Origin of the sequence: Zoogloea ramigera (genome assembly GCF_006539865.1) — a bacterium.
In the GTDB taxonomy this organism is placed as follows: Bacteria; Pseudomonadota; Gammaproteobacteria; order Burkholderiales; family Rhodocyclaceae; genus Zoogloea; species Zoogloea ramigera.
Map to the genome: position 1 here is coordinate 1 of NZ_BJNV01000009.1, position 112,139 is coordinate 112,139.

The 112,139-nt window shown below is 66.8% G+C and carries 101 protein-coding genes, 2 tRNA genes and 1 other RNA gene (1 of these 104 running past the window's edge); 62 read left to right on the forward strand and 42 right to left on the reverse strand.

Translation table 11 applies throughout. The annotated features are described in order from the left end of the window. Positions 1–82: 82 nt before the first annotated feature. On the forward strand, positions 83–541 hold the full coding sequence (locus ZRA01_RS03570; RefSeq protein ID WP_218028642.1) for a substrate binding domain-containing protein: 459 nt from the start codon (positions 83–85) through the stop codon (positions 539–541). 16 nt (positions 542–557) lie between these two features. Here the strand turns inward: ZRA01_RS03570 and ZRA01_RS03575 are convergent, their stop codons facing one another. The 6 genes from ZRA01_RS03575 to ZRA01_RS03600 form a co-directional block, all read right to left on the reverse strand. Further along, the gene (locus tag ZRA01_RS03575; RefSeq protein WP_141349390.1) at positions 558–2,618 is read right to left on the reverse strand and encodes a M1 family metallopeptidase; all 2,061 of its coding nucleotides are present in this window, start codon (positions 2,616–2,618) and stop codon (positions 558–560) included. 10 nt (positions 2,619–2,628) lie between these two features. Then, on the reverse strand, positions 2,629–3,879 hold the full coding sequence (locus tag ZRA01_RS03580; protein ID WP_141349391.1) for a ChaN family lipoprotein: 1,251 nt from the start codon (positions 3,877–3,879) through the stop codon (positions 2,629–2,631). A 38-nt stretch (positions 3,880–3,917) separates the two neighbouring features. Beyond that, complete coding sequence (locus tag ZRA01_RS03585) at positions 3,918–4,418, reverse strand: CIA30 family protein (protein ID WP_141349392.1); 501 nt, start codon at positions 4,416–4,418, stop codon at positions 3,918–3,920. Positions 4,419–4,723: 305 nt separating this feature from the next. Then, positions 4,724–6,058 carry an ABC1 kinase family protein gene (locus ZRA01_RS03590; protein ID WP_141349393.1) on the reverse strand — a complete coding sequence of 445 codons (1,335 nt, stop codon included), beginning with the start codon at positions 6,056–6,058 and terminating at the stop codon, positions 4,724–4,726. A 335-nt stretch (positions 6,059–6,393) separates the two neighbouring features. After that, positions 6,394–6,768: a hypothetical protein gene (locus ZRA01_RS03595; RefSeq protein WP_141349394.1), complete on the reverse strand. Its 375-nt coding sequence runs from the start codon at positions 6,766–6,768 to the stop codon at positions 6,394–6,396. Between the two features lie 7 nt (positions 6,769–6,775). Next, on the reverse strand, positions 6,776–8,254 hold the full coding sequence (locus tag ZRA01_RS03600; protein WP_141349395.1) for an aminoacyl-histidine dipeptidase: 1,479 nt from the start codon (positions 8,252–8,254) through the stop codon (positions 6,776–6,778). Between the two features lie 123 nt (positions 8,255–8,377). Here ZRA01_RS03600 and ZRA01_RS03605 point away from each other — a divergent pair, with 123 nt between their 5' ends. The 4 genes from ZRA01_RS03605 (at position 8,378) to ZRA01_RS03620 (ending at position 12,645) form a co-directional block, all read left to right on the forward strand. Then, positions 8,378–8,968 (forward strand): IMPACT family protein, encoded by a 591-nt coding sequence (locus ZRA01_RS03605; RefSeq protein ID WP_141349396.1) that lies wholly within the window; start codon positions 8,378–8,380, stop codon positions 8,966–8,968. Between the two features lie 697 nt (positions 8,969–9,665). Continuing rightward, positions 9,666–10,034 carry a hypothetical protein gene (locus ZRA01_RS03610; RefSeq protein WP_141349398.1) on the forward strand — a complete coding sequence of 123 codons (369 nt, stop codon included), beginning with the start codon at positions 9,666–9,668 and terminating at the stop codon, positions 10,032–10,034. Positions 10,035–10,780: 746 nt separating this feature from the next. Next, positions 10,781–11,896, forward strand: a complete 1,116-nt coding sequence (locus ZRA01_RS03615; protein ID WP_141349400.1) for a ComEC/Rec2 family competence protein — start codon at positions 10,781–10,783, stop codon at positions 11,894–11,896. Continuing rightward, positions 11,887–12,645 carry a hypothetical protein gene (locus ZRA01_RS03620; RefSeq protein WP_141349402.1) on the forward strand — a complete coding sequence of 253 codons (759 nt, stop codon included), beginning with the start codon at positions 11,887–11,889 and terminating at the stop codon, positions 12,643–12,645. Before ZRA01_RS03615 ends, ZRA01_RS03620 begins: the two co-directional genes overlap by 10 nt. 227 nt (positions 12,646–12,872) lie before the next feature. Here ZRA01_RS03620 and bla read toward each other — a convergent pair whose 3' ends face one another. Further along, on the reverse strand, positions 12,873–13,769 hold the full coding sequence (bla, locus tag ZRA01_RS03625; protein WP_246093273.1) for a class A beta-lactamase: 897 nt from the start codon (positions 13,767–13,769) through the stop codon (positions 12,873–12,875). A gap of 444 nt (positions 13,770–14,213) precedes the next feature. Between bla and ZRA01_RS03630 the strand changes: the two genes are divergently transcribed. The 8 genes from ZRA01_RS03630 (at position 14,214) to ZRA01_RS03665 (ending at position 26,906) form a co-directional block, all read left to right on the forward strand. Next, on the forward strand, positions 14,214–14,879 hold the full coding sequence (locus tag ZRA01_RS03630) for a TetR/AcrR family transcriptional regulator (protein ID WP_141349404.1): 666 nt from the start codon (positions 14,214–14,216) through the stop codon (positions 14,877–14,879). Positions 14,880–14,949: 70 nt separating this feature from the next. Continuing rightward, a complete protein-coding gene (locus ZRA01_RS03635; protein ID WP_141349406.1) occupies positions 14,950–17,424 on the forward strand; it encodes an acyl-CoA dehydrogenase in 2,475 nt (824 codons plus the stop codon). Beyond that, a complete protein-coding gene (locus ZRA01_RS03640; protein ID WP_141349408.1) occupies positions 17,425–18,705 on the forward strand; it encodes an acetyl-CoA C-acetyltransferase in 1,281 nt (426 codons plus the stop codon). Further along, a complete protein-coding gene (locus ZRA01_RS03645; protein ID WP_141349410.1) occupies positions 18,705–20,642 on the forward strand; it encodes a 3-hydroxyacyl-CoA dehydrogenase NAD-binding domain-containing protein in 1,938 nt (645 codons plus the stop codon). Before ZRA01_RS03640 ends, ZRA01_RS03645 begins: the two co-directional genes overlap by 1 nt. Positions 20,643–20,750: 108 nt before the next feature. Then, positions 20,751–22,031 carry an OmpP1/FadL family transporter gene (locus tag ZRA01_RS03650; protein ID WP_141349412.1) on the forward strand — a complete coding sequence of 427 codons (1,281 nt, stop codon included), beginning with the start codon at positions 20,751–20,753 and terminating at the stop codon, positions 22,029–22,031. A gap of 104 nt (positions 22,032–22,135) precedes the next feature. Next, complete coding sequence (locus ZRA01_RS03655; RefSeq protein WP_141349414.1) at positions 22,136–24,520, forward strand: 3-hydroxyacyl-CoA dehydrogenase/enoyl-CoA hydratase family protein; 2,385 nt, start codon at positions 22,136–22,138, stop codon at positions 24,518–24,520. A 12-nt stretch (positions 24,521–24,532) separates the two neighbouring features. Next, positions 24,533–25,729 (forward strand): acetyl-CoA C-acyltransferase, encoded by a 1,197-nt coding sequence (locus ZRA01_RS03660; protein WP_141349416.1) that lies wholly within the window; start codon positions 24,533–24,535, stop codon positions 25,727–25,729. Between the two features lie 379 nt (positions 25,730–26,108). Further along, positions 26,109–26,906: an enoyl-CoA hydratase/isomerase family protein gene (locus ZRA01_RS03665; protein WP_141349418.1), complete on the forward strand. Its 798-nt coding sequence runs from the start codon at positions 26,109–26,111 to the stop codon at positions 26,904–26,906. Here the strand turns inward: ZRA01_RS03665 and ZRA01_RS03670 are convergent. Continuing rightward, on the reverse strand, positions 26,896–27,660 hold the full coding sequence (locus tag ZRA01_RS03670) for a YdcF family protein (protein ID WP_141349420.1): 765 nt from the start codon (positions 27,658–27,660) through the stop codon (positions 26,896–26,898). The two genes, ZRA01_RS03665 and ZRA01_RS03670, sit on opposite strands and share 11 nt — an antisense overlap. Before the next feature lie 354 nt (positions 27,661–28,014). Here ZRA01_RS03670 and ZRA01_RS03675 point away from each other — a divergent pair, with 354 nt between their 5' ends. Both ZRA01_RS03675 and ZRA01_RS03680 read left to right on the forward strand, forming a co-directional pair. Then, positions 28,015–28,539, forward strand: coding sequence for a DUF2802 domain-containing protein (locus ZRA01_RS03675; protein WP_141349421.1), 525 nt, complete (start codon positions 28,015–28,017; stop codon positions 28,537–28,539). Further along, positions 28,536–29,399 carry an SPOR domain-containing protein gene (locus ZRA01_RS03680; protein ID WP_141349423.1) on the forward strand — a complete coding sequence of 288 codons (864 nt, stop codon included), beginning with the start codon at positions 28,536–28,538 and terminating at the stop codon, positions 29,397–29,399. The genes ZRA01_RS03675 and ZRA01_RS03680 overlap by 4 nt, the downstream gene beginning before the upstream one ends. 251 nt (positions 29,400–29,650) lie before the next feature. On the opposite strand, the gene ZRA01_RS03685 is transcribed toward ZRA01_RS03680, so the two are convergent. Further along, a complete protein-coding gene (locus tag ZRA01_RS03685; protein ID WP_141349425.1) occupies positions 29,651–30,799 on the reverse strand; it encodes a YbdK family carboxylate-amine ligase in 1,149 nt (382 codons plus the stop codon). Then, the gene (locus ZRA01_RS03690; RefSeq protein ID WP_141349426.1) at positions 30,796–32,049 is read right to left on the reverse strand and encodes a cation:proton antiporter; all 1,254 of its coding nucleotides are present in this window, start codon (positions 32,047–32,049) and stop codon (positions 30,796–30,798) included. Before ZRA01_RS03690 ends, ZRA01_RS03685 begins: the two co-directional genes overlap by 4 nt. A gap of 283 nt (positions 32,050–32,332) precedes the next feature. Here ZRA01_RS03690 and ZRA01_RS03695 point away from each other — a divergent pair, with 283 nt between their 5' ends. The 8 genes from ZRA01_RS03695 (at position 32,333) to ZRA01_RS03730 (ending at position 37,314) form a co-directional block, all read left to right on the forward strand. Then, positions 32,333–32,788: a MarR family winged helix-turn-helix transcriptional regulator gene (locus ZRA01_RS03695; protein ID WP_218028643.1), complete on the forward strand. Its 456-nt coding sequence runs from the start codon at positions 32,333–32,335 to the stop codon at positions 32,786–32,788. Between the two features lie 33 nt (positions 32,789–32,821). Further along, positions 32,822–33,604, forward strand: a complete 783-nt coding sequence (locus ZRA01_RS03700) for a gamma-glutamyl-gamma-aminobutyrate hydrolase family protein (RefSeq protein ID WP_141349430.1) — start codon at positions 32,822–32,824, stop codon at positions 33,602–33,604. Between the two features lie 171 nt (positions 33,605–33,775). Beyond that, complete coding sequence (locus tag ZRA01_RS03705) at positions 33,776–34,090, forward strand: BufA1 family periplasmic bufferin-type metallophore (protein WP_141349431.1); 315 nt, start codon at positions 33,776–33,778, stop codon at positions 34,088–34,090. A gap of 29 nt (positions 34,091–34,119) precedes the next feature. Then, positions 34,120–35,112 carry an MNIO family bufferin maturase gene (gene bufB, locus ZRA01_RS03710; RefSeq protein ID WP_218028644.1) on the forward strand — a complete coding sequence of 331 codons (993 nt, stop codon included), beginning with the start codon at positions 34,120–34,122 and terminating at the stop codon, positions 35,110–35,112. Then, the gene (locus ZRA01_RS03715; RefSeq protein ID WP_141349433.1) at positions 35,109–35,882 is read left to right on the forward strand and encodes an HvfC/BufC N-terminal domain-containing protein; all 774 of its coding nucleotides are present in this window, start codon (positions 35,109–35,111) and stop codon (positions 35,880–35,882) included. The genes bufB and ZRA01_RS03715 overlap by 4 nt, the downstream gene beginning before the upstream one ends. Next, the gene (locus tag ZRA01_RS03720) at positions 35,879–36,403 is read left to right on the forward strand and encodes a DoxX family protein (protein WP_141349435.1); all 525 of its coding nucleotides are present in this window, start codon (positions 35,879–35,881) and stop codon (positions 36,401–36,403) included. The genes ZRA01_RS03715 and ZRA01_RS03720 overlap by 4 nt, the downstream gene beginning before the upstream one ends. Positions 36,404–36,553: 150 nt before the next feature. Further along, positions 36,554–37,129, forward strand: coding sequence for a sigma-70 family RNA polymerase sigma factor (locus ZRA01_RS03725; RefSeq protein WP_246093274.1), 576 nt, complete (start codon positions 36,554–36,556; stop codon positions 37,127–37,129). Beyond that, positions 37,123–37,314, forward strand: a complete 192-nt coding sequence (locus ZRA01_RS03730; protein ID WP_141349438.1) for a zf-HC2 domain-containing protein — start codon at positions 37,123–37,125, stop codon at positions 37,312–37,314. The genes ZRA01_RS03725 and ZRA01_RS03730 overlap by 7 nt, the downstream gene beginning before the upstream one ends. A gap of 31 nt (positions 37,315–37,345) precedes the next feature. Here ZRA01_RS03730 and ZRA01_RS03735 read toward each other — a convergent pair whose 3' ends face one another. The 5 genes from ZRA01_RS03735 to ZRA01_RS03755 form a co-directional block, all read right to left on the reverse strand. Further along, complete coding sequence (locus ZRA01_RS03735) at positions 37,346–37,582, reverse strand: hypothetical protein (protein WP_141349440.1); 237 nt, start codon at positions 37,580–37,582, stop codon at positions 37,346–37,348. 95 nt (positions 37,583–37,677) lie between these two features. Then, entirely contained in the window at positions 37,678–39,876 is a 2,199-nt protein-coding gene (locus ZRA01_RS03740; protein WP_141349441.1) for a putative bifunctional diguanylate cyclase/phosphodiesterase, read from the reverse strand. Positions 39,877–39,926: 50 nt separating this feature from the next. Beyond that, positions 39,927–42,005, reverse strand: coding sequence for an ATP-binding protein (locus ZRA01_RS03745; RefSeq protein WP_170182898.1), 2,079 nt, complete (start codon positions 42,003–42,005; stop codon positions 39,927–39,929). A 185-nt stretch (positions 42,006–42,190) separates the two neighbouring features. Next, positions 42,191–43,330: an EAL and HDOD domain-containing protein gene (locus tag ZRA01_RS03750; protein WP_141349445.1), complete on the reverse strand. Its 1,140-nt coding sequence runs from the start codon at positions 43,328–43,330 to the stop codon at positions 42,191–42,193. A gap of 24 nt (positions 43,331–43,354) precedes the next feature. Next, positions 43,355–44,380 carry a CDP-6-deoxy-delta-3,4-glucoseen reductase gene (locus ZRA01_RS03755; protein ID WP_141349447.1) on the reverse strand — a complete coding sequence of 342 codons (1,026 nt, stop codon included), beginning with the start codon at positions 44,378–44,380 and terminating at the stop codon, positions 43,355–43,357. Positions 44,381–44,422: 42 nt separating this feature from the next. On the opposite strand from ZRA01_RS03755, the gene ZRA01_RS03760 reads away from it, so the two are divergent. From ZRA01_RS03760 to ZRA01_RS03770, 3 genes are read left to right on the forward strand one after another with little or no spacing between them, the layout of a single operon-like run. Continuing rightward, positions 44,423–45,304 (forward strand): NAD-dependent epimerase/dehydratase family protein, encoded by an 882-nt coding sequence (locus tag ZRA01_RS03760; protein WP_141349559.1) that lies wholly within the window; start codon positions 44,423–44,425, stop codon positions 45,302–45,304. Positions 45,305–45,327: 23 nt separating this feature from the next. Then, entirely contained in the window at positions 45,328–45,744 is a 417-nt protein-coding gene (locus tag ZRA01_RS03765; protein WP_141349449.1) for a CopD family protein, read from the forward strand. A gap of 22 nt (positions 45,745–45,766) precedes the next feature. Continuing rightward, complete coding sequence (locus ZRA01_RS03770) at positions 45,767–46,933, forward strand: THUMP domain-containing class I SAM-dependent RNA methyltransferase (protein WP_141349451.1); 1,167 nt, start codon at positions 45,767–45,769, stop codon at positions 46,931–46,933. 179 nt (positions 46,934–47,112) lie between these two features. Here ZRA01_RS03770 and ZRA01_RS03775 read toward each other — a convergent pair whose 3' ends face one another. Both ZRA01_RS03775 and ZRA01_RS03780 read right to left on the reverse strand, forming a co-directional pair. Then, the gene (locus tag ZRA01_RS03775; protein WP_141349452.1) at positions 47,113–48,249 is read right to left on the reverse strand and encodes a PilT/PilU family type 4a pilus ATPase; all 1,137 of its coding nucleotides are present in this window, start codon (positions 48,247–48,249) and stop codon (positions 47,113–47,115) included. Between the two features lie 62 nt (positions 48,250–48,311). After that, positions 48,312–49,355 carry a type IV pilus twitching motility protein PilT gene (locus ZRA01_RS03780; RefSeq protein ID WP_141349454.1) on the reverse strand — a complete coding sequence of 348 codons (1,044 nt, stop codon included), beginning with the start codon at positions 49,353–49,355 and terminating at the stop codon, positions 48,312–48,314. 158 nt (positions 49,356–49,513) lie between these two features. On the opposite strand from ZRA01_RS03780, the gene ZRA01_RS03785 reads away from it, so the two are divergent. The 4 genes from ZRA01_RS03785 (at position 49,514) to ZRA01_RS03800 (ending at position 51,975) form a co-directional block, all read left to right on the forward strand. Beyond that, a complete protein-coding gene (locus tag ZRA01_RS03785) occupies positions 49,514–50,161 on the forward strand; it encodes a YggS family pyridoxal phosphate-dependent enzyme (protein WP_141349456.1) in 648 nt (215 codons plus the stop codon). A 121-nt stretch (positions 50,162–50,282) separates the two neighbouring features. After that, a complete protein-coding gene (proC, locus tag ZRA01_RS03790) occupies positions 50,283–51,095 on the forward strand; it encodes a pyrroline-5-carboxylate reductase (RefSeq protein WP_141349458.1) in 813 nt (270 codons plus the stop codon). Positions 51,096–51,109: 14 nt separating this feature from the next. Beyond that, the gene (locus tag ZRA01_RS03795) at positions 51,110–51,682 is read left to right on the forward strand and encodes a YggT family protein (RefSeq protein ID WP_141349460.1); all 573 of its coding nucleotides are present in this window, start codon (positions 51,110–51,112) and stop codon (positions 51,680–51,682) included. Further along, entirely contained in the window at positions 51,679–51,975 is a 297-nt protein-coding gene (locus tag ZRA01_RS03800; protein WP_141349561.1) for a DUF167 domain-containing protein, read from the forward strand. Before ZRA01_RS03795 ends, ZRA01_RS03800 begins: the two co-directional genes overlap by 4 nt. Before the next feature lie 103 nt (positions 51,976–52,078). On the opposite strand, the gene ZRA01_RS03805 is transcribed toward ZRA01_RS03800, so the two are convergent. From ZRA01_RS03805 to ZRA01_RS03835, 7 genes are all read right to left on the reverse strand, one after another. Beyond that, positions 52,079–52,154: transfer RNA gene (locus ZRA01_RS03805), tRNA-Thr, on the reverse strand. Between the two features lie 54 nt (positions 52,155–52,208). Further along, positions 52,209–56,027, reverse strand: a complete 3,819-nt coding sequence (locus tag ZRA01_RS03810) for a pilus assembly protein (RefSeq protein ID WP_170182900.1) — start codon at positions 56,025–56,027, stop codon at positions 52,209–52,211. Positions 56,028–56,056: 29 nt separating this feature from the next. After that, a complete protein-coding gene (locus ZRA01_RS03815; protein WP_141349464.1) occupies positions 56,057–56,695 on the reverse strand; it encodes a hypothetical protein in 639 nt (212 codons plus the stop codon). A gap of 15 nt (positions 56,696–56,710) precedes the next feature. After that, positions 56,711–57,934: a PilW family protein gene (locus tag ZRA01_RS03820; protein WP_141349466.1), complete on the reverse strand. Its 1,224-nt coding sequence runs from the start codon at positions 57,932–57,934 to the stop codon at positions 56,711–56,713. A 9-nt stretch (positions 57,935–57,943) separates the two neighbouring features. Beyond that, positions 57,944–58,402, reverse strand: coding sequence for a type IV pilus modification PilV family protein (locus tag ZRA01_RS03825; RefSeq protein WP_141349468.1), 459 nt, complete (start codon positions 58,400–58,402; stop codon positions 57,944–57,946). Between the two features lie 16 nt (positions 58,403–58,418). Then, complete coding sequence (locus ZRA01_RS03830) at positions 58,419–59,114, reverse strand: GspH/FimT family pseudopilin (RefSeq protein WP_141349470.1); 696 nt, start codon at positions 59,112–59,114, stop codon at positions 58,419–58,421. Continuing rightward, positions 59,108–59,524 carry a type IV pilin protein gene (locus tag ZRA01_RS03835; RefSeq protein ID WP_141349472.1) on the reverse strand — a complete coding sequence of 139 codons (417 nt, stop codon included), beginning with the start codon at positions 59,522–59,524 and terminating at the stop codon, positions 59,108–59,110. The genes ZRA01_RS03830 and ZRA01_RS03835 overlap by 7 nt, the downstream gene beginning before the upstream one ends. Before the next feature lie 228 nt (positions 59,525–59,752). Between ZRA01_RS03835 and ZRA01_RS03840 the strand changes: the two genes are divergently transcribed. Further along, positions 59,753–60,355 carry a hypothetical protein gene (locus tag ZRA01_RS03840; protein WP_141349474.1) on the forward strand — a complete coding sequence of 201 codons (603 nt, stop codon included), beginning with the start codon at positions 59,753–59,755 and terminating at the stop codon, positions 60,353–60,355. Here the strand turns inward: ZRA01_RS03840 and ZRA01_RS03845 are convergent. Beyond that, entirely contained in the window at positions 60,337–61,242 is a 906-nt protein-coding gene (locus ZRA01_RS03845) for a LysR family transcriptional regulator (RefSeq protein ID WP_141349476.1), read from the reverse strand. The genes ZRA01_RS03840 and ZRA01_RS03845 overlap by 19 nt on opposite strands. A gap of 174 nt (positions 61,243–61,416) precedes the next feature. Between ZRA01_RS03845 and ZRA01_RS03850 the strand changes: the two genes are divergently transcribed. From ZRA01_RS03850 to aceB, 3 genes are read left to right on the forward strand one after another with little or no spacing between them, the layout of a single operon-like run. After that, the gene (locus ZRA01_RS03850) at positions 61,417–62,109 is read left to right on the forward strand and encodes a haloacid dehalogenase type II (RefSeq protein WP_141349478.1); all 693 of its coding nucleotides are present in this window, start codon (positions 61,417–61,419) and stop codon (positions 62,107–62,109) included. Between the two features lies 1 nt (position 62,110). Next, the gene (locus ZRA01_RS03855; RefSeq protein ID WP_141349480.1) at positions 62,111–62,896 is read left to right on the forward strand and encodes a sulfite exporter TauE/SafE family protein; all 786 of its coding nucleotides are present in this window, start codon (positions 62,111–62,113) and stop codon (positions 62,894–62,896) included. A gap of 27 nt (positions 62,897–62,923) precedes the next feature. After that, positions 62,924–64,522: a malate synthase A gene (aceB, locus tag ZRA01_RS03860; RefSeq protein ID WP_141349482.1), complete on the forward strand. Its 1,599-nt coding sequence runs from the start codon at positions 62,924–62,926 to the stop codon at positions 64,520–64,522. 269 nt (positions 64,523–64,791) lie between these two features. On the opposite strand, the gene ZRA01_RS03865 is transcribed toward aceB, so the two are convergent. The 12 genes from ZRA01_RS03865 to ZRA01_RS03920 form a co-directional block, all read right to left on the reverse strand. Beyond that, complete coding sequence (locus ZRA01_RS03865; protein ID WP_170182901.1) at positions 64,792–65,577, reverse strand: PEP-CTERM sorting domain-containing protein; 786 nt, start codon at positions 65,575–65,577, stop codon at positions 64,792–64,794. A 70-nt stretch (positions 65,578–65,647) separates the two neighbouring features. Then, positions 65,648–65,869 (reverse strand): hypothetical protein, encoded by a 222-nt coding sequence (locus ZRA01_RS03870; RefSeq protein WP_141349485.1) that lies wholly within the window; start codon positions 65,867–65,869, stop codon positions 65,648–65,650. Between the two features lie 225 nt (positions 65,870–66,094). Continuing rightward, positions 66,095–66,466 carry a hypothetical protein gene (locus ZRA01_RS03875; RefSeq protein WP_141349487.1) on the reverse strand — a complete coding sequence of 124 codons (372 nt, stop codon included), beginning with the start codon at positions 66,464–66,466 and terminating at the stop codon, positions 66,095–66,097. Between the two features lie 846 nt (positions 66,467–67,312). After that, positions 67,313–70,621: a type I restriction endonuclease subunit R gene (locus ZRA01_RS03880; RefSeq protein WP_141349489.1), complete on the reverse strand. Its 3,309-nt coding sequence runs from the start codon at positions 70,619–70,621 to the stop codon at positions 67,313–67,315. A gap of 108 nt (positions 70,622–70,729) precedes the next feature. Continuing rightward, positions 70,730–71,968, reverse strand: coding sequence for a restriction endonuclease subunit S (locus tag ZRA01_RS03885; protein ID WP_141349491.1), 1,239 nt, complete (start codon positions 71,966–71,968; stop codon positions 70,730–70,732). After that, positions 71,965–74,163, reverse strand: a complete 2,199-nt coding sequence (locus ZRA01_RS03890) for a type I restriction-modification system subunit M (RefSeq protein ID WP_141349493.1) — start codon at positions 74,161–74,163, stop codon at positions 71,965–71,967. Before ZRA01_RS03890 ends, ZRA01_RS03885 begins: the two co-directional genes overlap by 4 nt. A 177-nt stretch (positions 74,164–74,340) precedes the next feature. Beyond that, positions 74,341–74,704: a transfer-messenger RNA gene (gene ssrA / locus ZRA01_RS03895) on the reverse strand. A gap of 60 nt (positions 74,705–74,764) precedes the next feature. After that, a complete protein-coding gene (locus ZRA01_RS03900) occupies positions 74,765–75,421 on the reverse strand; it encodes an HAD-IA family hydrolase (protein WP_141349495.1) in 657 nt (218 codons plus the stop codon). Beyond that, entirely contained in the window at positions 75,414–76,109 is a 696-nt protein-coding gene (gene ubiG / locus ZRA01_RS03905) for a bifunctional 2-polyprenyl-6-hydroxyphenol methylase/3-demethylubiquinol 3-O-methyltransferase UbiG (RefSeq protein ID WP_141349497.1), read from the reverse strand. The genes ZRA01_RS03900 and ubiG overlap by 8 nt, the downstream gene beginning before the upstream one ends. 137 nt (positions 76,110–76,246) lie before the next feature. Then, entirely contained in the window at positions 76,247–76,972 is a 726-nt protein-coding gene (locus ZRA01_RS03910) for an OmpA family protein (RefSeq protein ID WP_141349499.1), read from the reverse strand. A gap of 89 nt (positions 76,973–77,061) precedes the next feature. Continuing rightward, positions 77,062–78,378, reverse strand: a complete 1,317-nt coding sequence (locus tag ZRA01_RS03915; protein ID WP_141349563.1) for a TRZ/ATZ family hydrolase — start codon at positions 78,376–78,378, stop codon at positions 77,062–77,064. Between the two features lie 75 nt (positions 78,379–78,453). Continuing rightward, positions 78,454–79,071, reverse strand: coding sequence for an OmpA family protein (locus ZRA01_RS03920; protein WP_307724336.1), 618 nt, complete (start codon positions 79,069–79,071; stop codon positions 78,454–78,456). 319 nt (positions 79,072–79,390) lie between these two features. On the opposite strand from ZRA01_RS03920, the gene gyrA reads away from it, so the two are divergent. The 23 genes from gyrA to ZRA01_RS04035 all read left to right on the forward strand — a co-directional run bounded on the left by gyrA (position 79,391) and on the right by ZRA01_RS04035 (position 103,652). Then, entirely contained in the window at positions 79,391–81,976 is a 2,586-nt protein-coding gene (gyrA, locus tag ZRA01_RS03925; protein ID WP_141349501.1) for a DNA gyrase subunit A, read from the forward strand. A gap of 28 nt (positions 81,977–82,004) precedes the next feature. Beyond that, positions 82,005–83,087 carry a 3-phosphoserine/phosphohydroxythreonine transaminase gene (serC, locus tag ZRA01_RS03930; protein ID WP_141349503.1) on the forward strand — a complete coding sequence of 361 codons (1,083 nt, stop codon included), beginning with the start codon at positions 82,005–82,007 and terminating at the stop codon, positions 83,085–83,087. Positions 83,088–83,124: 37 nt separating this feature from the next. Continuing rightward, entirely contained in the window at positions 83,125–84,204 is a 1,080-nt protein-coding gene (gene pheA / locus ZRA01_RS03935; protein ID WP_141349565.1) for a prephenate dehydratase, read from the forward strand. An 18-nt stretch (positions 84,205–84,222) separates the two neighbouring features. Beyond that, positions 84,223–85,320 (forward strand): histidinol-phosphate transaminase, encoded by a 1,098-nt coding sequence (gene hisC, locus ZRA01_RS03940; RefSeq protein WP_141349505.1) that lies wholly within the window; start codon positions 84,223–84,225, stop codon positions 85,318–85,320. Between the two features lie 11 nt (positions 85,321–85,331). Further along, complete coding sequence (locus ZRA01_RS03945) at positions 85,332–86,225, forward strand: prephenate dehydrogenase (RefSeq protein ID WP_141349567.1); 894 nt, start codon at positions 85,332–85,334, stop codon at positions 86,223–86,225. A 14-nt stretch (positions 86,226–86,239) separates the two neighbouring features. After that, entirely contained in the window at positions 86,240–88,198 is a 1,959-nt protein-coding gene (locus tag ZRA01_RS03950) for a bifunctional 3-phosphoshikimate 1-carboxyvinyltransferase/cytidylate kinase (protein WP_141349507.1), read from the forward strand. Between the two features lie 96 nt (positions 88,199–88,294). Continuing rightward, positions 88,295–90,001 carry a 30S ribosomal protein S1 gene (rpsA, locus tag ZRA01_RS03955; protein ID WP_141349509.1) on the forward strand — a complete coding sequence of 569 codons (1,707 nt, stop codon included), beginning with the start codon at positions 88,295–88,297 and terminating at the stop codon, positions 89,999–90,001. A gap of 11 nt (positions 90,002–90,012) precedes the next feature. Further along, a complete protein-coding gene (locus ZRA01_RS03960; protein WP_079434022.1) occupies positions 90,013–90,297 on the forward strand; it encodes an integration host factor subunit beta in 285 nt (94 codons plus the stop codon). A gap of 99 nt (positions 90,298–90,396) precedes the next feature. Further along, entirely contained in the window at positions 90,397–90,705 is a 309-nt protein-coding gene (locus tag ZRA01_RS03965; protein ID WP_141349511.1) for a lipopolysaccharide assembly protein LapA domain-containing protein, read from the forward strand. Between the two features lie 4 nt (positions 90,706–90,709). After that, complete coding sequence (gene lapB / locus ZRA01_RS03970; RefSeq protein ID WP_141349513.1) at positions 90,710–91,885, forward strand: lipopolysaccharide assembly protein LapB; 1,176 nt, start codon at positions 90,710–90,712, stop codon at positions 91,883–91,885. Positions 91,886–91,972: 87 nt separating this feature from the next. Continuing rightward, positions 91,973–93,295: a UDP-glucose dehydrogenase family protein gene (locus ZRA01_RS03975; protein ID WP_141349515.1), complete on the forward strand. Its 1,323-nt coding sequence runs from the start codon at positions 91,973–91,975 to the stop codon at positions 93,293–93,295. 142 nt (positions 93,296–93,437) lie between these two features. Beyond that, positions 93,438–94,328: a cysteine synthase CysM gene (gene cysM / locus ZRA01_RS03980; RefSeq protein ID WP_141349517.1), complete on the forward strand. Its 891-nt coding sequence runs from the start codon at positions 93,438–93,440 to the stop codon at positions 94,326–94,328. An 8-nt stretch (positions 94,329–94,336) separates the two neighbouring features. After that, positions 94,337–95,143, forward strand: a complete 807-nt coding sequence (locus ZRA01_RS03985) for a 3'-5' exonuclease (protein ID WP_141349519.1) — start codon at positions 94,337–94,339, stop codon at positions 95,141–95,143. A gap of 52 nt (positions 95,144–95,195) precedes the next feature. Beyond that, positions 95,196–95,272: transfer RNA gene (locus ZRA01_RS03990), tRNA-Val, on the forward strand. A 148-nt stretch (positions 95,273–95,420) separates the two neighbouring features. After that, the gene (thrS, locus tag ZRA01_RS03995; RefSeq protein WP_141349521.1) at positions 95,421–97,337 is read left to right on the forward strand and encodes a threonine--tRNA ligase; all 1,917 of its coding nucleotides are present in this window, start codon (positions 95,421–95,423) and stop codon (positions 97,335–97,337) included. A 45-nt stretch (positions 97,338–97,382) separates the two neighbouring features. After that, positions 97,383–97,886, forward strand: coding sequence for a translation initiation factor IF-3 (gene infC, locus ZRA01_RS04000; protein ID WP_246093276.1), 504 nt, complete (start codon positions 97,383–97,385; stop codon positions 97,884–97,886). Between the two features lie 175 nt (positions 97,887–98,061). Further along, positions 98,062–98,259: a 50S ribosomal protein L35 gene (rpmI, locus tag ZRA01_RS04005; protein WP_141349525.1), complete on the forward strand. Its 198-nt coding sequence runs from the start codon at positions 98,062–98,064 to the stop codon at positions 98,257–98,259. 14 nt (positions 98,260–98,273) lie between these two features. Continuing rightward, on the forward strand, positions 98,274–98,633 hold the full coding sequence (gene rplT / locus ZRA01_RS04010) for a 50S ribosomal protein L20 (protein WP_141349527.1): 360 nt from the start codon (positions 98,274–98,276) through the stop codon (positions 98,631–98,633). Between the two features lie 72 nt (positions 98,634–98,705). Then, the gene (pheS, locus tag ZRA01_RS04015) at positions 98,706–99,737 is read left to right on the forward strand and encodes a phenylalanine--tRNA ligase subunit alpha (RefSeq protein WP_141349529.1); all 1,032 of its coding nucleotides are present in this window, start codon (positions 98,706–98,708) and stop codon (positions 99,735–99,737) included. A gap of 3 nt (positions 99,738–99,740) precedes the next feature. Continuing rightward, complete coding sequence (pheT, locus tag ZRA01_RS04020; protein WP_141349531.1) at positions 99,741–102,119, forward strand: phenylalanine--tRNA ligase subunit beta; 2,379 nt, start codon at positions 99,741–99,743, stop codon at positions 102,117–102,119. 5 nt (positions 102,120–102,124) lie between these two features. Then, the gene (locus tag ZRA01_RS04025; RefSeq protein ID WP_170182902.1) at positions 102,125–102,430 is read left to right on the forward strand and encodes an integration host factor subunit alpha; all 306 of its coding nucleotides are present in this window, start codon (positions 102,125–102,127) and stop codon (positions 102,428–102,430) included. Continuing rightward, a complete protein-coding gene (locus ZRA01_RS04030) occupies positions 102,417–102,794 on the forward strand; it encodes a MerR family transcriptional regulator (protein WP_141349533.1) in 378 nt (125 codons plus the stop codon). Before ZRA01_RS04025 ends, ZRA01_RS04030 begins: the two co-directional genes overlap by 14 nt. Positions 102,795–102,893: 99 nt before the next feature. Next, a complete protein-coding gene (locus ZRA01_RS04035; RefSeq protein WP_141349535.1) occupies positions 102,894–103,652 on the forward strand; it encodes a proteasome-type protease in 759 nt (252 codons plus the stop codon). A 151-nt stretch (positions 103,653–103,803) separates the two neighbouring features. Here the strand turns inward: ZRA01_RS04035 and rsgA are convergent, their stop codons facing one another. Next, the gene (rsgA, locus tag ZRA01_RS04040; protein ID WP_141349537.1) at positions 103,804–104,697 is read right to left on the reverse strand and encodes a ribosome small subunit-dependent GTPase A; all 894 of its coding nucleotides are present in this window, start codon (positions 104,695–104,697) and stop codon (positions 103,804–103,806) included. After that, positions 104,694–105,944 carry a M48 family metallopeptidase gene (locus ZRA01_RS04045; protein WP_141349539.1) on the reverse strand — a complete coding sequence of 417 codons (1,251 nt, stop codon included), beginning with the start codon at positions 105,942–105,944 and terminating at the stop codon, positions 104,694–104,696. Before ZRA01_RS04045 ends, rsgA begins: the two co-directional genes overlap by 4 nt. A gap of 128 nt (positions 105,945–106,072) precedes the next feature. On the opposite strand from ZRA01_RS04045, the gene orn reads away from it, so the two are divergent. The 3 genes from orn to ZRA01_RS04055 all read left to right on the forward strand — a co-directional run bounded on the left by orn (position 106,073) and on the right by ZRA01_RS04055 (position 107,477). Beyond that, complete coding sequence (gene orn / locus ZRA01_RS04050) at positions 106,073–106,618, forward strand: oligoribonuclease (protein WP_141349541.1); 546 nt, start codon at positions 106,073–106,075, stop codon at positions 106,616–106,618. Positions 106,619–106,633: 15 nt separating this feature from the next. After that, on the forward strand, positions 106,634–106,777 hold the full coding sequence (locus ZRA01_RS20480) for a hypothetical protein (RefSeq protein WP_170182903.1): 144 nt from the start codon (positions 106,634–106,636) through the stop codon (positions 106,775–106,777). Between the two features lie 235 nt (positions 106,778–107,012). Next, positions 107,013–107,477 (forward strand): hypothetical protein, encoded by a 465-nt coding sequence (locus tag ZRA01_RS04055; protein ID WP_141349543.1) that lies wholly within the window; start codon positions 107,013–107,015, stop codon positions 107,475–107,477. Between the two features lie 456 nt (positions 107,478–107,933). Here the strand turns inward: ZRA01_RS04055 and ZRA01_RS04060 are convergent, their stop codons facing one another. Together ZRA01_RS04060 and ZRA01_RS04065 are read right to left on the reverse strand one after the other, a co-directional pair. Continuing rightward, positions 107,934–108,569, reverse strand: a complete 636-nt coding sequence (locus ZRA01_RS04060; protein WP_141349545.1) for a 3'-5' exonuclease — start codon at positions 108,567–108,569, stop codon at positions 107,934–107,936. 3 nt (positions 108,570–108,572) lie between these two features. Then, entirely contained in the window at positions 108,573–110,483 is a 1,911-nt protein-coding gene (locus tag ZRA01_RS04065) for a DUF294 nucleotidyltransferase-like domain-containing protein (RefSeq protein ID WP_141349547.1), read from the reverse strand. A gap of 206 nt (positions 110,484–110,689) precedes the next feature. On the opposite strand from ZRA01_RS04065, the gene ZRA01_RS04070 reads away from it, so the two are divergent. Further along, on the forward strand, positions 110,690–111,367 hold the full coding sequence (locus ZRA01_RS04070) for an alpha/beta hydrolase (RefSeq protein WP_141349549.1): 678 nt from the start codon (positions 110,690–110,692) through the stop codon (positions 111,365–111,367). Between the two features lie 7 nt (positions 111,368–111,374). On the opposite strand, the gene ZRA01_RS04075 is transcribed toward ZRA01_RS04070, so the two are convergent. Continuing rightward, the gene (locus tag ZRA01_RS04075) at positions 111,375–111,833 is read right to left on the reverse strand and encodes a MaoC family dehydratase (protein ID WP_141349551.1); all 459 of its coding nucleotides are present in this window, start codon (positions 111,831–111,833) and stop codon (positions 111,375–111,377) included. Between the two features lie 254 nt (positions 111,834–112,087). Here ZRA01_RS04075 and ZRA01_RS04080 point away from each other — a divergent pair. Then, positions 112,088–112,139: part of a PKD domain-containing protein coding region (locus ZRA01_RS04080; protein WP_141349553.1), annotated on the forward strand (this coding region is incomplete at its 3' end). 15,936 nt of the annotated region lie beyond the right edge of the window; the window shows 52 of its 15,988 annotated nt.

The window sequence follows — 112,139 nt, forward strand, 5'->3', positions numbered from 1 at the left end:
GCCCCAAGTTTCCTTGCCCCCCTTGGGGGGTGGGCTGGGCGAAGCCTGGCCCAGGGGGCGGTCATTTGTGCCCGAGACCCACGTGGCATGGACTCTGTGCGAGACCCGCTCGGTGCTGGTGGCGAGCCCCGACTACCTGCAGCGGCGGGGCGCACCGGCCGACCCCCAGGCTCTCGCGGGCCACGACTGCCTGGGCTATCGGCGGGCCGGCGGCGTGCTGTCGTGGCGTTTCGAGCCGGCCGGCGGCGGCGCCCAGGTGAGCGTGCCGACCCGCGGCTGCTTTGCCGCCAACAACAGCGAGGCCCTGCGCGAGGCTGCCATCGGTGGCCTGGGGCTGGCGGTGCTGTCCGATTTCACCGCCCAGCGGGCGCTCCTCGATGGCCTGCTGGTGCCGGTGCTGCCCGACTGGCGGCCGGTCGGGCTGTTCGGCGACAGCCTGTGCGCGATCCGCCCCTACAGCCCGACGGTGCCGAAGGCGGTGCAGGTGTTCGTGGCCTGGCTGCGGGAGGCGCTGAAGGAGGGCTTCCCGCTGCCGCGCTGAGCTTGGACCGGCGGCTTCAGCGCCCCGTGACCGGCGTCACCGGCAGGCTGGCCGGCCAGGTGCCTTTGGCGCTGGCGCGGCCGCCGTCGAAGACCAGCCAGCTCTGGGCGCCGTAGTGGGGCAGGCCGCGCTGGAGGGCGTCCAGTGCCGCGGTGCCTTCGGCGGAGATCACCGCCAGCGGCGCGGTACGGGTGGCGGTGGGGCCCAGCGTCCACACCTGGGCGCTGCCGCGGCTGGCAACCTCGGCGGGGCGAGGCGGCAGGCCGGCGGTGGCGAGGGCGCGGTCGACCTCGGCGTGGGTGCCGGCCAGGATCACCGGCTCGCGGCCGTTGAGCGCGCTGGCGAGCGGGGTGCCGGTGGGAGCGTTCTCGAGCAGGCGGCGGGCGAGGGCGTCGACCGAAGCGCGGGTGTCGGTGTCGGCTGCGGCATTCACCAGCCGCGGCGCGGCCGCGCCTATCCACTGGCGCAGGATGGGCGGCAGGCTCCCTGGCGGGAGGCGGCGCCAGACGCGGGTGTCGGGGTCGAGGCGGACGCCCTGGGGGGCGAAGCCCAGCCGCAACGTGGCGCTGGCCCGTGGGCCGGCCAGGCTCACCCAGTGGATCTCCCGGCGCCCGGGGGCGAGCACCTCGACCGGCAGGCGCAGCGGGTGGGCCGGGGCGTCCTGCGCGAGGTTCAGGGTGAGCTGGTGCTGCGAGCCGTCGGCGCGGGTGATGGCGCTCTCGATGCGCACCGCTGGCAGGGCGCGCTGGTTCAGCCAGGCCTCGAAGAACGGCCCGAGCGCTTGACCCGAGGCGCCCTCGAAGGCCGCCTGCAGCTCGCCCCAGCCGGCGGTGCGGAAGCGCTGGCGGGCCCAGAAGCTGCGGATGCCCTCGCGGAAGGCCGCCTCGCCGATGCGGTCCTGCAGCATCACAAAGAGCATCGCCGCCTTGCCGTAGCCCACCGCCGCCTCGGCGCCGTGGCTGCGGGAGCGGAAGTCGCGCAGCGCGGGCTGGCCGTCGGCGGGCAGGGCGAGGGCGTCGCGCAGCCAGCCCAGGCGCATCTCGGCCGCGGCGGCGGGCGATTCGTCCAGCTTGTAGGCGTAGTCGGCCATGAAGGTGGTGAGGCCTTCGGACCAGTTGCCGCGGCGGTAGTCCACATACACCCCGTTGCCCCACCAGTTGTGCAGCACCTCGTGGCCGAGGGAGGTCTTGCGGATGAAGGGCAGGCGCACCACCGCCTCGCCCAGGTAGGTGAGGGTGGGCATGCCGAAGCCGGTGGGCAGCGGGCCGGCCACCACCGAGAAGTTGTCGTAGGGGTAGTCGCCGATGGCCTGGCTGTAGCGGCGGATGTAGGCCGCGCTGTCGTTCAGCCAGGCCTCGGCGAGGCCCGGCGTGGCGTCGAGCGCCGCCGCAAAGTAGGTGCGCAACACCAGCGGCGGGGCGCCCTCGCGGGCGACGTTCTTTTCGCGCACGCGCCAGGGGCCGGCCATCAGGTCGATGCCGTCGGTGGGCTGGCGCATCTCGAAGCTGGCCTGGTAGGGCTCGCCGGGCCGGGCCGGTGGGGTTTCGGCGAGCAGCTTGCCGGCCACCAGGCCGCGCTGCTCACCGGGCAGCGACAGGCGCAGCCGGTAGCCGAACATCTCGCGGGCCTGGGGGTACCAGCCGCTGCCGGCGGGCAGATAGCTGCCCTCGGGCGAGCTCATCGGCGGCATGCGCTGCAGCACGCTGCGGTGGTCGCGCTGCAGATCCAGCGGCGGCAGCTGGCCGGCGTAGTCGATCTGCAGCGGCGCGCCGCCCGCGGCCTGGCGGATGCGCCACTGGCGAAAGCCCACCGGCCCCCGCAGCGCCTCGGCCGTCAGCGCCCGCCCACCCGCCGAGGCGCCGGTGACGCGCAGCGATTCATGCAGCATGAAGCGGAAGTCGCCCTCCGGCGGGCTGAGCCGGGCGCTGGCCTTGAAGGCGCGGCTGGCCGGGTCGAGGCTGACGTCGAGCTCGATGAGGCCGTCGGCCCGGGCCAGGCTGGCCGCCATGAGTGACAACAGCGGCAGCAACAGCAGCACGGCGAGGCGGCGCGACCAGCGGCGGAATGCGGCGGGCATCGGCGCGCCCTCAGGGCTGGGGCTGGGGCTGGGGTTGAGCCGAGGTCGGCGCTGGCGCCTGGGGCGGGAAGCGCACGATGATCTCCACCTCGCCGTCCTTGCGCGCCACCTTGAAGGGCAGCCAGGTGCCGGGCGGCTGGCGGCGGATCGCCGCGCTCACCTCGGCGCTGCTGCCCGGCGCCCGCCCAGCCAGCTCGACGATGCGGTCGCCCGCCTTGAGGCCGTAGGTTTCGGCCAGGCTGCCGGGGTTGAGCTGGGCGATGCGCACGCCCTTGCCCTGGTCTTCGAGGGTCACGCCCAGGCGCGGTGGCTCGAGGTTGGCGGCCGGCCGGTCGGGCAGCACGAACACCGCGTGGGCGATGCCTGGCTGCAGGGTCTGGCACTCCTCGCGGCCGGAGGCGGGCAGTAGGCTGGTCACCCGCTTGACGCCCAGGGCGCGCAGCTGGTGGGGCACGCCGTGCTCGAAGCGGATGTGCCCGCTGCCCATCACGCCCACCACCAGCGGCCGGCGCTGGCCGGCGGCGGGGGCGCCGAGGCGGGCCGCCAGCGCCTCGGCCATTGCCCGGTCCCAGGTGAGCTGGGCGTCCAGGAAGTTCTCGAAACTGTTGTCGCCCTTGCCCGCCTGGCGCCGGCCAGCCAGGTGGCTGCGGTGCAGCTCGCGCAGCAGGTCGCGGTAGGCCGGCAGGGCCGCGGCGGGGCGGCCGACGCCTTCGCGCTCGGCGGCCGGCACACCCTGCCAGCCCTTGTCGGCAATGGCCCGGGTGAGCTTCTGGTCCACGTTGAGGGCGACCATCGGGATGCGGTTGATGCGGGCAAACTCGAACAGCGGCAGGTAGAGCTGGGGCGGGAAGTTCCACACCTGCTCCCACTCGGCCTGGGTGATGAACTCGCGCACGCCGAGCTGCCCGTCCACCCAGCGGTCGAGCACCGGCTGCAGGCGGCGCGGGAACATCTCGAAGCCGATCGCCATGTCGGGCCGCTGGGCGTGCAGCGCGGCGAGCACCTGCAGCTGCCAGCGGTGGTGGTCGTCCTGGTCGTGCTGCTCGCCCAGCAGCACGACATCGCTGGAGGCTGCTTCGCTGAGGGGCCCGGCCGGCAGCGTGGGCTGCAGGCGCTTGCCGCTGGTGAGCAGCCAGCGCCCGGTCTCCTTGCAGAGGGCGGCATCGGCGGCCTTCGGTGCCGGCGGGGCGGCGCTGGCGAGACTGGCGCTGGCGGCGAGCAGGGCTGCGCCGATCAGGTGGAGGGGTTTGAGCCGGGGCATGGTCGGGTTTCCTGGCATGGAAGGGGCAGGGTTGGGGCTCAGTCGCCCAGCGCGATCACGCGCACGTCGAGCCGGAAGGGGCCCGCCTGGCGGTCGGCGATGAGGAGGCCGATCTGCTTGATCTGCACTGCCGTGGGCGGCTCGGCGCTGGCGGGGCGGCCGCGCCAGGTGGCAACGAAGCCCTCAAGCGGCAGGCGTACCACCGCCCACTCGCCGGCCGGGGGCTGGAAGCTGGCCTGGTGGGCGATGCCGTCGAAGCCGCCGTCGGTGCGCAGGTTGAACTTGTAACGCCGCCCGTCGCCGCGTACCTCGAGCAGGCAGGCGAGCGCGCCGACGGCAGTCTCCGGGACCTCGGCCAGGGCGCGCACCGAGGCGAAGCCGCCGTTGTTCTCCAGCGACACTTCACCCGCAAACACCCCGTGGCCGGCCGGGTCGTGGCGCATGTGGCTCGCCGACACACCGCCCATCACGCGGTCGTCGATGGCCTGCCAGGGGACGACGGCGGCTGGGGTGTCGAAGCGGTAGAGGGGGTATTTCATGGCGGTGTGGGCCTTGGCGGTGGCGTTGGGTGTCTGTGATCGGTTGCTGTGTTGCAGAGGCGCTTGCGGGAGGTTCCTGCAGGGGGTTTTTGTAGAGGTTGTTGCAGGGGCGGCTTCAGTCGCCCGCGGACTCCGATCAAAGGCATGCCTGTGGTCAACGAGGGGAGGGCAACTGAAGTCGCCCCTACACGAAGGCGGCGGTCTGGTGCTTGCTCGCACGTACTGCGGCTGAAGGATGTGCCGTCGCCTTGACGCATCTCTTTCCCCCGCAACGATGACGGTGCCCGTCTCATCGGCCGGCTGCCTCAGCCCGGGCTGCCCGCCGCGTGGCGCAGGAACAGCCCGCGGATGTCCACCCGCGCCCCGAGCCTTGCCGCCAGCAGATACAGCCCACCGATCTTGCGGTGGAGGAAGAGCGCGTCCACCGGCGGGGTGTGCCAGAAATCCCGGTCGGTGCCCAGCTGCATGCCGGCGTCGCGCATGCGCTGGGCGAGGCTGGAGCGGCCGAAGTCGTAGAGGCCCTCATGGCGCAGGGGTTCGCAGGCCTGCACAAAGATGTCCAGCACCAGGCGGCGGTGCCTGTCCTCGATCTCGGCGCCGAAGTAGCCGATCTCGCTGGCCGCAGCGTCGAGGCCGGCGCGGTCGCCCGCCATGCCGGCGCCAAGCAGCCGCCGGTAGGCCTCGACGAGGGCTGCGTCGAAGCGCCGGGTGGCGCCGAAGTCGAGCAGCACCAGCCGGCGGCTGGCCGGGTCGTACAGATAATTGGCGAGGTTGGGGTCGGTCTGGACATGCCGGAACGCAAAGATCTCATTGAACAGCAGCTCGAACAGCAGATGCGCCACCCGGTCGCGCTCGGCCTGGGGCGCGGCCTCCAGGGTGTCGAGGCTTTGCCCTTCGACCCGCGACATGACCAGAACGTTCGTCGTGCCGAGCCCCTCCACCACCTCGGGCAGCGTGAAATCCGGGTTCCCGGCCAGCAGGCTGCGGTAATGCCTGAGGTGGGCGGCCTCCTTGAGGTAGTCGGCCTCGTCGTGGAGCTGGCGCTTGGCCTCGTCGAGCAGCGGCGCGATGTCGAGGCTGGCCGGCAGCAGGCCCGACAGGCGCAGCAGGGTGGCCACGTTGTCCACGTCGCTGGAGATGCTGCGGGCGATGCCCGGGTATTGCACCTTGATCGCCAGGCGGCGCCCGTCGAGGGCCTCGGCGGCGTGCACCTGGCCGATCGAGGCGGCCGCCATCGGCGTGAACGAGAAGCGCGAGAAGTGCTGCGTCCAGTCCTTGCCCCAGTTGGCCTCCAGCACCGTGACCAGCTGGCTCATCGGCATCGGCTGGGCGTCGGCGCGCAGGCGGGCGAGGATCTGGCTGAGCTCCGGCGGCAGCAGATCGCCGGCGTCCATCGACAAGAGCTGGCCCACCTTCATCGCCGCGCCGCGCAGCTGGGCCAGCTGGTCGGCCACCCGGCGGGCGTTGGCGGGGGTAAGCAGCAGCTCGCCCACCGACGGGCGCCGGCCCTGGGCCAGCTGGCGCAAGCCCTCGGCGAGCATGCCGCCGGCCACGCCGGAAGCCAGGCTGCCCAGCCGGGCGAGGCGGGAGATGCGGCTGCTCGGCACCGCGGTGCCGGCCTTGGTGGTGGGCGTTGTCATCGGTGGGCTCCCGCTGGTGTGCTGAGGGTGAAGGGCCGGGCAGCCTGCAAAAACTGCACAGGGCTGGCGGCGGCTGGGTTGGTCAGTGCATCTTCCTGGCGCTGTCGGCGTTGGACGTGGCGAGGCATCGATCCGTCGATGCGCCCTGTAGGTGCCCCTGCAACACATCCCCGCGGCGCGTGCCGGAAGATACTGGGCTGTCGAACTGATGTAGCCGACGCAGGGGCGACTGAAGTCGCCCCCAAAGTTGATGTGATCAGTCATCTGCCAACGCTGACATTACCTTCATCTTAGGCGCCGCAGCCTTGTTTTGTCTAGGACAACAAGGCTTCGCTTCAGCGCAAACTGCGGATCTCCTCGAAGTTGCCGTCGGCGAGCTGCCCGTCGGGGGTGAACACCAGCTGCAGGATCACGTCGGTGCGGCCGCCGAGCCAGTCGGTGCCGACCGGGATCTTGCCAAAGATGCACGGCCCGCCGCGGGCCGGCAGCTGGGCGGCCATCGCGCTCTTGCGGCCGAGCTCGTCGCACTCGGCGGCGGTCTTGATGGAATAGGTGGTGGGGTGGCGCTTGAGCTCGGCCTCGGCGGCGGTGATGCTGAGGCCCGGCTTCAGCGCCTCGCGCAGCTGGGGCACCAGCGGCGAGGGCGCGGCGGTGCAGGCGGCGAGGGCGGCGCAGGCAACAAGCAGGGCGAGGGTGCGGTGGCTGTTCATGGGGCGCTCAGGTTTGGCTGGAGGCTTCGGCGAGGATCGCGGCGAGCAGCCGCCAGGCCTTGCCGACCGATTCGATCTCGACCCGCTCGCCCGGCGCGTGGGCGCCGCGGATGGTGGGGCCGAAAGAGACGATGTCGATGCCCGGGTAGCGGGCCGCGATGAGGCCGCACTCGAGGCCGGCGTGGATCACCTGCACCGTCGATTCGGCGCCGAACTCGCGGCGGAACACCTGCTGCGCCAGCGCCAGCAGCGGCGAGCCGGGGTCGGGCCGCCAGCCCGGGTAGTGGCCGCTGATGTCCACCTGGCTGCCGCTCAGCGCAAACAAGCTGGCGATCTCGTCGGCGAGGGCCTGGCTGCCGCTGTCCACCAGCGAGCGCACCATGAAGTTGCAGTGCCCGCCGCCCGGGCCGAGATCGACCATGCCCAGGTTGTTGGACGTCTCGACCACCCCCGGCACCGCCAGGCTGCGCCGGCGCACGCCGTGGGGCGCGGCGTGCAGCGAGGCCAGCCACACCGCCTGCTCGCCGGCCGCCAGCACGGCCTCGGTGGTGCCTGGCGCGACGCTGAGCGTGATGCCCGCGTCGACGCCGGCCAGCTCGCTCCGCAGCAAGGCCTGCCAGCGGTCGAGCGCAGCCGCCAGCGCCGGGCCGTGGCCTGCGGGCAGGCACAGGGTGGCGCGAGCCTCGCGGGGCAGGGCGTTGCGCGCGGTGCCGCCGGTGAGGCTGGCGAGACGCAGGGGCAGGTTGGCCTCGAGCCCGCGCAGCACGCGCACCAGCAGCTTGATGGCGTTGCCGCGCTCCTCGTGGATGTCGACGCCCGAGTGCCCGCCGCGCAACCCGGCGAGCCCGATCTGCCACGCCTCGAAGCCGCCAGGCACGGGTTCGCCTGCACCGCTGCGGGAGACGTTCACGTCCAGCCCGCCGGCGCAGCCCAGGTAGAACTCGCCCCAGTCCTCGGTATCGAGGTTGAGCATCAGGCGGCCCTGCAGCACGTCGGCGGCAAGGCCGTGGGCGCCACCCATGCCGGCTTCTTCGTCGACGGTGAGCAGCGCTTCGAGGGGGCCGTGCACCAGCGTGGCGTCTTCGAGCGCAGCGAGGATCAGCGCCACGCCGATGCCGTTGTCGGCGCCCAGGGTGGTGTCGTCGGCAATCAGCCAGCCGTCGGCGAGGCGGGGGGTGATGGCGTCGCGGCTGAAGTCGTGGGCGGTGCCGGCGTTCTTCTGGCAGACCATATCCAGGTGGGCCTGCAGCACCACGCCGGGGGCGTGCTCGCGGCCCGGGCTGGCGGGCTTCTTGATGATCAGGTTGCCGGCGCCATCCACTGTGGTCGCCAGCCCGCGCGCTTCCGCCCATGCGCGCAGATGCTCGCGCAGCGGCCCCTCGGCCTTCGACGGGCGCGGGAAGGCGCACAGGGTGGCAAAGTGCCGCCAGATGGGGGCGGGGGCGAGGCCGGCAAAGGCCGGGGGCAGGGGTGGGGTGGCAGGCATGACGTGGGTCGGGCTGGGGGAAGAGCCGGCAGCATCCACGGGGCGGGGGCGCAGCGTCAAGCCCGCAGGAGCTGCCGCCAGGTTTGCCTGCGCCGCCCGTCTGCCCTTACCCTGCCGCCTGCCATGGCCCACAGCATCTCCTCCCCCGTCCACAGCGAGCTCATCATCAAGAAGAGCCGCTTCATCGGCTGCGTGCAGCCCGTAGCCGGCCGCCCTGCGGCCCAGGCCATCGTGGCCGGGTTGCGCCTGCAACACTCCGGCGCGGCCCACGTGTGCTGGGCGCTGCTTGCCGGAGGCCAGTCGGCCGCGGTGGACGACGGCGAGCCCTCCGGCACCGCCGGCCGCCCCATGCTCGACGTGCTGCGCCACCAGGGCCTCGAAGGCGTGCTCGCCACCGTGGTGCGTTACTACGGCGGCGTGAAGCTCGGCGCCGGCGGGCTGGTGCGCGCCTACACCGACTGCGTCGCGCAAGCCGTCAAGCAGGCCGACAAGGTGCCCATCCTGCGGCTGCGCGCGCTGCACTGCGCCGTGCCCTACGCCCTCGAAGGCCTCGTCCGCCGCGAGATCGCCGCCGCCGGCGGGCGGCTCGACGACATCCGCCACGGCGAGGCGGTGGCCTTCGACATCACGCTGGCCGAGGCGGCGGCGGATGAACTGATCGCCCGGCTGGGCGAGGCATGCCAGGGGCGGATTGGGTGGGAGGCGCCTGAGTAGGGTGCTCACCGCGCCGTTGGCTTCCGGTGCGGGTGCTGGCGTCCTTATCGGCGCCTTGTGATCGATCGACGCGGCAGCATGCATCGATATCGCAGCCTTGTGATAAATCAACGCCGCAGCTGTTGTCGATATCGATAGCCATTTACCTTATGTCAGCGCCTGGTTAAAAGGTAATTAGCTATCGTTGACGTCATAAGCCGCCGCGATAAAGGCCAACAAGCCGGCAACATCGAATCACAAGGCGCCGATATCGATGCACGCAGCGCAGATATCGACCAAAGCCGGCGCGTTACACGCCAAGGCCGCTGCAACAACGACGCCCGCGGTCACAACAAGAAAGCTTGTGGCCGCAACAAAGCTTCGAGCTTCGCCAACAATTGCCCAAGCCTTTGCCGCATCGATGCCGGCGCTTCCAACAGCAAGGCACCGGGGCGCGACAACAGCCCGCGCGCACCCGACATCAAGCCACGCGCTTCCGGTTTGCCGCTCCGCTGCCATGGGCTAGAGCCCAGCGCAATGTAATATCCTGATATCTTGCAATGAATACGCGTTGGGGGTAATGTCGGGTCTCGAGGAAACGCAGGGCCGCCCCAAGTTTCCTTGAACTCCCTCGGGGGGCGGGCTGGGCAAAGCCCGGCCCTGGGGGCGCTAAGTAGCACCTCAATTCGACACGATCATCCCGCACCAGGAGACACGCATGTCCAAGACCCCCAGCGGCCGCGTCCCGGCCAAGATCATCAACGAAGACATCCAGGCCTTCCACGGCCTCGGCACCATCCAGGGCTACGCCCCCCACGACCCCGACCTCACCCTCGAGGCCATCACCGCCACCTACGACGAACTCATGGCCGACCGCGCCGCCCTGGTCCGCGCCCAGATCGCCCTCGACATCATCCGCGACAAGATCGGCAACACCGAGCAACGCTTCCACAGCCAGATGCGCGGCTCCAAAGACTCCGTCCGCGGCCAGTACGGCGACGACTCCAACGAACTCGCCGCGATGGGGCTGAAGAAAGCCTCGGAGAAAAAGCGAGGCAGCAGCCGCGGCAAACCGGCGGAGGAGTAAATCAAGGAGAAGAGGGCGGGCGGAGGCCCGCCTTTTTGGGGGGTGAAAGGAGGAAGGTTTGCAGGGAGTGAGCTAGGACTGCTGTCGGCCAGGAGCGGACGGTCGCCACCCGATTCGGATAGCTGCCATTCTTGCGGAACGGTATGCTCCACTCCTCCTTGCGAGTGGTTTCTGCTTCTAAACAGTCACTTGCAGAAAATGTTATCCGGCATCCCGATTTTATGCGGCAGGACTGTCGCCCTAAAACAAAGTTATGCCTTCAAGATCGCATCACTCACCATAGGAGAAAGAAATGAGCATTCCTGCAACTGGTTGGAAAAATAAGGCTGGCACTGCCGATCGAGGATGCAAGTGCGGCACATGGAAAGACCACTGGATCAAGTTCGCGAAAAAATCGTGGCCTGCTACCTGCTCGGTACAAAACTGCTCAAGCGCTCCGACGCTTGGTGCTCATGTCATTAATTCCGCAGTAACCGGCGAGCGGATTGTTCCTATGTGTGATTCATGTAACAAGCTCAGTGGCACATTCACGCTCAAGGGTTCTATTACTGTCCCAAGCGCAAACAAGTCGGAAACTTGTGAGAAGGCATAACCCGGCAGTCGAGAGGGACAGCCCAAAGGCTGCGCTTTTGGGTACCCTCCGCGCTTCGCGCTCCGGTTGCCCCTCACTTCCGCGTTGGGCCACAAGGCTACCGACCCTGAAATGCAGCGCATCCTCAAACAGCAACGAGCAGTAGGGAGGCTCTATGTCTGATGCAATCGGATTCGAGATTGATTTTCTTCCCGTCGGAAATGGCGAACGCAGCGGGGACGCAATTGCCATTCGCTATGGATCACCCGGAGACTACAAGGTATTGGTGTACGACGGTGGCACAAAAGAGTCGGGGCAAGCCCTGGTCGACCACATTAAGAAGTATTACGGCACAACCCGTGTCGACTATGTTGTCAACTCCCATCCCGATTCAGACCATGCATCTGGATTGTCGGTGGTTCTCGAGCAGTTGGAGATAGGCGAATTGTGGATGCACCAACCGTGGAAGTACTCCAGTGTGATTCTGGACTATTTCAAGGATGGTCGAATAACAGACAACAGCCTTGCTGAACGGCTTAAGGACAAGATGGCTGCCGCTTATACGTTGGAACAATTGGCCGAGGAGAAAGGCATTCCCGTATATGAACCATATCGAGGAGCGACAATCGGAGAGTTTGTCGTCTTGTCGCCCGAAGAAGATTGGTACGTGCATGATCTGATAGCCGAGTTTCAAAAGTCGCCGGAATCCAAGAAGTCCGAGTCAACCGCGACAGACGGACTTGCTGGAATCTTCGAGGCGGCAAAGAAGGCAGCCGCTAGCGCCGTTGCTTGGATTACCGAACACTGGGGCATCGAGTTTCTACGAAATGACGTTCAGACCAGTGCTGAAAATGAAAGCAGCGTTATTCTCTTTGGCCTACTCGATGAGAAAGGAATACTTCTCACCGGCGATGCCGGAATTAGAGCTCTCGATGCAACTGCGGCTTTTGCAGAGTCGAAGAAGGTATCGCTTCCGGGCGTTCTGCATTTTGTGCAGGTACCACACCACGGAAGTCGGAATAACGTTTCCACAACCGTGCTGGACAGAATTGTCGGGCCAAGAAAATCTGCCGATGATGGCGTGACGAGCAAGACTGCATATGTTTCTGCGAGCAAGAAGTCCAGCACTCACCCGAGAAAGGTTGTCGTCAACGCATTCATACGACGAGGTGCCAAAGTTGTAGAGACAAAAGGACAATCAAAGCGGTATCACCACAACATGCCCGCCCGCGAGGGCTGGGTTCCCGTAACTCCGCTGACATTTTCACAACAGGTAGAGTCATGGGACTAGACTTCCTTGAGAAACTCACCAACACATATGAACGCAAAGCACGCCTATATCCCGTTTTTCTGTTGCTGGCTCCAGTTGTGATGCTGGTTGTTGGGGTGTACGGTGTGGCGCTTGAGTTGAAGGCAACCGTCGCCGGAACGCTTGCGACCTTTGGCGTCTTCTACTTGGCCGCGTCTATCGTCCGAGAAAATGGCAAGCGGCTGGAAGACTCTCTCTTCACGAAATGGGGTGGAAAACCAACGACTCAGATATTGCGGCACGGCAATACTGAGATTGACCCTGTTACAAAGGCTCGATATCACGCTTTCCTTTCCAAGCACCTCGGAGTTGAATTTCCCTCTAAGGCTTCTGAAGAGAACGATCCAGAGGGCGCAGACCACATATATCAGTCTGCCACCAAGTGGCTTCTCGATCGAACGCGCGACAAGAAGACATTTGCGTTGCTCTTCGATGAGAACGTTGCGTTTGGGTTTCGACGGAATTGCCTCGGCATAAGGCCATTTGGAATTGCAGTTTCTGCAATCACATTAGCTTGGTCATTGACCAAGAGCGATGTGATAACCGCTCAAGGAATAGATACTGCTTCCCTTGCTAGCCTGTCGATCGGTACGAGCGTTTCGCTGGCAGTGTCCCTCTGCATGCTTTTCGTATGGACATTCTTTGTCACGAAAGAAACCGTCAAGACGGCCGCTTTCGGTTATGCGCATATGCTTTTTCGGTCCTGCGATGTGTTGCCCAAGAAGAGATGACCAATGCATTATGGTCCAACCCATCATTCCACCGGACCTGCGCGAAAAGCCGCGCAGGCCGGTGAATTCAGACGTTGAACGACAGCATTCCTCAAAACTCAACGGCCGCTTTGGTCGATAGCGGTCATTAATCGAGGTAGTCTTGTCTGCCCACGCCGGCCCTCTCCCACGACGTCGGGTCACGCTGCGCTGACCCGACCTACAAAAGCTACAAAAGCCCCGCAGCCTCACCCCACAATCCCCCGCACAACCCTTCCCACCTCCGCCAGCGTCGCGTCCCGCGCGGCGCTGTCCACCGCGCTGTCGGCGAGGTAAGCCGAGACGATCAGCGGCGCGCGCTCGGGTGGCCACACGACGCCGCTGTCGTTGGCGTCGCTCTGGAAGGTGCCGGTCTTTTCGCCGACGCGCCAGGTGTCGGGCAGGCCGGCCCGGAGGCGTTTGCCGCCGGTGGTGTTGCCTTCCAGCCACTTGGTCAGCAGCGCGCGGGAGGCGGCGCTCAGGGCGTCGCCGAGCACCAGCTTGTGCAGATTCATCACCATCGCGCGCGGGGTGGTGGTGTCCATGGGTTCGTCGGGGTGTTTTACGTTCAGCTCGGGCTCGCGGCGGTCGATGCGCGTGACGCTGTCGCCCAGGGTGCGCAGGTAGGCGGTGAGGGCGGCGGGGCCGCCGTAGCTGTCAAGGATGAGGTTGGCGGCGGCGTTGTCGCTGGTGGTGATGGTGGCTTCGCACAGCGCCGCGAGGCTCATGCCCGGGTCGCCCACGTGCCTTTCGGTCACCGGCGACCAGGGGATGATGTCGGCCGGGGTGATGGGGATGCGTCGGTCGAGGGATTCGAGGCCGCGATCCACCCGGTGCAGCACCAGCGCGCTGGCCAGAAACTTGAAGGAGCTGAGGGTCTGGAAGCGTTCGTCGGCGCGATAGCCGTAGGTGGCGCCATCGGCGGTGTCGAGGACGTGCACGCCGAGCCGCCCCCGCGCTTCGGCTTCCAGTGTCTGCATCTGGGCGAGGATGCGGGCCTGCAGGGCAGGGCGGGTGCCCTCCGCGCGTGCGTGCCGGGGTGCGATCCCGGTGCCGAGGGCGGCCGACGACAGTGCCGCGAGGAAGCGTCTTCTTGTAAACATCATGGGTTCTCCTCATGCGTCATGCCACCGCTGCCTGCGGAGTTCTTGAACGCCGCTACCCAGGCATGTCGGGGCGTGCAGGTGCGGCCTCAGCCGCACTCCGGGGGCCAGACGGCCGCGGATTATTGTTCGACCTCCGCCTGCGGTTGAAGCCGCACCCGCAGGGGCGTGTGCCGGGTTTGAATGCGGGGATTATGCCCCGGGCAGCTGCTTTGGCTGTCCGTGCGCGGGCTTTGTCTTGTGCTTGGGTCCGCCTGCAAGGGGGGCGAATGTGGGTCGGCCTGGCGTAGTTCAGGCTGCGGCATGGGCGCGGGCGTGAAATGTTGAGTGGCCCGCCGCAAGAGGCGCAGCGCGGGGGTGTTGACATAGATCAAAATGAACGTATGATTAAAACAACTGTTTGATTTGTGTCTTCCCTCCCTCCCATCACCTGTTCAAGAGCCGGCCATGCGCGAAGACACGTCAAAGAATTCAATCGACACCCGCAGCCGCATCCTCGACGCGGCCGAGAGCCTGTTCATGGAGTACGGCTTCGACGGCACCTCGATGCGCCTGATCACCGGCCAGGCCGGGGTCAATCTGGCGGCGATCAATTACCACTTCGGCTCCAAGGAGCTGCTGTTCCAGGAGGTCTTTCGCCGCCGGCTGACCGATCTCAACCGGCGGCGCATCGCGGTGCTGGACGCCCTCGAGGCCGAGGCCGGCGGTGCGCCGCTCAAGCCGAGCCGCATCGTCGAGGCCTTCTTTGGCGAGGCGCTGCGCATGGCGGCCGACGTGGAGGGCGGCGGCCACACCTTCATGCGCCTGTTGGGGCGCACCTACACCGAGCCGAATGATTTTGTGCGCCAGTTTCTGGCCGAGGAGTACGCCGAGTGCGTCGACCGTTTTCTGGCGGCGCTGTACCGGGCGCTGCCCGAGGTGGAGCGCACCGAGATTTTGTGGCGCTTCCATTTCATGATGGGGGCGATGTCCTACGCCATCGCCGGCACCGATGCGCTGCAACTTCTGGCCGGTAAGTTCGACGACGAAGACCCGGCCCGCCTGGCGTCGCGGCTGATGAGTTTTCTGCTCGGCGGCCTGCGGGCGCCGCTGGCCGACCCGGGCCCGGCCTGAGCCACGAAGTGATAAAGAATCCATAAAACAAGCGGGCTGCAAAGACGGCACCGTGTAAAGGAGACAGCAAATGGCTTACTGGTTTCTGGTTACCTTCCCTCCCTTGGTGGTCGCGCTCGCCTACGGGCGAGCGCCATTTTTTGCCTGGTACGGGGTGGGGTTGGCGTGGCTTGCGGCCTTGGCGTGGCTGGCCGGCTGGCCGCCGGCGCTGGCGGCGGGGGCGCTGGCGGTGCTGGGCGGGGTGGGCGCGGTGTTCCTGCTGCCGGCGCTGCGCCGCGGCGTGGTGACGGCGGGCATCTTCAAGGCTTTCCGCAGGGCGCTGCCCTCGATGTCGCAAACCGAAAAAGACGCGCTGGAGGCCGGCACCGTGTGGTGGGAGGGCGAGCTGTTTGGCGGGCGGCCCGACTGGCAGCGCCTGCTGGCTTTCCCCAAGCCGGTGCTGAGCGCCGAGGAGCAGCGCTTTCTGGATGTGGAGACCACCGAGCTGTGCCGCCTTACCCGCGACTGGGAATGCACCCAAAAGCAGGACATGCCCGACGAGGTGTGGCGCTACATCAAGGACAAGGGCTTTTTGGGGATGATCATCCCCCGCGAATACGGCGGCAAGGGCTTCTCGGCGCTGGCCCACTCGGCGGTGGTCACCAAGCTTTCCACCCGCTCGTCGGCGCCGGCGGTGACGGTGATGGTGCCCAACTCGCTGGGCCCCGCCGAGCTGCTGCTGCACTATGGCACGCCCGAACAAAAGAACCACTACCTGCCGCGCCTCGCCCGCGGCGACGAGATCCCGGCCTTTGCGCTCACCAGCCCGTGGGCGGGCTCGGATGCGGCGTCGATCCCCGATGCCGGCGTGGTGTGCAAGGGCATCTACCAGGGCCGCGAGGTGCTGGGGATGCGGGTCAGCTTCGACAAGCGCTACATCACGCTGGCGCCGGTGTGCACGGTGTTCGGGCTGGCCTTCAGGTTGTTCGACCCGCAGCACCTGCTCGGCGAGGTGGAGGATATCGGCATCACCTGTGCGCTGGTGCCCCACGATCACCCGGGCGTGGCTATCGGCCGGCGGCATTTCCCGCTCAACGCGGTGTGGATGAACGGGCCGATCCGTGGCACCGATGTGTTCATGCCCCTCGAGTTCATCATCGGTGGCCCGGCGATGGCGGGGCAGGGCTGGCGGATGTTGATGGAGTGCCTGGCGGCGGGGCGGTCGATCTCGCTGCCGGGCTCCAACACCGGTATGCAGAAGATGACGGCCCGCGCGGTGGGCGCCTATGCCCGCGTGCGTTACCAGTTCAAGACGGCGGTGGGGCGCTTCGAGGGCGTCGAGGAGGCGCTGGCCCGCATCGGCGGCAACACCTGGCTGTCGGACGCGGCGCGGGTGATGACCGCCGGCGCCATCGACCTGGGCGAGAAGCCGTCGGTGGTGTCGGCCATCGTCAAGTACCACGTCACCGAGCGTGCGCGGCAAACGGTTAACGACGGCATGGACGTGATCGGCGGCAAGGGCATCTGCCTGGGGCCGCAGAACTTCCTGGGGCGCGCCTACCAGCAGATCCCGGTGGCGATCACCGTGGAGGGCGCCAACATCCTCACCCGCAGCCTGATTTTGTTTGGCCAGGGGGCGATCCGCTGCCACCCGTATGTGCTTGAAGAGATGCACGCGGCCCGCGAGGGCGACCTCGCCGGCTTCGACGCGGCGCTGTGGGGGCACGTGGGCTTCAGCGTCAGCAACGCCGCCCGGGCGCTGGTGATGGGGCTCAGCGGGGCGCGCTTTGTAGGTGTGCCCGAGGGCGTGGCCCCCGAGGCGCGCCATTATTACCAGCAGCTCACCCGCATGTCGGCGGCCTTCGCCTTTACCGCCGACCTGGCGATGGGCACCCTGGGCGGCTCGCTTAAGCGCAAGGAGAAGCTGTCGGCCCGCCTCGGCGACGTGCTGGCCCAGATGTACCTGGCCTCCTGCGCCCTCAAGCGCTTCGAGGACGAAGGCCGCCCGGTGGCCGACCTGCCGCTGCTGCATTGGGCGCTGCAGGACTGCCTGTTCAAGGCCGGCGAAGCCTTCGAGGGCGTGATTGCCAACTTCCCCAACCGGCTGTTTGCCGCCTTCCTGCGGCGGGTGGTGGTGTTTCCGCTGGGCAAGCCGTGGGTACCGCCGTCGGACCAGTTGGGCCAGGACGTGGCGCGCCTGTTGATCGAACCCTCGGCCACCCGCGACCGGCTTACCGCTGATGTATATCTGCCCACCGACCTCGAAGAGCCCGTCGCCGCCCTCGAGGCCGCCTTTGCGGCCACCGTCGAGGCCGAGCCGGTCGAGGCCAAGCTGCGCCGGGCGATCAAGGCCGGGCAGTTCAAGCCGGGCCTGATGATCGGCGGCGGTGTGGATGCCATCTACACGGCCGCCCTCGAAGCTGGAGTGATCACCCGCGACGAGCACGCCACGGCCATGCGCCGCGGCATGCTGCGCGACAAGGTCATCCGGGTGGATGACTTCCCCTACGACTTCGACCTGCGCGCCGCGCTGGTCGATGTGGCCGAACCCCGCAAGGCAGCCTGAATGAACCCGCCCATCTACATCATCGACGGGGCGCGCACGCCCTTCCTGAAGGCGCGCAACGCCCCCGGCCCGTTTGCTGCGGGCGACCTGGCCACCGCCGCCGGCAGCGCGCTCTTGGCCCGCCAGCGCTTTGCCCCGGAGCAGCTCGACGAGGTGATCCTCGGCTGCGCCAGCCCTTCGCCGGACGAGGTGAACATCGGCCGCGTCGCCGCGCTGCGCATGGGCTGCGGCACCCAGGTGCAGGGCTGGACGGTGATGCGCAACTGCGCGTCGGGCATGCAGGCCATCGATTCGGCGATGGCCAACATCCACAGCGGCCGCTCGCAGCTGGTGCTGGCCGGCGGCGTCGATGCCCTGTCGCGGGCGCCGTTGCTGTTGTCCGACCCGATGGTGCGCTGGTTCGCCGGCTGGATGGGCGCGCGCAGCCTGGGGCAGCGCCTCGCCATGCTCAGGAAGTTCCGCTTCGGCTACCTGGCGCCGGTGATCGGCATCATGAAGGGCCTCACCGACCCCATCGTCGGCCAGCTGATGGGCCAGACCGCCGAGAACCTGGCCTGGCGCTTCGGCATCAGCCGCGACGAGATGGACGCCTACGCCGTCGAAAGCCACCGCCGCGTGGCGGCCGCCCAGGACGCCGGGCATTTTGCCGAGATCGTGCCGCTGATCGACCGCGACGGCAGCATCTACGCCAGCGACGACGGCCTGCGCCGGGACGCGTCGCTGGCCGGCCTCGCCAAGCTCAAACCTTTCTTCGACAAGAAGTACGGCCGTGTCACCCCCGGCAACAGCTCGCAGATCACCGACGGCGCGGCGTGGCTGGTGCTGGCCTCGGAGGCCGCGGTGGTGCAGCACGGCCTCACGCCGATCGGCCGCATCGTGGATAGCCAGTGGGCGGCCCTCGAGCCCGAGCTGATGGGCCTCGGCCCTGTGCATGCGGCCACGCCCATCCTGCAGCGCCACGGACTCGGGCTGAATGACCTCGACCTGTGGGAGCTCAACGAAGCCTTCGCGGCCCAGGTGATCGGCTGCCTGCGCGCCTGGCAGGATGACGTTTATTGCCGCGAGCGCCTCGGCCTGCCCGGCGCGCTGGGTGCAATCGAGCCGGCCCGGCTGAACATTGATGGCGGCGCGGTGGCGCTGGGCCACCCGGTGGGGGCGAGCGGGGTGCGCATCGTGCTGCACCTGTTGCAGGCGCTGCGCCGCACGGGCGGCAAGCGGGGCATCGCCACGATCTGCATCGGTGGCGGTCTGGGTGGCGCGATGCTGGTGGAGGCCCTGTGATGGCACTGCAACACTGGAAACTTGAGCGCGACGCCGAGGGCATCGCCTGGGCCACGCTGGACGTGGCGGGCAGCAGCACCAACACCCTGGGCAGCGCGGTGATGGCTGAGCTTGCCAGCCTCCTCGACGAACTCGACCGCCAGCCGCCCAAGGGCTTGGTGATCCGCTCGGGCAAGGCGGCCGGTTTCATCGCCGGCGCCGACATCGAGGAGTTCACCCGCATCGACTCCCCGGCCGCCGCCCGCGCGCTGGTGGAGCGCGGCTGGAGCCTGTTCAACCGGCTGGCGGCGGTGGCCTACCCGACCCTCGCGCTGGTGCGCGGCCACTGCATGGGCGGCGGCTTCGAGCTGGCGCTGGCCTGCCGCTACCGCATCACCGTGGACGAGCCCGCCACCCGCATGGCGCTGCCCGAGGTGATGCTGGGCATCTACCCGGCCTGGGGCGGAATGCTGCGCCTGCCGCGCCTGGTCGGCCCGGCGGTGGCCTTCGACCTGATGCTCACCGGCAAGGGCGTCGATGCCCGCAAGGCGAAGCGCCTTGGCCTCGCCGACGACTGCGTGCCGCCGCGGGTGATGGACAGCGCCGCCCGCATCACGCTGCTGTCGGGCCGCGCGCCGCGCGGGCTGCCCTTCATGCAGCGCCTTCTTAGCGGCCCGCTGAAGGGCGTCGTGGCCCGCCAGGCCCGCCAGCAAACGGCCGCCAAGGTGCGCCCCGAGCACTACCCGGCGCCCTTCGCGATCATCGACATCTGGGCCCGCCACGGCGGCAACGCGCTGGCGGTGCCGGCCGAGTCGCCGGCGTCGCTGGAGGCGATCTTCCGCTCGCCCACCGCCAAGAACCTGGTGCGGGTGTTCTACCTGCAGGAGCGCCTGAAGGCCTTCGGCAAGGATGCCGACTTTGCGCCGAAGCGGGTCCATGTGGTGGGCGCCGGGGTGATGGGCGGCGACATCGCCGCCGAATGTGCGCTGCGCGGCATGATCGTGACCCTGCAGGACCAGAGCATCGAGCGCATCGCGCCGGCCGTCGCCCGGGCCGCCAAGCGCTTCGAGCGCAAGCTGCGCGGCCAGCCGCGGGAGGTGCGCTTCGCCCTCGACCGCCTGATCCCCGACCCGGCCGGCCACGGCGTGGCCCAGGCCGACGTGGTGATCGAGGCGATCTTCGAGAACCTGGAGGCCAAGCGCGCGCTGCTCGCCGACATCGAGCGGCGCGCCCGGCCCGACGCGCTGATCGCCTCCAACACCTCCAGCCTGCGCATCGCCGACATCGCCGCGGCGCTTGTCGACCCGGCCCGGCTGGTGGGCGTGCATTTCTTCAACCCGGTGGCGATGATGCCGCTGGTCGAGGTGGTGCGCACCGCGGCCACCGGTGACGAGGCCTTCCGGCAAGCCGCGGCCTTCGTGCGCAAGCTCGACAAGCTGCCGTTGCCGGTGAGCGATGCGCCGGGCTTTCTGGTCAACGCGGTGCTCGGGCCCTACATGTACGAGGCCCTGCGCTGCGTGGACGAGGGCATCGCGCCCGAGGCCATCGACGCGGCGCTCACCGCCTTCGGCATGCCGATGGGGCCGATCGAGCTTATCGACACGGTGGGCCTCGACATCGCAGTGGCGGCGGGCAAGGCGCTGGCCGGGGCCGACGCGGTGCTGCCGCGGGCGCTGGCTGACAAGGTGGCCGCCGGCCAGCTCGGCAAGAAGAGCGGGCAGGGTTTTTACCGCTGGGAAGGCGGCAAGGCACAGAAGGCCGCCGCCCCGCGGGTGCAGGAGGGCCTCGCCGGGCGCATATTGGCGCCGCTGCTGGCGGCCGCCGAAAATTGTGTGGCGAAAGGGGTGGTCGAGGATGCCGATCTGGCCGACGCCGGGGTTATATTCGGAACCGGCTTTGCGCCGTTTACCGGCGGGCCGCTCAACCATTCCCGCGCAGCAGGGGCGCCGGGCCACTGAGACTCAATGCCTGGAGGGGTTTTGGCCTCCAGGCCCAGGATTCGCCCGGGGTTCGGCGCACCCCGTGGCACCCAATATTACAACCGCGCCAAACACGAGGAGACACCCATGAAGATGAAAACCATCGCCCGCCTGATGCCCTTGCTGGCCCTCGGCCTCGCCAGCGGCCATGCCTCCGCGGCCGGCTTCCAGCTGCTCGAGCAGAACGCCAGCGGCATCGGCAACGCCTACGCCGGCTCGGCCGCGGTGGCCGAGAACGCCAGCACGATCTTCTTCAACCCGGCGGGGATGACCCAGCTGAAGGATCGGGAGATCTCGGTGGGCTTCTCGGCGGTGCGGCCGACCTTCAAGTTCGACAACCGCGGTTCGAGCGTGGGGGCGCTGGGGGCGGCGGGCGAGGGCGGTGACGCGGGGAGCTGGGCTTTCATCCCCAATGGCTACATGTCGTGGGCGCTCAACAAGGACGTCTATGCCGGCATCGGCTTCGGTGCGCCCTTTGGCCTGGTCACCGAATACGACAACCCCTGGCTCGGCGGCGCCCAGGCGCTCAAATTCGACATCAAGACCTACAACATCAACCCGAGCATCGCCCTGCGCGCCACCGAGCGGGTGTCGATCGGCGCGGGCATCAGCATCCAGCGCATGGAGGTGGAGTACAGCCGGCTGGCGGCCGTGGTTTCGCCGGCGCTGGCCACCACCAAGGCGACCCTGTCTGCCGGTGACACCAGCTGGGGCTGGAACGTGGGCGCGCTGTTCACCCTCAGCCCGAGCACCAAGGTCGGTGTCTCGTACCGCTCGAAGATCCGCCACACGCTGGAGGGCGACCTGAGCGTGCGCGGCCCCGCCCAGGGTGCCAGCGCCGCCCTTACGTCGGGCAGCGCGAAGGCGTTTGTCGAGCTGCCCGACACCTTCATCCTGTCGGTGGCGCAGCAGCTCAACGACAAGTGGGAGATGCTCGGCGACGTCTCGTGGACGGGCTGGAGCAGCATCGACAAGGTGGACATCGTGCGCACCTCGGGCAGCCTGAGCGGCCGCACGGTGCAGACACTCGACACAGCCTTCCGCGATTCCTGGCGCTACGCCCTCGGTGCCAACTATCGCTTCAGCGATACCCTCAAGCTCAAGTTCGGTGTCGCCTACGACCAGACGCCGGTGCCTGACACCGCCCACCGCCTGGTGTCCCTGCCCGACGCCAACCGCACCTGGCTGACCACCGGCGCCCAGATCAAGCTGGACAAGGCCTCCACGGTGGACCTGGGGGCGGCTTACATCCAGGTCTCCGAGAGCCACATCGACAACAGGCAGGCGTCCCTCGGGCGTGGCGACGTGAAGGGCGTTTACGACGCCCGCGTGTGGATTCTCGGCGCCCAGTATTCGATGGCCTTCTGAGCCCTACCGCCGTGCCGGTTTCGTAGCGCTCCGGCACGGCGCAGCACAGTGCGACACCCATAAGAAATCAGGCCCTCCGCGGGCCGAGCCAAAAGGAGAAACGCGTGAGCCGATTGATCATTCGGAAGGTGGCGGTGCTGGGCGCTGGCGTGATGGGGGCGCAGATCGCCGCCCACTGCGCCAACGCCGGCGTGCCGGTGGTCCTCTTCGACCTGCCGGCGAAGGAGGGTGACCCTAGCGGCATCGCCCGCAAGGCCATCGACAGCCTCAAGAAGCTCGACCCGGCGCCCTTCGCCACCAAAGACAGGGCCCAGTTCATCGACGTGGCCAACTACGGTAGCGACCTCGAACAGCTGCGCGGCTGCGACCTCATCATCGAGGCCATCGCCGAGAAGCTCGAGTGGAAGCTCGACCTCTACGCCAAGGTCGCGCCCTTCATCCGCCCGGATGCGATCTTCGCCTCCAACACCTCGGGGCTGTCGATCGCCGCCCTCGACGCCGGCCTGCCCGAAGCCCTGCGCGACCGCTTCTGCGGCATCCACTTCTTCAACCCGCCGCGCTACATGGCGCTGGTCGAACTCATTGCCACCGCCCGCACCCAGCCGGCCATGCTCGACGACCTGGAAGCCTGGCTCACCACCCGGCTCGGCAAGAGCATCATCCGCGCCAAGGACACCCCCAATTTCGTCGCCAACCGCATCGGCGTGATGTCGATTCTGGCGGTGATGCACCACACCGCGCGCTTGGGCCTCGGCTTCGACGAGGTCGACGCCCTCACTGGCCCGCTGATCGGCCGCCCCAAGAGCGCCACCTACCGCACTGCCGACGTGGTCGGCCTCGACACCCTGGCCCACGTCGTCGGCACCATGCAGGCCACGCTGCCGGACGACCCCTGGCACGCCTACTTCAAGAACCCCGACTGGCTCACCGGCCTCATCGCCCAGGGCGCACTTGGCCAGAAGACCCGTGGCGGGATCTACCGGAAAGACGGCAAGACCATCACCGTCCTCGACGTCGCCACCCAGGCCTACCGCCCCAGCGCCGGCGAGGTCGCACCCGAGGTGCTGGCGGTCCTCAAACAGCGCAACCCGGCCGACAGGTTCGCCCAGCTCCGCGCCAGCAGCCACCCGCAGGCGCAGTTTTTGTGGGCGATCTTCCGCGACGTCTTTCACTACTGCGCGGTGCAGCTCGGCGCCATTGCCGACAACGCCCGCGACATCGACCTGGCGATGCGCTGGGGCTTCGGCTGGAGCACCGGCCCCTTCGAGACCTGGCAGGCCGCCGGCTGGCAGGCGATTGCCGCGGCCATCCAGGCCGACATCGACGCCGGCCTTGCGATGAGCAATGCGCCGCTGCCCGCCTGGGTCGTCGACGGTCGCCAGGGCGTGCATGCCGCTGCCGGTTCGTGGAGCGCGTTTGAATCCACCCTCAAGCCCCGCTCGGCCCTGCCGGTGTATGGCCGCCAGCTCTACCCCGAACAGGTGCTGGGCGAAGCCGCGCCCGACGCCGGCCTCACCCTGTGGGAGAACGAGGGCGTGCGCCTGTGGAGCCTGCCGGCGCGCGACGCGCGCATCGGCATCGTGTCGTTCAAGTCCAAGATGCACGCCATCGGCAACGAGGTGATGGACGGCCTGCTCGAGGCCATCGCCCGCGCCGAGCGCGACCTGGACGGCTTGGTGATCTGGCACGACGCGCCCTTCGCGGTGGGCGCCAACCTGCAGCAGGTGGCTGAAGCCTGCCAGGCCGGCCAGTTCGACCTCCTCGAAAAGACCGTCGCCAAGTTCCAGCAGGTCTCGATGGCCCTCAAGCACGCCGCGGTGCCCACCGTCGCCGCGGTGCAGGGTATGGCGCTGGGGGGCGGCTGCGAATTTGTGATGCACGCCAGCCATCGGGTGCTGGCGCTGGAGAGCTACGTGGGCCTCGTCGAGGCGGGTGTCGGGCTGATCCCGGCCGGTGGCGGCTGCAAGGAGTTCGCCCTGCGCGCCGCCGAGATGGCCGCCCGGGCCGCCGGTGGTGACGTGTTCCCCTTCATCCAGAACATGTTCCAGACCATCGCGATGGCCAACGTCTCGAAGAGCGCGCTGCAGGCCGTCGAGCTGGGCTTTGCCAAGCCCTCCGACGACATCGTCTTCAACGCCCGCGAGCTGCTGCACGTGGCCCTCCACCGCGCCCGTGCGCTGGCCGAGGCCGGCTGGCAGGCGCCGCCGGTGCAGCGCGCCGTGCCGGTGGCCGGCCGCAACGGCATCGCCACCTGCGAGATGATGCTGATCAACATGCGGGAAGGCGGCTTCATCTCGGCCTGGGATTACCGCGTCGCCAAGGCCGCCGCCACCGCCCTGTGCGGCGGCGAAGTGGACACTAACGCCAGGGTGCCCGAGCAGTGGCTCCTGGACGTGGAGCGCGCGCTCTTCGTCGAGCTGCTCAAAACCGAGAAGACCCAGCAACGCATCGTGCACATGCTGGAAACCGGCAAGCCGCTGCGCAACTGAGGGATGAACACCATGAGCAAACAGATCCAGGACGCCTACATCGTCGCCGCCACCCGCACGCCGGTAGCCAAGCGCAACGGCATGTTCCGCAGCGTGCGCCCCGACGACATGCTGGCCCACGTGCTGAAGGCCGTCGTCGCCAAGGTGCCGGGCCTCGACGCAACCGAGATCGGCGACGTGGTCGTCGGCTGCGCGATGCCCGAGGCCGAGCAGGGCATGAACGTGGCGCGCATCGGCCTGTTGCTGGCCGGGCTGCCCAACACCGTGCCGGGCATCACCATCAACCGCTTCTGCTCGTCGGGCCTGCAGGCGGTGGCCGACGCCGCGGCGCGCATCCGCCTGGGCGAGGCCGACGTGATGATCGCCGCCGGCACCGAGAGCATGAGCGTGATGCCGCAGATCATGGGCAACAAGATCTCGCTGAACCCGGCGATCTTCGCCCATGACGAGAACCTCGCCATCGCCTACGGCATGGGCCTCACCGCCGAGAAGGTGGCCCAGCAGTGGCAGATCAGCCGCGACGACCAGGACGCCTTCGCGGTCGAGTCCAACCGCCGCGCGGTGGCCGCAATCGCTGCCGGCGCCTTCCGGGACGAGATCACGCCCTACCTGGTGAGCAGCTACAAGCCGGGCGAGGGCGGCGCGGTGCGCGTGTCCGAGCGCCTGTGCGACACCGACGAGGGCCCGCGGGCCGATGCTTCGCTGGTGACCCTCGGCAAGCTCAAGCCGGTGTTCGCCGCCCGCGGCTCGGTGACGGCCGGCAACAGCTCGCAGATGTCGGACGGCGCCGGTGCGGTGCTGCTGATGTCGGAGGCGGCGGTGAAGCGTTACGGCGTCACGCCGATCGCCCGCTTTAGCAGCTACGCGGTGGCCGGCGTGCCGCCGGAGGTGATGGGCATCGGCCCGGTCGAGGCGATCCCCCGCGCCCTCAAGGCGGCCGGCATCGCTCAGGGCGAGCTCGACTGGATCGAGCTCAACGAGGCCTTCGCCGCCCAGGCGCTGGCGGTGGTGCGCCAGCTGGATCTCGACCCGGCGAAGGTGAACCCCCAGGGCGGCGCCATCGCGCTGGGCCACCCGTTGGGGGCCACTGGCGTGATCCGCGCGGCTACGCTGATGAGCGCGATGCAGCGCGGCCAGGCGCGCTACGGGATGATCTCGATGTGCATTGGCACCGGGATGGGCGCGGCGGGGGTGTTCGAGAGGGTGTGACGGCCCAGGGCCGCCGGGAAAGCGGGCGTGTCGATAGTACGGCGCGCCTGCTCGCGACCACCTGCCGGCCCGTCCCGAGCACCCTGGCGCTCCTCTCGACGCGCTTTTAGCGGCCCCCTCGCACCTCCACGCTCCTCCCGAGCACCTCCGTGCTGCTCGGGAGGAGCGTGGAGCCCCTCGTGAGTACCGCCGGGCTGCTCCCGAGGAGCGCCGATCTGCTCGCGAGCACATCCGGGGTGCTCGCCCTGACGGGCGAGGTCACCGTGTCTTGAGTTGGGGCCGGAGTTCCGGGCCGCCCGCCGCTTTGACGGGGCTGGGGTGCTTCCCGCCGGCTGCGTTTCAGGGTCAAATCGCCTCCTTACCCCAACAAGGACGCACCATGAGCTCCACGATTCTCCTCGACGTCACGGATGGCGTCGCCACCCTGACCCTCAACCGCCCGGCCGCGCTCAATGCCCTCTCCTTCGAGATGATGGGCGCCCTGGCCGAGGCCACCTCAAAGCTCGCCCATCGGGACGACCTGCGGGTGGTCGTCATCAAGGGCGCCGGCGAGCATTTCATGGCCGGCGGCGACCTGAAGGATTTCGCCGGCCAGCTGCACCTGTCGCCCGAGAGCCGCATCGCCAGCTTCCGCGCCACCATCGAGCAGGACATCAACCGCAGCGTCGAGGCACTGGCCGGCCTGCGGGTGCCGGTGATCGGCCGCGTGCACGGTGCCTGCGCCGGCTTCGGCCTGTCGCTGGCGCTGGGCTGCGACATGGTGCTGGCGGCCGACACGGCCTACTTCACCACCGCCTACGGCAGTATCGCGCTGTCGGGTGACGGCGGCGTGTCGTGGTTTTTGCCGCGCATCGTTGGGCGCCACAAGGCCTTCGAGCTGCTCCTGATGGCCGAGCGCTTCGACGCCGCCGAGGCGCTGCGCCTGGGCGTGGCCAACAAGGTGGTGCCGCTCGCCGAGCTCGACGCGGCGGTGGACGCGCTGGTCGGCCGCATTCTGCGCGGCCCGAAGGAGGCCTACGCCGAGATGAAGCGCCTGCTCAACCAGTCGCCCGACCAGAGCCTCGATGCCCAGCTCCAGCTGGAGGCCGAGGCCTTTGCCCGCTGCGCCGCACGGCCTGATTTCGACGAGGGCATCGGCGCCTTCCTCGAAAAGCGCAAGCCGCGTTTCAACGGCTGAGCCGGTAGGCCAGGATGCCGACCCATTCGTGGGCCGCGTAGCCGCCGGCATAGGCGGTGTTGATGCCGGGCAGCTTTGGCAGGAGGTTGTCGTCCTTGCCAGGGCCGCCGAAGAACGCGGTGGGGGCCGGGATCACCGCCAGCCCGGCGTGCTCGAAGGCCTCTACCGAGCGGTGCATGTGGGCCGCGTGGGTCACCAGCACGACCCGCTTCACCCCCTGCGGCAGGAGTAGCTGCGCGCTGAAGTCGGCGTTCTGGCGGGTGTCGAGGGAGCGGCCCTCGACCCACTTCACGGGCACCCGGAAATCCTCCTCCAGCACCTGTTTCATCAGCTGCGCCTCGCCCGGGCCCCGGGCGTTGGCTTGCCGGCTCGGGGTGCCGCCCGACACCAGTACCGGCAGCCCGCTCTGCCGCGCCAGCCGAGCGCCGTAGCGGACCCGTTCGAGGGTGATGCGGTTCACCGTCGAGCCGCCATATTCCGGCGCGTAGTCGCGCAGGCCGCCGCTCAGGATGACGATGGCGTCGGCCCCGGCGAGGCTCGCCGGCTCCACCGCCGGGATGTCCTCGAGCGGTTCGAGGAGCGTGCCCACCGATGCCGGCGTGATCATGGCGAGGCCCACGGCGATGCCGCTCCAGGCCACGACGCGGCCGATGCGCGGCAGCCATCCGAGCAGCAGCAGGCCGAGGGCGACCAGCATCAGGGGGCCGAGGGGCGGCAGGATGAGCGCCGCGACGATGTTTTTGAGGTAGAGCATGGTGAAAAAGGGAGCACCGGCGAGGCGCCGCATTGTCGGTGAAGAGGCGCAAGGCTATCATCCGGTTGGGCGCGACCGGCTACCTTATGTAGCCTCGACAGCCCCACGCACACTGGCTTCCATCTCTTCGCCCGCGCCTTCCTGGCGGGCGTGCTCAAAGCATTCCAAGGGTTGCTGCAGCGTCACGGACGTACTCGTCATCAGGGGAAAGATCATCGCGAGAATTGGGTTCCAGTCGAAAAAGGGGGCGTTCGGGCCTGAGTGTGGTCCGGCTCGCCCCGCCGATCCGGGCAGTCCGGCGCCGCGTGGCGCCAGCGGGGCAATCGCCCGCCGACGGGTCGGAGGGCTGGCACGATGATGGAACTCGGCGTGCGGGAGGCGATCTGGGCGCTGGTCGGCGTGCTCTCCCTCTATCTGGTGGTCATCCTCTTCCGGCTGGCGCTGCCGCGCACGGCTCGCGCCGCGGCGGAGGCCGCCCCGCAGACCGAGGTCGTCGCTGCGCCGCCCGCCGCGGCCACCGTCGAGACGATGCCTGCGCCGCCCGAAATCCCCCTCGCCGAAATGAACGAGCTCGAGATCCAGCAGCTGCGCCGCGACATCGGCCAGCTACGCACGGAGCAGGATTTCCTGCGCAGCGAGCTGGTCGCGATGCGGCTCGACATGAACGAGATTCAGGGCACCCTGGCCCGCGCCGAGGTGCAGGCCCAGCAACCGCAGGCCGCGCAGCAGTATGTGCGTCCGGTGTCGCCGCAGCATTCCGAGGCGATGCTGCTGGCCGGCCGGGGGGTCACCGCGGCGCAGATCGCGGATCACTGCGGGATCTCGGTGGCTGAGGCCGAACTGGTGTGTGCGCTGGCACGGGCGGAGGATGGAGCATGAACGAAGAGCGGAAAACCGCCGAGGTGGAGGCCGTGGGCGACGAAGACGGCCGCCGGCAGTTGTGGGTGCGGGCGGGCATGGCCGTGGGCCTGATCGGCTTGCTGCTGGGCGGGCTGGCGGTGTTCGATCACCAGTCGCGCCCGCCGGTGCCCGAAGAGGAGGTGGTATTGCCCACCAAGCCGATCGCGCCGGCCCAGGTTGCGTCCGAGGCCGGGCGTGATGCGCCGCCCGACGTGCTGAGGGCCGGCGCTGAAGCCGCCCTGCGCCCCGTGGCGCCACCCGAGGAGGCGCCGGCGCCGAGTCTGCCGCCCGACACCAAGGCCAGCCGGGCCGAGCGGCTCGAACGCCAGGCCAATGTCGTCGAGGGCACCCGCCCACCGGCGCGGCCGGCCCAGGGTACGATGGCGCCGGCGGCTCCAGGCCGCGTCGAAACCGTGCGGAAACCCGACGAGCCCGCTGTGCCGACGGCCCCGCAGTCTGCGGTGGCGCCAGCCGCCAGAAGCGCGACGGCTGCCGTGGCGCCTGTGCCTGCCACCGCCCAGGCACCGGCTGCGGTGCCCGCTGTACGGCCAGCGCCGGCCGCGTCGGCCCCGGCGCCCACGGTGGCTGCCGAAGCAGGGGCGGCCCCGGCCCCGCGCGCGGCTGCCGATGGTGCCTATTACCTGCCCCTGGGGGCCTTTCCCACCGCCGAACAGGCCGAGGTGCTGAGGGCCCGGCTATCGGCCGCAGGCGTGCCCTCCCACCTGGAGACCCGGGTTCTCGTCGGGCCGTTTGCCGATCGACGCGATGCGCTGGCCGCCCAGGCCCGCCTGCGCGAAAAGGGTTTCACGCCCGGCGAGCTGCTGCCCTTCCGGCGCTGATCCGGCGTGCTTCGCGTGTCGGCGGGCTGCCGGTGATGGCTGCTTGAGCCGCCTGCTTTATGCCTGTCGCGCCATGCCTGCTGCGGTGCGTGCCTTGCCCCGCTGGCCGGGCCAAACCTCGGAGCGTTGCTGGCGCCTGTGCGTATTCCCGGCGCTGCCCCGGCCCGGATCACTCGCACGCCTCGGGCGTCGCTGAAATCCCGCCTCGAACCACCAGATTTTCGTGTCGTTTCTGTATGCCCGACAGGCGGCTAGGCCTGGGCGCAATAAGAGGAAGGCCGGGCGAACTCGTCTGCCGCGGCCCGGGTCAGGTCGTGGAGGTTGCCGGTGGCTTGGTAGGTCTGCCGCAGCCAGGCGGCGTCGCCCTGGTGGCTTGCGGCCAGCGCGCGCAGGCGGTCGAGCTGCGGCCGGCAGCCCAGGTCGTCGGCGTCGCCGGCGAGTTGCTCGAGGAGCGCCGGAAGCGCGGTGGCGAGGGGCGTCTTGCAGCGCCGCAGCGGGTCGGCGAGTTCGGCCGCGAAGCCGAAGCGGCAGGCCTGGAACTTGTTGTAACGGGCCACCAGGGCCTGCATCGCCGGCACTACCGGCGGCCGTTCGCGTAGCAGGTAGCGGGCCAGGCATTGGGCGAAGGCGGCCAGCTCGGTGGCTCGGTCGACGGTCAGTGGGGTGTCGCAGACGCGGACTTCCACGGTGCCGTATTCGGGCTTGGGGCGCACGTCCCAGTACAGGTCCTTGATGCTCTCGGCGACCCCGCAGGACTGGAGCAGCGCCATGTGATCGAGAAAGGCCGCCCAGTCGGCCACGTCGGGGGCCTGCCCGGACAGGGGGAAGGCCGAGACGGCGTTGAGGCGGGCCGATTCGAAGCCGGTGTCGGTGGCGTCGAGATAAGGCGACGCGGCCGACAGGGCCACGAAGTGGGGCACATGGAGGTTGAGGGCGTGGGTCAGCCAGATGGCGTCGTCGCCGGAGGGCACACCGATGTGGATGTGCTGCCCGAACACCGTGAATTGCTTGCTCAGGTAGCCGTAGCGCTCGTTGAGGAAGGCGAAGCGCTCGCCGGGGCTGATGCGTCGCTCCGGCCAGTGGTGGAAGGCGTGGGTGCCGCCGCCGCAGACGGCGATGTTGTTGCGCTGGCAGTGCTCCACCAGCACCTGGCGCAGCCCGTCGAGGTCGGCGGCGATGGCGGTGACGTCCTGCCGGGGGCGGGAGTTCACCTCGATCATGCTCTCGGTGATCTCGAGCTTGATCTCGCCGAAGCGGTCGTCGTAGTGCAGCCCACCCAGCAGGTCGGTGGCGGCGCGGGTGAGGTCGTAGTCGCGCAGGGAGACGAGCTGGAGCTCGAGTTCGACGCCAAGGGTGAGGGGGCGGCTGGGGGTGAAGCGGAGTTGGGAAAGGTCGCTCATCGGCGGGGCTCGGGTGGCGGTTCGGTCTCGCCGGCCTGCTTGAAGGCGTACCGGCACAGCTGGGGGCCGGCCAGCTCCATCAGGGCGGCGGCCAGCAGTGGCAGCAGCAGGGCCTGGCCGCTGACCTCGGGGTAGATCGCGGCCAGTTCGGCGCCCATGAAGATGGCGGTGGCGGACAAGGGCTGGATGCCGACGCCCACCAGCCGACGCTTGGCGGCCGGCAGGTCGTTGCGGCCGGTGAGCACCACGCCGGCAAACTTGGCCAGGCCGCGCACCACGATGAGGCCGATCGCCTGCAGCCCGGTGAGCCAGCTCAGCTTGTCGAGGGGCAGCATGGCGCCGGTCACCACGAACAGCACGATGGCCAGGGTCCAGTGCCCCTCGGGGAGCCTGGTGTAGGCCAGCACCTTGGTCTGGTCGGCCAGGTTGAGCGCGGCGCCCATCATGAACAGGCTGAGGAACACCGGTACCGCCAGCATCCGCGCCACGCCGATGGCCAGCAGCGCGACGGCGACCAGGATGAACACCTGGGCCGCCGAGCCCTTGGCCTGCCGCGCGGCGATCGCCAGGGCCAGGCGGGCGCAGGCCAGCCCGATGCCGGCGCTGCCGCAGACCACCCACAGCGGGTGCACGATGGCGTTGAGCCAGTCGCCGGCCTGCTCTGCGTGCACGACGCCGAGCACCAGCGCGAAGACCACGAAGGAGAGCGCGCAGCTGATCGCCGTGAGCAGCAGCGTGCGCTGGGTGACCTGGCCCTGGGCGCGGTTCTCCTGGGCGGTGAGCAGCACCACCGCCGGTGCCGAGGCCATCGTGATCGCCGCGGTGGCGGCGCTCCAGCCGGGGCTCAGGCCGACCGCCAGCAGGGCGAAGGTGAAGATCGACACGAAGGCCAGCCCCGATTCGGCCAGCGCGCTGGCCAGCAGGCTCCGGTTGGCGTTGAGCCAGCGCAGGTCGAGGTGGCGGCCGGTCTCGAGGAGCAGGAGGCCCAGCGCGGCGTCGGCCACCGGCTTGGCCAGGGCGACGGTTTCCCGATCCAGCCAGCCCAGCACACCCGGCCCGGCGACGGCACCCGCCAGCACGTAGCCGACGATGCGCGACAGGCCGAAGCGGCGGAACAGCGTCTCCCCGACCAGCAGCCCGGCCACCAGCAGCAGGGCGAAGAGGGCCAGCGGGTCGAGCTGCTCGGGAAGCGGCGGCAGGAAGAGGAGCCGCTCCTGCAGCGCCTCCCAGCCTTGGCGGGGCGGCATCATCGGGGCAGGGCTCCGCGGGCCGGGGGCGCCGGCTTGCGCTCACCGGGGCCGCAGCCGCCCGCATTCCGGCTGCTTCGGCGGCTGGTTTCAGTGCCGCTCCGGCTGCCCGGCTGTGCTTCACCGAGACGGTGCCGGAGGGATGTTTTCAGGTCGTGGCGGTGAAGGAGCATGAGCTTGGCGAAGACGTACTTTTAAAAAAACATTGGAACAAATATAATTTACGAAAACATATTTCGCAAACGCCAAGCCGATGACGCTCACCCCGCAAGCCCCCGCAGACCCCATGGCCCTCACCGTCCTGAAGCAGTTCCGGCTGATCTTCGGGTCGGTCCGCCACCACTTCCGGGAGGTCGAACAGAGTTGCGGGGTGTCCGGCTCGCAGCTGTGGCTGCTCCACGAAATCGCCCACACGCCCGGCGTGGGGGTGTCGGAGCTTGCCGCCCGCCTGTCCATCCACCAGTCCACCTGCAGCCAGCTGGTCGACAAGCTCGAGGCGCGGGGCCTGATCTCCAAGGCGCGCAAGGCCGATGACCAGCGGCGGGTCGGCGTGCAGCTGACAGACCAGGCCGCCGAGGTGCTGGCGGTGGCGCCGGGGCCGGTTGCGGGCATCCTGCCGCAGGCCCTGCAGGGCTTGCCCGACGACACGCTGGAGCGGCTGCACCTGGGGCTGGCCGAGGTGATCGCTCAACTGACCGTCAGGGATTCGCCCAGCGCGGGCAAGCCCCTGGCCGATATCTGAGGCCCGCGCGCGGACGCCCGGCTGGGAGGTGAGATGGCACGCAGCAAGACGATCCGGATCGGGCTGTCGGCCCGGCTGTTCCACCCGCGGGACGGCGCGATGGGCATCGAGTCGAAGACGCTCCAGGTGCTCGAGCAGTCGATCGCCCAGTGGGTGATGTCGCGGGATGTGCTGGTGCTGATGGTGCCGTCCATCCTCAAGGATGGCCCCATCCACCGCAGCAACATCCGCCTCCGTGACTACGCCGACTATCTCGACGGGCTGGTGCTGCAGGGCGGCACCGACGTCAGCCCGGAGGCCTATGGTGAGACGCCGTTGAAGGACGAATGGGCCGGCGACCGGGTGCGCGACGCCTACGAGATGGAGCTGCTCCATGAGTTCGTGGAGGCCGGCAAGCCGGTGCTGGGCATCTGCCGGGGCCTGCAGCTCATCAACGTGGCCTTCGGCGGCTCGCTATACCAGGACATTCCCACCCAGTTCGCCGAGCCGGCCCGCCACCAGGCCGACGCCTACGACCAGCACAGTCACGCCGTCCACTTTGCCGAAGGTGGCCAGTTTGCGCGCTGGTTCGGCCCGGTGGTGGGCGGGCAGGTGGTGTCCATCCACCACCAGTGCGTGCGCAGCCTGGGGCGGGATCTGGTGGTCGAGGCGACTTCCACCGACGACGGCATGATCGAGGCCATCCGCCACACCGGGCGGGGTTTCGTGGTCGGTGTGCAGTGGCATCCGGAGTTCCACACCCCGGGGCGCAGCAATCTGCTTGATTGCGCGCCGCTGCTGGACGCCTTCCACCAGGCGGCGCGCAACAGCCGCTAGTGGCGTTCTGCCGCGGGATGGCGGCAGCGCCGTGGCCACTGCGGGGGGCGCAAGAAATTTTTTCTGGATGGGTGTAAGAGTGCGGGCCCGGCTCCGACTAATGGGCAGGCGTCGGATTCCCGGCGGTCCTGCCGGAGCCTCCGGCATCCTCACCCTGACAGGAGAAACATCATGAGTGCCATCACCACCAAGTCGATCTCGGCCGCTTCCCTCGCGCTGGCCATGGGCGCTGCCCTCAGCCTCGCCGCGGCCCCGGCCACTGCCCAGGACCGCATGGCCGACAAGGAGAAGTGCTTCGGCGTCGCCCTGAAGGGCAAGAACGATTGCAAGGCGGGTGCCGGAACCACCTGCGCCGGCACCTCGAAGGTGGATTACCAGGGCAACGCCTGGTCGCTGGTGCCGAAGGGCAGCTGCGAGAAGACGGCCTCGCCGAGCTCGCCCACCGGCCACGGCCAGCTGGCCGAGTTCAAGGAAAAGAAGGCCTGAGCCCCTAGCACCGACGCGGAGCGCCCGCCATGATGCCGAAACTCGTCCAGCCCGCGTCGCCGGCAGGGGGCGTTGCTGCGCCGGGGGCCGCCAGCCTGCCGCCCCGCTGCGGGCTGGGCCTCAAGCCCGAGCATTTTCGCGGCATCCTCGAAACGCAGCCGAATGTCGGCTTCTTCGAGATCCACGCCGAGAACTACATGGTGGCGGGCGGCCCCCTTCACCACTACCTCACCCAGATCCGCAGCCATTACCCCCTGTCCATCCACGGCGTCGGCTTGTCGATCGGCGGCGAGGGCGGGCTCGACGCAGCGCACCTGGATCGCCTGGCGGCCTTGATCGACCGCTACGCGCCTGAGTCGTTTTCCGAGCACCTGGCCTGGTCCAGCCACGGCGGCGTGTTTCTCGACGACCTGCTGCCGTTGCCCTACGACCGGGACAGCCTGAGCCGGGTGTGCGCCCATGTCGACCAGGTCCAGACGCGCCTGGGGCGGCGCATGCTCCTCGAGAACCCGGCCACCTATGTGGAGTTCGCCGCGTCCACCTTCACCGAGGCGGAGTTCATTGGCGAGGTGGTGGCGCGCACCGGCTGTGGACTGCTGCTTGACGTGAACAACGCCTATGTTTCGGGCGTCAATCATGGGCGTGACCCGTGGGCCTGCATCGAGGCGCTGCCCCTCGCCGCGACAGGGCAGATCCACCTGGCCGGCTTCGCCCGGGACGTCGATGCGGCGGGCGACCCGCTTCTCATCGACACCCACGGCGCGCCCGTTTCCCAGGCCGTGTGGGCGCTTTACCGCAAGGTGCTGGAGAGGGTCGGGCCCATGCCGACGCTGATCGAGCGGGACAGCGACATCCCGCCGCTGCCGGTGCTGCTGGCCGAGGCCCGGCGCGCCGAGGGCCTGTTGCAGGCGGTGGCCGGCAGCTTTAAAGGAAACGCAGGGCCGCCCCAAGTTTCCTTGCCCCCCACGGGGGGCGGGCTGGGCGGAGCCTGGCCCTGGGGGCGCTCAGGGGTGGCGCCATGAGTACCCGACACGATTTCGCCCGGGCTCTCCTCGACCCGGAGCTGCCTTGCCCGGCGGGCCTGGTGGCCTGGAACGGCTCCAACCCGGCACGGCGCTTCCAAGTGTATCGAAACAACGTGCTCGTCGCCCTCGTGGACGCCCTGGCGAGCAACTTCGTGGTGACCCACGAACTGGTGGGCGAGGCTTTCTTTCGGGCGATGGCGGCCGTCCATGTCCGCGCCCATCCGCCCCGTTCGCCGGTGCTGGCCTGCTACGGCGCCGACTTTCCGGCTTTCATCGCCAGCTTTATCCCGGCCGCGGGCTTGCCCTATCTGGCGGACGTGGCGCGGCTCGAATACCTGCGGGCCGTGGCCTGCCACGCCGCGGACGTGAGCCCGGTGGGTGAGGGCGCGCTCGCCGCCCAGCTTGCCGACGAGGGCGGCCTGCCAGGGCTCCGCTTCGCCCTGCACCCGTCGCTGGCGGTGCTGCCGTCGCGCTTTGCGGTGGTCTCCCTGTGGGCCGCGCACCAGGGTGTGGGGGATCTCGCGGCGGTGGTTCCGGATGTCGCCGAGACGGCGCTGGTGCTGCGCACGGGGCTGGAGGTGGAGGTCATCGAGATCCCGCCCGCCAGCGGTGTCTTCATCGCGGCCCTCCAGTCCGGGCGGCCGCTCGGCCGGGCAGCCGAGGAGGCGACGGCCCTCGGGGCGGGCTTCGACCTCGCCGCGACCCTTGGCCTGCTGCTGCAGAAGTCGGCCATCACCACACTCCATCCTTCGCGGAGCACACCATGAACACGCCTTTCAGTACCCGGCAAGGTCCACTGCCATCTCCGGCGCTCCACCCGCTCGAGCGCCTCACCCGGTGGCTGTCGGGCATCCCCGACGGTCTGGTCCTGCTGCTCGGGCGCTTCTCGATTGCGGCGGTATTCTGGAAGTCGGGGCAGACCAAGATCGAAGGGCTGGCGATCGACCTGATCTCGGGCGAGTTCCAGCTGGGCTGGCCGCGCCTCGCCGAGTCGGCGCTGTTCCTCTTCGAGAACGAATACCGGCTGCCCCTGCTGCCGCCCGCGCTGGCGGCCTTGCTGGCGGCGCTGGCCGAGCATGTCTTTCCCGTCCTGTTGCTGCTCGGGCTGGCCACGCGCCTGTCGGCCCTCGCGCTGCTCGGCATGACCCTGACCATCCAGCTCTTCGTCTATCCCGATGCCTACCCGACCCACGGCGTTTGGGCCACGGTGCTGCTGGTGCTGATCGCTCGGGGCGCCGGGCCGTACTCGTTGGACCACTTTCTGGCTGGCCGCCTTGGCGCCCGCTGACGGGCGAGGCGCCGCGGCGCGCAGTCGCGCAGGGCCGCCGGGGTGGGCGAGAGATGGGTGGTGCTGGCCCGCATCTCGCGCTATAACGCAGGGGCCCTCAACCACGCCGGTAGCCACGAAGCGCCCATGAGTCAGGATTCAAGCCCTCTGATGGAAGATGACTTTTTGGTGGCGTTGCGCCGCGATCTCCTCAAGTTCGCCCGGTTGCAGCTGCGCAACGACGCCCTCGCGGAGGACATGGTGCAGGAGGCGCTCGCCGCTGCGCTCGTCGGCGAGCGCAGCTTTGCCGGCCGGGCCGCGCTAAAGACCTGGATCTTCGCGATCCTGCGCAACAAGATCGTCGATCACTTTCGTGCGAGCGGCCGGGTCACCAACGTCTCGGCCCTGTCGCCCGAGGAGGCCGGGCTCGATCAGGCCTTCGAGGCGCTGTTCAAGGCCAACGAGCACTGGGCCCGGGACGCCCGCCCGGCCCCCTGGGGCGACCCGGAGGAGGCCCTGATCCAGCAGCGTTTCTGGGTGGTGTTCGATGCCTGCCTCAATCATCTGCCGGCCAGCACCGCGCGCGTCTTCATGATGCGGGAGTTTCTGGAGCTGGAGACGGCGGAGATCTGCCAGGCCCTCGAGATCACCGCCGGCAACTGCAACGTCATCCTGCACCGGGCGCGCAACGGGCTGCGCCGGTGCCTCGACAAGAACTGGTTTTCCCCGGAGCCGTCCCGATGCTGAGCTGCAGACAAGCCACCCGCCTTCTCTCCGAGGCCCAGGACCGGAAGCTCGGTCTGTCCGAGAAGCTGAGCCTCGAGCTGCACCTGGCCATGTGCAAGGGGTGCACGAACTACCGGGCCCAGGTGTCCTTCCTGCGTGATGCCTGCCGGCGCTACGTGGCGGACGTCCGGGAGGGCCGCGAGTAGCGCCTATGGTCTGCCGTGGAGCCGGCCCGGCTCATTCGCCGGCCTGGTGGGGGACGATGGACAGGGCGTGGCCGCTGCGGCAATGGAGGGCGAAGCCGTGGCCACGGCCGCTGCCCGCCGGTGCGGCCCACAGGGCGGATTCGTCGCCCAGGCTGCGGGCGATCTCGTAGCCCCGCTGCTTGAGGAGGCCCGGGTCGAGGTGTTCGGCGACGATGCGCGCTGCATCCGGGCGCGCGGGGTGGGCGAGGACGAGGCGAAAGACTCCCATGGCGGTCTCCTGCTGGATTGAGCGATGGGGGAAATCTAAGCGCCCTGTGTGACGCCTTCGCGACGCGGCGAAGGCAATCGTGCTGCGCCCGGCGGTCAGGCGTTAATGGCGAGGCGGGAGGGGCGAAAGCCTTCGAGCAGCTGGCCGGCGGCGGCGGCGTCGAGGGGGCGGGAGAACAGGAAACCCTGCATTTCGTCGCAGCCCAGGCCTTCGAGGGCCGTGCGTTGCTCGCCGCGCTCGACGCCCTCGGCGGCCAGCCGGATGCCCAGACCCCGGGCAACCCCGGCAATCGCGCCGATGACCGGCTGGCTGGCCTGGGCCTGGATGTCCTTGACGAAGCTGCGGTCGATCTTGAGCCGGCTGACGCCGTAGCGCTGCAGGCTGGCGAGGGACGAATAGCCGGTGCCGAAGTCGTCGAGGCTGATGCCGACGCCGAGATCGCGCAGGTCCTTGAGGCAGGGAGCGACGTGCTGGACATCGCTGCACAGCAGGCTCTCGCTCACCTCGAGTTCGAGGCTGGCCGGCGGCAGGCCATGGCGGGCGAGCACCCGCGACACCGTGTCGGCCAGGTCGGGGTGTTCGAAATCCCGCGGGGAGAGATTGGCGGTGAGGCTGAGTTCGGGAAACTGGCGGCGCCATGCGGCCATCTGCGCACAGCCGGTCTCGAGCACCCAGCGGCTGATCTCGTGGATGATGCCGGCCTCTTCGGCTGAATGGATGAAGCGCGACGGCGCCACCAGCCCGTGGGTGGGGTGGCGCCAGCGCACCAGCGCCTCCATGCCGCTGATGCGGTCCCGCGACAGGCTGACCAGGGGCTGGTAATGCAGCTCGAGTTCGTGGCGCGCGACGGCCTGGCGCAGCTCTTTTTCGAGGGAGGCCCGGGTGCGGTAGCTGGCGTGCATCTCGGGCGAGAAGAAGCTGAAGCCGCCGCCGTTGCCCTTGACCTGGTGCATGGCCACGCTGGCGTGCTGGATGAGGTCTTCGGCGCTGTTGCCGTCCTGCGGGTGGATCGCGATCCCCAAGCTGAGGGATGCGGTGAATGGATGTTCGCCGATTGCGAAGGGGGTCTGGAAGGCCTGCTGGATTTTCTCGGCGATGGCCCGGGCGTCCGGCTCGCTGCCGATGTCGGGCAGGAGGGCGATGAACGCGTCGCCGCGGTGGCGGGTCAGGGTGTCGCCGCGGCGCAGGCATTGCTTGAGCCGGAGCGCGATGGCGCGGAGCAGGGTGTCGCCGTCGCCGCGGCCGTGGGTTTCGTTGATCTGCCGGAAGCGGTCGATGTTGATGAGCATGACCGCGATGAGGCCCTTGCGACGCTTGGCCTGGGTGATGGCCAGGTTGAGGCGGTCGTCGAAGAGTTCGCGGTTGGGAAGCTGGGTGAGCGGGTCGTGGAAGCCGATGTGGGGCGCGGGGGCGTCGTCGTCGCGCCGGCGCAGGGCGGGCAGGTTGCGGGCGGCGCCGTAGGTGCCGACGAAGTGGGCCGGGGCGCGGGAGTCGGCGCGCCGGTAGATGCCCATGGCGTTGAGCACGATGCTCACCGGCCCGTCGCCATCGCTGCCTTCGGGGCCGTAGGGGTTGCGGCTGAGGCGCAGCTCGACGTTGCTGGCAGCCCGCGGGCCGGTGCGCCGCTCGGCAAAGAAGAAACGCGCCCGGTCCACGTCCTCGGGGTGCACGATCTCGGAGAAGTGCTTGCCGATCAGGTCGTTGCGGGGGTGGCCGAGGAGCGATTCGACGCGCTGGTTGAGGTAGTTGAAGCGGCCCTCGGCGTCGAGGGTGTAGATGAGATCGAGGGAGTTCTCGACCATGTAGCGGTGCATCTGCTCGGACGATTGCAGGCGCTGGTGGATGATTCGGTTGTTGCGCTCGACCTGGCGCTTGAGGAGGGCGTTGGTGACGGCCCGGCGGAGCTGCTCGGGGCTGTAGGGCTTGAGCAGGAAGTCGTCGGCGCTGCGGCGCAGGGCGCCCACGGCAGCGTCCATAGATTCTTCGCCGCTGATCATGATGGTGGATTCGCGGCGCTCGTGGCTGAGCAGCCAGTCCATCACCGCCAGGCCGGAGGCGTCGGGCAGGCGGTAGTCGATGATCAGCAGGTCGTAGGAGCGGGTGTTGAGGCGTGCGAGGGTTTCAGCGACGGAGCCGCAGTCTTCGATCAGGCGGTCCTTGCTCTGGAGCAGGGCCGCGACTGAGCGTGTCAGGGACGGTTCATCGTCGACGACAAGAATGCGGGTGAGGGACTCGGCGGCTGCGCACCGGCTCTCGTCGGTTGGGAAGAACGGACCTTCCCAGGGGATGACCATCGTGACTCCCTGACATGCTTTTTTACTTTGCGCCGCAATGATGCATCAGATCAGGGCATTGCCGCCAGCGGCATGAATATCTGGAAGAGCGTACCAGAGCCCGGCTGGCTGCGGCACAGGATGGTTCCGCCGTAGGCGGTGACGAGGTCGCGCACCACCGGCAGGCCGATGCCGCTGCCGCCGGGCTTGTCGTTGCTGCGCGCGTTGGGGGTGAACAGGGTGTCGATGCGCTCGGCGGGCAGGCCCGGGCCGTTGTCCACGACGCGGATCTCCATGCAGCGGCTGCCGTTGGCGTTGATGCCGGCGACCGCCGCGACGGTCAGCTTGCCGCCCTCGGGGATGGCCTCGGCGGCGTTCTTGAAGAGGTTGAGCAGCACCTGCTTGAGGGCGTCCGGCGGGATCGCGGCGGGCGGCAGGTTGGCCGGCGCGCGCAGCTCGAAATGGATGCCGCGGCGTGAGAACAGGGCCTCGCCGTAAAGCGCGCGCAGGTCGTGGAGGATCTCGGCGACGCCGCTGTGGGACGGGCCCGAGGGGGTGATCGAGCTGAAGTCGCTGGTGCGGCGGACGAGGGTGCCGACCCGGTCAAGCTCGTCGCTGAGCAGGGCGAACTGTTCCTTGAGGGCGGGGTCGTCGAGCTTCTCGTCGATCATGCCCAGGTAGGTCTTGATGACGGTGAGCGGGTTGCTGGCCTCGTGGGCGATGCGCCGGGCGTGGTCGATGTAGCGGCGGGCGATGCTCTCCTCGAGGTCCTGGCGCATCTTCTCGTCGGCGCGGCGCTCGGACAGGCGGGCGGTGGCGGCCTGGGTGACCGTGCGGCGCAGGCCGGGCTCGACGTCGCCGCCGGGGATCTCGTTGCTGGCGCAGGGGAAGACGGCGACGCCGGCCTCGTGGGGGTTGTTCCAGGGCACGCAGAGCAGCCCGTCGGATTCGAGCCAGCGGGCGAGCTGCCAGTCGGCGGTGCACCGGCCTGGTGGGCGGGCGCCGTTCTGGAAGCGCATCTCGGTGTCGTCGCGGAAGGCTTGCGCCAGCGCGCTGTACTCGTCGGCGATGGGGATCTGGAGCTGCTCCAGCCCGGGGTAGGTGGGGTTGGCGGCGCCGACGAGGAAGTCTTCGCTGAAGTTCCTGACGAACAGCACCGGTGCGTCGAGGCCGAGCAGCAGACGGCTGGCCACGTCGAAGCCCTGGCGGGCCATGCCGGCATCGCTGAAGGCGCCGCGGGAGAAGGCGCCGAGGGCGGTGCGGGCGATGCTGGTGTCGGTGGCCGGCTCGCTCTTGTCGGACGAGACGGCCCAGGGCTGGGTGAGCATGGCCGGCTCGATGCTCATCTCGAGGCCCTTCAGCCGCTCCTGCAGGCCGCGGGCGGTGTCGGCGATCAGGCTGACGAGGAGGCTGCCCTCGACGCCGGTGAGGTGGCTGGCGCTCTCGAGGCTGGCGGCGGACTGGCTGCCGCGGTAGCCGGCGAGCTCTTCTGCGGCGGCCAGGATGCGCACCAGCGGGTGGGCGTTGATGATGCTTTCGGGCTCGGCCTGGTGCAGCGCGATGGCGTCGGCAACGCTCGGCGGAAACCCGCAGCGGGCGGCGAGGTCGGCCGACAGCTCGGCGTGGTCGAAGCCGTAGCGCTCCCATTCGGCGGCGGCCAGGGCGCGCTCGTCGATGGCGTCGAGCTGGAGCTGGCGGTAGTCGTCGCTGTATTCACCGAGCCACAGCAGCCCGAGGTCGTGCATCAGGCCGGCGCAGTAGGCTTCGTCCGGCCGCGGGTAGGCGGTTTCGAGGGCTAGGTGCAGGGACAGTTCGGCCACGAACTGGCTGTGCAGCGCGTGGTGGCGATGGGAGCGGGTGCCGATGCGGCGTTGGGGCTGCTGGATGACGTGGCGCAGGGACCAGCCCTGCAGGAGGCCGGCATCGATGCCGGCGATGCGGTTGGCGATGGCGTCGAGCAGTTTCTCAGGATCGTTGCCGCCCAGCGGCGCGGTCAGGAGCAGCTCAAACACCAGAACGGGGTCGAGGGCGATGCTGCGGGCGATGTCCTGCGTGGTCGGCTTGCCGTTGGAAAGAGCCCGAAGCAGCGCCGTTGCGCTTTCGCGCAAAGCGGGCAGACGCGATGTCGGAACTGCTGAAGGACGTCGCATTTTGAATATTCGGGTCGTGGGCATAAAGACGAAGCACGGTTTTCACAAATTTAGTGCTTTGAATTCTAACCGCAGCCTCCCGCCTGCTGCCTGTGACTTATGCGTGCCCATGGTCGGGCTTGGGCCAGAGAGTGTGACCCATTTCGCGCCGGCCGTCAGAGTCTGGGCAGGGAGGGGAGGGCGCTTCAGCCGAACTGCAGGCTGTCGGCAAAGGCCAGGGCTTCGAGGTGGGCCCGGTTCACCTCATCGGGCGTGATGTGCAGCTCGTCGGCGAGGGTGGCGAGCTGCTTTTCGTCAAAGCTTTCCAGGGCCCGCGCGAGTTTCAGGAAGGGTGCATAGACCCCGTCGCCGCTCACCAGCGCGTCATAGATGGGGGGAGGAAGGTGCATCTCCTCGAGGGCCGAACGCAGGCTTGCGCCGAGGAGCAGGTGGAGCATCGAGAAGGCACCGGTGATGAAGAGGTTGTCGAGCTCGCCCTTCTCGAAGAAGGCGCTGCCGATCTTCTCCATGAAGCGGCCGCGGGCGATGGCGGTCTGCATGAGGGCCGGTGCGGAGGGGTCGCGACTGGCCGAAATGAGCAGTACAGAAAGCCATTTATGAAGTTTTTCGTAGCCCAGAATGGTGACCGCGTGGCGGAAGGACTGGATCTCGCACATCAGTCCGAACCCGGCAGAGTTGATGTAGCGCAGCAGCTTGTAGGAGAGGGCCACGTCCTGCTTGAGGACGTTTTCGATCTCCTTCACCTCGGCGTTGCGGCGCACCAGGCTGAGCAGGCGGACGATCTGGGCATGGGACGGGGCGAGCTTGCCGTCGGTCTTCACGCCCCGCAGGAAGAACCAGCCGGATGCCCCGTCGTAGCCCTGGGCGATGGCGTCGCGGAATTCGGGCACGTCGGCCAGCCCCCAGGCGATGGCCAGGCCCGGCGGGTCGGCGGGCAGGGGCTGGCGTTTGGCGTCGATGATCACGAAGCGCCACGGCACATTGGGCGGCACCACCGTGTCGGGCTGGTACCAGGTGAGGTTGACGCTGATGCCCGCCTCCTGCAGGCGGGGGATCAGCGAGAGCGTCAGCGGGTGGGCGATGGCCTGGGACGGGATCTCGACCATCGCGTTGGCGGGAGCTTTCCACTCGAGGAGGTCGGGGGTGGGCACCAGCCGGTAAAGGCTGATGAACACCGGATGGGTGGCCGGCCACACGTCGGCCAGCCCCTGCAGGCCCTCGACTGCCCGGGCGACCGTGGCCGCATGAACGATCAGCCGGTTGGCGGTGATCTTGTACTGTTTGTTGATGACCGGCTCGCGGGTGATCAGGACGGCGTTGCTCATGGGCTCGGGTTCCGGGGCCGGGACTCAGGCGGGGGTGGGGTCGGTCGAGAAGCTGAAGGCGTCGGCGAAAAAGGCGTCGGCCGGCAGCTGGCAGCGTCCGGTGAGGTCGGCGCGGGCGGCGTCGATCATGGCCGGGGAGCCGCAGGCGTAGACTTCGTGCCCGGAGAGATCGGGCAGGTCGGCCATGAGGGCGGCGTGGGCGAGGCCCTGGCGGCCGCTCCAGTTGTCGGCAGGCGATGCGTCGGAGAGCACCGGCACGCAGCGGAAGCCGGACAGGCGCGCCTCCCAGCTGCGGGCCACGTCGAGCTGGTAGAGGCCGGCGAGGTCACGGCTGCCCCAGTAGAGCGTCATCGGGCGGGTCTGCCCGGTGGCGATGGCGTTTTCGACGATGCTCTTGATCGGCGCAAAGCCGGTGCCGCCCGCCAGCAGGATCGCCGGCTTGGGGGAGTCGTGCAGCCGGAAGCCGCCCAGCGGGCCTTCGAAGCGCAGGATGTCTTTTTCCTTGAGCTTTTCGAAGACGTGGGTGGTGAACTGGCCGCCGGGCACGCGGCGGATGTGCAGCTCGAGGTGGTCGGCGCTGGTCGGGGCGTTGGCGATCGAGAAGCTGCGCCGCTTGCCGTCGGCCAGCAGGATGTCGATGTATTGCCCGGCGATGAACTGGAACTTCTCGCTGGCCGGCAGCTTGAGCTCGAGGATTATCACGTCGTCGGCGGCGAGGCTGCGCTTCTGGACCCGGCAGGGCAGCTTCTTGACCGGGATGTCGCCGGCACGGCTCACCTGGCGCACCTCGACGATGAGGTCGGAGCGCGGGTGGGCGCAGCACAGCAGCGCCATGCCGGCTTCACGTTCGGCTACGGTGAGGGTGGATTCGGAGTAGCGCCCGTGATCGACCTCGCCCGCCAGCACCTTGCTCTTGCACACGCCGCAGGCGCCGTCACGGCAGCTGTAGGGGATCAGCAAGCCGCCGGCCAGGGCGGCTTCGAGGATGGTTTCGTCGGAGGTGGCAGGAAAGCCGAGCCCGCTCGGCTGAAGGGTGACCTGGAACGACATGATGGGTGGCCGTGAGATAATCGGTGGATGAAACGTCGAAAAATGAAGCAGGTGCTTGTTGTCGGTAGCGGCGATGTGGCCCGCCGGATCATCCCGTGGCTGGCCCGCCGCTTCCGGGTTTGCGCCGTGGTCCGCCGACCGGAGGAGCGTGCCGCGCTGCGCGCCCTGGGCGCGACGCCCCTCGTGGCGGACCTCGATGAGCCCGGTTCGCTGCAACGGCTTTCCGGCATTGCCGACTACGTTCTGCACTGCGCGCCACCGCCCGCAACGGGGCGGGGCGACCCCCGCACCGGCCGACTTCTGGCGGCTTTGGTGCATCGCGGGAGTCTACCACGACGGCTAATCTATATAAGTACCACCGGCGTCTATGGCGACTGTGGCGGCGACTGGCTGGACGAAACCCGCAGCCTGCGCCCGACCTCGGCCCGGGGCGCCCGGCGCGTGGCGGCAGAGCGCCTGCTCCGGCGCTTCGGCCGGCGGACGGGTTGCCGGGTGAGCCTGTTGCGGGCGCCGGGCATCTACGATTCGGCCGAGCGCCTGCCGCTGGCCCGGCTGCACAAGGGCGAGCCGGTGCTGCGGGCGGCGGATGACGTGTTCACCAACCACATCCACGCCGACGACCTGGCCCGGCTGCTGGCCCTGGCCCTCTTTCGCGGGCGGCCCGGGCGGGCCTACAACGCCTGTGACGACAGCCAGCTCGCGATGGGCGATTATTTCGACCTGGTCGCCGACGCCTGCGGGCTGCCGCGCCCGCCCCGCCTGTCGCGGGCCGAGCTGGCGCAGCAGGTCTCGCCGATGACGCTCTCGTTCATGTCGGAGTCGCGGCGCATCGGCAACGCCCGCATCAAGAACGAATTGCGTGCCCGCCTGCTCTACCCCACGGTCGCCGATGCGCTCCGGGCGCGAGGCGAGCCGGTTTCCTGAACCTTTCCCTGAGAGCTTTCCCCATGGATTATCTGAGCATCAAGTCCCTGCACATCATCCTCGTCACCAGCTGGTTCGCCGGCCTGTTCTACCTGCCGCGGCTGTTCGTCAACCACGCGATGGTGAGCGACAAGGCCACGCTGGAGCGCCTCGCGCTGATGGAGCTCAAGCTCTACCGCTTCATGACCCCGCTGGGCATCCTGGCGGTGGGGCTGGGCATGTGGCTGTGGTTCGGCTTTGGTTTCTCGGGCGGCTGGCTGCACCTCAAGACCGCGCTGGTCACCTTCCTGATCGTCTATCACCTTTACTGTGGCCGCCTGATGCGTGCCTTCGCCGAGGGGCGCAACACCCGCAGCCACGTGTGGTTTCGCTACTTCAATGAAATCCCGGTGCTGGTGCTTTTTGCCTGCGTCTTCCTGGTCGTGCTGAAGCCCTTCTGATTCTTCTACTGGATTCCTCGTCTTGAACTTCTTTGCCCCTTGCCCCCGCGGCCTCGAGCCGCTCCTTGCCGACGAGCTCATCGCCCTCGGTGCCACCGACCCGAAAGCCGTGCCCGGCGGCGTGCAGTTTGCCGGCGACTGGGCGCTGTGTTATCGCGCCAACCTCGAGAGCCGGATCGCCACCCGCGTGCTGTGGCAGATCACGATGGGCCGCTACCGCAGCGAGGAGGACGTGTATCGGATCGCCTACGCGCCCACCTGGGCTCGCTGGTTCACGCCCGAGCAGACGATCCGTGTCTTCGTCACCGCCCACAAGTCGCCCCTGCGCAGCCTGGAGTTCGTCACGCTGAAGATCAAGGATGCCGTCTGCGACCATTTCCGCACCGTGGCGGGCAAGCGGCCCAGCGTCGACACCCAGGCGCCGGACATGCGCGTGCATGCGTTTTTGTCGGCGGATACCGTCACGCTCTACCTCGACACCTCGGGTGAGCCGCTCTACAAGCGTGGCTTCAAGGAGGCTGCGGTCGAGGCGCCGCTCAAGGAGAACCTGGCCGCCGGCATCCTCAAGCTCACCGGCTGGAAGCCGGGCGAGGAGGCCCTGTGTGACCCGATGTGCGGCAGCGGCACCTTCCTGATCGAGGCGGCCCAGATGGCCCTCGACGTGGCCCCGGGCCTGGGCCGGCATTTTGCGTTCGAGCGCTTCAAGCATTACGAGCGCGACACCTGGCTGCCCATCCGCCAGGCCGCCGAGGCCCGCCGCCAGCCGCCGCGCAAGCTGGCGATCTACGGTTCGGACATCCTCGAATCCCAGCAGCGCAAGGCCTTCGTGAACCTGCGCAGCGCCGGCCTGGAGGGCTGTGTGGAGGTGACCCGGGCCGATCTGCTCGACCTGCCGGCCCCGGCGCCGGCCGGCGTGCTGGTCGCCAACCCGCCCTACGGCGTGCGCCTGTCGGACACCTCCGAGCTGGAGGCCTTCTACCCGCAGCTGGGCGACGCCCTCAAGGCCCACTGGGCCGGCTGGCGCTGCTATTTCTTCACCGGCGACCCGGCCCTGCCGAAGGGCGTCCGCCTGAAGGCCAGCAAGCGCACGCCGCTCTTCAACGGCGCCATCGAATGCCGGCTGTTCGAATACCAGATGATCGCCGGCTCGGCCAGGAAGCCCAAACCGGTCGACAAGGCCCCGGACTAAAAAGCGTCACGACGACCTCGGCGGCGGAGTCGCCGCCATCTTCTTGGCTCCCCACGGACTGAATGGGCGCAGAAAGCGTAGCGAGCGCTCCGAGGCTGTGACGAGAAGCGCAGCCGTACAGGCGTACGGCGAGCATCGCAGTCGCAGGATCGGAGTGCGCAGTAGCTTTATGCGCCCATTTACACGATGTCGAGGTTCTGGATGCCCGACAGCATGTCACCCCGGTCGCCGCGGCGGCTCTTGAGCTTGATCTGCAGGCGCAGGTCGTTCATGGAGTCGGCGTTGCGGAGGGCGTCTTCGTAGGTGATCAGGTTGCGCTCGTAGAGGTCGAAGAGGCTCTGGTCGAAGGTCTGCATGCCCAGCTCGCTGGAGCGCTTCATGACGTCCTTGATGCCCGGGACTTCGCCCTTGAAGATGAGGTCGGAGATCAGGGGCGAGTTGAGCATGACCTCAACCGCCGGCACGCGGCCCTTGCGGTCGCACATGGGCAGGAGGCGCTGGGAGATCAGGGCGCGCAGGTTGAGGGAGAGGTCCATCAGGAGCTGCTGGCGGCGCTCTTCGGGGAAGAAGTTGATGATCCGGTCGATGGCCTGGTTGGCGCTGTTGGCGTGGAGCGTGGCCAGGCACAGGTGGCCGGTTTCGGCGAAGGCGATGGCGTAGTCCATCGTTTCGCGGTCACGGATCTCGCCCATCAGGATCACGTCGGGGGCCTGGCGCAGGGTGTTCTTGAGCGCCGGCTCCCAGGATTCGGTGTCGATGCCGACCTCACGCTGGGTGACGATGCAGTTCTTGTGGGCGTGCACGAACTCGATCGGGTCTTCGATGGTGATGATGTGGCCGAAGCTCTTTTCGTTGCGGTAATCCACCATCGCCGCCAGCGAGGTGGTCTTGCCGGTGCCGGTGCCCCCCACGAAGATCACCAGGCCGCGCTTCGACATGGCGATCTCCTTGAGCACCGGCGGCAGGCCGAGCTCATCGAAGTTGGGGATGCGCTGGGGGATGGTGCGCAGCACCAGACCGACCTGGCCCTGCTGGATGAAGGCGTTGGCCCGGAAGCGCCCGATGCCCGCCGGCGAGATCGCGAAGTTGCACTCTTTGGTGGCTTCGAATTCCTGGGCCTGGCGGTCGCTCATGATCACCCGCGCCAGCTCGGCGGTGTGGGTGTGGGTGAGCTGCTGGTTCGACTGGGGCACGATCTTGCCGTCGATCTTGATGGCCGGCGGAAAGTTGGCGGTGATGAAGAGGTCGGACCCGTTCTTCTGAAGCATCAGCTTCAGCAGGTCGTTCATGAACTTGAGTGCCTGGTCGCGTTCCATGGTGTGTTCCTGTTGCCGGGCGGACCGGCGGATATCGGTGATTGTCCGGGGTTGACCGGCGATCAGGCCGTGAAGTTGTCCTTGTTGGCGGCACGAACGCGGGCTTCGGCACCCGAAACGATGTTGCGCCGCACCAGGTCGGCCAGGCACTGGTCGAGGGTCTGCATGCCCACGCCCTGGCCGGTCTGGATGGCGGAATACATCTGGGCGACCTTGTTCTCGCGGATGAGGTTGCGGATGGCCGGGGTGCCGATCATGATCTCGTGGGCGGCCACGCGCCCGGCGCCGTCCTTGGTTTTGAGCAGGGTCTGCGAGATGACCGCCCGCAGGGATTCGGACATCATCGCGCGGACCATGTCCTTTTCGGCAGCCGGGAAGACGTCGACGATACGGTCGACTGTTTTGGCGGCGGACGAGGTGTGCAGGGTGCCGAACACCAGGTGGCCGGTCTCGGCGGCGGTGAGGGCGAGGCGGATGGTTTCGAGGTCGCGCAGCTCGCCGACGAGGATCACGTCCGGGTCTTCCCGCAGGGCCGAGCGCAGGGCGGCGTTGAAGGACTGGGTGTCGCGGGCGACTTCCCGCTGGTTGATCAGGCAGCGCTTGGATTCGTGGACGAATTCGATCGGGTCTTCGATGGTGAGGATGTGGCCGTATTCGTTTTCGTTGACGTAGTCGACCATCGCCGCCAGCGTGGTGGACTTGCCCGAGCCGGTGGGGCCGGTGACCAGCACGATGCCGCGGGGCTGGCTGGAGATGTCCTTGAAGATCTTCGGGCAGTTGAGCTCTTCGAGGGTCAGCACCTTGGACGGAATGACCCGGAACACACCCGCTGCGCCGCGGTTCTGGTTGAAGGCGTTGACCCGGAAGCGGGCGAGGTTGGGGATCTCGAACGAGAAGTCGGTCTCGAGGAATTCCTCGTACTGCTTGCGTTGGGCGTCGTTCATGATGTCATAGACCATGCCGTGCACATCCTTGTGGGTGAGCGCCGGCAGGTTGATCCGGCGCACGTCGCCATGGACGCGGATCATGGGCGGCAGACCGGCCGAGATGTGCAGGTCGGAAGCCTTGTTCTTGACGGTGAAGGCAAGCAGTTCGGTGATATCCATCGTGGTGGCTCGTCGCTTTGGAGGGGGGGGGAGGGGCCGGGTTCGGGCACAATTTTGGGGCCACGGGCCGGTGCTATACTCAACGGCCCCAGGCTTCCGAAAATTGAGCTTTGCAAGATTATAAGTCAGGGCTTTCCGCCCGCCTCCAAAACCTTGTCATGCGCATCGCGCGTGCCGCCGAGGCGGCCGGGCGTGATGCCGCCGAAGTAAGGCTGCTGGCCGTCAGCAAGACCTGGCCGGCCGACAGCGTGCGTGAGGCCGCGGCCGCCGGGCAGTGTGCCTTCGGCGAGAACTACGTGCAGGAGGGCGCCGAGAAGGTCGACGCGCTGGCCGGGCTGGGCCTCGAATGGCATTTCATCGGCCCGCTCCAGAGCAACAAGACACGCCTCGTGGCGAACCGCTTTGTGTGGGTGCATTCCATCGACCGCCTGAAGATCGCCGAGCGCCTGTCGGCCCAGCGGGACGCGCATCTGCCGCCCCTCGAGGTGTGCATCCAGGTCAATGTGAGCGGCGAGGCGAGCAAGAGCGGCGTGGCGCCGGGCGAGCTGCCTGAGCTGGCCCATGCGGTGGCGGGCCTGCCACGGCTGCGGCTGCGTGGCCTGATGGCGATCCCCGAGCCGACCTCCGACGTCGCTTTGCAGCGGGCGCGCTTTGCCACGCTGCGCCAGTTGCGCGACCAGCTCAACGCCGACGGCCTGGCCCTCGACACCCTGTCGATGGGCATGTCCGACGATCTCGAGGCGGCGATCGCGGAGGGCTCCACCATGGTCCGGGTCGGTACGGCGATCTTCGGTTCCCGGTCCTGAAATCCGGCTGGCGGAATGCTGCGGCCACCCGCTGCGCCCCGCCCCGGTTGTTTTCCGAACAGGCGCCGCATCATCCCGGGTGGCCTGTATCCTTTCGATTCCTACAGACGGAAAGACGGCAATGAAAATTACCTTCCTCGGCGGCGGTAACATGGCGGTAGCCCTGATCGGCGGCCTCCTCAAGCGCGGTTTCAAGGCGACGGACGTGCAGGTGGTCGAACTCTCCGGTGAGGGCCGGGCCCGCCTCGCCGCCGACTTCGGCGTGCGTGCCATCGAGGCCATTGATGATGCGGCGCTGGCCTGCGATGTGCTGGTGCTGGCGGTCAAGCCCCAGCAGCTCCGCGCGGCGGTGGCGCCCATCGCCGGCCGGCTCGACCGGCAGCTGGTGGTGAGCATCGCCGCCGGCCTGCGCCTCGCCGACATCGGGCGCTGGCTGGGGGGCCATGGCAAGCTCGTGCGCTGCATGCCGAACACCCCGGCACTGATCGGGGCGGGCATCACCGGCCTTTTCGCCGATGCTTCGGTGGATGCGGCCGGGCGGGCGGCTGCCGAAGAAGTGCTGGCGGCGGTCGGCTCCACCGTGTGGGTGCAGGACGAGGCACAGATCGACGGCGTCACCGCCATCTCGGGCAGCGGCCCGGCTTACGTCTTCCATTTCATCGAGTGTCTGCAAGCCTCGGGCGAGGCCCTCGGTTTCGAGGCCGACACTGCCCGTAAGCTGGCCATCGACACCGTGCTCGGCGCGGCCCGGCTGGCCGCCGGCAGTGCCGAGTCGCCCGCGGTGCTGCGCGAGCGCGTCACCTCGAAGGGTGGCACGACGGCGGCGGCGCTGGCCTCGATGGCGGCAGATGGTTTCCCGGACGTGATCCGGCGGGCCGTGGTGGCAGCTGAAGCCCGCGGGCGCGAGCTCGGCGACGAGCTGGGCCGCGATTGATCCAGGGAGGCATCATGCTCGGAAGCCTTCTCCTCACCGTCATCGAAACCCTCGGCGGCCTATTGTCCGGCGTGCTGCTCGCACGCTTCATCATGCAGTGGCAGCGGGTTTCGTTCCGCAACCCCATCGGCCAGTTCGTCGTGGCCACCACCGACTGGCTGGTGCTGCCCCTGCGGCGTTTCATTCCCGGCCTCGGGGGGCTGGATCTGGCCAGCCTGCTGCCCGCGTGGGTGGTCCAGGTTCTGGTGGTGTTTGCCATGCTCGGCCTGTTGGGCCGGATCGGTGCGGCAAACCCGTTCAGCCTGCTGGCCGTGATGTGGGGCGTGGGCCTGCTTGAGACGGTCAAGGTGGCGCTCTACCTGCTGATGGGGGTGGTGCTGATGTCGGCGATCCTGTCGTGGGTCAATCCCCATGCGCCGATGGCCGGTGTCATCAATGCCCTCGCGGAGCCGTGTCTGCGTCCGTTCCGGCGCGTCATCCCGCTCATCGGCGGCGTCGACCTGAGCCCCATCGCGTTGTTTCTGCTGCTGCAGGTGGCGCTCAGCGCCCTGGCCATGGCCAAGCTCATGCTGATCGGCGTGGCCTGAGCGTGAGCTGGTATGCCCAGGCTGCCGACGGCAGCCTGATTCTCACGCTGCACATTCAGCCCGGCGCCCGCAAAACCGAGATCGCCGGGCTGCATGGCGGCGCGCTCAAGATCCGTCTGGCTGCGCCGCCGGTGGACGGCAAGGCCAACGCCGCGCTCCTGGGTTTTCTTGCCAAGACCTGCGGGGTCTCCAAGTCGGCGGTCGAGCTGATCAGCGGCGATAGTTCCCGCGCCAAGCGGGTCCGTCTGCGTGGTGCGGACCTGGACAGGGTTGCCGGGCTCGCCGGCGACTGAACCTGCCGTACTCCCGGCGAAAGCCGGTTCGGGTCGGCCGCGCCGCACGCGAAATCACAAAGCAAAAGGCCAGTCCGTGTGGACTGGCCTTTTGCTTTGGTACTGGTGCTGCTGACCGGAATCGAACTGGTGACCTACTGATTACGAATCAGTTGCTCTACCGACTGAGCTACAGCAGCGAAGCCCTGAATTATATTTAATAAGCCAGGTCGGATCAAGCCCGCTCGGTGGGGTTATTCGTGGATCACGCGCCAGTTTGTAACCCGCGGCTCGCCGGACTCGGCGACGGTGCTGCCGTAGATCTTGCTGCCGCCGCTCACGTCGGTGCCGAGAACCCGGATGCTGGAGCCGATACGGACCAGGGAGGTGTCGGCCAGGCCAGGGCTCAGCTCCATCCATTCGATGCGCGAGCGCTGGCCGCCGACCACGGTGCTCAGCACGCTTTGGCCGCTCCCGTAGTAGGCGGAGTAGAGGCGGGTGGTGCCGCTGGCGTTGCAGGGGTCGTCGTTCAGGATCGAGCCGCCCCATGTCACCACCCCATCGTTGGCCTGGAGGTTGAGCACGATGCGTTCGGTCACCGCTGGCTTGCCGACACTGGCGAAGCGCCCGGTCAGATCGTAGTACCAGCCCATGGGGGTGGCGCTGTCTGCCGTCGCGCCGGCCAGCAGGTTGGTCACGGCGGCCATCTTGGCGCGGGTGATCGGGAAGGAGACCCCACCGGGAAGGGCTGTTTCGTGGCTCTCCGATCCATAGGCGCGGCTCTTGGTGCCGTCACGGAAGGCGTAGAGGGTCTGCTGCTGCGTGTTGCCCTGATCTTCCAGTGACAGCAGCCGCCCGGTCCCGACGAAGACGTAGCGCTTCAGGTCTTTTGCCGAGTATTCGATCTTGGGCGCCGTCGTGACCGGCTGGGGGGTTCCGTCCGGTGCCTTGAGTTCGCCGATCTTGATGGCCGCGGGGTCTTTGGTGAGGTCGCTGAAGTCGAAACGCCACAGATTGCCGAGGAGATCGCCGCCATAGACGTACTTCAAGGTGTAGTCGGAGTAGCCCTCGGTGTAGCCCTCGATCTGGGCGAGGCCGGCGGGGTTCGTGGCCGTGCCGGCGCTGGTCTGGATGGGGCCCTTGAGGAGCTCGCCGGTCTTTGCGTTCAGGACGAAGAGGGCGCCCTTGCCGGTGGTGTTGTTGTAGCCGGAGGTCAGGATCACCACCCAGCCCCAGCGGCGGGTCTTTGCGATGAGCGGACGACCGTAGCTGTAGCCCATGTCCGCATGGCTGAACTCCCACAGAATCTTGCTGGCCATGCCGGTTTCGTTGAGGGAGCCCGGCGTTATGTCGGTCACATCCACGGCAATGAAGCTCCGTCCGCCCTTGCCCTGGCCGGTGACCAGCAGCGTGCGCCAGTCGGCGGGCGTGCTGGCGCCGATGGCAGCGAGGCTGTTGCCGGTGCGGGCAAAGTCCACGTCACGGATTTCCGGCGTGGCGTTCATGTAGTAGTGGTGGGTGTATGTCGGCCGGGCAAGCGCCTGCAGGCCGCTGCTCTGCGGAGTCCCGTCGGGGCCTTCGAAGGTGGAGTAGGGCACCACGGCGAAGACTTCGTTACCCGCGTTGGTGCTTTCGCTGGCATCGAAGGCGTGCAGCATGCCGTCGTTGGCGCCCACGAAGACGAGGGGCGTGCGGCTGGCCTTGCTGCTCTTGAAGGTGGTGTAGCCCGGGTTGTGGGTGTCGGAGTAGCTGGCGTTCGGCTTGCCGAGGTAGGTCACCTTGGAGTCGACGATGTCGCCCAGAAGGTTCGTCCGGAGGCGGTAGGCCTTGGTGGTCGCGATGGTCGACTCGTTGCTGCGGTCACCACGCAGGTAGTTGAGGATGTTCTTGCCGTCGGTCGAGTTGCCCGTCGGCGCCGCGCTCGAGATGCTCAGGTTGAGCTGTTGGGTCGCGCTGAGGTAATCCCAGCGGAAGGGCGTACCCCTCAGGTCGGACGGGACGGGGTTCGTCTTGGTCTTGTCGACCGGGCTCATGGTCACGATGATCCGGTTGTCGCTCCCGATGTTCCCCAATTTGGCGGCGGCACTCCAGAGCTGGGTGAGGTCGGGCTGGTCATTGACGATCTTGTTGATCCTGGAGGCGATCACGTCGCCTGACCAGGTCCCCGCGTCATAGGTGCCCTGATAGGTGTTGGAGCCGCCGCTCGTCTCGCTGAGCTGCAGGCTCGACAGGCCGCTACCTGCTGCTGCGCCAGCACCTTCGGCGATGCTCATGAAAGCATTCTGCAGGCCAACGAACATGTCGTCCGGCTTGCTTGCGGGAAAGTAGTTGTTGGGTAATTCGTAGCCGTTGTACCTGCGGATGTTGGTCTTCTTGACGTCCAGGCCGCCCCAGATGTCGGTGCTTGGATTGAACGCCGAGGGCGGGGCCTTGGGGTCGGGCTTCTTGTAGCCGCCGTACTTGGCGGCCAGCCAGTACTGGTTCTTGTTTGCATAGCCGCCTTCGAGAACGTCCATCCAGTAGGTTTCGATGGTCTGGGTTCCGGGAAGCTCGGTGCGGATGTCGTTGGAGTGGGCGTAATAGGCGATCCCCGCCATCAGGTAGCCGTTGTCGGTGCCGCTGGACCCTGCAACCAGGTCGGTGCCGAGGGTCGAGCCCAAGCCCTCGAGGGCGCCCACGGTGTCGGTCCAGGCCTTTGCCGTCTTGCCGGCCATGTTCCCGTCCACGTCGCTGGGAGCCGGGGCGTTGCTGCCCGACAGGTTGCGGTCGTAGTTGCTGTTGGTGTCACCGATGCCGATGATGTAGTTCTTCTTGCAGGAGAGCGCGCCCTGGGTGGGATACTTGGGGTCCCTGGCGGGGTCGTTCCATTCGGTGAACACGGGGAAGCCGTCCCGCAGGGTGGCGTCCACGCCGGAAACATAAGAGGCCGTGGGCGTCATGGCCTTGAAATACTTTACGGCCTCGGCGTACATCTCGCTCACCGGGTCGAACCGTTTGTACTTTCCGCTGCTCTGCCCGAACTTGTTGAGGTAGTTGATCGTACCGCTGTTGACCTGCTGCTTGGCCTGCATGCCGTAGGGGTCGTCAAGGAAGGCGCCGGTTTCGGTGATCTCGTTGTCGAGGCTCTGGATCTGGGCGCGCAGGACGCCGCCGTCCCGCGCGATGTTGCTGGCGGTATTCTCGGTCAGATAAAGATAGCCAAAGGCGCCGAAATACATCTTGTCCTTGTATTGCTGCATCAGGCCGGCGGGTTTCCAGACGGTCTTGGTGCCGGCCGAGTCCACGTACTTGCGGCAGTTGGATTCCAGGAAACTGCCCGCGCCGGTGCCTTGATCCCGGCAGACCTCGACGTTGACGTTGTAAACGGCGACCTGTGTCTGTTCAATCGACGTTTCGGCGTTCTTAGACCATGGGGCCTTGCCTTCGGCTTCGTAGCCAAAGCGGACCTGCACGCCCATGCCGCCGTTGCGAATCCATAACGGACGGTCATGGAAATCGACGGGCAGCCCGGTGTAGCTCTTCACCAGGCTCTTGTCCAGAAAACGGTCCGGGAAGTTGCTGGTCAGGTAGCTTCCCTGCGCCGATGCGTAAGCCCGCTGCAACACGGTCTTGCCCAGCGGCGACCCGCTGGCGCTGGCGAATGTCTTGGGCTCGTCGGTGAGCCGCAGGCCCCCGGTGAGCACCCAGCGGAAGGTGTCCACGCCCTGCATCGTGGCCCAGTTCATGAAGTTGCCGCTCCACCGGTTCGCGCAGGTGTAGTTTGAACCGGCGAAGTCGGCCGGCTCAAAATACGAACCGTTGTAGGTGTAGCACTTGTTGGGGTCGAAATAGCCGAGGTATTTTTTGGTGGTGACGAAGGTGTCGCCATCGTCCTGGTGAGCTCGGGTGATCGCGGTGGGGAACTCGACCGACAGCGCGAGCATCACGTTGGCCGGCACGTCGGCGATCGAGATCGGCTGGTCTGCCAGCGGCGTGAGCGCGGCGGTGGCGCCGGTGGTCATTGACATGGTCGCGACGCCGGCCAGCACGAGCGTAGCCGTGCGCAAGCCGGGCATGAAGGTCGTGGATTTCATTTGATGTTTCCTTTGTGCGGCGGCGACGATCATTTGACTCGGGTGGTAACGGTTGCCTGAACGTAGGTCTGCGTATTGCGCATCCCGTCACTGCGGATGGTGACGCGGTAGAGCGGCAGCGAGATCGACCCGGGTTTGTCCTGCCGGTAGGAGCCGCCAAGCTCGTAGCGGTCCGAGACGGAGCATTTGGACTCGCTGGACGGGCCAAAGTCCGAGCACATCCGCTCGATCAGGAAGCGCACCTCCTGGCCGTCTTCGCTGACGGGCTTGATCTTCGAGAACTTTGCGTCGAACTCGGCCTTGTTCTTCAGGATCCGCGGAACGCCGTTGGCATCGGCTTCGAGGAGGCGGGGCGAGTAGTTGAGCGAGATCCAGGTGGCGGCCGCCGTGCACGGCCCGGGGTCGCAGCCATCGTCGCTGGCTTCGTTGGCCAGGAAGTCGCTGCGCTGCATGACCTCGAAGGCCCTGTTCAGGCCGACGCTGGTCCGGTTGACCGAGTCGCGCTTGAAGGCCAGGTTGCCCGACAGAAGCGCCGAGGTGTCGACCGAGCGGAGCAGGGAAACCCCGCCCAGCATCATCACGACGAGGACCACCAGCACCACGGCCAGTACCGACCCCCGGCTGCGGGACGGATGTGGGAGCGAGAAGGGATGCGTGCGCAATCGCATGGGGACACCTGGAGATTATTTGGGAGTGGATTTCATGTTGCGCAGCGGAATCACCCAGTCGAACACCTGGTAGCCGTAGCGCTGCTCGCTGGACGAGAGTTTCACGGTCACCTGCCGGCTGGTCTGGAGATCCTGGAACAGCACCAGCTGGGTCGGCTTGGCGTCAACTACCTGGGCTTGAGGGGTGCGCAGGATCACACCGATACGGATCGCCTTGATCTGGTCGACCTTCTGCTGGGTGGCCGCGTTGCCGTCCATCAGCTCGGTGATGCTCCAGCCGGATTCGGACGGGGCGATCCATTCATCCACCGCATCGTCGTTGGGGATGCCCCCGACGCCGTTGTCGACACCGTAGCGGGCCTTGAAGAGCAGGATGTTCTCGCCGAAGGACTGCAGCGGGCGCCTTTGCAGGAGATCGTATTCGACCAGCTCGTTGCTGCTATTTACCGAGAGCAGCGAGAAGGTCGGCTGGTCCTCGCGCCCGAGGTGAAAGGCCGAGGGGCTGTTGGTGGTCGACAGGAGGGTGCCGTAGGAGCTCGAACCCTGATTGAGCGGAACCACCGTGTAGGAGGCTGGTGAGATCACTTTTGCGGCGGCAGGCATCACCGCCAGCCCCAGCGAGATGTCCTGGGTCGGGGTGCCGCCGGAGTAGTTGGAGGCCACCTGGACGATCTGGCAATCTGCCGGCCCGCCGGCCACGTCCTGGGCGACTGCCAGCAGCAGGTCGGTGGTGCTCTGGCCCGCGTCCTTGAGGCCGATCCCGTTGGGGTTCGAGACGGTCAGGGAGGTCCCCGTCGAGTCGAAGGGGATGTCCCGGTTCGAGGACGGGGAGTTGGCAGCGATCACCATGACCGTATCCGAGCCGGTGCCGCCGTCCCGGATGCCGACGGGCAGCACCCGGACAGACTTGGGAAAGCTCTCGAAGGGCGCCGGGAAACTCGACACCGGCAGCAGCGGGCTGCCCGCGCGGTTCACCTTCAACAGACAGCTCCAGATGTTGCGGCCCTGCACCAGCCCGGCGCCGCCTTCTTCCAGCATCAGGTTGAGCCGTGCGCCGACGACGGCAGCCGTCTGGACGGTGTCGGCGGCGCCGCCCACGTTGCGGCGGAACGTTTCGCTGGAGGTGAAGGCCTTGAAGATGACCAGGGAGGCCAGCAGGCCGATGGCCATCCCGACCATGACTTCGACAAGACTGATGCCGCGCTGGGCTTTCGGCTTCGGCATGGGGCGCTTGAACATGTGGGCTTCCTAGAAAAGCAGTGCGCGGGTGACGTAGCGCCCTTTGACTTCCTTGATCTGAGTCGGGTTTTTGGCCACGCCAGGCATCTCCCAGGTCACCTCCAGATAAACGATGAGGGTGCTCGTGGTGGCGGACTTGGTGAAGGTGGGGGTTACCACCGCGTTCGGCAGGCGTGCCGCGGCGATCACCCGGTCGTTGAGCCAGGCCTTGAACTTTGGCCCGTTGGGGGCGGCAAACTCGGTTTCCACCTTGCTCACGTCGGAAGCCGTCATCTTGGCCAGCAGCTCGTCGGCGAGCATCGCCGCCTCGGTGCGGAAACGGCTGTCCGTGGCGATCTTGGTGGAGGCGGCCTGGAAGCCGACCATGCCCAGCAGCCCCAGCGAAAAGATCAGGAGGGCCACCAGCGCCTCGAGAAGGACGTAACCCGACTGGGTGGGCCGGGTGGATCGGGACTGTTTGGTGTTCATGGTCAGACCTTCGGGCTCAGGCTTTGGGGCACTTGACGAGGCTTATCTGCGGCTGGCAGGCAAACGGTTCGCCGGAGGCCAGCGCGGGGTTGCACAGCTTCACGCCGCCCCCGGGTGTCACGAACACGCACAGGGCCTTTTCGGCGCTGCTGCGCGAGATGCGGTAGACCTGATGGCTGGAAATTGCCGCGCCCTTGTTGTCCAGCACCCGCCCGGAGCCGCTGAAGAGCACGCTGGCCGGGCCTTCGACGGTGATGTCGGATGACACCTCCTTGAGCTGGAAGCCGTTCACGTAGGCCGCGTTCTCGTCGGCCAGCGGGGTCAGGCCGTCCAGCGCGCGGATGGCCCAGTTCTTGCCGTTCGTCGTGGCGGTCAGGGTCTTGATGCCGGAGGCCGCGGGGGTGCCGTTGGTCAGCATGAACTCCACCCGCAGGTTGCGCCGGATGGCCTCGGCCTCGGCCTGCCGCAGCCCGTTCTGCAAGATTTCGGCGGCCGAGTTGACCGAGCTGTTGCGAATCCACTGCCCCATCTGGGGGATGCCGATGGCGGCGACGATGCCGACGATGGCAACGGTGATCATCAGCTCGAGCAGTGTTACGCCCCGCTGCGTGCGCCTCTCAAGGAAACGCAGGGCCGCCCCAAGTTTTCTTGACCCCCGCGGGGGGCGGGCTGGGCGGAGCCCGGCCCTGGGGGCGCTCAGCAGACTCAGCATGAGGTGGCTCCCTTGGACAGCAGCCAGCAGCTCTGGGACGCCGTGACGGAGGGGGTTTTGGAGGTCTTCTCGCCGGACTGGTTGATCGTGTAGGTGTAGCCGCTCATGCCGTTGGCCGATTTGCCGGTGGCGGTCATCGTGAAGGTGGTGGTGGTGCAGTTGGAGATTGCCACGCTGAAGGGTGTCTCGTTGAAGACCGGGCTGAAATCCAGGGCGCAGTTGTAGGTTCGCTCCGAGTTGAAGACCTGCTCCATGCGCACCTTGGCCTCGGACAGCGCGCCGACGCCCTGGGCGATCTTCCCCCTCACGATATGATCGGTGTAGGCCGGCACGGCAATGCCGGTGAGGATGCCCACCACCACCACCACGATCATCAGCTCGATCAGGGTGAAGCCCGTTTGCTTGCTCATCTGCATAATCTCCTTTGAGCCTAAGATGACATCGAGAAGGCGCGAAGGCGAGTCCCTTGCGACCGGCGGAAATCTCCTGCCGACAGGCGGCAGCGGTGCCGTTGTACGGCAGGGCTATCGTGCACCGCATGCCTCTCGGTCATCCTGCAAGTCACTGATCCGGTGTTTCAATTTCGCCCTCTTGAAGCTTCTCCGGGCTTCCGTCTCGCTTTCGCCGTGGTGCTTTCCGTGCTCGCCCATGGCGCCCTCGTCGTGGTGTCGCCGCACTTCGGCCAGACGCCAACGGTGCCAGGGCGGCAGAACCTGCTCGCGGGCCGGCTGGTCAAGCCGCCCCCGGGCGCGCTGCGAGCCACGCCGCAGGTGCTGCCGTCGGCGCCCGCGGTGGCAGTCGAGCCGAAGCCTGCCCCCGCTGCCGTCGTTCCTGATGCCGTCGCTCCCCACGCCCTTGTCCCGGAGCCGGGCGAGTTCGCGGCGTCGTCGCCAGCCGAGACCTTGCCTGAACGCTACCGCCCGGCTTCGCTGCTCAGCCGTGGCCCCGAGCTGCTCACCCCGCCCGACGAGAACGCCTGGCCGAGCCTGCCCGACACGCCGCCCGGCCGCTTTCAGCTGGAGCTGGCGATCAGCGCCGACGGCACCGTCGACCGCATCGTGCCCCTGTGCGAGGCGCAGCTGTGCCCGGCAGCCGGCGTGTATGCCGAGCTGGTCAGCCACTGGCGTTTCCAGCCCGGCGATCTGGCCGGGGAGGCCAGCCCGAGCCGGCTGCGTCTGGAGTTCGAGGTGGGCCTGCCCGCGGAAGCCGACGCCGCCGACGATCAGGCGCCGCGCCAGTAATCCGGGCGCCCGAAGAGGCCGCGCAGATAGTCGATGAGCAGCCGCACCCGCAGCGGCAGCCGGCGGTTCTGGGGAAACACCGCGTAGATGCCGGTGGGCGGGGCCGCGTAGCGGTCGAGCACCGACACCAGCGCACCGCTGGCGAGATCCTGTTCCACCTCCCACATCGAGCGCCAGGCCAGCCCGATGCCGCCCACCGCCCAGTCGTGGAGCACCGTGCCGTCATTGCACTCGAAGCGCCCCGAGACCTTGATGGTGCGCGTCTGGCCCGGCGTGTCGGGGTCGGAGAAGACCCAGCCGCGCTGGGGGTCGAGGGACAGGCAGTCGTGGCGCGCCAGGTCGTCCGGGTGGGCCGGGGTGCCGCTGCGGGCCAGGTAGGCCGGGCTGGCGACCACCACCCGGCGGTTGTCGCCCAGGCGCACCGACACCAGGCTCGAATCGCTCAGCTCGCCGATGCGGATGGCGCAATCGACGCTTTCATTCACCAGGTCCACCAGCCGGTCGGACAGATCAAGGCTGCAGCTCACCTCGGGGTTGGCGGCCAGAAAGTCGCGCAGCAGCGGGGCCACGTGGCGCCGCCCGAAGCCGGCCGGCGCCGAGACCTTGATGTGCCCGCTCGCCTTGACGCCGCCCAGGCTCACCGAGGCCTCGGCGTTGGCGAGGTCGTTGAGGATGCGCTGGCAGTCTTCCAGAAAGGCGCTGCCCTCGAAGGTCAGGCTCAGCTTGCGGGTGGTGCGCAGCAGCAATTTGACCCCCAGGCGCTCCTCCAGCGCGTCGATGCGCCGCCCCATCATCGCCGGCGTCACGCCCTCGGCGCGGGCCGCGGCGGACAGGCTGCCGCGGCTGGCCACGCTGACAAAGGCGGTGATCTCCTTGAAGTTGCTCATTTTGTACTAAAAGTAAAAAATCATTTGATTTTATTATGGCTTCTTTTTTCTTTATGCATTGAATAAACTTCGCTGCATTGCAGTAAAAGAGATGTCGTTCCGCAAGCAGATAGCGGGCCGGCGCTCCGGCACCAACACCCACCCGTCACCCCACGCAGCGAGGAGCAAACCAGCATGGCGCAGCAAGCCCGCATCCAGGCCGTCGCGTTTGATGCCTTCGGCACGCTCTTCGACGTCTACTCGGTGGGCCTCCTGGCCGAGCAGCTGTTTCCGGGCAAGGGGGCGACGCTTGCCGAGCTGTGGCGCCAGAAGCAGATCGAATACAGCTTCATCCGCAGTCTGTCGGGCCGCTACAAGCCCTTCTGGGACATCACCCGGGACGGACTCGACTTTGCCGCCGCGCGCCTGGGGCTGGCTCTCGATGGCGCGCAGCGCACCCAGCTGATGAACCAGTACGCCTGCCTGTCGCCCTTCCCCGAGAACCTCGCCGCGCTGCGCCGCCTCAAAGACGCCGGCCTGCCCACCGCGATCCTCTCCAACGGCACGCCCGAGATGCTCCAGGTGGCGATCAAGAGCGCCGGCATGCAGGGGCTTTTCGACCACGTGCTGTCGGTCGACGCCGTGCGCAAGTACAAGACCCATCCCGACGCCTACGCCCTGGCCCCGGCCGCCTTCGGCCTGGCGCCGGAGCGCATCCTGTTCGTCACCTCCAACGGCTGGGACGCGGCCGGCGCCAGCTGGTACGGCTTCACCACCTTCTGGATCAACCGCAGCGGCCAGCCCCTCGAGGCGCTCGACGTGGCGCCCACCGCCACCGGCCGCACGATGGACGACGTGGTGGCTTATCTCATTGGCGGGCGGGGCTGACATGGACGCCGCGCAGATCCTCCTCGTCGGCGGCGGCGCCTTTCTGGCCGGTGGCATGAACGCCATCGCCGGCGGCGGCACCTTCTTTTCGTTTCCCGCGCTGCTGGCGGCCGGCGTGCCGCCGGTGATGGCCAACGCCAGCAACACCGTGGCCATGTGGCCGGCCAGCCTGTCGAGCGCCTGGGCCTACCGCCGCGAGGTGAGCCGCCATCCGCGGTGGACGCTGCTGCTGGTGCTGGTGTCGCTGGTCGGTGGCATCAGCGGCAGCCTGCTGTTGCTGGCGACGTCCAATGCGGCCTTCTCGCGCCTGGTGCCGTGGCTGCTGCTGGTGGCCACCAGCCTGTTCGCATTCTCCGGGCAGATCAGCCGCGCCGTTGCGGCGGCCAAGGCAAAGGTCGGGCTCGGCACGCGGGCGGCCGGTACGCCGGGCGGGCTTGGCGGTTTGATCTTCCAGACCATCGTGGCGATCTATGGCGGCTTCTTTGGCGCCGGCATGGGCATCCTCACGCTGGCTGCGCTGGCCATCCAGGGCGTCGATGACATGCAGGAGCTCAACGGCCTCAAGAACCTCACCTCGGCGGTCAATTACACCGTGGCCGCGGCCACCTTCATCATCGCCGGCGCCATCAGCTGGCCCCACACCCTGCTGATGATCGCCACCGCCATGGCCGGTGCCTTTGCCGGCGCGGCCTTCGCGCGCCGCCTGCCGGCCGTATGGCTGCGGCGGCTGGTGGTGGCAGTGGGCGCCGTGCTCAGCCTCATCTATTTCATCAAGACTTACGCTTGACCTTAACCTTCACCTAAAGGAGCTTCCATGAGCCTCAACCTGCCCCAAGGCATGCAGATCAACGCCCCCCTCCAGCCCGGCTACGAAAACATCCTCACCCTCGAGGCCCTCGAGTTCGTCGCCAAGCTGCACCGCGCCTTCGAGCCCCGTCGCCAGGAGCTCCTGAAGGCCCGCGTCGCGCGCCAGGCCCGCATCGACGCCGGCGAGATGCCCGACTTCCTGCCCGAGACCAAGGCCATCCGCGAAGGCGACTGGAAGGTCGCCCCGCTGCCCAAGGCCCTCGAGCGCCGCCGCACCGAGATCACCGGCCCGGTCGAGGTCAAGATGATCATCAACGCCTTCAACTCGGGCGCTGATTCCTACATGACCGACTTCGAGGACTCCAACAGCCCGAAGTGGGACAACCAGATCCAGGGCCAGATCAACATCTACAAGGCGATCCGCCGCGAACTGTCGTTCAAGAACGAAGCTGGCAAGGAATACAAGCTCAACGACAAGATCGCCACCCTGCAGATCCGCCCCCGCGGCTGGCACCTGGATGAAAAGCACGTCACCGTTGATGGCCAGCGCGTCTCCGGCGGCATCTTCGACTTTGGCCTGGTGTTCTTCCACAACGCAAAAGAGCAGATCGCCCGCGGCGCCGGCCCCTTCTTTTACCTGCCGAAGATGGAGAGCCACCTCGAAGCCCGCCTGTGGAACGACATCTTCGTGATGGCCCAGGACCACATCGGCCTGCCGCAAGGCACCATCAAGGCCACCGTGCTGATCGAGACCATCCTCGCCACCTTCGAGATGGAAGAGATCCTGTACGAGCTGCGCAACCACTCCGCCGGCCTCAACGCCGGGCGCTGGGACTACATCTTCTCGTGCATCAAGAAGTTCAAGAAGAACCAGGATTTCTGCCTGGCCCAGCGCAGCGCCATCACCATGGAAGTGCCCTTCATGCGCGGCTACGCGCTGGCCCTGGTGCAGGCCTGCCACAAGCGCGGCGCCCCGGCGATGGGCGGCATGTCGGCCCTGATCCCGATCAAGAACGACCCGGAAGCCAACGAGAAGGCCCTGGCCGGCATCCGCCACGACAAGACCCGCGACGCCAACGACGGCTTCGACGGCGGCTGGGTGGCTCACCCGGGCCTCGTCGCCATCGCCGCCGAAGAGTTCCAGAAGGTGCTCGGCGACAAGCCCAACCAGTGGGAGAAGCAGGTTGACGGCAAGTTCGGCCCCGAGCAGTGGTTGGACTTCCGCCCGACCACCCCGATCACCGAGGCCGGCCTGCGCAACAACATCAACGTGGGCATCCACTACCTCGGCTCCTGGCTGGCCGGCAACGGCTGCGTGCCCATCCACAACCTGATGGAAGACGCGGCCACCGCCGAGATCTCCCGCTCCCAGGTGTGGCAGTGGGTGGTCAGCCCGAAGGGTGTGCTGGACGACGGCCGCAAGGTGACCGTCGAGATGGTCCGCCCGATGATCGCCGAGGAACTTGCCAAGGTGAAGGCCACCGTCAGCGCCCAGGGCGAAGACACCGCCAGCTACGACCAGGCCGCGGTGATCTTCGACAAGATGTCGCTGACCCCGGAATACCCGGAGTTCCTGACCCTGCCGCTGTACGAAGCGATGGAGTAATCCCCCGGTTGGCCGCACCCTCGTAGCGGGGGAGGCAGGAGGTCAGCCTTTTCGGCCCCTCCTGCAGGCCGATGGGTCGATTTCGACGTGGCTTCATGGAGGAGCCGCACATAAAAAAACCTCGTCAAGGCGAGGTTTTTTTATGTGCGGCCCCAGGGCCTGGCTCCGCCCAGCCCGCCCCCCGTGGGGGGCAAAGGAAACGTGGGGCGGCCCTGCGTTTCCTTTGGAGGCCGGAGCCAGGCCCCGGCTCTTGCCGGGCAGCCGGGCGCTTACTTGCCGGCAGTCTTGCGGCGGACGGCGCCGAGGGCCGCCAGGCCAAGACCCATCAGCGCGAAGCTGGCGGGCTCAGGAACGGCGGTGGTCGGCGGGGTCACGACGGGGCCCTGGCCGACGTTGATGATGCTGCTGTCGATGCCCTGGGTGAAGTCGTAGAAGTTGTCGTACGGGTCGGAATCCTGAACCTGGAAGGTCAGGGACGGGGTGACCGACAGGGATGCGTACAGCGAGGACAGGGTGACCGAGTCGGTGGTGCTGAACCAGCCAGTGTCCAGGATGCTGTTGCGGAAGCCGGTGCTCGCGGCGCCGATCTGGGTGCCCAGGGAGTTGGTCTGCTGGGTGACCACGTCGGACCAGTTGCCGAAGTTGATGCCATTCACCAGCAGGTTGTTGTCATCATCGTCGAAGTCACCCGCACCGGTGTCGCCGTCGGAGAGGGTGAAGCGGATGGAGAGAGACTGGAAGCCACCGCCGAGGGCCGACAGCACGCTGGAGTTGTAGCCGGTCTGGATGCCGATGGTGCCCGGGTTGCCGCGGTAGGCGACCGGGGTGCCGTCATCGTAGTAGCCGGAGAACAGGGAGGACGCGGCCAGCTGGCTGACCACGCGGGCGCCGTTGGTGCCCACGGCCTCCACGACGATGCCGCCCACGGTGCTTGCGCCGACCGTGGTGACGTCGAAGCCCGTCGGGGAGGTGGACGTGAAGGCGCTGGCGGAAGCTGCGCCGCTGACGAGGGCGATCGCGCACGCGGCGGCGATTTTGTCGAGATGGCAGATCATTATGGCTCCTTGAACAGGGTTGCGGTGAGTGGAACGGATAGCCGGCGAGGCCTTAAACATCCCGAATCACTCAAGCAGAATTTAGGCCAGTTTGGGCAGCTGATAAAAAACTGTTAAAAATCTGGTGCTTAAATTCTGTTGCAGCCGCGTCCAGGCATCGCGAAAGATAATCTCCTTTAAATTTGTAAAATATTTCGACAGTTTCAGGCTTTTGATGTTTACCCAATCCTGGCAGGGTCACGAAGCCCTTGCGGGGCGGGCGGGATTTATTGGTTTTAGCGTCCGCAGCCACGCACCGACATCCACCCTGAAGCTCAGCCTGCCGCCAGAAGCGCCGTATGCCAGATGCCGCGCTGATGACTTTTCAGGCCGTTCGAAGCGCCCGAGGTATTTGTAAGGGTTTAGAGGCGGGCGCGGCGGGGGTGGGAGGCACAACGGCACCTGCGGGTGCCGTAGTACGTTGATGCCTTATGGGTGAGCTGTGAGAGCAGCGGGCCCGGCCGGGCTCAGGCTGGCTTTATGCGGCGGGTGCCGCAGGCTTGGCCTTGCGCACCGGCTTGCGATCGGACCGCTTCTTGAGGCCCACCGCGACGACCTGGTCGGAATCGTCACCATAGATCGCCAGCACCTGCTTCTTGGAGCCGCCCACGCCATCGTGGAAGGCGTGCTCCGCCGCGATGGACTCGTCGCGGGCGGCGGCGAGGGCCTTTTCGAGGCGAGCCTCGGCCTCCTGGGTGTCCTTGTAGCGCTTGTAGGCCGCGTTGACGACGGGAAGGGTGAAGTTCTCGTTGGGCGGCTGGTAGCCCTCGATGGTGCGCAGGCCGAAGAGCGCGTCTTCGTCAGCGCGGAGGACATCGAGGGGAATACGTTTGCGGGCAGTCTTGGACATGTGCGGCTCCATGCTTGGTTGATGATGGATCGGTGGTGTACAACGCCAAAGATCTTACAGGCATGTCATCGCGAGATGAATATGCCATAAGATATAGACGAGCCCGGCAAGCGGAGGCAGACACTGCCAGGGAGGCGGCGGCAAGCTCGCCATGGCGGTGTTCGATCAGGGACAGGGAAGGCGCGTCCAGGAGGCCTCGGAGGCGCAGGGGGTGAGGCCTGGATCAGATCGGCATCCGGCACGGCGCCGGGCCGATCTGACGCGCTGATCTTGGCAATCTGCAGGCTCACTTTGGCAAAGTGCGGCGTGCACTTGGCAAAGTGCAGGGTCAACTTGGCAAAGTGCACCGTGCATTTGCCAAAGTGACGCGTGCATTTGGCAAAGTGACGCGTGCATTTGCCAATGTGCAGGGTCAACTTGGCAAAGTGCACCGTGCACTTGCCAAAGTGAGGCGTGCACTTGGCAAAGTGACGCGTTCACTTGCCAATGTGCGGCGTGCACTTGGCAAAGTGCGAGGTCAACTTGGCAATGTGAAGCGTCAACATGGGATTGTGACGGCGCACTTTGCCGATCGAGCGGCGCACAGGGGTGGTTTGTCGGGTTACGCTGCGCTAACCCGACCTACCTGAACTGGGGATCACTCGAAACTCGCCTCGAACACAAAATTACTGACACTCCCCGACCTACCTGAACTGGGCGGTGTGTCGGGTTACGCTGCGCTAACCCGACCTACCTGAACGGGATCACAGCGAAACCGTAGGTCGGGTTAGCCCGCAGGGCGTAACCCGACTAACCCGCTGACACTTCCGGGCACATTGCCAATCGCGCGCCCGAGCCTGCACCCCGTCAGTGATACACCCTCGCGCCCTCGCCGAAACCGGCCGTGTAGAGGTGCGCAAACACGGCGTTGGCCTTGGTGTTGATCTCATCCGTGTCGTAGACCCCCGGCGGCAGGTGGGCGTACAGGTGCTTGATGATCTCGGCCTTCACCTGCGCCTGCGCCGTGGCCTTCTCGCGCCAGTGGTCGATCTGCAGCTTGCCGCTGGCGAGCCTCTCCAGCAACGCCTTGGCTACCTTCTTGATAGCGTCGCGGTCGCCCTTGGTCAGGGTGTCTTTTTGCAGCAGGTCGAACACCGCCAGTTGCTCTTCGCTGTCGAGGCCCTCGCGCAGGTAGCGCCTCTCTTCCTCGTTCAGGTTGTCGTTGAAGGCGAACAGATCATCCATCACCTTCTGGATCTCGGTGGCGTCCTTGTCCTTGTTGTATTCCCGGATGATCTCCTGGTAGCGCTCGTACAGATCGACCCGGGTCGGGTTGCACGCCAGCATCAAGGCCAGCCGCGCTTCGATCTTTTCCTTCAGGTTCAAGGTCACCACGTTCTTGAACGGCGATTTCTCGAACTCGGCCCGCAGCCGCGAGAAGTCGATGGTGGAGAGGTCGTAGCGCACCGGGTTCTGCCTGATGGCGCCGGCTGCCGGTTGGCCATCGGTCGTCAGGGCCGTGTCGACAACGTCGTACAAGTCCTGCAGCAGTGCGCTCACATCGGGCGTCTCGCGGGCGTCCTGCAGCTTGTTGTAGATCGCACTCACCGCGCTCTCTTCGGCATCGAAATCAAACAGGCCCGGGTGCGGAAACAGGCCCCGGTGGCGGGCCTGCACGTCTTCCACGATCACCTGATAGGTCTTGCGGCGCTCATCGCTTTCGCACAGCAGGTTCACCGCGAGCAGGATCTGCCGTTGCTTGTCGAAACCCCTGGCGGCAATCAGGGTGTCCACATCGAAACCGAGGCCCACCAGAAACTCCCGCGCAGCCTTCAGGCTGTGGGCGTATTCGGCCAGGGCCTCCGAGTCGTCGCGCACCGTGTTTTGTTCTTCGTCGCCCTTGCCGGTGCCGTCGCGGTCGCCCTGGGCAAAGGTGGAGAGCGCCTTGCGCAGGCTTTTCAGCATCCCGTTGTAGTCGATGATCAGGCCATGCTTCTTGCCGCCGCCTACCCGGTTTACCCGGGCAATGGCCTGCATCAGCGTGTGGCCCTGCATGGGTTTGTCCAGGTACAGCGTGGCCAGGCACTTTACGTCGAAGCCCGTCAGCCACATGGCGCACACAATCGCGATGCGGAAGGGCTTGTCGGCCTGCTTGAACTCCTTCTCCAGGTTGCGCCTGACCATCTTCTCCCGGTGCGGCGCGATGTCGAGCGCCTCGTCGCGGAAGTTGCGCCACTTGGCAAACTCGGCCACCTCGCCTTGCTCCTGGGAGACCACCACGCAGCATTCGGTGGCCTTCATCCACTCGACTTGTTCGCGGCGCTGTTGCAGCAGCTTCGGCGGCGTCTTGCCCCGGGCGGCAAACAGCGCCTCCTCGGCGGCCACGCTCGCTTCCAGCTGGGCGGCTTTTTCCTGCCACTTGGCCGTGACCAGGTCGTGCATTTTCACGCAGGTTATCTTGTCCAGGCACACCACCATCGCCTTGCCGCCACCGGGTTCCACCACCTTCCAGCGCTGGTGGAAGTGGTCCACAAAATCCTGCGCCACCTTCTCGAGGCGAGTGGGCGAGGTCAGGATGGGGTAGTCGCGGGCCAGCTCACGGTAGAGCTTTTCCTCCTTGTCGTCGCTCCACGGGGCATCCAGCGTGGCAGCCTGGCGGGCGGCCTCGATGTGGGCGGCGATGCGTTCGCTCACCTTGGGGTCGACGATCTTGAGCTTCTCGCCGCGGTTCTCGTAGAACAAGGGCAGGGTGGCACCGTCGGCCACCGCGCGCTGGAAGTCGTAGATCGACACATAGTGGCCAAACACCTCGCGGGTCAGCTGCTTTTCGCCGGCGTCGATCAAGGGCGTGCCGGTGAAGCCCAGAAACTTGGCGCGCGGCAGGCCCTTGCGCATGTTGAGCGCCAGGCGGCCGTACTGGCTGCGGTGCGCCTCGTCGCTGATGACGATGATGTCGTCCCGCGTCGAATACGCCTCCTGCACCCGCTCGCGGTATTTCTGGATCAGGCCGAACACATAGCGGCGGTTCTGGTCGCGCAGCATCCTGCGCAGGGCATCGCCGCTGGCGGCCTGGTCCGTCTTGCTGTTGGCCCGCCCGGTGTTGGTGTAGGTGGAGGCGATCTGGTCGTCCAGCTCGCTGCGGTCGGTGATGACCACAAAGGTGTAGCGGCCCGACACCTTGCGGTGGATCTTTTCGGTGAGGAACACCATCGAATACGACTTGCCCGAGCCCTGGGTGTGCCAGAACACGCCAAGCTGCCCGGCCGCCACCTCGTCCCGGATCACCGGGTCGGTGGAGGTGAGGCGGGCCATCACCCGGTTGACGCCCAGGTACTGGTGGTTGCGCGCCACGATCTTGTGGGTGCTGCCTTCGCTGGCATCGAAGAGCACAAAGTTCTCGACGATGTCGAGCAGGCGGGTTTTGTCGAGCATGCCCTTGAGCAGGATCGGCAGCAGGGGCTGGTCCTTGCCCGGCTCCGGGTCGTCCTCGTTTTGCCGCTTCCAGCGGTAGAAGTGCTCGCGGGTGCTGGTCAGCGACCCATACTGCGCATCGTGGCCGTTGGAGATCACCACCAGCGCATTCCAGTGGAAGAGCTGCGGGATGGTGTCCAGGTAGTCGCTGTAGTTCTTCTTGTAGGCGCTGTCGATGTGCGCCTCGAAGCGCTTGAGCTCGATGAACACCAGCGGCAGGCCATTGACGTAGCCGATCACGTCCGGGCGGCGCAGCCACAGGCGCCCACGCACCCACAGCTCACGCACGGCCTGAAAGCGGTTGTTGCCGGGGCAGTCGAAGTCGATCAGGCGCAGGCGTTTGTCCACCAGCCGGCTGGCGCCGTGGTGGTCGGTGCCGCGGTACTTCACCGGCACGCCCTCGCGCAGCAGCGTGTATTTCTCCTGGTTGAGGGCGACCAGCGTCTTGGTGATGTCGTCCTGCAGCACCTGCGCCAGGGCCTGGCTGTAAGCCTCGGGCGGCAGGCCCGGGTTAAGGCGCTGCAGGGCGGCCAGCACCTCGCGGCGCAGCACCACCTCGGTATCCTTGCTGCGGCCCAGCAGGCTGTCCTCGCCAAAGTCTTCGTCGTCCTGGGCAAACACGGCTTGCCAGCCGAGCGTCTGCTCCAGCAGCTCGGCCGTAGGCGCCTGGATCAGCAGGTCTTCGGAATAATCCCTCCTGGCCATCTTGTTGACTCCCTCCCGTATCGATACCCGCCATCCACGCGGCCCGGCTGCATCGTCAAGCCATGCGCGGCCGGCCGCACAGCCAGCCGGAATATGCCACGGGATCGGTCAGGCCGGGAGATTCTCGGGAAGAGGGATGCCGGACACATCGAGCTGGCCGGACATCAGTTTGGGGAGGAGCAGGTCGCGGGCCTTTTCCAACGATAGGTTGGCGACGTTCAACTGCGCTGCTTGCTCAAGCATCGGTCCAACTAATCGATGAAACTCAATCTGTAGATGCTGCGGCGGTTGCCAAATTTCTACCATGCCGATGTCTGATCGGCTCAGTTCCAATTGGTTGGTTGCGCCTTTACCCATCTCGGAAAAAACCGGCTCTAAGTTGGACAAGGCCTGACCGAAATAGCTTGATGAGTCCGCATGAATTGGCCGCACAATTGTGACGTGGGTATCCACAGTGCAATTTTCGACGGGTGTGCGCACTTGAGCGACACGTCCAAGGGTGCCGGCACCAGTCGAATTGATCAGTACGTCGCCTATCTGCACCAGGCGATCGGATTTCACGTCCTTCGACTGCCGTCGCGCAGGCTCCATTGAGATGCGCCCACCACGGATGCACTTTTGGTTGATGACCCGGCTCATCGCTGTGTCGTCGTACTTCGGAGCGATCCCCCGATTTAGGAAAGACGTTTGCTCGGCAATTGGTGTCTTGCGCCATCCTTTCGGTACCCTGTCTTCCACCGGTACCGACTCATGGCCAGGAAAGCGCAGATGCACGAACCATTCGCGGTAGATGCGGCGGGCGGCGTCTTCGAGCAACGCGATGCGACGCTGGTTGGTTGCGATCAGGTCGTCGTAGGCGTGGGCTGCGGATGCTGCAATCTGTTGTGTTTCAATGTCGTCGGGAACATGAAGGACATAGTTCTCGAGCCGATCCATTTCCAGCTTCTTGGTGCCATGTGCAGCTTCCGTCGCAAGATCGCGAATTGCGTTGGCGTTGGCCGAAAGGCTGTAAAAAATAAATCGCGCATCGATACCGGCTTTCGGAATGAGTGCTTTCACGTCCTGGTTGAACGCCATTGCACGCTGTGCAAGCGAAATCCGAAATTCCTTGGCCAGCGACATGCCACGAACAACAGCGAAGGTTGTTCCTTCCGGAACTAATCGACTTCCAGCCTGAAGGCCGGCGTCAGTGATTTTTAAGGACGTATCGCTCAAAAAGTGTTTGGTCATTTCCGCAGAACTGACCCAAGGGATGTCGCCTCCCCAGTATTCCGCTTTGCCTTTGTTCGGGGTTCCGCCCGATAAAAAGCGGACGCATTCATTGAGTCGCTTGGTTGGCCAGCTCATCCCAGCAGCCCCTCGAAATTCCTGGCAATCCGCCCCGCCAGTTCCACCGCCTTGTCGTTCAGCTCGGCCAGCTCGTCGTGGATCTCGCGCAGCGTCTCGGCGAAGTCGTCTTCATCCTCGGCCGCGGCCGCCGCCACGCCCACGTAGCGCCCCGGGGTGAGCGAGTAGTCGTTGGCGGCGATCTCTTCCACTGTCACGGCCTTGCAGAGGCCCGGTATGTCCTCGAACAGCCCGTGCGGGAAGCGGCTGTGCAGCCAGTGGACCTGATGGATGAAGTAGGCGGCCTGCTTGAGCGCGTCGAGCACGGCGTCGCGCACCGTGGGGTCTTCGTTCTTCTTCGGGTCGGCGGCGAGCAGGGCGCGTCGGCCGTCACGGACGGCTTTGCCGTCGAAGGCTTTGCTACTGCGGGCGCGCAGGGTTTTGTCGGCGGTCTCGATCAGCTTGAGCCATTGCTTGTGGCGGGCTTCCAACACCTTGCCGGCGCTTCTCAATTGCGGGGCGAGGGCGTCGAGCGCCGCCTGCAGCGTGCGCTGCCCGCTGTGGCTGGCAAGGTCGGCCCGGGTGATGGCGGCGCGGGCCTGGGTGCAGGCAGCGAGCAGCGCGGCGATGGCCGTGTTTGTGTTGCCTTCCGCGCAGGTGTCGGCCTGGGCCGCGGCCAGCTCGCCCTTGAAGTCATCGAGCTGGGCCTGGGTGAGCTGCGCGTCGTCGGGCTGGCTGGCGTTTAGCTCGGTGAGGCGTGCCCCCTGGGCGAAGGCCTGCAGTTGCGCGGCCAGTTGCTCGATGGTAGCGCTGTCGGCGGCGATGCGGCCGGGGATGGCGGCCAGCCAGGCGTCCACCTGCCGTTGATAGTGGGCGACGAGGGCTACGAACTTGTCGGTTTCGCCCCGGTACAGCCACACGATGGCGTTGAGGTTGGCGTGCTGTTCGTCGGTGAAGATGTGCGAGCGCGCCGAGACCACGTGATACACGTTGCGCGCGTCGATCATCAGCACCTGGTCGTGCAGATCCTGGGGCTTGCCCTTGTCGAAGAACCACAGGGTGCAGGGCAGGCTGCGGGTGTAGAAGAACTTGTTGCCGATGGCCATCATCACGTCCACGTGGCCGGTGTTGACGAGCTGCTCGCGGATGTCGCGGTCTTTGTTGCCGGCGTCCGAGGCGCTGGAGGCCATCACGAAGCCGGCGCGGCCGCTGTCGTTGAGGTAGGCGTAGAAGTACTGGACCCACAGGCTGTTGGCGTTGCTGATGGCGCCGGTCTTGGCGTTGGTGCCGGGGAGACCGAAGGGCAGGCGCCCGCCTTGTTCGATGGGCTTGACCTGGCCTTCGACCTTCTTGGTGTCTACGCCGTCGACGTTGAAGGGCGGGTTGGCCATGACGAAGTCGCATTGCCCGACGAGGTGCTCGACCTGGTCGTAGAAGGTGTTGCCCTGGCGGATGTTGGAGGCGTCAAGCCCGTGCACCACGAGGTTCATGCGCGCGAGCTTGGTGTTGGTGTCGCTCTTTTCCTGGCCGTGGAAGGTGACGGTGTCGTTGGCCTGCTGGTGGCGCACGTCCTCGATGAAGTGGCCGGTCTGCACGAACATGCCGGCCGAGCCGCAGGCGGGGTCGAGCACCAGGCCGTGGTCTGGCTCGATGATGTTGACGATCATGCGCACCAGCGAGGGCGGCGTGAAGAACTCGCCGCCTTCCTGGGCGCCGCTCATGGCGAACTTGTTGAGGAAGTATTCGTAGATGCGCCCGAACACGTCGCCGGTGGCGGCCTTGATGGCGGGGCGGTCGAAAATCTTGACCAGATCAAACAGCAGGTCGGTTTCGAAGGCGGGGTAGCCGCGGGGCAGGGCGCCTTTGAGCACCTCGTATTCGGCCTCGATCACGTCCATTGCGGCGTCGATGACCTCGCCTACATTGTTGCCCTGCGGCAGGCTGGCGATGCGGTCGAAGCGCGCGGCCTCGGGCAGGTAGATGGCCGCCTTGCCCTGAAACCCGAGCTTTATCAGCATCTCACGCTGGTCGGCAGGCACCTGCGCCGGGATGTCGGCCTCGATCTCGGGGAGATAGGCCTTGAAGCGGTTGTCGGCGTGGCGCAGAAAGATCAGGCCGAGCACCGGCATCGCATATTCGGCAGCGGTGAGCTTGGAGTTTGCCCGCAACTGGTCGGCGGCTTCCCAGAGTTCGTTTTCGAGTTGCTGGACGTTCATTCAATCGGTCTCTTTGTTGCGTTTGGCGCCTGCCATCATCGTCAGCCTCGGCCGCGCACAGCCCGTCGCGCCAGATTTGTAGTGGAGCAGTTTGGAACACTACAGACGTAAAAAAGGCCGAGAAACCCGATCTAGCTAGGTTTCTCGACCTTCTCCGGATCGCTCCGGACTCGATTCTGGTGGAGCCGGGGGGAATCGAACCCCCGTCCGCAAGTCCTCTACAGTCAGTTCTACATACTTAGCCGACCTACTTGGATTTAACCCGGGGTTTAGCCAGTCGGCAGGCCGACACCAGGCGAGTCACCTTGAATTTCGCGCGGGACCAAGTAACCCGGACCGTTGCTAGTTCCTGTAAATGACACTGCATCGGGTTTGACCCCACCTGACCCAGGAACGAATCAGTGCAGTGGCTTAGGCCTTAGGCGGCCAGAGCGAAACGCTCGTCGTTGGCGTTTGTAGTTTTCCAGTTGATTTACGAGGTGACTGGTCCTCGGTATGCCCTGATCTGCTTTGCAACCCACGTCGAAGCCAAGTCGGCCCCAGTTTTGCTGCTTTACTTAGTGCTGGCGATAACCAGAAAGTTCCGAATCATACCACGCGATCAGCGATTTCCCAGCAACGTGAGGATTTCGAGCGGGTGCTGGATGATCACGTCGGCCTGCCAGGCGTCGATGGGCTCGGCGCTGCCCAGGTAGCCGTAGGCCGCGGCGACGGTGCCCATGCCGGCGGCCTTGCCGGCGACGATGTCGCGGATGTCGTCGCCGATGTAGAGGCAGCGGGCGGGCTCGACGCCGGTGTGGGCGCAGGCGTGGAGCAGGGGGTCGGGGAAAGGCTTGGGGCGGGCGGCGGTGTCGCCACCAATCACGCAGGCGCAGCGCTCGGCCAGGCCCAGCGCGCTGATGATGGGGCGGGCCAGGCGTTCGGCCTTGTTGGTGACGACGCCCCAGGGGATGCGCTGCGCGTCGAGGCCGTCGAGCAGCGCATCCATGCCGTCGAAGAGCCGGGTTTCGACGCACAGGGCGTCTGCGTAGAGTTCGAGGAAGCGCGCGGCGAGGGGCGCGTAGGCGGAGGCATCGGGGGTGAGACCGAAACCGGCGCCTAGCATGCCGCGCACGCCATGGGAGACCTGGGGGCGGAGCTGCGCGAACGGGGTGGGCGCGAGGCCGTGCTCCCGCTGCAGGCGGGTGAGGATGCCGGCCAGGTCGGGGGCGGTGTCGGCGAGGGTGCCGTCGAGGTCGAAGAAGACGGCCTCAGGCATTCCGGGTGGTGCGCATCAGGTAGTTGACGTCGGTGTCGCGGCCGAGGGAGTAGACCTTGCTGATGGGGTTGTACTGCATCCCGATGAGTTCGTTGACGTCCAGGCCTGCTTCGCGCACATAGCGGGCGAGCTCGGACGGCTTGATGAACTTGGCGTACTCGTGGGTGCCCCGCGGCAGGAGGTTGAGGACGTATTCGGCGCCGACCACGGCCATCAGGTAGGACTTGAGGTTGCGGTTGAGGGTCGAGAAGAAGACGCTGCCGCCGGGTTTGACCAGCGTGGCGCAGGCGCGGATGGTGCTGGCGGGGTCGGGGACGTGTTCGAGCATTTCCATGCAGGTCACCACGTCGAAGCTGGCGGGGCAGTCGCGGGCGAGGTCTTCGGCGGAGATGTGGCGGTAATCGACTTGCTCGCCGCTCTCGAAGAGGTGCAGCCGGGCGACGCCGAGGGCTTTCTCGGAGAGGTCGACGCCGGTGACCTGGGCGCCCCGGGCGGCCATCGATTCGGCAAGAATGCCGCCGCCGCAGCCGATGTCGACCACCTTCTTGCCAGCGATGCGGGCGTTGTCGTCGATCCAGTCGAGGCGCAGGGGGTTGATCTGGTGGAGCGGTTTGAACTCGGATTCGGGGTCCCACCAGCGGTGGGCGAGGTCACTGAATTTCTGCAGTTCGGCGGGATCGGCGTTCATGAAGCGGCATCCGGGGTTGAGTGGGCAGGTTGCGATTGTATTGCGATAGGCCCGCGGCGGTCACGGGGGCTGAAAAACAAAAAGCCCTGCAGGGCAGGGCTTTTTGACGACTGACGCGAAGCCAGAAGGATGGCGGATTACTTGGTGCCGATCACTTCGATTTCAACGCGACGATCGGGCTGCAGGCATTCGACCAGCTTCTTGTTCTTGCCGCTGTCCTTGCCGAGGTTGTTGCACTTGCCGGTGGTCACGGGCTGCTTCTCGCCCTTGCCTTCGGTGTAAACGCGGTTGGCTTCGACGCCCTTGCCGACCAGGTAGGTCTTGACGGCGGCGGCGCGCTTCTCGGAGAGCTTCTGGTTGTAGGCATCACCACCGATACGGTCGGTGTGGCCAACGGCCAGGATGACTTCCAGCTTCATGTCCTTGGACTTGGCGGCCAGGTCGTCAAGCTTGGACTTGCCGGCGGGCAGCAGGACAGCCTTGTTGAACTCGAACAGGGTGTCGGCAGCCAGCTTGACCTTTTCGCCAACCGGGGCGACGGCAGCCGGAGCAGCGGCGCGGGCGCCAGCGGCCGGGGCGGCAGCGGGGGCGCACTTGTCAGCCGGGACGACGTCCTTGTCGCACTCGCAGCCGACCGGCAGGTTGCCAGCCATGGTGTTGGTGGCGGCGGCCGGAGTCCAGTAGCCGGTGCGCCAGCAGAGGTCGGTACCGCTACGAGCCACGACATTACGTGCGTCGATCACGTAAGGCACTTCGCCTTTCGTATCAACGACGATGTCTTTGGCGAAGCTGGCGGAGGCAGACAGGCCGAGGGCGGCCATCGCGGCGGCCATCAGCAGTTGTTTTTTGGCTTGTTTGATCATCGTTTTCCTCGTCGCAAGGCAAAGGGGTAGAACCGGAAAATTCTTAAATCGTGCTGGAGCTCGTGATGAACTCAGGCAGCATATCCAATTCATTGGCGGAGCCTATTCTGCCATAGCCGGGCCGTGCTCAATAGCTCCGTGTTGGTTATTTGCAACAGTCTGCCACCTTGCAGACGCTGCTGTCCAGCCACCCAGACGTCCGAAACGTCGTGCCGGCCGAGCACGTGAATGAGGTGGGAGACGGGGTGGAAGCAGGGCAGGGCGTCGGGGTCGGCGATATGCACGGCGCACAGGTCGGCGGCCTTGCCGGTGGCAATCGAGCCGATCTCGTGGTCGAGGCCGAGGGCGCGGGCGCCGTCGAGGGTGGCCATGCGCAGGGCGCGGTGGGCGGGCAGGGCGGTGGCGTCGCCGGTGCTGAGCTTGGCCAGCAGGCTGGCCTGCTGCATCTCGCGGAAGAGGTCGAGGCGGTTGTTGCTGGCGGCGCCGTCGGTGCCAAGGCCGACGTTGAGGCCCTTGTCGAGCAGGCGGGCGACCGGTGCGGCGCCGCTGGCGAGCTTCATGTTGGAGGTCGGGCAGTGGGCGACCGCGCAGCCATGGAGGGCGAGGCGTTCGATGTCGCCGTCGTTCAGGTGCACGGCGTGGACGCCGATCAGGTTGGGGCCGAGGAGCCCGAGGGTCTCCAGCCGGGTGATCGGCCGCTGGCCGCAGGTGCGCAGGCTGTCCTCAACCTCCTGGGCGGTCTCGTGGATGTGGATGTGGATGGGGAGTTCGAGCTCGTCGGCCAGCGAGCCGATGCGTTCAAGGGTGGCGTCGGCGACGGTGTAGGGGGCGTGGGGGGCGAGGGCGAAGCGGATCAGCGGATGGTCACGCCAGGCGTCGAAGGTGGCGAGCCCCTTGTGGAGGTAGTCGTCGGCGTCGGAGGCGTATTGCGACGGGAACTCGATGATGGTGATCCCGAGCACAGCCCGCAGGCCGACGCGGTCGAAGGCCTCGGCGGTGGCCTCCGGGTAGAAGTACATGTCGTTGCAGGTGGTGATGCCGCCGCGCAGCATTTCGGCGGCGGCCAGCAGGCTGCCGTCGCGGACGAAGGCGGTGGAGGCGTGACGCGCCTCGGTGGGCCAGATGGCCTCCTGGAGCCAGCGCATCAGCGGCAGATCGTCGGCGAGGCCGCGCATCAAGGTCATTGCGGCATGGCAATGGAGGTTGATGAGGCCGGGGGTCAGGATGTGCTCGGGCAGGCTGACGGTTTCGGCGGCGGTGTAGCGGAGGCGTGCTTCGGCGGTGGGCAGCACGGCGACGATGCGGCCGTTGTGGACGGCGACCGCGTGGTGCTCGAGGGTCGTGTCGGCGGGCTCGACGGGGATGATCCAGCGGGCTTCGATGAGGAGGTCGACCGGTGTCGGCATCATGGTGGTGAGGTCCGGGGCATGAAAAACCCCGCCGTGGCGGGGTTTCGGGGCAAAAGCCAGGGCGAGCCGAGCTTACTTGGCGGGGCCCTTGACGTCCACGGTGACGCGGCGGTTGGGGGCGAGGCATTCGATCAGCTTCTTGCGGCCGAGCTTGTCGTCGCAGCCCTTGATCGGCTGGGTCTTGCCGGCGCCCATCGTTTCGACATTGGCGGCCTTCACGCCCTTGGCGAGCAGGTAGGCCTTGACGGCGTCGGCGCGCTTTTCGGACAGCTTCTGGTTGTAGCCCTGGGCGCCGAGGCGGTCGGTGTGGCCGGTGATGATGAGCGTGTCGACGGCCGCGCAGTTGCCGAGCTTGGCGATCACGGCGTTGTCGAGGGTGGTCTTGGCCGAGCCGGTGAGGGTGGCCTTGTTGAAGGCGAAGGTGCTGTCGGCCGACAGGTTCACGCTGAAGTCGCACTTGGCGGCGGCAGCCGGGGCTGCAGCGGCGACCGCGGCGGGGGCGTCGGCAGCGCCACGGGCGGCGGGGGCGCAGGTGTCGGCACCGACGACGTCCTTGTCGCACTGGCAGCCGACCGGCAGCTCGCCGGCCTTGACCGCGCCTGCCGCGGCGGGCGTCCAGTAGCCGGTGCGCCAGCAGAGGTCGAAGCCGCTGCGGGCGACAACGTTGCGCTGATCGACGACGTAGGGCACTTAGCCCTGGCCGTCAACGACGATGTCCTTGGATTGGGCGGTGGCGCCCAGGCTGGCGAGCATCAGCAGGGTAGCGGATGCTAGGCGGAATTTGACTGCGTTCATGGATTTCCTCCTCGAATCGATGGGGCTTTCTGGGGCGCCCGTATCGTGATGATTTGCGTGGCCGGATTAGAGCACACGAGGGCAGCGGATAACAACGCAGGCAGTGGGGTGTGGGTGCCGCCGGCCACAGCGGGCGGGCAGGAACGGGCTGGCGCGGCGTGCTAGAATCGCGTTTTTTCGTCTCTTCGACGAATAGTCGATTTCCCGCGGTGCCATGATCCCGTTCGCCAAAGAAACCATCCCCATCAGCCTCGAAGACGAGATGCGCCACGCCTACCTGGATTACGCGATGAGCGTGATCGTCGGGCGGGCGCTCCCCGACGTGCGTGATGGCCTGAAGCCAGTGCATCGCCGCGTGCTGTTCGCGATGCACGAACTCGGTAACGACTGGAACAAAGCTTACAAGAAATCAGCGCGTATCGTCGGTGACGTGATCGGTAAGTATCACCCCCACGGCGATCAGTCGGTGTACGACACCATCGTGCGGATGGCCCAGGATTTTTCCCTGCGCTACATGCTGGTCGACGGCCAGGGCAACTTCGGTTCGGTGGACGGCGACAGCGCGGCGGCGATGCGTTACACCGAAATCCGCATGGCCAAGATCGGCCACGAGCTGCTCGCCGACATCGACAAGGAAACCGTCGATTTCGGCCCCAACTACGACGGCTCCGAAAAAGAGCCGCTGGTGCTGCCCTCGCGCATCCCCAACCTGCTGATCAACGGCTCCGGCGGCATCGCGGTGGGCATGGCGACCAACATCCCGCCCCACAACCTCGTCGAGGTGGTTGACGCCTGCCAGAAGCTGCTGGCCGAGCCGGACGTCAGCATCGACGAGCTGATCAAGATCGTCCCCGCGCCGGATTTCCCCACCGCCGGCCTCATCTACGGCCTGGCCGGTGTCCAGGAAGGCTACCGCACCGGCCGCGGCCGGGTCATCATGCGGGCGCGCACCCACTTTGAAGACATCGGCAAGGGCGACCGCCAGGCGATCATCGTCGACGAGATCCCCTACCAGGTTAACAAGAAGAGCCTGATCGAGAAGATCGCCGAGCTGGTGAACGAAAAGCGCATCGAGGGCATCAGCGACATTCGCGACGAGTCCGACAAGTCGGGCATGCGCGTGGTGATCGAGCTCAAGCGCAACGAGATGCCCGACGTGGTGCTGAACAACCTGTTCAAGCAGACCCAGCTCCAGGACACCTTCGGCATGAACATGGTGGCGCTGGTCGATGGCAAGCCGCGGCTGCTCGATCTGCGCCAGATGCTCGATTGCTTCCTGGCCCACCGCCGCGAGGTCATCACCCGCCGCACCATCTTCGAGCTGCGCAAGGCCCGTGAGCGCGGTCACATCCTCGAAGGCCTCGCGGTGGCGCTGTCCAACGTGGACGAGATCATCGCGCTGATCAAGGCCGCGCCCACGCCGCCCGACGCCAAGCGGGCGCTGATGGCGCGCCAGTGGCGCTCGCCGCTGGTCGAGGAGATGCTCGCCCGCGCCACCTCCGACAGCTTCCGCCCCGAAGGCCTGGCGCCTGAATACGGCCTGTCGGCCCAGGGCTACCGGCTCTCCGAGGCCCAGGCCCAGGCCATCCTCGAGCTGCGCCTGCAGCGCCTCACCGGCCTCGAGCAGGACAAGATCGTCGGCGAATACCGCGACGTGATGGCCCTCATCGCCGACCTGCTCGACATCCTGGCCCGGCCCGAGCGCATCACCGCGATCATCAGCGACGATCTTTCGGCCATCAAGCAGCAGTTCGGCGACCCGCGGCGTTCCGAGGTGGTGATGAACACCGCCGAGATCAACATCGAAGACCTGATCGCGCCCCAGGACATGGTGGTCACCCTGTCCCACACCGGCTACTTCAAGCGCCAGCCGCTCACCGACTACCGCGCCCAGAAGCGCGGCGGCCGTGGCAAGCAGGCGGCGGCGGTGAAGGACGATGACTTCGTCGACCAGCTCTTCGTGGCCAACACCCACGACCACATCCTGTGCTTCTCGAACCGCGGCCGGCTCTACTGGCTGAAGGTGTATGAGGTGCCGGAAGGCAACCGCAACGCCCGCGGCCGGCCCATCGTCAATCTCTTCCCGCTCCTCGAGGGCGAGAAGATCACCGCGGTGCTGCCGGTCAAGGAGTTCGACGAAGGTCACTTCATCTTCATGGCCACGGCCCAGGGCACCGTCAAGAAGACCCCGCTCACCGACTTCGCCAACCCGCGCAAGGCCGGCATCATCGCCGTCGGCCTCGACGAGGGCGACTATCTGGTCGGTGTCGCGATCACCGACGGCCAGCACGACGTGATGATGTTCTCCGACGCCGGCAAGGCGGTGCGCTTCAGCGAGAACGACGTCCGCCCGATGGGCCGTCAGGCCCGCGGCGTGCGCGGCATGATGCTCGAGGACGGCCAGACCGTGATCGCCATGCTGGTCGCCAGCGACGAAGAGCAGGGCGTGCTCACCGCCACCGAGAACGGCTTCGGCAAGCGCACCCCGATCGGCGAATACACCCGCCACGGCCGCGGCACCAAGGGCATGATCGCGATCCAGACCTCCGACCGTAACGGCAAGGTCGTCGCCGCCACCCTGGTGACCGAAAAAGACCAGATCATGCTGATCACCACCGGCGGCGTGCTGGTGCGCACCCGTGTCTCCGAGATCCGCGAAATGGGCCGTGCGACCCAGGGCGTCACGCTGATCTCGGTGGACGAGGGCAGCACCCTCTCCGGCGTGCAGAAGATCCTCGAGGGCGACGAGGAAGATCACGAGGACGGCGAGGTGAGCGGCGAGGCCGGCACCGAAGCCTGAGCAGACTGAGGCAGGAAGGATTCACACGATGCGGATTTTCAATTTCTCGGCCGGCCCGGCAGTGTTGCCGACTCCCGTGCTCGAACAGGTGCGCGACGAACTCCTCGACTGGCACGGCCGCGGCATGAGCATCATGGAGATGAGCCACCGGGGCAAGGATTTCACCGGCGTCATCGAAGAGGTCGAGGCCGATCTGCGCGAGCTGATGGGCATCCCGGCCAACTACAAGGTGCTCTTCCTGCAGGGCGGGGCGACCCAGCAGTTCGCCCAGATCCCGATGAACCTGCTGGCCGGCCGTTCGGCCGACTACGTGCTCACCGGTTCCTGGTCCAAGAAGGCGTACAAAGAGGCCCAGCGCATCGGTGACGTGCGGGTGGCCGGCTCCACCGAGGCCGACCGCTTCACCCGCGCGCCGCGCGCCGACGAGCTTCAGTTCGACCCCCGGGCCGCCTATGCTCACATCTGCACCAACGAGACCATCCACGGCGTCGAGATGTTCGAGCTGCCCGAGCCCCCCGCCGGCGTACCGCTGGTGGCCGACATGAGCTCCCACATCCTGTCGCGCCCGATGGATGTCTCGCGTTATGGCCTGATCTACGCCGGCGCCCAGAAGAACATCGGCCCGGCCGGCCTAGTCATCGTCATCGTCCGCGAAGACCTGCTGGGCAAGGCGCTGCCCACCACGCCGAGCGTGATGGACTTTGCCACGATGGCCGAGCACGGCTCCATGCTCAACACCCCGCCCACCTTCGGCATCTACCTGGCCGGGCTGGTGTTCAAGAACCTCAAGGCCCAGGGTGGGCTGGCGGCCGTCGAAGAGGCCAACATCGCCAAGGCGAATCTGCTTTACAGCGCCATCGACGGCAGCGGCGGCTTCTATGTGAACCCGGTCGAAGTGGCCAGCCGCTCGCGCATGAACGTGCCCTTCACGCTGGCCGACCCGGCCCTCGATGCCGACTTCCTGGCCGAAGCCGCGGCACGGCAGTTGTCGGGCCTCAAGGGGCACAAGTCGGTGGGCGGGATGCGTGCCTCCCTCTACAACGCGATGACCATCGCCGGCGTCGAGGCGCTGGTGGATTTGATGCAGGATTTCGCCGCCCGCAAGGCGTGAGCGGCGCAGCTTTTCAGGAGACCGCATGAACGAGGCGATGCTGAAGGAACTGGGCGTGGTTCGCGACCAGATCGATTCCATCGATGCACAACTGCTGGCGCTGCTCAACGAGCGCGCCCGCTGCGCCGAGCACGTGGGCGAGATCAAGTCCCGCTACGGCGAGGCCGGCCACGTGTACCGCCCGGAGCGCGAGGCCCAGGTGCTGCGCCGCATCCAGGATCTCAACCAGGGCCCCCTGCCCAACGAGAGCGTCACCTTCTTCTTCCGCGAGGTCATGTCGGCCTGCCTGTCGCTGGAAAACCCGCTGGGCATCGCCTTTCTCGGGCCGCTGGGCACCTTCTCCGAGAGCGCGGCGGTCAAGCATTTCGGCCATGCGGCGCGCCTTGTACCGCAAACCACCATCGACGACGTGTTCCGCGAGGTCGAAGCCGGCCATGCCCAGTATGGTGTGGTGCCGGTCGAGAACTCCACCGAGGGCGCGGTCGGCCGCACCCTTGATCTGCTCCTTGGCTCGCCGCTCAAGATCTGCGGCGAGGTCGTGCTGCGCATCCACCAGCACCTGATGAGCCGCGAGACCAGCCTTGGCGCCATCACCAAGGTGTATTCCCACGCCCAGTCCCTGGCCCAGTGCCACGAGTGGCTGAACCGCTCGCTGCCGGGCGTGCCGCGGATCTCGGTGGGCAGCAACGCCGAGGCCGCGCGGCTGGCGTCCGTCGAGCCCGGCGCCGCGGCGATCGCCGGCGAGGCCGCCTCCGAGCGCTACGAGTTGCCGCGTCTCGTCGAGAACATCGAGGACGAGCCCAACAACACCACCCGCTTCTTCGTGCTCGGCCGCCACGACGCCGGCCCCAGCGGCGCCGACAAGACCTCCCTGATCATGTCGGCCACCAACCGCCCGGGCGCGGTACATCTGCTGCTGGCGCCCCTGGCCGCCGCGGGCGTTTCGATGAGCCGGCTGGAATCCCGCCCGGCCCGCGCGGCGCTGTGGGAGTACGTCTTCTACGTCGACATCGAAGGGCACCGGGACGAGCCGGCGGTCAAGACCGCCCTTGCTGCCCTCGCTGCCGAAGCTGCTTATCTCAAGATCCTGGGCTCCTACCCCCAGGCCGTGTACTGATTCCAACTGGAGTGATCGATGCGTCTGTGTGACCTGGCTCCCGCCCATATCCGGGCCATTTCCCCCTACCAGCCCGGCAAGCCGATCTCCGAACTGGCCCGGGAGATGGGCCTGGACGAGGCCTCCATCGTCAAGCTCGCCTCCAACGAGAACCCCCTCGGCGTCGGCGAGAAGACCCGCGAAGCCATGCAGCGCGCCCTCGCCGACATCGCCCGCTACCCGGACGGCAACGGCTTCGAGCTGAAGGACGCCCTGTGCCGCCGCTACGGCGTGGCGATCGACCAGATCGTGCTTGGCAACGGCTCCAACGACGTGCTCGAGATGGTTGCCGGCGCCTTCCTCGGCCCCGAGCGCGAAGCCGTCTTCGCCCAGCACGCTTTCGCGGTGTATCCGCTGGCCACCCAGGCTGCCGGTGCGAAGGGCATCCAGGTGCCAGCCAAAAATTTCGGTCACGATCTCGACGCCATGCTGGCGGCGATCACCCCGGCCACCCGCGTTGTCTTCATCGCCAACCCGAACAACCCGACCGGCACCTTCATTCCCGGCCCCGAGCTCGAAGCCTTCCTGGCGCGCGTGCCGGCCGACGTGCTGGTGGTGCTCGACGAGGCCTATACCGAATACCTGGCGCCGGACCAGCGCTACGACGCGATCGGCTGGATCGCCCGCTTCCCCAACCTGCTGGTGAGCCGCACCTTCTCGAAGGCCTACGGCCTGGCCGGTCTGCGGGTGGGCTACGGCCTCGGCAACCCTGCGGTCATCGACCTGCTCAACCGGGTGCGCCAGCCCTTCAACGTGTGCAGCGTCGGCCTCGCCGCCGCCGCCGCAGCGCTCTTCGACGACGACTTCCTCGAGCGCAGCTACGTGGCCAACGCCGCCGGCATGCAGCAGCTCACCCAGGGCTTCCAGCGCCTTGGCCTCGACTGGATCCCGTCGGCCGGCAACTTCGTGACCTTCAAGGTCGGCGATGGTGCCGCGGTCAATGCCGCGCTGCTCGCTCAGGGCGTGATCGTGCGGCCGATCGGCGGCTACGGCATGCCCGAGTGGCTCCGCGTGTCCATCGGCCTCGAGAGCGAGAACGCCCGCTTCCTCGAAGTCCTGCCCGACTGTCTGGTGTGAGCGTGGCCGGCGTGAAGAAGGTCGGCAAGCTCGTCATCTGCGGCGTCGGGCTGATCGGTGGCTCCTTTGCGCTGGCGCTGCGCCAGGCGGGCCTGGTCGAGCACGTTGTCGGCATCGGCCGGCGCCCCGAGCCCCTCGCCGCCGCCCGTGAGCTGGGCATCATCGACGAGGCCGCCACCGACTGGGCTGCAGCCCTCGCCGGCGCCGAACTCGTGCTGCTGGCGATGCCGGTCGGCCAGATGGCGGCGGTCGCGGCGGCCATCGCGCCCCATCTTCAGGAAGGCACCATCGTCACCGACGCCGGCAGCACCAAGCGCGACGTCATCGAGGCGATCTACGGCCACCTGGACGCGCACCTGGCCAGCGTTGTGCCGGCCCACCCCATCGCCGGGGCCGAGAAGAGCGGCCCCACCGCCGCCCGCGCCGACCTCTACAGGCAGCGCAAGGTGGTCGTTACCCCGTTGCCCGAGAACAACCCGGCGGCCGTCGCTCGTGTGCGTGAGCTGTGGGCGGCCTGCGGCGCCGTGCTCCACGAGATGAGCCCTCAGGATCACGACCGGGTCTTCGCCGCGGTCAGCCATCTGCCTCACCTGCTGGCCTTCGGCCTGGTCCACGACCTGGCCGGGCGGGCCAACGCCGAGCAGCTCTTCAGCTACGCGGCCAGCGGCTTCCGCGACTTCACCAGGGTCGCCGGCAGCCACCCCGAGATGTGGCGCGACATCTGCATCGCCAACCGCCAGTCCCTGCTGGCCGAGCTGGACGCCTACCTTACCGAGCTCGCCTACCTGCGCGCCCTGCTTTCCGAGGGCAACGGCCCGGCCCTCGAGCGGGTCTTCGACGCAGCCAGCCGCGCCCGCAACACCTGGGCCGACAAGGCCTTTCCCGCCCCGCCGTCGGGCGAGTGACCAAAGGATCTTCCATGGAATTCATCGATCTGCCGCCGATGCTGCAGGCCGCCGGCAGCGTGCGCCTGCCCGGCTCCAAGAGCATCTCCAACCGCGTGCTGCTGCTGGCGGCGCTGGCCGAGGGCGACACCCTGGTCGAGGCGCTGCTCGACTCCGACGACACCCGGGTGATGCGCAACGCGATCGTCGCTCTCGGTGTCGAGGTGGCGGAGGAGGGCGAGGCGCTGCGCGTCTCGGGCTGCGGCGGGCGTTTCCCGAAGCTTAGGGCCGATATTTTCGTTGGTAACTCCGGGCTCAGCATCCGCACCCTGGTGCCGGCCATCGTGGCCTGTCTGTCGGGCGGTGACGATGCCGCGGCCGAGGTGCGCCTGTCCGGCGTACCGCGCATGCACGAGCGTCCGATCGGCGATCTCGTCGATGGCCTCAAGCAGCTGGGGGCCCGGGTCGAGTGGCTGGGCGAGCCCGGCTACCCGCCGCTGGCCCTCAAGCCGGCGCTGCTGGGCGCGGAGCGGGTGAGCGTGCGCGGCAACGTGTCGAGCCAGTTCCTCACCGGCCTGCTGCAGGCTGCGCCGCTGGTGGCGCGGGATAAGCCGCTGGTCATCGAGGTCGAGGGCGAGCTGATCAGCCGGCCGTATGTCGAGATCACCCTCAACCTGATGGAGCGTTTCGGCGTGCGCGTCGAGCGCGAGGGCTGGAGCCGCTTCACGGTGCCGGCCGGCCAGCGCTACACGTCGCCGGGGCGGATCGCCGTCGAGGGCGACGCGTCGACGGCCAGTTATTTCCTTGCCGCCGGGGCGCTGGGCGGTGGCCCGGTGCGGGTCGTCGGGGCTGGCCGCCAGAGCATCCAGGGCGACGTGAAGTTCGCCGACGCGCTGGCCGTGATGGGCGCCGAGATCACCTGGGGCGACGACTGGATCGAAGCCCGGGCGCCGGCGTCGGGCAAGCTCAAGGCCTTCGACCTCGACCTCAACCACATCCCCGATGCGGCGATGACGCTCTCTGTTGCGGCGCTCTTTGCCGACGGGCCGAGCACCCTGCGCAACATCGGCAGCTGGCGCGTCAAGGAGACCGACCGCATCGCCGCGATGGCGGCTGAGCTCCGCAAGCTCGGTGCCACGGTCGACGAGTTCCCCGAAGCCCTGCGCGTGACGCCGCCAGCCGAGCTGCGTCCGGCGGTGATCGACACCTACGACGACCACCGGGTGGCCATGTGCTTCTCACTGGCGACCCTCGGCGGCGCGTATGTGCGCATCAACGACCCAAAGTGCGTCAACAAGACCTTCCCCGAATACTTCCAGACCTTCGCCGGCATCACCCGCCCGGTGCCGGTGCTTGCCATCGACGGGCCGTCCGCGTCGGGCAAGGGCACGGTGGCGGCCCGGGTTGCCGCGGCGCTGGGTTTCGATCACCTCGACAGTGGCGCGCTGTATCGCATCGTCGCGCTGGCGGCCCTCGAAAAAGGTGTCGCCCTCGATGACGAGGCGGCCCTGGCCGGCCTGGCAGCGGCGTTGCCGGCGCGCTTCGAGGGCGACAAGGTGCTGCTGGACGGCCGCGACGTGAGCGACGCGATCCGCAGTGAGGCCTGCTCCGTCGGTGCTTCCCGGGTTGCCGCGCTGCCGGCCGTGCGGGAGGCACTGTTCTGGCGCCAGCGCGCCTATCGTCGCGGGCCTGGCCTGGTGGGCGAGGGGCGCGACATGGGCTCGGTGATCTTCCCGGATGCCCAGGTCAAGATCTTCCTGACGGCCTCCGCCGAGGCGAGGGCGGACCGCCGGTATAAGCAGTTGATCGATAAGGGAATGCCTGCTAACATGGATGATCTTCTGAGAGACTTGCGCGAGCGCGACGAGCGGGATTCCCGGCGTGCGGTGGCGCCCCTCCGGAAAGAAGACGATGCAGCGCTTCTCGATACCTCCGACATGACCGTCGGTCAGGCGGTTGATTTCGTGATGGCCGAGGCCGCTGCACTCAGGTAAGCCGCTTCAAAAGTTCAGTCCTCCAGCCCCAGGTCGGGCGCTGGAGGTTTTTCAACCAGGAGCCGTTTCGCGACGGTTGTAAGGTTCTTTTTCCCTATGTCCACTGCCACCCCTGTTTCCCTCGAGGATAGCTTTGCCGCGCTGTTCGAGGAGTCCCTCAATCGCCAGGAAATGCGCGCCGGTGAAGTCATCACCGCCGAAGTCGTGCGCATCGACCAGAACTTCGTGGTCGTCAACGCCGGCCTGAAGTCCGAGAGCTACATCCCCGTCGAAGAGTTCCGCACCGACCGTGGCGAGCTGACCGCCCAGATCGGCGACTACGTTCAGGTTGCCATCGAGCAGCTCGAGGACGGCTACGGCGAGACGCGTCTTTCCCGCGACAAGGCCAAGCGCATCGCCGCCTGGAACGACCTCGACAAGGCGCTCAACGACGCGATCCTCGTCAAGGGCATGATCACCGGCAAGGTGAAGGGTGGCCTGACCGTCATGGTCAACGGCATCCGCGCCTTCCTGCCGGGTTCGCTGGTGGACATGCGTCCGGTCAAGGACACCACCCCGTTTGAAGGCAAGGAATTCGAATTCCGCGTCATCAAGCTCGACCGCAAGCGCAACAACGTCGTCGTGTCCCGCCGCGCCGTGCTGGAAGCCTCCATGGGTGAAGAGCGTCAGAAGCTCCTCGAAACCCTCAAGGAAGGCACCGTCGTCAAGGGTATCGTCAAGAACATCACCGACTACGGCGCATTCGTGGATCTGGGCGGCATCGATGGTCTGCTGCACATCACCGACCTGGCCTGGCGTCGTGTGCGTCACCCGTCCGAAGTCCTGTCCGTCGGCGACGAACTCGAAGCCAAGGTGCTCAAGTTCGACCAGGAGAAGAACCGCGTCTCCCTGGGCCTCAAGCAGCTGGGCGAAGATCCGTGGGTCGGCATCTCCCGTCGTTACCCGCAGGGCACCCGCCTGTTCGGCAAGGTGACCAACATCACCGACTACGGCGCATTCGTTGAAGTCGAGCAGGGCATCGAGGGCCTGGTCCACGTGTCCGAAATGGACTGGACCAACAAGAACATCCACCCGACCAAGGTTGTCCAGCTGGGCGACGAAGTCGAAGTGATGATCCTCGAGATCGACGAAGACCGTCGCCGCATCTCCCTGGGCATGAAGCAGTGCATGTCCAACCCGTGGGACGATTTCGCCATCAACCACAAGAAGGGCGACAAGGTCCGTGGTCAGATCAAGTCCCTGACCGACTTCGGCGTGTTCATCGGCCTGGAAGGCGGCATCGACGGTCTGGTTCACCTGTCCGACCTGTCCTGGTCCCTGACCGGCGAAGAAGCCGTCCGCCAGTACAAGAAGGGCGACGAAGTCGAGGCCGTGGTGCTGAACATCGACGTCGAGAAGGAGCGCATCTCCCTCGGCATCAAGCAGCTCGAAGGCGACCCGTTCACCAACTTCATCGCCACCCACGACAAGAACACCCTCGTGAATGGCACCGTGAAGACCGTGGATGCCCGTGGTGCCGTGATCGCCCTGAACGACGACGTCGAAGGCTACCTGCGCGCTTCCGAGTTCTCCCGCGACCGCGTGGACGACCTCTCCCTGCTGCTGAAGGTCGGTGAGTCTGTCGAGGCCCTGATCATCAACGTGGATCGCAAGACCCGCGGCATCAATCTGTCGATCCGTGCCAAGGATCAGGTCGAACAGAACGAAGCGATGAGCAAGCTGGCGTCTGACAGCGGTTCCGCTGCCAGCGGCACCACCAACCTGGGTGCGCTGCTGAAGGCCAAGCTCAACGAGCAGAAGTAAGCGGTTCGGGCATGACCAAGTCGGAGCTCATCGCCCGGCTGGCGGAGCGTTTTCCCCAGCTGGTCGCGAAGGACGCCGAGTTCGCGGTAAAGATGATTCTCGATGCGATGACCGACGCCCTGTCGCGGGGTGATCGCATCGAGATCCGCGGTTTTGGCAGTTTTGCCCTTAATTACCGTCCGCCCCGTGTGGGGCGCAATCCCAAGTCCGGCGAAAAGGTGCAGGTACCCGAGAAGTACGTGCCTCACTTCAAGGCCGGCAAGGAGTTGCGGGAGCGTGTGGACATGATGGGCTGAGTCCCGTCAGGCCCCACCTACCCGGTGGCCATTGGCTAAATACAGAAGGCGGCGAAAGCCGCCTTCTTTTTTTTGTGCACGTCAGGGATAATTTCAGGAATGCGCTTGCTTATCTGGATCTTCCGGCTGTTTCTGTTCCTGCTGCTCTTTGGGTTTGCAGTGAAGAACGACGACGTGGTCGTCCTGCGTTTCTTTTTCGGTACCCAGTGGCACGTGCCCCTGGTGCTGGTGATCCTGTTGTTCGTGGTTCTCGGTGTATTGATCGGCGTGACGGCGACCGTCGCCACGCTCTACCGGCAGCATCGCGAGATCGGCCATCTGCGCCAGGAAAAGGGGCGCGCAGCGCCCAGCGAAACGCGTAGCCAGTTACCTCTGGCCCATGGCCCCGATCTGCCGGAGACCTACTGACTCCATGGAATTCGAACTCTGGTGGCTGCTCGCGTTTCCACTGTTTTTCGTGCTGGGCTGGCTCGCCGCCCGCATCGACATAAAGCATGTGGTGAAGGAGTCGCGGGCGCTGCCGCGCACCTACCTGACCGGCCTCAACTTCCTGCTCAACGAGCAGCCAGACAAGGCCATCGACGCGTTCATCGAGGCGGTCAAGATCGACAACCAGACCGTCGAGCTGCATTTCGCGCTGGGTAGCCTGTTCCGCCGCCGCGGCGAGACCGACCGGGCGATCCGCATGCACCAGAATCTCATCGATCGCGAGGATCTTTCCGACGAGCAGCGTCAGCACGCGCTCTCCGAGCTCGGCCTGGATTTCCTCAAGGCCGGCTTGCTCGATCGGGCCGAGGCGGTCTTCGTCAAGCTGCGCGGCACTCGCTTCAACGAATTCGCCCTCAACAACCTCCTCGACATCTATCAGCAGGAGAAAGACTGGAAGAAAGCCATCGAGATCGCCGAGGCGCTGCCCCACCACGAGGGCGTGCTGTGGGAAAAGGAGGTGGCCAACTTCCACTGCGAGCTGGCGGCTGCGGCGATGGCCAACTCCCGCTTCGACGAGGCGATGGAGGGGCTGGGCCGGGCCCTCGCGCTGAACCGCAAGTCGGTGCGCGCCAACATGCTGATGGGCGATCTGTGCGCCTCCCGCGATGATGATCGGGCCGCCCTTGAGGCCTGGAAGATGGTGGAGAAGCAGAACCCGATCTACCTGGCGCTGGTCGCCGAGCGGATCATGGACGCCTACCGCCGCTTGGGCGAGCTGGAGCAGGGCATCCAGCTCCTGCGCAGCTACCTCGACAAATACCCGTCCCTCGACCTGCTCGACGCCCTGTTCCAGTGGGAGCTGCAGAAGGAGGGGCCCCAGGTCGCCTACCAGCTCGTCCGCGACGAGCTGCGTCGCAACCCCACGCTGCTCGGGCTGGACAAGCTGCTCGAAGCCGCGCTACTCACCGCGTCGGCTGAACAGCGCACCGACATCGAGCTCGTCAAGAGCCTGGTCCACGGGCACACCCGCCGCGTCGCCCGCTATCGTTGCGATACCTGCGGCTTCAAGGCCCGGCAGTTCTACTGGCGTTGTCCGGCCTGTGGCGGCTGGGAGACCTACCCGCCGAAGCGGACCGAAGAGTTCGACCTGGTCCCCTGAGCCGCCCCGGCCTGGGCCAAGCTTGCAAGTCCTGAGTGCGTGCCGGTTGGCCGGCGCGATTTCTAGATTCACCCTGGGAACGAAGATATGAAAATCACCGTGGTCGGTACCGGTTACGTGGGCCTGGTGTCCGGCGCCTGTCTCGCCGAGATGGGCAACGACGTGCTGTGCCTGGACCTGGATCCCGAAAAGATCCGGATCCTCAAGGAGGGTGGCATCCCCATCCACGAGCCGGGCCTCGACCAGGTGGTGGCCCGCAACGTGGCGGCCGGCCGCCTGCATTTCACCACCGACGTCCAGGAAGCCGTCCAGTTCGGCACCATCCAGTTCATCGCCGTCGGCACGCCGCCTGACGAAGACGGCTCGGCCGACCTGCAGTACGTGCTGTCGGCGGCCAAGGCCATCGGCCGGCACATGACCGACTACAAGGTGATCGTCGACAAGAGCACCGTGCCGGTGGGCACCGCCGACAAGGTGAAGGCCGCCGTGCGCGCCGAGCTCGACGCCCGGGGCGAGAACATTCCCTACAGCGTCGTCTCGAACCCCGAGTTCCTGAAAGAGGGCGCCGCGGTCGACGACTTCATGCGGCCCGACCGCATCGTCGTCGGTGCCGAGGACGACCAGGCGATCTTCCTGATGAAGGCCCTCTACGCGCCGTTCCAGCGCAACCACGAGAAGCTGCTGATCATGGATCTGCGCAGCGCCGAGCTCACCAAGTACGCCGCCAACGCCATGCTGGCGACGCGCATCAGCTTCATGAACGAGCTGGCGTTGCTCGCCGAAACCCTTGGCGCCGACATCGAACTCGTCCGCCACGGCATCGGCAGCGATCCGCGCATCGGCTATCACTTTCTGTATGCCGGTTGCGGCTACGGTGGCTCGTGCTTCCCGAAGGATGTGAAGGCGCTGATCAAGACCGGCGCCGATTCCGGCCACAATCTGCGCGTGCTCAATGCCGTCGAGGACGCCAACGATGCCCAGAAGCTGGTGCTCGTCGACAAGGTCGTCGAGCGTTTTGGTGAAGACCTCAGCGGCAAGCATTTTGCCGTGTGGGGGCTGGCCTTCAAGCCGAACACCGACGACATGCGTGAGGCGCCGAGCCGGGTGATCATCGCCGAGCTGTTCCGCCGGGGTGCTACTGTAACGGCCTACGACCCGGTGGCGATGCCCGAAGCTCGCCGTGTTTTTGGCGAGGACGCGCGCCTTGTTTACGCCGAGCGGCCGATGCAGGCGCTCGATGATGCCGACGCGTTGCTCATCGTGACCGAGTGGAAGGAATTCCGCAGCCCCGACTTCGACGTCATCAAGGCCAAGCTGAAGAGCGGCATCATCTTCGATGGCCGCAACATCTTCGACCCGGCGCTGCCAAAGAAGGCCGGCCTGACCTACCTGAGCATCGGCCGCCCCTGAGCGGGCCGCCCGTCGCTCCCGAGGGCTTCCACGTGAAGCCCTTTTTTTATTGATATCTCCGGTGGCCTTGCGCTGGATCGCCCCCGCGCCCGGCATTTCGGTATCATCGGCCCGAATCCGACCTTCTCCCCTGGATCGCATGATGGAATTCAAGACTCTCGAGGACTATGTGGGCCACACCCCGCTGGTCCGGCTCAAGCGCATCGGCGCTGGGCGCAACAATGTCATCCTCGCCAAACTCGAGGGAAACAACCCAGCCGGTTCGGTGAAGGATCGGCCGGCACTGTCGATGATCCTGCGGGCCGAGGCGCGTGGCAGCATCCAGCCCGGCCAGACCCTCATCGAGGCGACCAGCGGCAACACCGGTATCGCGCTGGCGATGGCCGCCGCGATCCGCGGCTACGGGATGATTCTCGTGATGCCCGAGAACCAGAGCATCGAGCGCCGCCAGACCATGCGCGCCTTCGGCGCCGAGCTGGTGCTGACCCCCAAGGAAGGCGGCATGGAGCTTGCTCGCGATGTGGCCGAGCGCCTGCGCGACGAAGGGCGCGGCGTGATCCTCGATCAGTTCGCCAACCCGGACAACCCCCAGGCCCATATCGACGGCACCGGGCCGGAGCTCTGGGAGCAGACCGGCGGCACGATCACCCACTTTGTCAGCAGCATGGGCACCACCGGCACCATCATGGGCGTGTCCACCTACCTGAAGGGGCAGAACCCGGCGGTTCAGATCATCGGCTGCCAGCCTGCCGATGGCGCTCAGATCCCCGGTATCCGGAAGTGGCCGGAGGCCTACCTGCCACGCATCTACGACAAGGCCCGTGTCGATCGCCTTGAGTACGTGTCCCAGGCCGACGCCGAGGAGATGACCCGCCGCCTGGCGCGGGAGGAGGGCATCTTTGCCGGGATCTCTTCGGGGGGCTCGATGTGCGTCGCGCTGCGGCTTGCCGCCGAGCTCGAGAACGCGGTGATCGTCTCCATCGTCTGCGACCGGGGCGACCGCTATCTGTCCACCGGCGTCTTTCCCGCGTGATGCGTCGAATGGCCAGCACCTTAGTTTTTGACATCGAGACGATTCCCGATGTCGCCGGGATTCGCGCCCTCCATGGCCTGCCGGCCGAGCTCGACGACGAGGAGGTTGCCGAGTTCGCCTTCCAGCAGCGTCGGGCTGCCAACGGCACCGATTTTCTGCCCCATCACCTGCAGCGGGTGGTGACCATCTCGTGCGCGCTCCGGGATGTGAACCACTTCCGGGTTTTCTCGCTCTCCGAGCCCGACTGCACCGAGGGCGAGCTGATCCAGCGCTTCTTTGACGGCGTCGAGAAGTTCACGCCGCAGATCGTGTCCTGGAACGGCGGCGGTTTCGACCTGCCGGTGCTCCACTACCGGGGCATGCTCCACGGCGTCACGGCGCCGCGCTACTGGGATCTGGGGGACGGCGATTACAACGACTCCCGCGATTTCAAGTGGAACAACTATATCGGGCGCTATCACACCCGGCACCTCGACCTGATGGATCTCCTGGCGCTTTACCAGCCGCGGGCCAATGCACCCTTGGACGATCTGGCCAAGCTGATGGGTTTTCCCGGCAAGCTGGGCATGGACGGCTCGGCGGTGTGGAAGGGCTACTGCGAGGGGCGCATCGGCGAGATCCGCGACTACTGCGAAACCGACGTGGTCAACACCTACCTGGTCTTCCTGCGCTTCCAGCTGATGCGCGGTGTCTTCGATCGGGCGCACTACGACGCCGAAGTCGCTTTTGTGCGGGAATCCCTGGGCCGCCTCGAGGCGACGCACTGGCAGCGCTTTCTCGAAGCCTGGCCGGAGGGCGGCCTCTCTTCAAAATAGTTGAAGAAAGCTGTTGACAGTTTTCGGGGGTCGTCTATAATGCGGGCTTCTTAGGCGCGTAGCTCAGCTGGTTAGAGCACCACCTTGACATGGTGGGGGTCGTTGGTTCGAGTCCAATCGCGCCTACCAAACACCTAAGAGGAAAACGCAGATGTTTCGAACTTGCAGCGTTCAAGGCTAAGTAAAATCTGGTCTGCTGCAAGGCGTTTTTCGGTAGAGAAAAAAGTGCGGCCTGGCCGCACTTTTTTTTTGCCCTCAATTTATCGCGCGAGCCATCATGCCCAACATCACCTTGCCCGACGGTTCTGTTCGCAGCTTCGAACAGCCAGTGACGATTGCCCAGGTTGCCGCCTCCATCGGCGCCGGCCTGGCCCGTGCCGCGCTTGCCGGCAAGGTCGAGGGGCGTCTTGTCGACACCTCCCATCTCATCGAGCACGACACCCAGCTCTCGATCGTCACCGACAAGGATGCCGACGGCCTTGAGGTCATCCGCCACTCCACGGCGCACCTGCTGGCCTATGCGGTCAAGGAGCTGTTCCCCGACGCCCAGGTGACCATCGGGCCGGTGATCGACAACGGTTTTTACTACGACTTCTCCTACAAGCGCCCGTTCACGCCGGAAGACCTGGCCAAGATCGAGGCCCGCATGGGCGAGCTCGCCAAGCGCGACATCCCGGTCGAGCGCAGCGTGCTGCCGCGGGACGAGGCGGTGGCCTATTTCAAGTCCATCGGTGAGCACTACAAGGCCGAGATCATCGCTTCCATCCCCCAGGGTGAGGACGTCTCGCTGTATCGCGAGGGTGATTTCACCGACCTGTGCCGCGGGCCTCATGTGCCGTCCACCGGCAAGCTGAAGGTCTTCAAGCTGATGAAGGTGGCTGGCGCCTACTGGCGTGGCGACTCGAAGAACGAGATGCTGCAGCGCATCTACGGCACCGCCTGGGCCAAGAAGGAAGACCAGGACGCCTATCTGCACATGCTCGAAGAGGCCGAGAAGCGCGACCACCGGCGCCTTGGCAAGCAGCTCGACCTGTTCCACCTGCAGGAAGAGGCGCCGGGCATGGTGTTCTGGCACCCGAATGGGTGGACGCTCTGGCAGCAGATCGAGCAGTACATGCGCCGCGTCCTCACCGAGGCCGGCTACCAGGAAGTCAAGACGCCCCTGGTGATGGATCGCCAGCTGTGGGAGCGTTCCGGGCACTGGGATAACTACCGGGACAACATGTTCACCACCGAATCGGAGAAGCGCGACTACGCGATCAAACCGATGAACTGCCCCGGCCACGTGCAGATCTACAACCACGGCCTGCACTCCTATCGCGACCTGCCGCTGCGTCTCGCCGAGTTCGGCTCCTGCCACCGCAATGAGCCCTCCGGCGCGCTGCACGGCCTGATGCGGGTGCGCGGCTTCGTGCAGGACGATGCGCACATCTTCTGCACCGAAGATCAGATCGTGGCCGAAGTCACCGCCTTCAACGAGCTGCTGTCCCGCGTCTATCGCGACTTCGGCTTTACCGACGTGGCGGTCAAGTTGTCCCTGCGCCCCGAAAAGCGGGCCGGCAGCGACGAGGTCTGGGACAAGGCCGAGGGTGGCCTGCGCGAGGCGCTCGCCGCATCCGGCCACCAGTGGGAGGAGCTGCCCGGCGAGGGCGCCTTCTATGGCCCCAAGATCGAATATCACGTCAAGGATGCGCTGGGCCGCTCCTGGCAGTGCGGCACGATGCAGCTCGACTTCGTGCTGCCCGAACGCCTCGATGCCGAGTACGTGGCCGAGGACAACACCCGCCGTCGCCCGGTCATGCTGCACCGCGCGATCCTGGGTTCGCTGGAGCGTTTTATCGGCATTCTCATCGAAAACCACGCCGGTGCGCTGCCTATGTGGCTGTCGCCGGTGCAGGCGGTGGTGCTGAATATCTCGGAAGCGCAGGCCGATTATGTGGCCGAAGTCGTCAAGACGCTCCGCTCGCGGGGCTTCCGCGTCGAGGCCGATTTGCGCAACGAGAAAATTACTTATAAAATACGCGAACATAGCGTACGAAAGCTGCCTTACCTTCTCGTTGTCGGTGACAAGGAGAAAGCAGCCGATGTTGTTGCCGTACGCGCCCGGGGCAATCAAGACCTCGGCCAAATGTCCCTCGAGGAGGTCGTCGAGCGTTGGCAGCGTGAAATTTCCACGTTTGCCGGCACGGCCTGATTTTTTATTTTTTTGGAGATTTGAACCATAGCTCAGGATAAAAAGCTGCGCGTTAACGGCGAGATCAATGCGCTGGAAGTGCGCCTGACGGGTGAGGGCGGTGAGCAGGTCGGCATCGTTTCTTTGCGTGCTGCCCTCGAAGCGGCGGAAGAAGCCGGCGTTGATCTCGTGGAGATCGCGCCGATGGCCAAGCCGCCGGTGTGCCGCTTGATGGACTTCGGCAAGTACAAGTACGAAGAAGCCAAGCGTGCCCACGAGGCCAAGCAGAAGCAAAAGCAGATTCAGGTCAAGGAAGTCAAGCTCCGTCCGGGTACGGACGAGAACGACTACCAGATCAAGCTGCGCAACCTCATCAAGTTCCTGAACGAAGGTGACAAGGCCAAGGTGACGCTCCGCTTCCGCGGTCGCGAAATGGCGCACCAGGAGTTCGGCATGCGCCAGCTCGAGCGCGTCAAGGCTGACCTCGAAGAGATCGGCCAGGTGGAGCAGATGCCGAAGATGGAAGGGCGCCAGATGATCATGGTCATCGCCCCGAAGAAGAAGCACTGAAACCCGGCTGCGGGTTTCGCAGCGGGTTGTATTGAATTCCCGGTGCCCTGACGTTTAGTCAGGCGCCGGAATACGGCGGGCAGAATAGCCCGTCGGAAACAAGTGGTGACGGGTTGTTGAAGCGTGTCCGGAAGTCGGATGCCACCCGGGGCCATGTCATAAGCTGGAGTACTTCATGCCCAAGATGAAGACCAAGAGCGGCGCCGCCAAGCGGTTCAAAGTCCGCGCTGGTGGTAGCATCAAGCGTTCGCAGGCGTTCAAGCGCCACATCCTGACCAAGAAGACGACCAAGAGCAAGCGCCAGCTGCGCGGCATGACTGCCGTACACGCTGCGGACGAAAAGTCCATCCGCGCCATGATGCCCTACGCCTGATTTAGGAGAACGCAATGCCCCGAGTTAAACGCGGTGTAACCGCTCGCGCACGTCACAAGAAAGTCCTCGATCAAGCCAAGGGCTATCGCGGCCGTCGCAAGAACGTATATCGGATCGCCAAGCAGGCGGTCATGAAGGCTGGCCAGTACGCTTACCGCGACCGTCGTCAGCGCAAGCGTCAGTTCCGCGCCCTGTGGATCGCCCGTATCAACGCCGCTGCGCGTGAAGTCGGCCTGACCTACAGCCGCTTCATGAATGGCCTGAAGAAGGCTTCCATCGAAGTGGACCGCAAGGTGCTGGCCGATCTGGCCGTCTTCGACAAGCCCGCTTTTGCGGCGCTCGCCGAACAAGCCAAGGCCCAGCTCGCTGCGTAAGCTTACGCGGCACAAAAAAAGGAGGCCTGGCCTCCTTTTTTTTGTCCTGAACACCCGGGATACAGACTGAAAATGGATCAACTCGATCAACTCGTGGCGCAAGCCGGCGTCGACTTCGCCGCCGCGGCCGACAGTGCCGCCCTGGAAACCGCCAAGGCCCGCTATCTGGGCAAGGGCGGTTCGCTGACGGAGCTCCTGAAGGGCCTCGGCAAACTCGATCCGGAAGCCCGCAAGACCGCTGGCGCCGAGATCAACAAGGCCAAGTCCGCCATCGAGGCGCAGCTCAACGCCCGTCGTGACGCGCTCCAGCAGGCCGCCCTCGAGGCCCAGCTCGCCGCCGAAGCGCTCGACGTGACGCTGCCCGGCCGCGGTGCCGGCATCGGCGGCCTGCATCCGGTGGTGCGTACCCTCGAGCGTGTCGAACAGCTGTTCCGCTCGATCGGCTTCGACGTGGCCGAAGGCCCGGAGATCGAGACCGACTTCTACAATTTCACGGCACTGAACACCCCGGCCAACCACCCGGCGCGTTCGATGCACGACACCTTCTATCTGGAAAACGGCGACAACGTGCTGCTTCGCACGCACACCAGCCCGGTCCAGATCCGCGCCATGCAGGCCCACGTGGCGGCCTATAAAGACCGCGACACGATGCCCGAGCTGCGCGTGATCGCGCCGGGCCGCGTGTACCGCGTCGATTCCGACGCCACCCACTCGCCCATGTTCCACCAGGTCGAAGGCCTGTGGGTCGGCGAGTCGGTGAGCTTCGCCGACCTGAAGGGCGTGGTCGCCGATTTCCTGCGCAACTTCTTCGAGAGCGACGACCTGCAGGTGCGTTTCCGCCCCTCGTTCTTCCCGTTCACCGAGCCGTCCGCCGAGATCGACGTGGCCTTCATGAGCGGCGCCCTGAAGGGCCGCTGGCTGGAGATCGCCGGCTGCGGAATGATGCACCCCAACGTGCTGCGGCACGGCGGCATCGACCCCGAACGCTATACCGGCTTCGCCTTCGGCATGGGGCCCGACCGGCTCACCATGCTGCGGTATGGCGTCAATGACCTGCGCCTGTTCTTCGAAGGCGATCTTCGTTTCCTCGGTCAATTCAGGTAAGCCATGCAATTCTCAGAACTCTGGTTGCGCAGTTTCGTCAGCCCTGATCTCGATTCGGATCAGCTTGGGCATTTGCTCACCATGGCGGGGCTGGAAGTGGAGGAGCAGGACGGCGTGGCCGCCGTGTTCTCCAAGGTCGTCGTCGCGCAGATCGTCGAGGCCGAGAAGCACCCCAACGCCGACAAGCTGCGCGTCTGCAAGGTGGACGCGGGGCAGGGCGAGCTGCTGCAGATCGTCTGCGGCGCCCCCAATGCGGCCGCCGGCATCAAGATCCCGTGCGCGCTGGTGGGCGCCGACCTGGCCGGTTTCGGCATCAAGGCGGCCAAGCTGCGCGGTGTCGAATCCTTCGGGATGCTGTGCTCCGCCAAGGAGCTCGGCATCTCTGACGAGAGCGGCGGCCTGCTGGTGCTGCCCGAGGACGCCCCGGTCGGCACCGACCTGCGCGATTACCTGGCCCTCGACGACACCCTGTTCACCATCAAGCTGACCCCCAACCGCGCCGACTGCCTCAGCCTCACCGGCATCGCCCGCGAAGTGGCGGCCCTCACCGGCAGCCCGCTCAGCCTCGTTGCCTGCGCGCCGGTGGCCGCGGCCCACGCCGACACCCGCGCGATCGTGCTCGACGCGCCGGAAGCCTGCCCGCGCTACGCTGGCCGCATCATCCGCGGCGTCGACGCCAAGGCATCGACCCCCGAGTGGATGAAGCAGCGCCTCGCGCGTAGCGGCATCCGCTCGATCAGCGCGCTCGTCGACGTCACCAACTACGTGATGCTCGAGCTCGGCCAGCCGCTGCACGCCTTCGACAACGCCAAGCTTGCCGGCGCGATCCACGTGCGCCTGCCCCAGCCAGGCGAGCAGGTGCTGCTCCTCAACGGCCAGACCATCACGCCCGCCGCCGACACCCTGCTGATCGCCGACGAAGCCCGCGCCCTGGCGCTGGCCGGCATCATGGGCGGCGAAGACAGCGGGATCACCCTCGATACCACCGAACTCTTCCTCGAGAGCGCCTTCTTCGCCCCCGACGCCATCGCCGGCCGGGCCCGCGCCTACGGCTTCTCGTCGGATGCCTCGTATCGCTTCGAGCGCGGCGTCGATTTTGCGCTGGCCGGCCAGGCCATCGAGCGCGCCACGCGCCTCATCCTCGACATCTGCGGCGGCGAAGCCGGCCCGGTGGTCGAGGCCGTCGCCGCCGACAAGCTGCCCGCCCGCGCGCCTATCCGCCTGCGCGCCAGCCGCGTGCGCCGCGTGCTCGGCATCGACCTCAGCGCCGACGCGGTGGCTGGCATGTTCGAGCGCCTCGAGCTGCAGGTCAGCCGCGAGGGCGACGACTTCATCGTCACGCCGCCGTCCTACCGCTTCGACGTGGAGATCGAGGAAGACCTGATCGAAGAGATCGCCCGCATCCACGGCTACGACAACATCCCGAGCCACGCCCCGCGTGGCCCGATCACCATGTTGCCGCGCCCCGAGGCGAAGCGCGACACGATGTCGCTGCGCCGCCAGGTGGCCGCCCGCGAGTACCAGGAAGTCATCAACTTCGCCTTCGTCGAAGAGGCCTGGGAGAAGGACCTCGCCGGCAACACCAACCCGGTGCGCCTCGCCAACCCCATCGCCAGCCAGATGAGCGTGATGCGCTCGACGCTGATCGGCGGCCTGGTGGCCAACGTCGTCACCAACCGCAAGCGCCAGACCACGCGCGTGCGCGTCTTCGAGATCGGCCGCTGCTTCGCCCACGACGCCGCCGGCCAGCCCGTCGACGGCTACCACCAGCCGGTGCGCATCGCCGCACTGGCGGCGGGTTTCGCCAAACCCGAGCAGTGGGGCGAGGCCAACCGCAACGTCGATTTCTTCGACGTCAAGGCCGACCTCGAGGCGCTGCTCTTCCCGCGCGTCGCCGAGTTCGAGCGGGCCAGCCACCCGGCCCTGCACCCGGGCCGCTCGGCCTCGGTGAAGGTCGATGGCAAGGTCGTCGGCTTCATCGGCGAAGTCCATCCGGTGTGGGTCCAGCGCTATGAGCTGGGCACCGCGCCGGTGGTCTTCGAGCTCGACCTCGACGTGCTCCTGCAAAGCGTCACCCCGGCCTACGCCGAGCTGTCGCGCTTCCCGGCGGTCACCCGCGACCTGGCCCTGGTGGTCGATCAGCAGGTGGCGTCAGGCGCGCTGCTCGCCGGTCTGCAGGCGGTCGCGCCGGCCATCGTCCAGCGCATCGAGCTCTTCGACCAGTACCAGGGCAAGGGTGTCGAGCCGAACCGGAAAAGCCTTGCTTTCCGGGTGGTGATGCAAGAAACTCAGCGCACCCTCGAAGACACCGAAGTCGATGCTGCAATGAACGCCCTGACCCGCCACGCCGAAGAAGCACTCGGCGCCAAGCTGCGGGGTTGATGCACATGAGCATGACCCTTACCAAGGCCGAGCTTGCCGATCTGCTCTTCGAGCAGGTGGGGCTCAACAAGCGCGAAGCCAAAGACATGGTGGAGTGTTTCTTCGAGGAGATCCGTCTGGCGCTGGAGCGCGGCGATTGCGTCAAGCTCTCGGGTTTCGGCAACTTCCAGTTGCGCGAGAAGCCCCAGCGCCCCGGTCGCAACCCCAAGACGGGCGAAGAGATCCCGATTACAGCCCGGCGCGTGGTGACCTTCCACGCCAGCCAGAAGCTGAAGGCCAATGTGGAGCAGCTGAGTGATGTTGCAGAGTGAAACCCCGGCGGCGGCCGAGTTGCCGCCGATTCCCGCCAAGCGTTATTTCACGATAGGCGAAGTCAGCGAGCTGTGCGGCGTGAAGCCCCACGTGCTGCGTTACTGGGAGCAGGAATTCACCCAGCTGCGGCCCGTCAAGCGGGGCGGCAACCGGCGCTACTACCAGCACCATGAGGTGCTGCTGATCCGCCGCATCCGCGAACTGCTGTACCAGGACGGCTTCACCATCTCCGGCGCCCGCAACCGCCTCGACGAGCTCGCCTCCCGCAAGCGCGAGGACGCCGAAGAGGCTATCGGCCTGCGCGAGCAGCTCGCCTCGGTGCGTTCCGAGATCAAATCCCTCCTGCAGATCCTGCAGGGCTGAGCGGCGCGGCGTGCGTGCCGCGTCGACCCATGCTCTCCGGCGGCGCCGTCCTGGCGCCGCCAGCGTTTTCCCCCCCATTCACTTTTTCCGGATCTTCCCATGACCTACTGTGTCAGCATGTTGCTCGACGCGGGTATGGTGTTTTTGTCCGATTCCCGCACCAATGCGGGTGTCGACCACATCAACACCTTCCGCAAGATGAGCATTTTCCAGCGCCCCGGCGAGCGCGTGATGGTGCTGATGAGCTCGGGCAACCTGGCGATCACCCAGCAGCTCGTGTCGATGTTGCGGGAATCCATGGCCGCCCAGGACGGGCGAGAGAACCTGTGGACGGCCCCCAACATGTTCGAGGCGGCCCGCCACATCGGCGAAACCCTGCGTGAGGTGCACAACCGCGACGCCGATGCCCTGCAGAAGTTCGGCATCGACTTCACCGCGGCGCTGATCCTCGGTGGCCAGATCGGCCGCGAGCAGCCGCGCCTGTTCCAGATCTACGCCGCCGGCAATTTCATCGAGGCGACCCCCGACACGCCGTATTTCCAGATCGGTGAGTCGAAGTACGGCAAACCGATCATCGACCGCGTCGTGAAGCGCCACACCACCCTCGACGAAGCGGCCAAGCTGGCGCTGATCTCGATGGATTCGACGATCCGCTCCAACCTGTCGGTGGGCCTGCCCCTCGACCTCGCCATCATCAAGACCGATGCGCTGGCGATCTCGTCCCACGTGAACATCGACGCGAAGAACGAGTATTTCGCGATGATCCGCAACCGCTGGAGCGAAGCCCTCGGCCACGCCTTCGCCGAACTTCCCGACGCCGACCTGGTGGACAAGGGCGACGAGTTCCAGGCGCAGTGAGTTTCTCCGCGTTGATCTGGTATTGCAAATGGGTAGGTCGGGTTAGCGCAGCGTAACCCGACATCGGCCGCGCCAGCTCGAAGTGTGGTGTCGGGTTACGCCCTGTGGGCTAACCCGACCTACCGACCTCCGTGGGTGCACAAGCGCCGCCTCACCACCCCTGGGCCTGGCGCTTCGCCTGCTCGCATTCGTGGCGGAACATCAGAAACTGGCGCAGGCGGCGTGGGTCGATCTGGCCCGCTTCGGCGGCGGTCTGCAGCGCGCAGCCCGGCTCGGCGTCGTGGCGGCAGTCGCGGAAGCGGCACTGGCCCACGTAGGGCCGGAACTCCCGGAAGCTCGCCTCCAGGGCCTCGGCGTCGAGGTGGGCGAGGCCGAAGGTCTGCATCCCCGGGCTGTCGATGATGCCGCCGCCCTCGGGCAGTGGATAGAGCCGCGCGAAGGTGGTGGTGTGCTTGCCGGTGTCCAGCACCTCCGAGATCTCCCGGGTCTGGGCGCGGGCCTCGGGGATCAGGGCGTTGGTGAGCGTCGACTTGCCCATCCCCGACTGCCCGACCAGCAGGCTGGTTTCGCCCACCAGGCGCTCGCGCAGGGCATCCACGTCGCCCAGGGCCGACAGCTCGAGGATCGGGTAGCCCAGCGCTGCGAACGGGGCGAGCAGCGCACGGCTGTTTTCCAGGCCGGCGCTGATGTCGGCCTTGTTGAGCACGATCAGCGTTTTGAGGTGCTGGCTTTCGGCGGCGCACAGGCAGCGCGACAAGAACTCGTCCGAGAAGCTCGGCTCGGTGGCCACCACCAGCACCACCTGGGTCGCGTTGGCGGCGATCAGCTTCTGGCGCCAGGCATCGGAGCGGTAGAGCAGGCTGCTGCGCTCCTCGAGCTTGTCGATCACGCCCTGGCCGGGGCCGGTGACGCCCACCTTCACCCGGTCGCCGCAGGCAAACACGCTCTTCTTGCCGCGCGGCACGCACAGCAGGATCTCGCCGGTGGTGGTGCGCACTTCATATTGGCGCCCGAAGGCGGCGATCAGGGTTCCATCGAGTTTCATCGGGCGGCCTGCAGGCGCGCGATACGGATCGCGGCGGGGGGGTGGGAGTCGTAGATGCTGGAGTACAGCGGGTCGGGCGTGAGCGTGGAGGCGTTGTCGCGGTACAGCTTGACCAGCGCGCTCACCAGGGCGGCGGCCGGGGCCTGGCGGGCCGCGTAGGCGTCGGCCTCGAACTCGTGGCGGCGCGACCAGCGGCTCATCAGCGGGGTGAGCGGAAAGGTGAACACCGGCAGCACCAGCGCGAACAGCAGCAGCGTGGCCGCGGTGCCCTGGCTGGCCAGCCCCAGGCCCTCGAAGAACCAGGCCTGGCCGGCCAGGTGGCCGAGCAGCGCAAAGAAGCCCAGGCTGCCAGCGCCGATCACCGCCAGGCGCTTCCACAGGTGGTGGTGATGGTAGTGGCCGAGCTCGTGGGCCAGCACCGCCTCCACCTCGGGTGGGTCGAGCTTGGCCAGCAGGGTGTCGAAGAAGACGATCCGCTTGCTCCCGCCAAAACCGGTGAAATAGGCGTTGCCGTGGGCCGAGCGCTTGGAGCCGTCCATCACGAAGAGGCCCGACAGGCGGAAGCCGCAGCGCGTCATCAGGCCCTCGATGCGCGCCTTCAGCGGGCCGTCGTCGAGGGGCTGGAACTTGTTGAAGAGCGGCGCGATGAAGGTGGGGTACACCAGCATCACCAGCAGGTTGAAGCCCAGCCAGAAGGCCCACACATACAGCCACCACAGCCCGCCCATGGCCTCCATCAGCCACAGCACGAAGGCGATCAGCGGCAGCCCGATGACGGCCGCCAGCACCACGCCCTTCACGGTGTCGGCCACGAAGAGGCCCGGGGTGAGCCGGTTGAAGCCAAAGCGGGCCTCGAGCACGAAGCTGCGGTAGAGCCCAATGGGCAGCTCGATCAGCCACGACACGACGCCCACCGCGCTCACGAAGGCCACCCCGTGGGCCAGGCTGCCGGCCTCAAGGAAGCGGGCGCACAGATCGTGCAGTGCCTGCAGCCCGCCGCCCACGGTGAGCGCCAGCAACAGCACCGCGGAGACGACGACATCGACCATGCCCAGGCGCACCCGCGCCACCGTGTAGTCGGCGGCCTTCTGGTGGGCGTCGAGGCTGATCGTGGCGGCGAAGGCGCCGGGCACCGCGGCCCGGTGGGCGGCCACGTGGGCCGCCTGGCGCCGGGCCAGCCACAGGCGGCACAGCAGGCCGACGCCCAGGGCGACGAGGAACAGGGCGGAGAAGCGGGTGGAGGTCATGGGCCGGAGCGGATCGGGAAAAACGGGGGAGGGCAGGTCGATTGCGGGGCCAGTACAGGGCTGGAACAGGGCAGGCAGCCGCCCGGAGGGCGTAGAATCGCGCCTTTACCGCAAAAAGCGACTGGATTATGGCACAGGACCAGAATCACCTCATCTGGCTGGACATGGAAATGACCGGCCTCAACCCCGACAGCGACCGCATCATCGAGATGGCGATGGTCGTCACCAACAGCAAGCTCGAGGTGATCGCCGAAGGCCCGGTGATCGCCGTGCATCAGCCCGACGCGGTGCTCGAGGGCATGGACGAGTGGAACAAGAACACCCACGGCCGCTCCGGCCTGATCGAGCGCGTCAAGGCCTCGACCATTGACGAAGCCGCCGCCGAGGCGCTCTACCTCGACTTCATGCGCGAATACATCCCCTCGCGCACCTCGCCCATGTGCGGCAACTCCATCGGCCAGGACCGCCGCTTCATGGCCCGCTACATGCCCAAGCTTGAAGACTGGTTCCACTACCGCAACCTGGATGTGTCCACCCTCAAGGAGCTCTGCCGCCGCTGGCGCCCGGATGTATACAAGGGCATCGAAAAGAAGGGCGCCCACCAGGCCCTGGCCGACATCCACGAATCCATCGCCGAGCTGCGCTACTACCGGGAACACTTCCTGAAGGTCTGACGTTAAAGGTCTGACGTGCTCCCCTTCACCTGGCGCGCCTGGCTCCGCCGCCACCGGCGCCGGCTCATCGGGCTGGCGCTGGTCGTCGGCTTCTTCTATGCCCTGGGCTACTTCAGCCACCCGGTGACCTCGCCGCTGATGTGCAAGATCTACGGGTGAGGGCGCACCTACAGCCCACGACATACCGTCAGCCCGCGTAGGTCGGGTTAGCCCGCAGGGCGTAACCCGACACCCCCACCCCCAAGCCTCCCCCGCGGCGCACTGCCGCTTTGTGCCATGCGCATGTTTTTGTATCTGTAATGAGTGCGTTCGGGTAGCATCTGTTCCTGTCCCCGAGCTGGATAAAACCCCAGAGCAACGGTGTCTTCCCTCAACCCGCACCCAGGAGCAAAGCATGCCGCAGAATCTCGTATCCCTTCGTCTGTCTGCCGAAACGCTGGCAGCCGTCGATCAGGCTATCGGCACCCTCGAGGCGTTCAGCAAGCCCATGCGTACCCTTACCGCCGATGAAATCCGTGCCCTCACCAAGATGGGTGATAAATCGGCCGACTTCTGCCGGCAGACGGCGATGGTGCTGGAGCAGAATCAGGACGTCATCCCGGCGAGCTTCGACCTCGAAAAGATGCAGGGCGACCTGGTCGTCATCGATGCCCTGGACCGGCAGATCCTGCGCCTCAAGGAGATCATCGCAAAAATGGGGGACACCCGGATCGCCCTGGGCAGCGAGATCATGACGGCGGCCTCCGACGGCTATGCGCTGATGACGATGTTCGGCAAGGCGGAAGGCTTGAGCGCGCTGCAGCAGGCCATGAAGGTGCGGCGCCCCGGCCGCCCACGTTCGGGGCCCGACAAGGCCTGAAGGGCCGGCAAGGTTTTTACATGAAAGGCGGGAGAGATCCCGCCTTTCTGTTTTCTTGCATCATCATGGCCTCGAAAGATCCGGCTCACGGAATTTTTATTGTGCTCCGGTCCAGGAAAGATGCGGCCCGCTGATTTTTAAATCGGTTTGATGGATTTAAAAATTCGTCAGCCGGATCTCAAGGCAGGCAGCGCGATATTCTTGATCTGGATTTCGGATCTTTAAATCTGCCCGGGCCATCTTTAAATCTGCGTGGGTGATTTATTGATCCGTCTGACGGATTTTTAATAGCCATAGGGTATCCCGACGCAGGCCCGCCCTCGGCCAGCGATGAGCAAGTTACATTTCCGGGCCCCGCAATGAAAACGCCCCATGTGGGGCGTTGGGTTGGTGTTGCGCTGTCTGTCTGCACCGGCCTGCAGGAACGGGCCGTGGAGCGCCCGGGGGTGAGCGTATTCACCCCCCCCGCAGCCACTTGCGGCTGCTCTGCGTATCGAGCAGATCGCGCGGGCTGGCGAGGCCCTGGTGGCGGGCGCGGGCGAGGGCGACCAGGTGCAGCTGGGCGACGGCGTAGGCTTCGAGCAGCGCGTCGCGGGGGGCGAGGCGGTCGATGTCGAAGGCGCCCAGCCAGGCGTCCATGCGGGCCTGGCCGCCGATTCGTTCAGGGTAGAGGCTGGGCAGCAGCACCATCAGGTCGAGCCATTCGAGGGTGGGCTGGTTGCCCAGGTGTTGTTCGAAGGCGCGCTCGAGGGTGCCGCGGTTGAAGGGGGCGTTGAAGACCACCACCGGGGCGAGGGCGATGAAACGCAAGAGCCCGATGAGGGCGTCGGCCGGGCTGTCGCCGAGCCGCGCCTGGAAGGCGTCGTCGGGGTGGATCAGGCCGCGGTTGATGGCCACCGCGCCCACCGCCAGCAGGCGCTGGCTGGCGCCGTCGGCGGGGCCGGTCTCGGTGTTGACGACCACGTAGCGGGTTTCATAGTGGGAGCGGGCCAGGTCGGGCGCCGGCAGCTTGCCGGCGAGATCGAGGCTGGCCTGCTGCTCGGGGGTGAGGCCCGGGCCGCTGCCGGGCAGGAATCGGGAGAGCCAGTTCATGGGTCAGATCTGGTAGTCGAGCTTGAGACGGAGCTGGATCTTGCGGGCCTGCCGGAAGGCCTCCTTGAGGATGCGCCGGTCGAGCTCGTTGAGGTTGTCGGGCTTGACCCGGTTGTCGCCGGGGGCGCCGTGGTCGGTGTCGAGGTGCTGGTGGCGCAGGCGCAGGAGCTGGATGAAGTGGAAGCCGTCGGCCATCGCCGACAGCTCCTCGGCCGGCATTCCGATGCGCGAGCCGCCCTGGCGCAGGCGCTGCACGGTGCTGGTGGCCTCGACGCCGGTGCGCAGGGCGAGCACGCGGGCGGCGTCGACAAACAGGCGGGCGCCAAACTTCTTGAGGTCGATGCTGCCGGGGTGCTTGGGGTCGTCGTCGGTGACGAAGTCGCGGATCTTGCCCAGCGGCGGCGCCACGTCGAGGGCGTTGGCGGCCATCGCCTTGAGGAAGGCCGGGTTGCCGCCGGTGAGGGCGAGCAGCCAGTGGCGCAGGTTGTGGGCGAGCTTCTCGTCGCCGTAGAGCACCCGGAAGTCGAAGAAGATGGTGGCGTTGAGGAGGGCCTCGGGGTGGGGCTCGCGGATCCAGCTGCCAAACTTCTCGCGCCATTCGTCGACGGTGAGGCAGAGCTCGGGGTTGCTGGCCATGATGTTGCCTGTGCACAGCGGGAAGCCGCAGGCGGCGAGGTCGTTGTTGACGTCCTTGGCGAACTCGAGGAGGCGCAGCTTGAGGGGCTCCTTGTCGGCCCACTCGGGGAGCAGGTAAACGATGCCGTTATCCTGGTCGGTGGACAGTGTCTGCTCGTGGCGGCCCTCGGAGCCAAAGGCCAGCCAGGCGTATTCGACGCCGTACAGGTCGTGGCGGTTGAGGTTGAGCTCGAGGATGCGTCGGGTGAGGGCGTCGTTGAGGGCCGAGATGAACTGGGTGAGCTGCTCGGCGCCGATGCCCTGGGCGAGCAGGTTGAGGGCCAGCTGGCGGATGTCGCGGCTGGCGCGCTGGAGCGCCTCGATGTCGGCGGCGCTCTCGATGCCCGAGCGGATCTGGCGCAGGCTGATGCGCTGCAGCGCAAAGAGGTCGCGCTCGGAGATCACGCCCTTCAGCCGGTCTTCGGCGTCGACCACCAGGATGTGGCGCACGCCGTGGGTGGCCATTTCGAGGGCTGCGTCGTAGGCGGTGGCGCCGCCGCCCAGGGTGTGGGGCGGGGTGGTCATCACGTCGGCGATGGGGCGGGCGAGGTCGAAGCCGGTGAGCACGATGCGCTTGAGGATGTCGCTCTGGGTGAGCACGCCGACGGGTTTTTCATCATCGCCGGCCACGGCCATGCAGCCGACCTTGGCCTCGACCATCTTCTCGAGGGCGGCGCGGGTGGCGACGCCGGGGCCGACGAAGACCGGCGCCTTGCTCACCAGGTTGGAGAGCGAGGTGGTCATGGTTTGCTGCTCGGCGGCGCGCTGGGCAAACTGCACCTGCAGCTGCTCCCGCGACTGGCTCATCAGGCTCGCGATGTAGCGGGTGCAGAAGATCTGGAAGCTCGGGCTGAGCTCCTGGAGGCGCAGGAAGTCGGCCGCCGGGAGCTGGAAGCAGTAGGTGTCCTCGACCGCCAGGTGGCTGTTGGTGGACGGCCGCCCGGCAGAGATGGCACCGATCGGGAAGCCTTCGCCGGGGCCCAGGGTGAGGGTGGAATATTCGGTGACCGAGACGGCGCCCGTCTGGCGGGCCTGCACCTTGCCGCGATAGACGATGTAGAAGAAGCGCGGCGGGCCATCTTCGGGGACCAGGATCTCGGACTCGGCGGGGTAGAAGGCCGTGGACAGCCGCTCGCCAAGAAAGCGCAGGGCGTCGGGCTCCATGCGGTCGAAGGGGGCATGGCGGCGCAGGAAGTCGAGATGGGTACGGATCAGGGTGTCGGAGGCGGTGGTGTCCATGGGCGGCGCAGGGGGACGGAGCAAAAGCCCGAATCTACTCTGCCCATGCCCCGGCGTCATGATCTTGCGCAAAAAACTTTGCTTGAAGTGGGGTCACTTCGCGCCCGGCGTGAACATTGCCGCGGCGGCGGCGCTCGCCCGGGCTCGGCTACAATCGCGCGCTCCTCGTGTTCCCCCCATTTTCCCTTCTGTTGCCAGGACCCGCCATGACCGAATCCCTCTTGCCCACTGTCGAAATCCTCACCGGGCCCGCACCCACCCACGCGGTGATCTGGCTGCACGGCCTGGGCGCCGACGGCCACGATTTCGAGCCGGTGGTGGACGAGTTCGACGCCGACCGTCTGCCGCCCACCCGCTTCATCTTTCCCCACGCGCCCAAGCGGGCGGTGACCATCAACGCCGGTTACGTGATGCGGGCGTGGTTCGACATCTACTCGCGCGATTACGGCAACCGCGCCGAGGACGTCGAGGGCACCGAAGCCTCGGCGGCCCAGGTGGAGGCGCTGATCGCCCGCGAGAACGCCCGCGGCATCCCCGACGAGCGCATCGTGCTGGCGGGCTTCTCCCAGGGCGGGGCGATCGCCCTCCACGCCGGCCTGCGCCACCCGCACCGGCTGGCCGGGGTGATGGCGTTGTCCACCTTCCTGCCGCTGGCCGAGCGCCTCGCCGGCGAAGCCCACCCGGCCAACCGCGACGTGCCGATCTTCATGGCCCACGGCCAGGGCGATTCGGTGATCCCCCACGATTTCGCGCGGCAGTCGGCCGAGCTGCTCGCCGCCGCCGGCTACCCGCTGGAATGGCGCAGCTACCCGATGGAGCACTCCCTGTGCCTGCCGGAAGTACGCGACATCGAGGACTGGCTGGCGAAGGTGCTGGCGGCCTGAGCCGGCTTCAGGCTGCCGCTGCGGGGCGGCGCTTCAGCATGTTGTTGCCGATGAAGCTCAGCACCGTCTCGCCGCGCTGGTTCTCGGCCTTGTAGAGCAGCCGGGCGATGCCCCGGTCGGGCTTCGATTGCGAGGGGCGCACGTCGAGCACCTCGACGACGCTCTTCAGGGTGTCGCCGGGGCGCACCGGGGCCAGCCAGCGCAGCTCGTCGAGGCCCGGCGAGCCGATGCTCGATTCGGCAAAGATGCCGCTCTGGATGAACAACCGGAAGCACACCGCGATCGACTGGAAGCCGCTGGCGATGAGCCCGCCGTAGGGCGAGTCGGCGGCGGCGTTGGCGTCGAGGTGGAAGGGCTGCGGGTCGTAGCGGAAGGCGAAGTCGATGATCTCGGCCTCGGTGAGGGTGAGGCCGCCGCTCACGAAGCGGTCGCCAGGCTTCAGGTCGTCCAGGTAGCGGGTGTCCATGGGGTTTCTCCTTGATATTGAAAATGCTTGCCGTGCGGCATCTTAGCCGATCCCGGCGGTGGGGCGGGCCGCCGGCGGGCCGGGTGAAGGGTGGCGTCCGACTGTCAGGTTTTTTTACAGAGTGTTAAAAGCTGTTTTTAGGACTGTTGTTTTTATTGGATTTTTGTTCGCAGGCATCGTAATTGCATGAGCCCTCCCAAAAATAAGCTCCCCGGTTTTTCGCCGCGGGGCCACCAGACGGGAAGGAATGCAAAATGGCTGCGGTTTACGGTGAAGAGCGGGTCAATTACTACACGAACGACCACC

Excerpts from the sequence above, each read along its gene's own strand:
- hisC (WP_141349505.1), top strand. The coding sequence starts at position 84,223 with ATGCGTCTGTGTGACCTGGCTCCCGCCCATATCCGGGCCATTTCCCCC.
- ZRA01_RS03820 (WP_141349466.1), bottom strand. The coding sequence starts at position 57,934 with ATGTTCAAGCGCCCCATGCCGAAGCCGAAAGCCCAGCGCGGCATCAGT.
- ZRA01_RS03845 (WP_141349476.1), bottom strand. The coding sequence starts at position 61,242 with ATGAGCAACTTCAAGGAGATCACCGCCTTTGTCAGCGTGGCCAGCCGC.
- ubiG (WP_141349497.1), bottom strand. The coding sequence starts at position 76,109 with ATGAACGCCGATCCCGCCGAACTGCAGAAATTCAGTGACCTCGCCCAC.
- ZRA01_RS04045 (WP_141349539.1), bottom strand. The coding sequence starts at position 105,944 with ATGACCTCCACCCGCTTCTCCGCCCTGTTCCTCGTCGCCCTGGGCGTC.
- proC (WP_141349458.1), top strand. The coding sequence starts at position 50,283 with ATGAAAATTACCTTCCTCGGCGGCGGTAACATGGCGGTAGCCCTGATC.
- ZRA01_RS03665 (WP_141349418.1), top strand. The coding sequence starts at position 26,109 with ATGAGCTCCACGATTCTCCTCGACGTCACGGATGGCGTCGCCACCCTG.
- ZRA01_RS03855 (WP_141349480.1), top strand. The coding sequence starts at position 62,111 with ATGGACGCCGCGCAGATCCTCCTCGTCGGCGGCGGCGCCTTTCTGGCC.
- ZRA01_RS03890 (WP_141349493.1), bottom strand. The coding sequence starts at position 74,163 with ATGAACGTCCAGCAACTCGAAAACGAACTCTGGGAAGCCGCCGACCAG.
- gyrA (WP_141349501.1), top strand. The coding sequence starts at position 79,391 with ATGATCCCGTTCGCCAAAGAAACCATCCCCATCAGCCTCGAAGACGAG.
- ZRA01_RS03630 (WP_141349404.1), top strand. The coding sequence starts at position 14,214 with ATGCGCGAAGACACGTCAAAGAATTCAATCGACACCCGCAGCCGCATC.
- ZRA01_RS03755 (WP_141349447.1), bottom strand. The coding sequence starts at position 44,380 with ATGTCGTTCCAGGTCACCCTTCAGCCGAGCGGGCTCGGCTTTCCTGCC.
- ZRA01_RS03595 (WP_141349394.1), bottom strand. The coding sequence starts at position 6,768 with ATGAACAGCCACCGCACCCTCGCCCTGCTTGTTGCCTGCGCCGCCCTC.
- ZRA01_RS03985 (WP_141349519.1), top strand. The coding sequence starts at position 94,337 with ATGGCCAGCACCTTAGTTTTTGACATCGAGACGATTCCCGATGTCGCC.
- aceB (WP_141349482.1), top strand. The coding sequence starts at position 62,924 with ATGAGCCTCAACCTGCCCCAAGGCATGCAGATCAACGCCCCCCTCCAG.
- ZRA01_RS03690 (WP_141349426.1), bottom strand. The coding sequence starts at position 32,049 with ATGATGCCGCCCCGCCAAGGCTGGGAGGCGCTGCAGGAGCGGCTCCTC.
- ZRA01_RS03765 (WP_141349449.1), top strand. The coding sequence starts at position 45,328 with ATGGATTATCTGAGCATCAAGTCCCTGCACATCATCCTCGTCACCAGC.
- ZRA01_RS03645 (WP_141349410.1), top strand. The coding sequence starts at position 18,705 with ATGGCACTGCAACACTGGAAACTTGAGCGCGACGCCGAGGGCATCGCC.
- ZRA01_RS03735 (WP_141349440.1), bottom strand. The coding sequence starts at position 37,582 with ATGGGAGTCTTTCGCCTCGTCCTCGCCCACCCCGCGCGCCCGGATGCA.
- ZRA01_RS03575 (WP_141349390.1), bottom strand. The coding sequence starts at position 2,618 with ATGCCCGCCGCATTCCGCCGCTGGTCGCGCCGCCTCGCCGTGCTGCTG.
- ZRA01_RS03880 (WP_141349489.1), bottom strand. The coding sequence starts at position 70,621 with ATGGCCAGGAGGGATTATTCCGAAGACCTGCTGATCCAGGCGCCTACG.
- ZRA01_RS03605 (WP_141349396.1), top strand. The coding sequence starts at position 8,378 with ATGGCCCACAGCATCTCCTCCCCCGTCCACAGCGAGCTCATCATCAAG.
- ZRA01_RS03600 (WP_141349395.1), bottom strand. The coding sequence starts at position 8,254 with ATGCCTGCCACCCCACCCCTGCCCCCGGCCTTTGCCGGCCTCGCCCCC.
- pheT (WP_141349531.1), top strand. The coding sequence starts at position 99,741 with ATGCAATTCTCAGAACTCTGGTTGCGCAGTTTCGTCAGCCCTGATCTC.
- ZRA01_RS03785 (WP_141349456.1), top strand. The coding sequence starts at position 49,514 with ATGCGCATCGCGCGTGCCGCCGAGGCGGCCGGGCGTGATGCCGCCGAA.
- ZRA01_RS03810 (WP_170182900.1), bottom strand. The coding sequence starts at position 56,027 with ATGAAATCCACGACCTTCATGCCCGGCTTGCGCACGGCTACGCTCGTG.
- ZRA01_RS03795 (WP_141349460.1), top strand. The coding sequence starts at position 51,110 with ATGCTCGGAAGCCTTCTCCTCACCGTCATCGAAACCCTCGGCGGCCTA.
- ZRA01_RS03700 (WP_141349430.1), top strand. The coding sequence starts at position 32,822 with ATGGCACGCAGCAAGACGATCCGGATCGGGCTGTCGGCCCGGCTGTTC.
- ZRA01_RS03910 (WP_141349499.1), bottom strand. The coding sequence starts at position 76,972 with ATGATCAAACAAGCCAAAAAACAACTGCTGATGGCCGCCGCGATGGCC.
- rplT (WP_141349527.1), top strand. The coding sequence starts at position 98,274 with ATGCCCCGAGTTAAACGCGGTGTAACCGCTCGCGCACGTCACAAGAAA.
- ZRA01_RS03775 (WP_141349452.1), bottom strand. The coding sequence starts at position 48,249 with ATGGAACGCGACCAGGCACTCAAGTTCATGAACGACCTGCTGAAGCTG.
- ZRA01_RS03830 (WP_141349470.1), bottom strand. The coding sequence starts at position 59,114 with ATGCTGAGTCTGCTGAGCGCCCCCAGGGCCGGGCTCCGCCCAGCCCGC.
- ZRA01_RS04075 (WP_141349551.1), bottom strand. The coding sequence starts at position 111,833 with ATGGACACCCGCTACCTGGACGACCTGAAGCCTGGCGACCGCTTCGTG.
- ZRA01_RS04060 (WP_141349545.1), bottom strand. The coding sequence starts at position 108,569 with ATGAACTGGCTCTCCCGATTCCTGCCCGGCAGCGGCCCGGGCCTCACC.
- ZRA01_RS03960 (WP_079434022.1), top strand. The coding sequence starts at position 90,013 with ATGACCAAGTCGGAGCTCATCGCCCGGCTGGCGGAGCGTTTTCCCCAG.
- ZRA01_RS03585 (WP_141349392.1), bottom strand. The coding sequence starts at position 4,418 with ATGAAATACCCCCTCTACCGCTTCGACACCCCAGCCGCCGTCGTCCCC.
- pheA (WP_141349565.1), top strand. The coding sequence starts at position 83,125 with ATGCTGAAGGAACTGGGCGTGGTTCGCGACCAGATCGATTCCATCGAT.
- ZRA01_RS03780 (WP_141349454.1), bottom strand. The coding sequence starts at position 49,355 with ATGGATATCACCGAACTGCTTGCCTTCACCGTCAAGAACAAGGCTTCC.
- ZRA01_RS03620 (WP_141349402.1), top strand. The coding sequence starts at position 11,887 with ATGGGACTAGACTTCCTTGAGAAACTCACCAACACATATGAACGCAAA.
- ZRA01_RS03615 (WP_141349400.1), top strand. The coding sequence starts at position 10,781 with ATGTCTGATGCAATCGGATTCGAGATTGATTTTCTTCCCGTCGGAAAT.
- ZRA01_RS03635 (WP_141349406.1), top strand. The coding sequence starts at position 14,950 with ATGGCTTACTGGTTTCTGGTTACCTTCCCTCCCTTGGTGGTCGCGCTC.
- ZRA01_RS03745 (WP_170182898.1), bottom strand. The coding sequence starts at position 42,005 with ATGCGACGTCCTTCAGCAGTTCCGACATCGCGTCTGCCCGCTTTGCGC.
- ZRA01_RS03660 (WP_141349416.1), top strand. The coding sequence starts at position 24,533 with ATGAGCAAACAGATCCAGGACGCCTACATCGTCGCCGCCACCCGCACG.
- thrS (WP_141349521.1), top strand. The coding sequence starts at position 95,421 with ATGCCCAACATCACCTTGCCCGACGGTTCTGTTCGCAGCTTCGAACAG.
- bufB (WP_218028644.1), top strand. The coding sequence starts at position 34,120 with ATGATGCCGAAACTCGTCCAGCCCGCGTCGCCGGCAGGGGGCGTTGCT.
- ZRA01_RS03950 (WP_141349507.1), top strand. The coding sequence starts at position 86,240 with ATGGAATTCATCGATCTGCCGCCGATGCTGCAGGCCGCCGGCAGCGTG.
- ZRA01_RS03900 (WP_141349495.1), bottom strand. The coding sequence starts at position 75,421 with ATGCCTGAGGCCGTCTTCTTCGACCTCGACGGCACCCTCGCCGACACC.
- ZRA01_RS03750 (WP_141349445.1), bottom strand. The coding sequence starts at position 43,330 with ATGAGCAACGCCGTCCTGATCACCCGCGAGCCGGTCATCAACAAACAG.
- ZRA01_RS03580 (WP_141349391.1), bottom strand. The coding sequence starts at position 3,879 with ATGCCCCGGCTCAAACCCCTCCACCTGATCGGCGCAGCCCTGCTCGCC.
- rpmI (WP_141349525.1), top strand. The coding sequence starts at position 98,062 with ATGCCCAAGATGAAGACCAAGAGCGGCGCCGCCAAGCGGTTCAAAGTC.
- ZRA01_RS03975 (WP_141349515.1), top strand. The coding sequence starts at position 91,973 with ATGAAAATCACCGTGGTCGGTACCGGTTACGTGGGCCTGGTGTCCGGC.
- ZRA01_RS03680 (WP_141349423.1), top strand. The coding sequence starts at position 28,536 with ATGAACGAAGAGCGGAAAACCGCCGAGGTGGAGGCCGTGGGCGACGAA.
- ZRA01_RS03835 (WP_141349472.1), bottom strand. The coding sequence starts at position 59,524 with ATGAGCAAGCAAACGGGCTTCACCCTGATCGAGCTGATGATCGTGGTG.
- ZRA01_RS03640 (WP_141349408.1), top strand. The coding sequence starts at position 17,425 with ATGAACCCGCCCATCTACATCATCGACGGGGCGCGCACGCCCTTCCTG.
- pheS (WP_141349529.1), top strand. The coding sequence starts at position 98,706 with ATGGATCAACTCGATCAACTCGTGGCGCAAGCCGGCGTCGACTTCGCC.
- ZRA01_RS03715 (WP_141349433.1), top strand. The coding sequence starts at position 35,109 with ATGAGTACCCGACACGATTTCGCCCGGGCTCTCCTCGACCCGGAGCTG.
- ZRA01_RS03610 (WP_141349398.1), top strand. The coding sequence starts at position 9,666 with ATGTCCAAGACCCCCAGCGGCCGCGTCCCGGCCAAGATCATCAACGAA.
- ZRA01_RS03815 (WP_141349464.1), bottom strand. The coding sequence starts at position 56,695 with ATGCGATTGCGCACGCATCCCTTCTCGCTCCCACATCCGTCCCGCAGC.
- ZRA01_RS03650 (WP_141349412.1), top strand. The coding sequence starts at position 20,751 with ATGAAGATGAAAACCATCGCCCGCCTGATGCCCTTGCTGGCCCTCGGC.
- ZRA01_RS03885 (WP_141349491.1), bottom strand. The coding sequence starts at position 71,968 with ATGAGCTGGCCAACCAAGCGACTCAATGAATGCGTCCGCTTTTTATCG.
- ZRA01_RS03965 (WP_141349511.1), top strand. The coding sequence starts at position 90,397 with ATGCGCTTGCTTATCTGGATCTTCCGGCTGTTTCTGTTCCTGCTGCTC.
- ZRA01_RS03740 (WP_141349441.1), bottom strand. The coding sequence starts at position 39,876 with ATGGTCATCCCCTGGGAAGGTCCGTTCTTCCCAACCGACGAGAGCCGG.
- ZRA01_RS03695 (WP_218028643.1), top strand. The coding sequence starts at position 32,333 with ATGGCCCTCACCGTCCTGAAGCAGTTCCGGCTGATCTTCGGGTCGGTC.
- ZRA01_RS04065 (WP_141349547.1), bottom strand. The coding sequence starts at position 110,483 with ATGGACACCACCGCCTCCGACACCCTGATCCGTACCCATCTCGACTTC.
- ZRA01_RS04035 (WP_141349535.1), top strand. The coding sequence starts at position 102,894 with ATGACCTACTGTGTCAGCATGTTGCTCGACGCGGGTATGGTGTTTTTG.
- cysM (WP_141349517.1), top strand. The coding sequence starts at position 93,438 with ATGGAATTCAAGACTCTCGAGGACTATGTGGGCCACACCCCGCTGGTC.
- ZRA01_RS04055 (WP_141349543.1), top strand. The coding sequence starts at position 107,013 with ATGCCGCAGAATCTCGTATCCCTTCGTCTGTCTGCCGAAACGCTGGCA.
- ZRA01_RS03915 (WP_141349563.1), bottom strand. The coding sequence starts at position 78,378 with ATGCCGACACCGGTCGACCTCCTCATCGAAGCCCGCTGGATCATCCCC.
- ZRA01_RS03865 (WP_170182901.1), bottom strand. The coding sequence starts at position 65,577 with ATGATCTGCCATCTCGACAAAATCGCCGCCGCGTGCGCGATCGCCCTC.
- ZRA01_RS03850 (WP_141349478.1), top strand. The coding sequence starts at position 61,417 with ATGGCGCAGCAAGCCCGCATCCAGGCCGTCGCGTTTGATGCCTTCGGC.
- ZRA01_RS03705 (WP_141349431.1), top strand. The coding sequence starts at position 33,776 with ATGAGTGCCATCACCACCAAGTCGATCTCGGCCGCTTCCCTCGCGCTG.
- ZRA01_RS03725 (WP_246093274.1), top strand. The coding sequence starts at position 36,554 with ATGGAAGATGACTTTTTGGTGGCGTTGCGCCGCGATCTCCTCAAGTTC.
- serC (WP_141349503.1), top strand. The coding sequence starts at position 82,005 with ATGCGGATTTTCAATTTCTCGGCCGGCCCGGCAGTGTTGCCGACTCCC.
- bla (WP_246093273.1), bottom strand. The coding sequence starts at position 13,769 with ATGATGTTTACAAGAAGACGCTTCCTCGCGGCACTGTCGTCGGCCGCC.
- ZRA01_RS03760 (WP_141349559.1), top strand. The coding sequence starts at position 44,423 with ATGAAGCAGGTGCTTGTTGTCGGTAGCGGCGATGTGGCCCGCCGGATC.
- ZRA01_RS03675 (WP_141349421.1), top strand. The coding sequence starts at position 28,015 with ATGATGGAACTCGGCGTGCGGGAGGCGATCTGGGCGCTGGTCGGCGTG.
- ZRA01_RS03670 (WP_141349420.1), bottom strand. The coding sequence starts at position 27,660 with ATGCTCTACCTCAAAAACATCGTCGCGGCGCTCATCCTGCCGCCCCTC.
- ZRA01_RS03730 (WP_141349438.1), top strand. The coding sequence starts at position 37,123 with ATGCTGAGCTGCAGACAAGCCACCCGCCTTCTCTCCGAGGCCCAGGAC.
- ZRA01_RS04025 (WP_170182902.1), top strand. The coding sequence starts at position 102,125 with ATGAGCATGACCCTTACCAAGGCCGAGCTTGCCGATCTGCTCTTCGAG.
- orn (WP_141349541.1), top strand. The coding sequence starts at position 106,073 with ATGGCACAGGACCAGAATCACCTCATCTGGCTGGACATGGAAATGACC.
- ZRA01_RS03685 (WP_141349425.1), bottom strand. The coding sequence starts at position 30,799 with ATGAGCGACCTTTCCCAACTCCGCTTCACCCCCAGCCGCCCCCTCACC.
- rpsA (WP_141349509.1), top strand. The coding sequence starts at position 88,295 with ATGTCCACTGCCACCCCTGTTTCCCTCGAGGATAGCTTTGCCGCGCTG.
- ZRA01_RS03590 (WP_141349393.1), bottom strand. The coding sequence starts at position 6,058 with ATGACAACGCCCACCACCAAGGCCGGCACCGCGGTGCCGAGCAGCCGC.
- rsgA (WP_141349537.1), bottom strand. The coding sequence starts at position 104,697 with ATGAAACTCGATGGAACCCTGATCGCCGCCTTCGGGCGCCAATATGAA.
- ZRA01_RS03825 (WP_141349468.1), bottom strand. The coding sequence starts at position 58,402 with ATGAACACCAAACAGTCCCGATCCACCCGGCCCACCCAGTCGGGTTAC.
- ZRA01_RS04070 (WP_141349549.1), top strand. The coding sequence starts at position 110,690 with ATGACCGAATCCCTCTTGCCCACTGTCGAAATCCTCACCGGGCCCGCA.
- ZRA01_RS04030 (WP_141349533.1), top strand. The coding sequence starts at position 102,417 with ATGTTGCAGAGTGAAACCCCGGCGGCGGCCGAGTTGCCGCCGATTCCC.
- ZRA01_RS03720 (WP_141349435.1), top strand. The coding sequence starts at position 35,879 with ATGAACACGCCTTTCAGTACCCGGCAAGGTCCACTGCCATCTCCGGCG.
- ZRA01_RS03875 (WP_141349487.1), bottom strand. The coding sequence starts at position 66,466 with ATGTCCAAGACTGCCCGCAAACGTATTCCCCTCGATGTCCTCCGCGCT.
- lapB (WP_141349513.1), top strand. The coding sequence starts at position 90,710 with ATGGAATTCGAACTCTGGTGGCTGCTCGCGTTTCCACTGTTTTTCGTG.